At 59.3% G+C, this 112590-nt stretch carries 110 protein-coding genes and 4 pseudogenes (1 of these 114 only partly in view); 56 read left to right on the top strand and 58 right to left on the bottom strand.

The window, feature by feature from the left end:
- Both KDX39_RS18900 and KDX39_RS26685 read right to left on the bottom strand, forming a co-directional pair.
- A protein-coding gene (locus KDX39_RS18900) for a methyl-accepting chemotaxis protein (protein ID WP_442964559.1) crosses the window boundary here: on the bottom strand, window positions 1-822 show its 5' portion. It extends 255 nt beyond the left edge of the window; the window shows 822 of its 1077 coding nt (coding positions 1-822); the start codon lies at window positions 820-822; the stop codon falls past the left edge of the window.
- Window positions 823-1029: 207 nt separating this feature from the next.
- Window positions 1030-1311: pseudogene (locus KDX39_RS26685) on the bottom strand (PAS domain-containing protein); the annotation flags it as partial.
- A 215-nt stretch (window positions 1312-1526) separates the two neighbouring features.
- Between KDX39_RS26685 and KDX39_RS26445 the strand changes: the two are divergent.
- Together KDX39_RS26445 and KDX39_RS18890 are read left to right on the top strand one after the other, a co-directional pair.
- Complete coding sequence (locus KDX39_RS26445) at window positions 1527-1898, top strand: topoisomerase DNA-binding C4 zinc finger domain-containing protein (RefSeq protein ID WP_331462082.1); 372 nt, start codon at window positions 1527-1529, stop codon at window positions 1896-1898.
- Window positions 1899-2074: 176 nt separating this feature from the next.
- Window positions 2075-2665, top strand: coding sequence for a polyribonucleotide nucleotidyltransferase (locus KDX39_RS18890; RefSeq protein WP_231661393.1), 591 nt, complete (start codon window positions 2075-2077; stop codon window positions 2663-2665).
- Window positions 2666-2678: 13 nt separating this feature from the next.
- Here the strand turns inward: KDX39_RS18890 and KDX39_RS18885 are convergent, their stop codons facing one another.
- A complete protein-coding gene (locus KDX39_RS18885; RefSeq protein ID WP_210043340.1) occupies window positions 2679-3587 on the bottom strand; it encodes a LysR family transcriptional regulator in 909 nt (302 codons plus the stop codon).
- Between the two features lie 110 nt (window positions 3588-3697).
- Here KDX39_RS18885 and KDX39_RS18880 point away from each other — a divergent pair, with 110 nt between their 5' ends.
- Window positions 3698-4912 (top strand): MFS transporter, encoded by a 1215-nt coding sequence (locus KDX39_RS18880; RefSeq protein ID WP_231661392.1) that lies wholly within the window; start codon window positions 3698-3700, stop codon window positions 4910-4912.
- A 254-nt stretch (window positions 4913-5166) separates the two neighbouring features.
- Window positions 5167-6243, top strand: a complete 1077-nt coding sequence (locus KDX39_RS18875) for a diguanylate cyclase (RefSeq protein ID WP_231661391.1) — start codon at window positions 5167-5169, stop codon at window positions 6241-6243.
- A 4-nt stretch (window positions 6244-6247) separates the two neighbouring features.
- Here the strand turns inward: KDX39_RS18875 and KDX39_RS18870 are convergent, their stop codons facing one another.
- From KDX39_RS18870 to KDX39_RS18840, 7 genes and pseudogenes are all read right to left on the bottom strand, one after another.
- Window positions 6248-7141 carry a hypothetical protein gene (locus KDX39_RS18870; RefSeq protein ID WP_231661390.1) on the bottom strand — a complete coding sequence of 298 codons (894 nt, stop codon included), beginning with the start codon at window positions 7139-7141 and terminating at the stop codon, window positions 6248-6250.
- A 70-nt stretch (window positions 7142-7211) separates the two neighbouring features.
- On the bottom strand, window positions 7212-7931 hold the full coding sequence (locus KDX39_RS18865) for a hypothetical protein (RefSeq protein WP_231661389.1): 720 nt from the start codon (window positions 7929-7931) through the stop codon (window positions 7212-7214).
- 305 nt (window positions 7932-8236) lie between these two features.
- Window positions 8237-8491 carry a helix-turn-helix domain-containing protein gene (locus KDX39_RS18860; RefSeq protein ID WP_180274210.1) on the bottom strand — a complete coding sequence of 85 codons (255 nt, stop codon included), beginning with the start codon at window positions 8489-8491 and terminating at the stop codon, window positions 8237-8239.
- A 398-nt stretch (window positions 8492-8889) separates the two neighbouring features.
- The gene (locus tag KDX39_RS18855; protein WP_231661412.1) at window positions 8890-9396 is read right to left on the bottom strand and encodes a VOC family protein; all 507 of its coding nucleotides are present in this window, start codon (window positions 9394-9396) and stop codon (window positions 8890-8892) included.
- A gap of 15 nt (window positions 9397-9411) precedes the next feature.
- Window positions 9412-9645, bottom strand: a pseudogene (locus KDX39_RS26385) (YybH family protein); the annotation flags it as partial.
- 101 nt (window positions 9646-9746) lie between these two features.
- Window positions 9747-11063, bottom strand: a complete 1317-nt coding sequence (locus tag KDX39_RS18845; protein WP_231661388.1) for an MFS transporter — start codon at window positions 11061-11063, stop codon at window positions 9747-9749.
- 137 nt (window positions 11064-11200) lie between these two features.
- Window positions 11201-13372, bottom strand: a complete 2172-nt coding sequence (locus KDX39_RS18840) for a TonB-dependent siderophore receptor (RefSeq protein WP_231661387.1) — start codon at window positions 13370-13372, stop codon at window positions 11201-11203.
- A gap of 284 nt (window positions 13373-13656) precedes the next feature.
- Between KDX39_RS18840 and KDX39_RS18835 the strand changes: the two genes are divergently transcribed.
- Window positions 13657-13965, top strand: coding sequence for a PepSY domain-containing protein (locus KDX39_RS18835; RefSeq protein ID WP_099226011.1), 309 nt, complete (start codon window positions 13657-13659; stop codon window positions 13963-13965).
- Window positions 13966-14063: 98 nt separating this feature from the next.
- On the opposite strand, the gene KDX39_RS18830 is transcribed toward KDX39_RS18835, so the two are convergent.
- From KDX39_RS18830 to KDX39_RS18810, 5 genes are all read right to left on the bottom strand, one after another.
- Window positions 14064-15230, bottom strand: coding sequence for a PQQ-dependent sugar dehydrogenase (locus tag KDX39_RS18830; RefSeq protein ID WP_099226012.1), 1167 nt, complete (start codon window positions 15228-15230; stop codon window positions 14064-14066).
- A 54-nt stretch (window positions 15231-15284) separates the two neighbouring features.
- Window positions 15285-15605: a hypothetical protein gene (locus KDX39_RS18825; RefSeq protein ID WP_231661386.1), complete on the bottom strand. Its 321-nt coding sequence runs from the start codon at window positions 15603-15605 to the stop codon at window positions 15285-15287.
- A gap of 173 nt (window positions 15606-15778) precedes the next feature.
- The gene (locus KDX39_RS18820; protein ID WP_231661385.1) at window positions 15779-16990 is read right to left on the bottom strand and encodes a GAF domain-containing sensor histidine kinase; all 1212 of its coding nucleotides are present in this window, start codon (window positions 16988-16990) and stop codon (window positions 15779-15781) included.
- Window positions 16991-17219: 229 nt separating this feature from the next.
- Complete coding sequence (locus KDX39_RS18815) at window positions 17220-18395, bottom strand: PAS domain-containing sensor histidine kinase (RefSeq protein WP_231661384.1); 1176 nt, start codon at window positions 18393-18395, stop codon at window positions 17220-17222.
- Complete coding sequence (locus KDX39_RS18810; protein ID WP_231661383.1) at window positions 18385-19206, bottom strand: alpha/beta fold hydrolase; 822 nt, start codon at window positions 19204-19206, stop codon at window positions 18385-18387. The genes KDX39_RS18815 and KDX39_RS18810 overlap by 11 nt, the downstream gene beginning before the upstream one ends.
- Before the next feature lie 150 nt (window positions 19207-19356).
- Between KDX39_RS18810 and KDX39_RS18805 the strand changes: the two genes are divergently transcribed.
- Window positions 19357-20409 (top strand): diaminopimelate epimerase, encoded by a 1053-nt coding sequence (locus KDX39_RS18805; RefSeq protein WP_231661382.1) that lies wholly within the window; start codon window positions 19357-19359, stop codon window positions 20407-20409.
- A 43-nt stretch (window positions 20410-20452) separates the two neighbouring features.
- Here KDX39_RS18805 and KDX39_RS18800 read toward each other — a convergent pair whose 3' ends face one another.
- The 4 genes from KDX39_RS18800 to KDX39_RS18785 all read right to left on the bottom strand — a co-directional run bounded on the left by KDX39_RS18800 (window position 20453) and on the right by KDX39_RS18785 (window position 23070).
- Window positions 20453-20890 carry a nucleoside deaminase gene (locus tag KDX39_RS18800; protein ID WP_099226018.1) on the bottom strand — a complete coding sequence of 146 codons (438 nt, stop codon included), beginning with the start codon at window positions 20888-20890 and terminating at the stop codon, window positions 20453-20455.
- Window positions 20891-20921: 31 nt separating this feature from the next.
- Window positions 20922-21422: a hypothetical protein gene (locus KDX39_RS18795; RefSeq protein ID WP_231661381.1), complete on the bottom strand. Its 501-nt coding sequence runs from the start codon at window positions 21420-21422 to the stop codon at window positions 20922-20924.
- 99 nt (window positions 21423-21521) lie between these two features.
- Complete coding sequence (locus KDX39_RS18790) at window positions 21522-22049, bottom strand: GNAT family N-acetyltransferase (protein ID WP_231661380.1); 528 nt, start codon at window positions 22047-22049, stop codon at window positions 21522-21524.
- A gap of 7 nt (window positions 22050-22056) precedes the next feature.
- The gene (locus KDX39_RS18785) at window positions 22057-23070 is read right to left on the bottom strand and encodes an ABC transporter substrate-binding protein (protein ID WP_231661379.1); all 1014 of its coding nucleotides are present in this window, start codon (window positions 23068-23070) and stop codon (window positions 22057-22059) included.
- 154 nt (window positions 23071-23224) lie between these two features.
- Here KDX39_RS18785 and KDX39_RS18780 point away from each other — a divergent pair, with 154 nt between their 5' ends.
- Window positions 23225-23635 (top strand): GNAT family N-acetyltransferase, encoded by a 411-nt coding sequence (locus KDX39_RS18780; protein WP_231661378.1) that lies wholly within the window; start codon window positions 23225-23227, stop codon window positions 23633-23635.
- Window positions 23636-23644: 9 nt separating this feature from the next.
- Here KDX39_RS18780 and def read toward each other — a convergent pair whose 3' ends face one another.
- From def to KDX39_RS18765, 3 genes are all read right to left on the bottom strand, one after another.
- Window positions 23645-24184, bottom strand: coding sequence for a peptide deformylase (def, locus tag KDX39_RS18775; protein WP_096767519.1), 540 nt, complete (start codon window positions 24182-24184; stop codon window positions 23645-23647).
- Between the two features lie 27 nt (window positions 24185-24211).
- Complete coding sequence (locus tag KDX39_RS18770; protein ID WP_231661377.1) at window positions 24212-25201, bottom strand: YihY/virulence factor BrkB family protein; 990 nt, start codon at window positions 25199-25201, stop codon at window positions 24212-24214.
- 226 nt (window positions 25202-25427) lie between these two features.
- Complete coding sequence (locus tag KDX39_RS18765) at window positions 25428-25619, bottom strand: CsbD family protein (RefSeq protein WP_004888250.1); 192 nt, start codon at window positions 25617-25619, stop codon at window positions 25428-25430.
- 245 nt (window positions 25620-25864) lie between these two features.
- On the opposite strand from KDX39_RS18765, the gene KDX39_RS18760 reads away from it, so the two are divergent.
- Window positions 25865-26245 (top strand): hypothetical protein, encoded by a 381-nt coding sequence (locus KDX39_RS18760; RefSeq protein ID WP_099226024.1) that lies wholly within the window; start codon window positions 25865-25867, stop codon window positions 26243-26245.
- A 100-nt stretch (window positions 26246-26345) separates the two neighbouring features.
- On the opposite strand, the gene KDX39_RS18755 is transcribed toward KDX39_RS18760, so the two are convergent.
- Window positions 26346-26747: a DUF2177 family protein gene (locus tag KDX39_RS18755; protein ID WP_099226466.1), complete on the bottom strand. Its 402-nt coding sequence runs from the start codon at window positions 26745-26747 to the stop codon at window positions 26346-26348.
- Window positions 26748-26900: 153 nt separating this feature from the next.
- On the opposite strand from KDX39_RS18755, the gene KDX39_RS18750 reads away from it, so the two are divergent.
- Window positions 26901-27533, top strand: a complete 633-nt coding sequence (locus KDX39_RS18750; protein ID WP_231661376.1) for a DsbA family protein — start codon at window positions 26901-26903, stop codon at window positions 27531-27533.
- A 43-nt stretch (window positions 27534-27576) separates the two neighbouring features.
- Here the strand turns inward: KDX39_RS18750 and KDX39_RS18745 are convergent, their stop codons facing one another.
- Window positions 27577-28413 carry a CvfB family protein gene (locus KDX39_RS18745; RefSeq protein ID WP_099226026.1) on the bottom strand — a complete coding sequence of 279 codons (837 nt, stop codon included), beginning with the start codon at window positions 28411-28413 and terminating at the stop codon, window positions 27577-27579.
- A gap of 341 nt (window positions 28414-28754) precedes the next feature.
- Between KDX39_RS18745 and KDX39_RS18740 the strand changes: the two genes are divergently transcribed.
- From KDX39_RS18740 to KDX39_RS18725, 4 genes are all read left to right on the top strand, one after another.
- Window positions 28755-28943 (top strand): hypothetical protein, encoded by a 189-nt coding sequence (locus KDX39_RS18740; RefSeq protein WP_025994762.1) that lies wholly within the window; start codon window positions 28755-28757, stop codon window positions 28941-28943.
- A 170-nt stretch (window positions 28944-29113) separates the two neighbouring features.
- The gene (locus KDX39_RS18735; protein ID WP_231661375.1) at window positions 29114-29626 is read left to right on the top strand and encodes a hypothetical protein; all 513 of its coding nucleotides are present in this window, start codon (window positions 29114-29116) and stop codon (window positions 29624-29626) included.
- Window positions 29627-29773: 147 nt separating this feature from the next.
- Complete coding sequence (locus KDX39_RS18730; protein WP_099226028.1) at window positions 29774-30502, top strand: TorF family putative porin; 729 nt, start codon at window positions 29774-29776, stop codon at window positions 30500-30502.
- 84 nt (window positions 30503-30586) lie between these two features.
- Window positions 30587-31459, top strand: a complete 873-nt coding sequence (locus tag KDX39_RS18725; RefSeq protein WP_231661374.1) for a DUF6279 family lipoprotein — start codon at window positions 30587-30589, stop codon at window positions 31457-31459.
- Window positions 31460-31517: 58 nt separating this feature from the next.
- Here KDX39_RS18725 and KDX39_RS18720 read toward each other — a convergent pair whose 3' ends face one another.
- Complete coding sequence (locus tag KDX39_RS18720) at window positions 31518-31892, bottom strand: transcriptional regulator (RefSeq protein WP_231661373.1); 375 nt, start codon at window positions 31890-31892, stop codon at window positions 31518-31520.
- A 289-nt stretch (window positions 31893-32181) separates the two neighbouring features.
- Window positions 32182-33519, bottom strand: a complete 1338-nt coding sequence (locus tag KDX39_RS18715) for a DEAD/DEAH box helicase (protein ID WP_099226031.1) — start codon at window positions 33517-33519, stop codon at window positions 32182-32184.
- 267 nt (window positions 33520-33786) lie between these two features.
- On the opposite strand from KDX39_RS18715, the gene KDX39_RS18710 reads away from it, so the two are divergent.
- Genes KDX39_RS18710 through KDX39_RS18680 form a run of 7 tightly spaced genes read left to right on the top strand, consistent with a single transcriptional unit; the run spans window position 33787 to window position 40110 of the window.
- The gene (locus KDX39_RS18710) at window positions 33787-34464 is read left to right on the top strand and encodes a thermostable hemolysin (RefSeq protein ID WP_231661372.1); all 678 of its coding nucleotides are present in this window, start codon (window positions 33787-33789) and stop codon (window positions 34462-34464) included.
- The gene (locus KDX39_RS18705; RefSeq protein WP_231661371.1) at window positions 34454-35947 is read left to right on the top strand and encodes an AMP-binding protein; all 1494 of its coding nucleotides are present in this window, start codon (window positions 34454-34456) and stop codon (window positions 35945-35947) included. Before KDX39_RS18710 ends, KDX39_RS18705 begins: the two co-directional genes overlap by 11 nt.
- On the top strand, window positions 35944-36633 hold the full coding sequence (locus KDX39_RS18700; RefSeq protein ID WP_231661370.1) for a TenA family transcriptional regulator: 690 nt from the start codon (window positions 35944-35946) through the stop codon (window positions 36631-36633). The genes KDX39_RS18705 and KDX39_RS18700 overlap by 4 nt, the downstream gene beginning before the upstream one ends.
- Window positions 36620-37429 (top strand): SDR family oxidoreductase, encoded by an 810-nt coding sequence (locus KDX39_RS18695; protein WP_231661369.1) that lies wholly within the window; start codon window positions 36620-36622, stop codon window positions 37427-37429. The genes KDX39_RS18700 and KDX39_RS18695 overlap by 14 nt, the downstream gene beginning before the upstream one ends.
- On the top strand, window positions 37426-38073 hold the full coding sequence (locus KDX39_RS18690) for a tetratricopeptide repeat protein (protein ID WP_231661368.1): 648 nt from the start codon (window positions 37426-37428) through the stop codon (window positions 38071-38073). Before KDX39_RS18695 ends, KDX39_RS18690 begins: the two co-directional genes overlap by 4 nt.
- A 10-nt stretch (window positions 38074-38083) precedes the next feature.
- A complete protein-coding gene (locus tag KDX39_RS18685) occupies window positions 38084-38746 on the top strand; it encodes a response regulator (protein WP_231661367.1) in 663 nt (220 codons plus the stop codon).
- Window positions 38743-40110, top strand: a complete 1368-nt coding sequence (locus tag KDX39_RS18680; protein WP_231661366.1) for an ATP-binding protein — start codon at window positions 38743-38745, stop codon at window positions 40108-40110. Before KDX39_RS18685 ends, KDX39_RS18680 begins: the two co-directional genes overlap by 4 nt.
- 206 nt (window positions 40111-40316) lie before the next feature.
- Here the strand turns inward: KDX39_RS18680 and KDX39_RS18675 are convergent, their stop codons facing one another.
- On the bottom strand, window positions 40317-41192 hold the full coding sequence (locus tag KDX39_RS18675) for a carboxylate/amino acid/amine transporter (RefSeq protein WP_231661365.1): 876 nt from the start codon (window positions 41190-41192) through the stop codon (window positions 40317-40319).
- 215 nt (window positions 41193-41407) lie between these two features.
- On the opposite strand from KDX39_RS18675, the gene KDX39_RS18670 reads away from it, so the two are divergent.
- Window positions 41408-41896, top strand: a complete 489-nt coding sequence (locus tag KDX39_RS18670; protein WP_231661364.1) for a cyclophilin-like fold protein — start codon at window positions 41408-41410, stop codon at window positions 41894-41896.
- A gap of 49 nt (window positions 41897-41945) precedes the next feature.
- Here KDX39_RS18670 and KDX39_RS18665 read toward each other — a convergent pair whose 3' ends face one another.
- Window positions 41946-42974 carry an alpha/beta hydrolase gene (locus KDX39_RS18665; RefSeq protein ID WP_231661363.1) on the bottom strand — a complete coding sequence of 343 codons (1029 nt, stop codon included), beginning with the start codon at window positions 42972-42974 and terminating at the stop codon, window positions 41946-41948.
- A 46-nt stretch (window positions 42975-43020) separates the two neighbouring features.
- Window positions 43021-44220, bottom strand: a complete 1200-nt coding sequence (locus KDX39_RS18660) for an MFS transporter (protein WP_231661362.1) — start codon at window positions 44218-44220, stop codon at window positions 43021-43023.
- A 137-nt stretch (window positions 44221-44357) separates the two neighbouring features.
- Here KDX39_RS18660 and KDX39_RS18655 point away from each other — a divergent pair, with 137 nt between their 5' ends.
- Entirely contained in the window at window positions 44358-45251 is an 894-nt protein-coding gene (locus tag KDX39_RS18655; RefSeq protein ID WP_231661361.1) for a LysR family transcriptional regulator, read from the top strand.
- A 2-nt stretch (window positions 45252-45253) separates the two neighbouring features.
- Here KDX39_RS18655 and KDX39_RS18650 read toward each other — a convergent pair whose 3' ends face one another.
- Entirely contained in the window at window positions 45254-46363 is a 1110-nt protein-coding gene (locus KDX39_RS18650; RefSeq protein WP_231661411.1) for an XAC2610-related protein, read from the bottom strand.
- A gap of 591 nt (window positions 46364-46954) precedes the next feature.
- A complete protein-coding gene (locus tag KDX39_RS18645; RefSeq protein ID WP_231661360.1) occupies window positions 46955-47128 on the bottom strand; it encodes a hypothetical protein in 174 nt (57 codons plus the stop codon).
- Window positions 47129-47598: 470 nt separating this feature from the next.
- Here KDX39_RS18645 and KDX39_RS18640 point away from each other — a divergent pair, with 470 nt between their 5' ends.
- The 4 genes from KDX39_RS18640 (at window position 47599) to KDX39_RS18625 (ending at window position 50159) form a co-directional block, all read left to right on the top strand.
- On the top strand, window positions 47599-48858 hold the full coding sequence (locus tag KDX39_RS18640) for a mechanosensitive ion channel family protein (RefSeq protein ID WP_231661359.1): 1260 nt from the start codon (window positions 47599-47601) through the stop codon (window positions 48856-48858).
- A gap of 112 nt (window positions 48859-48970) precedes the next feature.
- Complete coding sequence (locus KDX39_RS18635) at window positions 48971-49207, top strand: hypothetical protein (RefSeq protein ID WP_099226051.1); 237 nt, start codon at window positions 48971-48973, stop codon at window positions 49205-49207.
- Between the two features lie 16 nt (window positions 49208-49223).
- Window positions 49224-49532, top strand: a complete 309-nt coding sequence (locus KDX39_RS18630) for a hypothetical protein (protein ID WP_231661358.1) — start codon at window positions 49224-49226, stop codon at window positions 49530-49532.
- Between the two features lie 63 nt (window positions 49533-49595).
- Window positions 49596-50159, top strand: coding sequence for an RNA 2'-phosphotransferase (locus tag KDX39_RS18625; RefSeq protein WP_231661357.1), 564 nt, complete (start codon window positions 49596-49598; stop codon window positions 50157-50159).
- Between the two features lie 45 nt (window positions 50160-50204).
- Here KDX39_RS18625 and KDX39_RS18620 read toward each other — a convergent pair whose 3' ends face one another.
- Complete coding sequence (locus tag KDX39_RS18620; protein ID WP_231661356.1) at window positions 50205-50777, bottom strand: DUF1349 domain-containing protein; 573 nt, start codon at window positions 50775-50777, stop codon at window positions 50205-50207.
- Between the two features lie 112 nt (window positions 50778-50889).
- On the opposite strand from KDX39_RS18620, the gene KDX39_RS18615 reads away from it, so the two are divergent.
- Window positions 50890-51624, top strand: coding sequence for an SDR family NAD(P)-dependent oxidoreductase (locus KDX39_RS18615; RefSeq protein WP_099226055.1), 735 nt, complete (start codon window positions 50890-50892; stop codon window positions 51622-51624).
- 27 nt (window positions 51625-51651) lie between these two features.
- Here the strand turns inward: KDX39_RS18615 and KDX39_RS18610 are convergent, their stop codons facing one another.
- The gene (locus KDX39_RS18610; RefSeq protein WP_099226056.1) at window positions 51652-52251 is read right to left on the bottom strand and encodes an FMN-dependent NADH-azoreductase; all 600 of its coding nucleotides are present in this window, start codon (window positions 52249-52251) and stop codon (window positions 51652-51654) included.
- A 140-nt stretch (window positions 52252-52391) separates the two neighbouring features.
- A complete protein-coding gene (locus tag KDX39_RS18605) occupies window positions 52392-52706 on the bottom strand; it encodes a 3-phosphoglycerate kinase (RefSeq protein WP_180274213.1) in 315 nt (104 codons plus the stop codon).
- Window positions 52707-52773: 67 nt separating this feature from the next.
- On the opposite strand from KDX39_RS18605, the gene KDX39_RS18600 reads away from it, so the two are divergent.
- The 4 genes from KDX39_RS18600 to KDX39_RS18585 all read left to right on the top strand — a co-directional run bounded on the left by KDX39_RS18600 (window position 52774) and on the right by KDX39_RS18585 (window position 57118).
- Entirely contained in the window at window positions 52774-53697 is a 924-nt protein-coding gene (locus tag KDX39_RS18600) for a LysR family transcriptional regulator (RefSeq protein WP_099226057.1), read from the top strand.
- 14 nt (window positions 53698-53711) lie between these two features.
- Entirely contained in the window at window positions 53712-54500 is a 789-nt protein-coding gene (locus KDX39_RS18595) for an alpha/beta fold hydrolase (protein ID WP_231661355.1), read from the top strand.
- A gap of 123 nt (window positions 54501-54623) precedes the next feature.
- On the top strand, window positions 54624-55187 hold the full coding sequence (locus KDX39_RS18590; protein WP_099226059.1) for a peptidylprolyl isomerase: 564 nt from the start codon (window positions 54624-54626) through the stop codon (window positions 55185-55187).
- Window positions 55188-55285: 98 nt separating this feature from the next.
- Window positions 55286-57118, top strand: coding sequence for an ABC transporter ATP-binding protein (locus tag KDX39_RS18585; protein WP_099226060.1), 1833 nt, complete (start codon window positions 55286-55288; stop codon window positions 57116-57118).
- Window positions 57119-57245: 127 nt separating this feature from the next.
- Here KDX39_RS18585 and KDX39_RS18580 read toward each other — a convergent pair whose 3' ends face one another.
- From KDX39_RS18580 to fadD2, 5 genes are all read right to left on the bottom strand, one after another.
- Entirely contained in the window at window positions 57246-58370 is a 1125-nt protein-coding gene (locus KDX39_RS18580) for a GNAT family N-acetyltransferase (RefSeq protein ID WP_231661354.1), read from the bottom strand.
- A gap of 145 nt (window positions 58371-58515) precedes the next feature.
- The gene (locus KDX39_RS18575; RefSeq protein ID WP_231661353.1) at window positions 58516-59637 is read right to left on the bottom strand and encodes a beta-ketoacyl-ACP synthase III; all 1122 of its coding nucleotides are present in this window, start codon (window positions 59635-59637) and stop codon (window positions 58516-58518) included.
- Between the two features lie 292 nt (window positions 59638-59929).
- A complete protein-coding gene (gene hrpA, locus KDX39_RS18570) occupies window positions 59930-63841 on the bottom strand; it encodes an ATP-dependent RNA helicase HrpA (protein ID WP_231661352.1) in 3912 nt (1303 codons plus the stop codon).
- A 151-nt stretch (window positions 63842-63992) separates the two neighbouring features.
- A complete protein-coding gene (gene fadD1, locus KDX39_RS18565; protein ID WP_099226064.1) occupies window positions 63993-65684 on the bottom strand; it encodes a long-chain-fatty-acid--CoA ligase FadD1 in 1692 nt (563 codons plus the stop codon).
- Between the two features lie 357 nt (window positions 65685-66041).
- Complete coding sequence (fadD2, locus tag KDX39_RS18560; protein ID WP_231661351.1) at window positions 66042-67730, bottom strand: long-chain-fatty-acid--CoA ligase FadD2; 1689 nt, start codon at window positions 67728-67730, stop codon at window positions 66042-66044.
- A gap of 207 nt (window positions 67731-67937) precedes the next feature.
- Here fadD2 and KDX39_RS18555 point away from each other — a divergent pair, with 207 nt between their 5' ends.
- Together KDX39_RS18555 and KDX39_RS18550 are read left to right on the top strand one after the other, a co-directional pair.
- Window positions 67938-68882 (top strand): alpha/beta hydrolase, encoded by a 945-nt coding sequence (locus KDX39_RS18555; RefSeq protein ID WP_231661350.1) that lies wholly within the window; start codon window positions 67938-67940, stop codon window positions 68880-68882.
- Window positions 68883-68927: 45 nt separating this feature from the next.
- Window positions 68928-69398 carry a MaoC family dehydratase gene (locus KDX39_RS18550; protein WP_004888205.1) on the top strand — a complete coding sequence of 157 codons (471 nt, stop codon included), beginning with the start codon at window positions 68928-68930 and terminating at the stop codon, window positions 69396-69398.
- 274 nt (window positions 69399-69672) lie between these two features.
- On the opposite strand, the gene KDX39_RS18545 is transcribed toward KDX39_RS18550, so the two are convergent.
- Together KDX39_RS18545 and KDX39_RS18540 are read right to left on the bottom strand one after the other, a co-directional pair.
- Window positions 69673-69831: a hypothetical protein gene (locus tag KDX39_RS18545; protein WP_004888206.1), complete on the bottom strand. Its 159-nt coding sequence runs from the start codon at window positions 69829-69831 to the stop codon at window positions 69673-69675.
- A 142-nt stretch (window positions 69832-69973) separates the two neighbouring features.
- Window positions 69974-70309, bottom strand: coding sequence for an aspartate-semialdehyde dehydrogenase (locus KDX39_RS18540; RefSeq protein ID WP_210043030.1), 336 nt, complete (start codon window positions 70307-70309; stop codon window positions 69974-69976).
- 232 nt (window positions 70310-70541) lie between these two features.
- Between KDX39_RS18540 and rapA the strand changes: the two genes are divergently transcribed.
- Complete coding sequence (gene rapA / locus KDX39_RS18535) at window positions 70542-73388, top strand: RNA polymerase-associated protein RapA (RefSeq protein WP_231661349.1); 2847 nt, start codon at window positions 70542-70544, stop codon at window positions 73386-73388.
- Between the two features lie 87 nt (window positions 73389-73475).
- Here the strand turns inward: rapA and KDX39_RS18530 are convergent, their stop codons facing one another.
- On the bottom strand, window positions 73476-74846 hold the full coding sequence (locus KDX39_RS18530; RefSeq protein WP_231661348.1) for a spinster family MFS transporter: 1371 nt from the start codon (window positions 74844-74846) through the stop codon (window positions 73476-73478).
- Window positions 74847-75078: 232 nt separating this feature from the next.
- Here KDX39_RS18530 and KDX39_RS18525 point away from each other — a divergent pair, with 232 nt between their 5' ends.
- Window positions 75079-77394 carry a putative bifunctional diguanylate cyclase/phosphodiesterase gene (locus KDX39_RS18525; protein ID WP_231661347.1) on the top strand — a complete coding sequence of 772 codons (2316 nt, stop codon included), beginning with the start codon at window positions 75079-75081 and terminating at the stop codon, window positions 77392-77394.
- Between the two features lie 106 nt (window positions 77395-77500).
- Here KDX39_RS18525 and KDX39_RS18520 read toward each other — a convergent pair whose 3' ends face one another.
- Complete coding sequence (locus KDX39_RS18520; RefSeq protein WP_231661346.1) at window positions 77501-77806, bottom strand: DUF2288 domain-containing protein; 306 nt, start codon at window positions 77804-77806, stop codon at window positions 77501-77503.
- Window positions 77807-78134: 328 nt separating this feature from the next.
- On the opposite strand from KDX39_RS18520, the gene KDX39_RS18515 reads away from it, so the two are divergent.
- The 5 genes from KDX39_RS18515 (at window position 78135) to KDX39_RS18495 (ending at window position 83122) form a co-directional block, all read left to right on the top strand.
- Window positions 78135-79259, top strand: coding sequence for a branched-chain amino acid ABC transporter substrate-binding protein (locus tag KDX39_RS18515; RefSeq protein WP_231661345.1), 1125 nt, complete (start codon window positions 78135-78137; stop codon window positions 79257-79259).
- A 211-nt stretch (window positions 79260-79470) separates the two neighbouring features.
- The gene (livH, locus tag KDX39_RS18510; protein WP_099226073.1) at window positions 79471-80394 is read left to right on the top strand and encodes a high-affinity branched-chain amino acid ABC transporter permease LivH; all 924 of its coding nucleotides are present in this window, start codon (window positions 79471-79473) and stop codon (window positions 80392-80394) included.
- Window positions 80391-81656, top strand: a complete 1266-nt coding sequence (locus tag KDX39_RS18505) for a high-affinity branched-chain amino acid ABC transporter permease LivM (protein WP_099226074.1) — start codon at window positions 80391-80393, stop codon at window positions 81654-81656. The genes livH and KDX39_RS18505 overlap by 4 nt, the downstream gene beginning before the upstream one ends.
- Window positions 81653-82420: a high-affinity branched-chain amino acid ABC transporter ATP-binding protein LivG gene (gene livG, locus KDX39_RS18500; RefSeq protein ID WP_004887846.1), complete on the top strand. Its 768-nt coding sequence runs from the start codon at window positions 81653-81655 to the stop codon at window positions 82418-82420. The genes KDX39_RS18505 and livG overlap by 4 nt, the downstream gene beginning before the upstream one ends.
- Window positions 82421-83122, top strand: coding sequence for an ABC transporter ATP-binding protein (locus KDX39_RS18495; protein WP_025996550.1), 702 nt, complete (start codon window positions 82421-82423; stop codon window positions 83120-83122). It abuts the gene before it with no gap.
- A gap of 218 nt (window positions 83123-83340) precedes the next feature.
- Here the strand turns inward: KDX39_RS18495 and KDX39_RS18490 are convergent, their stop codons facing one another.
- Together KDX39_RS18490 and KDX39_RS26680 are read right to left on the bottom strand one after the other, a co-directional pair.
- Entirely contained in the window at window positions 83341-83502 is a 162-nt protein-coding gene (locus tag KDX39_RS18490) for a hypothetical protein (protein ID WP_442964557.1), read from the bottom strand.
- A pseudogene (locus KDX39_RS26680) lies at window positions 83491-83610 on the bottom strand (LysR family transcriptional regulator); the annotation flags it as partial. The gene KDX39_RS18490 and the pseudogene KDX39_RS26680, both read right to left, overlap by 12 nt.
- Between KDX39_RS26680 and KDX39_RS18485 the strand changes: the two are divergent.
- The 4 genes and pseudogenes from KDX39_RS18485 to nhaA all read left to right on the top strand — a co-directional run.
- Window positions 83595-83732: pseudogene (locus tag KDX39_RS18485) on the top strand (short chain dehydrogenase); the annotation flags it as partial. The pseudogenes KDX39_RS26680 and KDX39_RS18485 sit on opposite strands and share 16 nt — an antisense overlap.
- Window positions 83733-83782: 50 nt before the next feature.
- Window positions 83783-84463 carry a COG3650 family protein gene (locus KDX39_RS18480; protein WP_231661344.1) on the top strand — a complete coding sequence of 227 codons (681 nt, stop codon included), beginning with the start codon at window positions 83783-83785 and terminating at the stop codon, window positions 84461-84463.
- Window positions 84464-84616: 153 nt separating this feature from the next.
- Window positions 84617-86230 carry an NAD(P)/FAD-dependent oxidoreductase gene (locus tag KDX39_RS18475; protein WP_210074540.1) on the top strand — a complete coding sequence of 538 codons (1614 nt, stop codon included), beginning with the start codon at window positions 84617-84619 and terminating at the stop codon, window positions 86228-86230.
- Window positions 86231-86506: 276 nt separating this feature from the next.
- Window positions 86507-87691 (top strand): Na+/H+ antiporter NhaA, encoded by a 1185-nt coding sequence (nhaA, locus tag KDX39_RS18470; RefSeq protein ID WP_231661343.1) that lies wholly within the window; start codon window positions 86507-86509, stop codon window positions 87689-87691.
- A gap of 71 nt (window positions 87692-87762) precedes the next feature.
- On the opposite strand, the gene KDX39_RS18465 is transcribed toward nhaA, so the two are convergent.
- The 5 genes from KDX39_RS18465 to dinG all read right to left on the bottom strand — a co-directional run bounded on the left by KDX39_RS18465 (window position 87763) and on the right by dinG (window position 93862).
- Window positions 87763-88227 carry a glycine zipper 2TM domain-containing protein gene (locus KDX39_RS18465; protein ID WP_004887833.1) on the bottom strand — a complete coding sequence of 155 codons (465 nt, stop codon included), beginning with the start codon at window positions 88225-88227 and terminating at the stop codon, window positions 87763-87765.
- A 147-nt stretch (window positions 88228-88374) separates the two neighbouring features.
- Complete coding sequence (pdxH, locus tag KDX39_RS18460; protein ID WP_231661342.1) at window positions 88375-89022, bottom strand: pyridoxamine 5'-phosphate oxidase; 648 nt, start codon at window positions 89020-89022, stop codon at window positions 88375-88377.
- A gap of 136 nt (window positions 89023-89158) precedes the next feature.
- Window positions 89159-90295: an OmpA family protein gene (locus KDX39_RS18455; protein ID WP_231661341.1), complete on the bottom strand. Its 1137-nt coding sequence runs from the start codon at window positions 90293-90295 to the stop codon at window positions 89159-89161.
- Between the two features lie 155 nt (window positions 90296-90450).
- Window positions 90451-91599: a serine hydrolase domain-containing protein gene (locus KDX39_RS18450; protein ID WP_231661340.1), complete on the bottom strand. Its 1149-nt coding sequence runs from the start codon at window positions 91597-91599 to the stop codon at window positions 90451-90453.
- 118 nt (window positions 91600-91717) lie between these two features.
- Window positions 91718-93862 carry an ATP-dependent DNA helicase DinG gene (dinG, locus tag KDX39_RS18445; protein ID WP_231661339.1) on the bottom strand — a complete coding sequence of 715 codons (2145 nt, stop codon included), beginning with the start codon at window positions 93860-93862 and terminating at the stop codon, window positions 91718-91720.
- Window positions 93863-93969: 107 nt separating this feature from the next.
- Between dinG and KDX39_RS18440 the strand changes: the two genes are divergently transcribed.
- The 3 genes from KDX39_RS18440 to KDX39_RS18430 all read left to right on the top strand — a co-directional run bounded on the left by KDX39_RS18440 (window position 93970) and on the right by KDX39_RS18430 (window position 96641).
- Window positions 93970-94434 (top strand): CopD family protein, encoded by a 465-nt coding sequence (locus tag KDX39_RS18440; protein WP_231661338.1) that lies wholly within the window; start codon window positions 93970-93972, stop codon window positions 94432-94434.
- A gap of 198 nt (window positions 94435-94632) precedes the next feature.
- Window positions 94633-95592 (top strand): nucleoside-specific channel-forming protein Tsx, encoded by a 960-nt coding sequence (locus tag KDX39_RS18435; RefSeq protein WP_442964558.1) that lies wholly within the window; start codon window positions 94633-94635, stop codon window positions 95590-95592.
- Between the two features lie 26 nt (window positions 95593-95618).
- On the top strand, window positions 95619-96641 hold the full coding sequence (locus KDX39_RS18430) for a purine-nucleoside phosphorylase (RefSeq protein ID WP_231661336.1): 1023 nt from the start codon (window positions 95619-95621) through the stop codon (window positions 96639-96641).
- Between the two features lie 60 nt (window positions 96642-96701).
- On the opposite strand, the gene KDX39_RS18425 is transcribed toward KDX39_RS18430, so the two are convergent.
- Both KDX39_RS18425 and KDX39_RS18420 read right to left on the bottom strand, forming a co-directional pair.
- Window positions 96702-97460: a collagen-like protein gene (locus KDX39_RS18425; RefSeq protein ID WP_231661335.1), complete on the bottom strand. Its 759-nt coding sequence runs from the start codon at window positions 97458-97460 to the stop codon at window positions 96702-96704.
- Window positions 97453-97728: a DUF1145 domain-containing protein gene (locus KDX39_RS18420; protein ID WP_099226473.1), complete on the bottom strand. Its 276-nt coding sequence runs from the start codon at window positions 97726-97728 to the stop codon at window positions 97453-97455. Before KDX39_RS18420 ends, KDX39_RS18425 begins: the two co-directional genes overlap by 8 nt.
- Before the next feature lie 254 nt (window positions 97729-97982).
- On the opposite strand from KDX39_RS18420, the gene KDX39_RS18415 reads away from it, so the two are divergent.
- Both KDX39_RS18415 and KDX39_RS18410 read left to right on the top strand, forming a co-directional pair.
- Entirely contained in the window at window positions 97983-98480 is a 498-nt protein-coding gene (locus KDX39_RS18415) for a DUF6231 family protein (protein WP_231661334.1), read from the top strand.
- A 3-nt stretch (window positions 98481-98483) separates the two neighbouring features.
- The gene (locus KDX39_RS18410) at window positions 98484-98957 is read left to right on the top strand and encodes a YchJ family protein (RefSeq protein WP_004887814.1); all 474 of its coding nucleotides are present in this window, start codon (window positions 98484-98486) and stop codon (window positions 98955-98957) included.
- Window positions 98958-99256: 299 nt separating this feature from the next.
- Here the strand turns inward: KDX39_RS18410 and KDX39_RS18405 are convergent, their stop codons facing one another.
- Both KDX39_RS18405 and KDX39_RS18400 read right to left on the bottom strand, forming a co-directional pair.
- A complete protein-coding gene (locus KDX39_RS18405) occupies window positions 99257-101695 on the bottom strand; it encodes a TonB-dependent receptor (RefSeq protein WP_231661333.1) in 2439 nt (812 codons plus the stop codon).
- Window positions 101696-101828: 133 nt separating this feature from the next.
- Window positions 101829-102431, bottom strand: a complete 603-nt coding sequence (locus KDX39_RS18400) for a hypothetical protein (protein WP_231661332.1) — start codon at window positions 102429-102431, stop codon at window positions 101829-101831.
- A gap of 113 nt (window positions 102432-102544) precedes the next feature.
- Between KDX39_RS18400 and KDX39_RS18395 the strand changes: the two genes are divergently transcribed.
- Complete coding sequence (locus KDX39_RS18395) at window positions 102545-103036, top strand: LEA type 2 family protein (RefSeq protein ID WP_231661331.1); 492 nt, start codon at window positions 102545-102547, stop codon at window positions 103034-103036.
- A gap of 10 nt (window positions 103037-103046) precedes the next feature.
- Here KDX39_RS18395 and KDX39_RS18390 read toward each other — a convergent pair whose 3' ends face one another.
- From KDX39_RS18390 to KDX39_RS18380, 3 genes are all read right to left on the bottom strand, one after another.
- Window positions 103047-103376 (bottom strand): MFS transporter, encoded by a 330-nt coding sequence (locus KDX39_RS18390; protein WP_231661330.1) that lies wholly within the window; start codon window positions 103374-103376, stop codon window positions 103047-103049.
- 243 nt (window positions 103377-103619) lie between these two features.
- The gene (locus tag KDX39_RS18385; RefSeq protein ID WP_099226091.1) at window positions 103620-103871 is read right to left on the bottom strand and encodes a DUF1654 domain-containing protein; all 252 of its coding nucleotides are present in this window, start codon (window positions 103869-103871) and stop codon (window positions 103620-103622) included.
- 128 nt (window positions 103872-103999) lie between these two features.
- Complete coding sequence (locus KDX39_RS18380; protein WP_099226092.1) at window positions 104000-104656, bottom strand: LexA family protein; 657 nt, start codon at window positions 104654-104656, stop codon at window positions 104000-104002.
- 161 nt (window positions 104657-104817) lie between these two features.
- On the opposite strand from KDX39_RS18380, the gene KDX39_RS18375 reads away from it, so the two are divergent.
- The 3 genes from KDX39_RS18375 (at window position 104818) to KDX39_RS18365 (ending at window position 108387) form a co-directional block, all read left to right on the top strand.
- The gene (locus KDX39_RS18375; RefSeq protein ID WP_005764888.1) at window positions 104818-105018 is read left to right on the top strand and encodes an SEC-C metal-binding domain-containing protein; all 201 of its coding nucleotides are present in this window, start codon (window positions 104818-104820) and stop codon (window positions 105016-105018) included.
- Between the two features lie 108 nt (window positions 105019-105126).
- Window positions 105127-105771, top strand: a complete 645-nt coding sequence (locus tag KDX39_RS18370; protein ID WP_231661329.1) for a glutathione binding-like protein — start codon at window positions 105127-105129, stop codon at window positions 105769-105771.
- A 141-nt stretch (window positions 105772-105912) separates the two neighbouring features.
- Window positions 105913-108387, top strand: coding sequence for a penicillin acylase family protein (locus tag KDX39_RS18365; RefSeq protein ID WP_231661328.1), 2475 nt, complete (start codon window positions 105913-105915; stop codon window positions 108385-108387).
- Between the two features lie 116 nt (window positions 108388-108503).
- Here KDX39_RS18365 and KDX39_RS18360 read toward each other — a convergent pair whose 3' ends face one another.
- Window positions 108504-108662 carry a hypothetical protein gene (locus tag KDX39_RS18360; RefSeq protein ID WP_231661327.1) on the bottom strand — a complete coding sequence of 53 codons (159 nt, stop codon included), beginning with the start codon at window positions 108660-108662 and terminating at the stop codon, window positions 108504-108506.
- Window positions 108663-108673: 11 nt separating this feature from the next.
- Between KDX39_RS18360 and KDX39_RS18355 the strand changes: the two genes are divergently transcribed.
- The 3 genes from KDX39_RS18355 to KDX39_RS18345 all read left to right on the top strand — a co-directional run bounded on the left by KDX39_RS18355 (window position 108674) and on the right by KDX39_RS18345 (window position 112535).
- Window positions 108674-109717, top strand: a complete 1044-nt coding sequence (locus KDX39_RS18355) for a ligase-associated DNA damage response exonuclease (protein ID WP_231661326.1) — start codon at window positions 108674-108676, stop codon at window positions 109715-109717.
- Window positions 109714-111417, top strand: a complete 1704-nt coding sequence (locus tag KDX39_RS18350; RefSeq protein WP_231661325.1) for an ATP-dependent DNA ligase — start codon at window positions 109714-109716, stop codon at window positions 111415-111417. Before KDX39_RS18355 ends, KDX39_RS18350 begins: the two co-directional genes overlap by 4 nt.
- Before the next feature lie 335 nt (window positions 111418-111752).
- Window positions 111753-112535 carry a transporter substrate-binding domain-containing protein gene (locus tag KDX39_RS18345; RefSeq protein ID WP_231661324.1) on the top strand — a complete coding sequence of 261 codons (783 nt, stop codon included), beginning with the start codon at window positions 111753-111755 and terminating at the stop codon, window positions 112533-112535.
- Window positions 112536-112590 lie beyond the last annotated feature (55 nt).

Genomic DNA, 112590 nt, shown 5'->3' with positions numbered 1-112590 from the left:
GGCGACGCTTTCCTGTGAAATCTGCTCGCCTTTGCTGGCGGTCTGCACGGCGCGGGAGGCGCCGTCGCGCAGGGAGGTGATGATCTGCTGGATCTGTTCGGTCGAAGACTGAGTGCGTGAGGCCAGCGAGCGGACTTCATCGGCGACCACGGCAAAGCCACGACCCTGCTCACCTGCACGTGCGGCCTCGATGGCGGCGTTGAGCGCCAGCAGGTTGGTCTGCTGGGCAATGGAGGTGATGACGTCCACCACGCTGCCGATGGATTGTGTAGCGTTGGCAAGATCACCAACGGCCTGGCCGATCTCGGTCACGGAGTTGGCCATGTGACGGATCGCCAGCAAACTTTCGTCCGCCAGACCACGCCCCTGCTGGGCGAGTTTGTCGGCTTCTTCGGCTGCGTGGGCGGTGTTCTGTACGTTGTGGGTGACTTCCTGAATGGTCGCCGCCATCTGGTTGATCGCTGTGGCGGACTGATCGGCTTCGCTGCGTTGCTGGTCGAGCGATTCCGCTTGCCGAATCGACAACTGGGCCGATTGCCCGGCGTGCTGTCTGACGCTCTCACCTGTGTCGACAAGACGAGTCAGGGCGGCCTGCAACCGAGCTTCTTCGCTGAGCATCGCCAGATCGAGCTGGCCTTGCGGACCACGATTGTCGCTGTAGGTCAGCGCAACCAGCGCACTGGTGAACGCCTTGGGGTGCTCTTCCAGCGTTTTGCGCATGCTGTTGCGGTGACGGATTTCGAGATAGCTGCCCAGCGCGAGCAGCACGACGAGAATCATGGCGAACGAGGCCCGGTCGTCCAGCAGGTACACGCCAGCCATCAACGCCAGCGCACAGAGGATCATCGGCAATTGGCGAACGAGGTGGTAAGCCGCAGCGCTGACTTTGGAGACAGCCGACTTGCCGGCCCGCAGGCGCGCATAAAGCGCTTCGGCGCGGCGAACCTGATCGCGGGTCGGCAGCGAGCGGACAGACTCATACCCCACGATACGGCCGTTTTCGTACACCGCAGTGACGTAGGCGCTGACCCAGTAATAGTCGCCTTGCTTGGAACGGTTCTTGACCACGCCCATCCAGGGTTTGCCCTGCTTGATGGTTTCCCACATGTGGGCAAATACCGACGCGGGCATGTCGGGGTGGCGCACCAGATTGTGCGGCTGTCCGATCAGTTCTTCACGTGTGAAACCACTGAGCGATACGAACGCATCATTGCAGTAGGTGATGTGGCTGTTGAGGTCTGTCGTGGAAATGAGACGCTCGGACGCCGGAAAGGTCCGTTCTGTTTGGGTAACGGGTAAGTTGACACGCATCGAACATCCACTCCCTGATAAATGCAGACTATCCGCAGGCACGCCTTGAAGGTGTAGCACACACCCATCAAGTCACAACCATGGTCTATGGCTCACTGTATCGCCCGACAAGGCAAGGTCTTGAATGGGCAAACAGCCTGACGCGCTTTACTTGGCCATGCCGATCTCTGCACCATGCCGCCTTTGAACCGACCACTCGTGTACTGAAGGCTTCCATGGCGCGCAAGACTCAACCTACCCTGCAGGCTTTCATTGGCGCGATACGCAAGCTGGGCAAGGCCGCGGCGGCGATTATCGGTCGCCGTGAACGGGACGCGGACAGTGAGAAACGGGATGCGCCTGTCGTGGAAACTGCACCACTCGACATCAGCGAACAACCCGCCAACACCAAGGCAAGGCCTCGCAAGCGGAGACCCGAACCGACAGCCCCAAAACCCGAAACAAAACCCGCCACACCCAACTGCCCGCACTGCAAGAAGCCCATGGTCATCAAAGTGGCGCGCACCGGAAAGAACGCCGGGGAGTTCTGGGGGTGCGTGGCGTACCCGAAATGCCGCGGGATTAGGCCGATTTTTCGGAAGGAATGAAGATTCCTGCACGTACGATCCTGAATCCGAAGCGCGGCCTCTCAGGACACTCCGCGTCCGGTCTGGAACGCGCCAGGCCCGGCCATTCGTGCATCAGGGCACTTTTTCCTGTCTGGCTGCTCACATCCCTCAGGCACAATGCTGTCCATCCAATATCAGGCAATCAGGGAGTTCCTATGCCGTCGTTCCGTTTCAAGGCAATCGTGATGTGCATGGCGTTGGCCGGCACGCTGGGGATGGTCAACGCTCAGGCGGCGCCCAAGACACAGGCTGCTGCGCCAGCGACGGCCACAACTCAGAAAGCTTCGCTGCTGGGTGGCAAGCTGGCGTTCACGCTGCCTGCCGGTTTCGTACAGGGAGAAATGCCCGAGATCGACGAAAAAGCCAAGGCTCAGGGCGTGACGGGTTCGCTGTACACGAACGCGGCTGAAAAGCGTGTGGTCATCGCGACAGAGACACCGCTGCCGATGGGCGTGGAGGTCGGCGACAACGACAGCGTGGTCCTCGACGGTCTCGTGGCTGGCACCATTGCTCAGCAGGGCGCGGGCTACAAGGACTTCAAGAAACTGGGCGAGAAAAAGATCGTCAAGAAAAACGGTCTCGGCATTCGTCAGGTGGACACCTCGGCCACAATGAGCGACACCAAGGTATTGAGCACGACGATCATGGCGGCCTCGGGCAAACGCGCAGCGGTCTTGAATGTGGTCTCCAACGCGAAGGACCCCAAGCAGCACGCTGCACTGGTAAAAGCCGTCATTGGCCAATAACCAACCGACCTTGTCACTCTACCCGCAGGGCACCTGACAGCAACTCCACCAGGCCCTGCACCTTGGGCAGCGATTCGCGGCTGCGCGGCCACGCCAGGTGCAGCGCCAGGCCGTCAGTGGCCAGATCGGGAAGGATCTGCACCAGTTCGCCGCGCTGCAACTGGTCCTTGATCAGCCAGGTCGCCAGTTGCGCGATACCGCAGGCCGACGTCACGGCAGCGACCTGAGCTTCCCCGTTGCCTACGACGATACGTGCTTCCACTGCCCGTGTTTCAGGCTGACCCTGCGCGTCGACGAATAACCAGGGACTGACAGTGCCATCGCCCCGACCGAACAAGATGCAGGCATGGTCGACGAGATCTTCAAACGTGCGCGGCATGCCATGCCGTTGAAGGTAGGCAGGCGCAGCACAGAAGATCACCCGCTCCGTCCCCAGACAACGATGCGCAAGACCTGCCGGCCAGATCGACGGCCCACCGATGCGCACCGCAAGGTCGATACCCTCCTCCAGAATGTCGACGAAGCGGTCAGTGAATGTCACATGCGGGCGCAGTTTGGGATGGCTTTCGGCAAACGCCAGAATCTGCGGCAGCACGTGCAGTCGACCAAACGTTGCCGGCAGGTCGATGCGCAACTGACCGACCGGCTCAGAGCGCTGCGCCGCCAGGGCAGTTTCCGCTTCTTCCAGTTCGGCCAGCATGCGTGTGCAAACGGCGTGGTACACCGCCCCCTCTTCGGTCAGTGCCAGGCTACGAGTGGTGCGCTCGAACAGACGCATGCCCAGGCGGCTCTCCAGACGGGCCACACTTTTACTGACCGCCGAATTGGTCAGGCTCAGGCGCTCGGCGGCGGCAGTGAAGCTGCCTGCGTTGGCGACGGCCACAAACGTTTCAATGCCTTTGAGGCGATCCGTAGACAGCATGTATTCGAGCCAATAGTGAAATTAATTCCTTAATGTACGGAAAATTCGCCCAAGATAGGAAACGATTTCTGAAATATGCTGGCACGCTATTTTTCCAGCAGGTTTGTGTCATGTCTTCTCAAGAAACAACGTCTGCCGCCGCGAGCGAACGCTCGACCGGGGCCGGCCTGTCCATTGCCATTCTGGCACTGGCCGGGTTCGTGATTGTCACCACTGAATTTCTCATCATCGGCCTGCTGCCCGCACTGGCTCGGGATCTGGGCATCTCGATCTCCAGTGCCGGGCTGCTGGTCACCCTGTTCGCCTTCACCGTGATGCTGTTCGGTCCGCCGCTGACGGCAATGCTCTCGCACCTGGATCGCAAACGAACGTTCATCGTGATCCTGCTGATCTTCGCCGCCTCGAATGCGCTGGCGGCGATGTCGAGCAACATCTGGGTGCTGGCGCTGGCGCGCTTCATACCGGCATTGGCGCTACCGGTTTTCTGGGGCACGGCCAGTGAAACCGCAGGCTTGATGGCCGGTCCCAGACAGGCTGGGAAGGCCGTGGCTCAGGTGTATCTGGGCATCTCGGCAGCCATGCTGTTCGGTATTCCGCTGGGCACGGTGTTTGCCGATGCCGTGGGCTGGCGCGGCGCATTCTGGGCACTGACGGCGATGTCTGCACTGATGGCCGTGCTGCTCGCCTTCTCGATGCCGAAAATGGCGCCTACCGAGAAAGTCGGACTGGCTCAACAGGCCAGAATCCTGCGCGACCCGCATTTCATCGCCAACCTGTTGCTGTCGATTCTGTTGTTCACCGCAATGTTCGGCGCTTACACCTACCTGGCTGACACGCTGGAGCGGATCGCAGGCATCGAGTCGGCACAGGTCGGCTGGTGGCTCATGGGCTTTGGTGCAGTCGGCTTGATCGGCAATGCGCTGGGCGGACGCTTCGTGGACCGCAGCCCACTGGGTGCGACCATCGCTTTCGCGCTGTTGCTGGCGCTGGGCATGACCGCAAGTGTTCCGGCCGCAGGATCACTGCCGTTGCTGGCCGTGGTGTTGGCCGTGTGGGGCATTGCCCATACTGCCCTGTTCCCCATCTGCCAGATCCGCGTCATGAAAGCCGCGCCGCAGGCTCAGGCGCTCGCAGGCACATTGAACGTGTCCGCCGCCAATGCAGGCATCGGGCTGGGCTCGATCATCGGTGGCGTCACCATCGAATACCTGGGCCTTGAAGCCGTCGGCTATGTCGCCGCCGTTGTTGCCGTGCTGGCCATCGCGCTTGCCTGGCTGACGATGGCGCGCAAAGCCCGAACCTCCGGGTCAGCCGTTCCGGCGTAACCCACACGCCAAGGAACCGCTTGCCGAGCACGACGGCAAGCGGCTCCAATGGCTCGGTCATTCTTTTGAAGGCCACCGCGGCCCTTCTCCATCCAAATCGCCTTCGATGCCACCTATTCATGACCGCGCAGTGAACTGATCTGCATGAATAATGGCAAAATGATCTTCCCATGGCATTTGTGACACGCCAAACTCTACCCTTTCGGTCAAGGATGAAGGTTTCTGACCGGTTCAATCAGATTCCGGTAAGTGTTATGAACCGATACCAAGGCAAAGGTCTGGCATTCGCCAAGCGAATCTATGCGCCACGAACGGTTGGCGTCAGCGTAGGTTTTCTCACCGTCGCAGCCTCCCTGTTTCACCTGAACGCCCCGCAGTGGCTTTGGGTGTTGGCGTTCTTCAATGCGCTGATCTGGCCGCACATTGCCTACTGTCTGGCCAGAACGTCCAGACAACCTTACAAGGCAGAATGGCGAAACCTGCTGACCGACTCCTTCTGCGGCGGTTTCTGGATCGGTGCAATGGGGTTCAGTGTGCTGCCCGCCATCACCGTCGTCGCCATGATGGCCATGCACAACATCGCAGCGGCCGGACCTCGCCTCATGTTCAGGGGCTTTGTCGCGCAGGCGGCGGGCATCATGGTGTCACTGCTCGTGCTAGATCCGGTGATCAACCTGGAAAGCACCCCGATGCAGATGTATGCCTGCCTCCCGGTGCTGGTGATCTACCCGATCTTCATCGGCTGGATGAGCCATCAGGTCACGCTGAAACTGCGTGAACACCGAAATATACTGCACAGACTGAGCCGTACCGACAGCCTGACCGGCCTGCTCAACCATGGGGCCTGGAAGGAGCTGCTTGATATCGAATTCGCAAAAAGCCGAAGCCTGAATCAGGAATGCGTGGTCGCGCTGTTCGATATCGATTTCTTCAAGACGATCAATGACACCTACGGCCACCTGGTGGGCGACACCGTGCTGCAGAGCATCAGCCAGGCGATGGTGGACAACCTGCGCAAGAACGATGTGACCGGACGCTGCGGCGGCGATGAGTTTTGCGTGATCCTGCCGGGCGCCAACACTGCGCAAGCCCGCAAAGTCCTTGAAAAGCTGCGGCGGGTCATCGACGAACTCACCTACTCCCTGCACGAAGATTTGAAGGTCAGCCTCAGCATCGGCGTTGCGGCTTATAACCATGGCCTTAACGACACATCGGCCTGGCTTCACGAAGCCGACAAAGCGCTCTACCTCGCCAAGAGCACAGGCCGCAATCGCGTCGTTATTGCTGATGAAATCCGTGCCGACTGTCAGGACCTGAGCGTTCAGACGTAACGCGTCAGCGCCTGTCTCCGAACAAAAGCGCGAACAACGACTTGAAGCTTGTGACGTTCATCATCTTGAACAATGCCGCCCGCCTGTCGTCACGCAAGGATTCGACGGTGATTGGCTTGGTTTTTGTGGTTTTCTTCGCGATCGACTGAGTGCCCTGATCCTCCTGGACGCTCTCTTTGCCATCGACATATTTCTCCTTGGAGAGTGTCCTGACAAAGTTGTTTTTAAGGTACTCGTACTTGGCAAATCTGGGCGTCAAGGGCTGCGACTCATCTTTCCCATTGGAAAATCGATTGATGACCTGTTCCATGAAATCAAAATCGTTGTGGTAAATAGAGCCGTAATCCTTGTCGGTGATATAGCGAATGAAACCTTGATCCAGACGTGTCGTTTTCAGCGCACCACTTTCCAGTATTCGCTTGGCAGAGGCAGCATCCTTATCGGTAAAGCTGTGATAGACCTTATGCCCTTCGCTATTATAATCTCGCCCAGTATTCCCACGTACGCTTATTCTGCCATCGTCTTTTTCACGATAAAAAGCGAGCCTTGACCCTAACTCATCAACGTACTTCAGATCAGCACCCTGTTCCCGCGCCCACTCGTACACGTCGCCCAACAACTGCCTGTCATCACGCGTTAAAAACTCGACTCTCGAACGCGATGTTCCACACTCCGCCTTCCCCAGCAAAGGTACAGCACGGTTCGGATCGGTTATATGAAACAGCCGTTGGCGCAGAAGCGCTTCACCACTGATAGAAACAGTTGAACGTTCAACGGGCGGTTTTTCGTGAGTGCCTGCTGAAATGACAGTGTCTGCCAAATGACTGTTTTGAGCGTTTCTTTTATCAAGTTGCATGATGGCGATTCGTGATTCGATATCCTGATTGACGACTCTCATGGACTGCTTCCTTGGTCACGCTTCGGTACTGGCAGACAAACCAAAACAAACACAACGCGTTAAACCGGTGTCAGCTGACAGCACGTTGCAGTTCAGGCAAATGATCAAGTAACCACCGAGGCTCACGGGTTTCGAAAATCACGCTGATTGGCTGTTTTAGTTCCAACTTGCCGTAGAGCGATTCTTCGTGGTCCAGATGCGCTTGTTGAACGCTGCGGTAGTCCAGCGGGTAAATGCTTTTCTCGATGGGGAGCAGGCGGTCGAAATGTTCCAACAGTCCGTGAAACACGATGCGCCGCTCAACCGTGTTGCGAGTGGTCGCGATAAGTTTGGCAAAGTACTGGCTGTCGCCATGTTTGAGCGCTTCGGCTGCGGCATAGCGTTCAACCAATGTGTAAAGTCCGGTGTCGTCGAATATGACGCAACACAAGTATTCCCGGGCCATGCGAAAGAACGGGTTATCCGCCGGTGGACGACGACCGAACGCGCCCAGCGCGAATAGCGTGGCCTGCTCGGCAAGTGATTTACGCTTTCTGTCCTGCAGACGCTCCAGATCCTGAAACACCGGCGCTTGTCGCGCCTGCTCCCTGACCAGCCGGGAAAATCTGGCAAGCTGGCCGGCGGGCCCGAGCAGCGCAGCCTGCTGCTGGACAAGGACTGCTCGTGAAACAACCGACTGACGCGCGGCCAGTTGCTGGAAGTCTGTCATCCAGTGGATGTCGGTACGGTGCGGATCCGGCCGCGATGACTGGTCGGAAAGAGAATCCTGCCGAACGAGACAAACAGTCATGTGTTGCTCCTTTTTATTGTTTATCGTGTCGTGATGCAAATGATGGCGCCCAGCGCATTGATCGATCCCTGATGCGGCTCGACCCTGCCGGACTTGTTGACACAGCAGAAAAAAACACCGTATCGGTATTACAACCCCGAGCCTGTTCCTGCCTCCCCGCAAGAACAGGCACGCATTGAAACAACGTAGTTTTTGCAGACAGCAAAAAACGCCTGATCAAAACTGAATCGAATACGGTGCCTGTGTGAACAATGGCGGTGTAAAAACAGTATTGGGTATCGTGAACGCCACTGTCTCGATAAAGCCTATTCTGGCGAAGTCATCTCGATAAACAATCCGACAGATGTAGGGGGTTGCAGGTTTTTACCGGGAGCCAGGAAAAAAGACATGCAACGCGCCATGAGTTCAGCACGCGTCCTGGCCTGATTCTTTCGAAGCAGTGAAGACACGTGGTCACGCACGGTATAGCCGCTGATACAGAGCTGCTGTGCAATTTCCTTGTTGGTACGTCCCTGAAGCAAAAGCCCCAGGACTTCCTGTTCTCGAAGAGTCGCCCACATGGTATTCCCCTTGTCGTCAATCTATCCATGAATGAATCTGTAGGATATTTCTCACAACTTTCATCCACAACCTCAAAAGCAAATCGGCTTTAACACTGATTTGTTTAACGTTATTTTTAATATTGAAAATTTCAAGAAATATCCTACAGGCATCTCGGAAAGGACTTAACGATTAATAAAGCCAATACTACAAAACCATTTCACCCAGTCACCAACCGGACAACCGACACCCAATTAAATCAATTTAATTTTTGGAAAACAGCCGCAAGATAAACTTGCCAATTAACAATTACAATCAGCTGTTACAATTGAATCAACCCGGCATTTCTGAATCTATTGCGACCAATGGCATTGCCTGCCTCCCGTCCGCGCAAGCGGGCGCAAGGCAGGTCAGACTGTCACTCACTCCACATTTCCCTGGCCCGCGCCTTGATCTGCTCGTGGGAAAGCTCTTCGATGTGCGTCGCGATGAACCAGACGTGTCCATAGGGGTCCCTGAGCGTGCCCATCCAGTCGCCGTAGAACTGATCCTTGACCGGAGCGACCTCAACAGCACCGACCTCGACCGCGCGTTTGAAAACGGTGTCGGCGTTTTCGATGTAAAGGTGCATGCTCGACGGCGGTCTGGATTCAGGGCTGGCCAGCGGGCCCTGGTCACAGCCGTCCGAGATCATCAGCCTGGAATCGCCAATGCGCAGTTCTGCGTGACCGACGCGGCCGTCAGGTCCGTCCAGACGAAACGCCTCTCTGAAACCGAACGCCTTCTGGTAGAACTGGATGGCGTTGGCTGCGCCTTGGACGACCAGGTAGGCAGTCAGGCTGTGATAGCCATCAGGAATGGGTTTGACGACCGTGTCGGCTGTGCTTTCAGGTTTCAGATCGAAGCGGGCCTTGCCACTGCTCATGTCGAATGGCGCTGAAAAATGCTCGTGAACGGCTTTCCAGCCTTGCTTCGAGAGTCGATAACCGGCGCTGGCGCGCATCCATGACCCTTCGCATTCTCCATCGCCACACCTGTTCAGCCAGTGCGCAAAGGCAACCGTGCCGTCCACATGCACGACCGGGTCGCGCGGTTCGAACACCATAGGCCCGGAACACTGATTCAGGCAGAGCGCCCAGTGTTTGCCATACGCTTCAAGGCCGCTGAATTGCAGTTGGCCCTTCAGACCTGGTGTTCATGCCTTGCTCGCAACCCCGGTGTGACGATGCGGTCGATTAAGTCTAGCCGCTCGACCGCACAACAACTGCCTGCCCGCTAGCTGGCCCGACCGAGTACCACGTCATCGACCCGAACGCCTCTGCGCAGGCCGAACACCACCGCTGTGAGCAGACCGGTCACGCCCATCACGAAGGCGTAGAAGACGCAGACCCAGATGTTCCAGGGCATCAGCGCGATGAGCAGCAGCGGCGTGGTACTGGCCCAGAACGCATAGGCAATGTTGTAAGTGAAGGAAATGCCCGACACACGGATGTTGGCCGGGAACAGCCCAACCATGACCGAAGGCACCACGCCAACGATTCCGCAGGCCAGACCTGCCATGGCGTAGGCAACGCTGAGCGGTAGCCACTGCTCGATCAGACTGGCGTAGAGCACGCCGATGCCCAGTGGCAGCAACAGGCTGTAGAGCATGACGCCGCGCCAGGCGCCAATCCGGTCGACCAGCCTGCCGGCCAGCACGCAGCCGATGTTCAAAAACACGATACCGGCCGCACTCAAGGCAAAGGTCTGGCTGGCCGAGATACCAAAACGTTGCTGCATGACGGTCGGCGTAATGACCACCAGTACGACCACGGCCGAGGTCAGCACGAAGGTCAGCAACGCGGCAGGCAACAGTGAGGCACGGTGGTCTTTCAGGACTTGTTTCAGCGGCAGGCCTTGCAGCCCTTCGCGCTGGGCATGCAGGGCCATGAATACCGGCGTTTCGCTCAGCCAGCGACGCAACCAGACGCCTACCACGCCGAATACACCGCCCAACAGGAACGGGATGCGCCAGGCCCAATCGAGAATCTCCGCGGGGCTGTAAACACGGGCCAGCCAGGTGGCGGTCAGCGCACCGAGCAGGTAGCCAAAGGTCAGGCCGGCCTGCAGCACGCCCAGGGCATAACCGCGATGACCGTTCGGCGCGTGCTCTGCAACGAACACCCAGGCGCTCGGCACTTCGCCGCCGACAGCAGCGCCCTGAAGAATGCGCAGCGCAAGCAGCACCAATGGCGCCCAGTAACCGATCTGGGCGTAGGTGGGCATGATGCCGATCAGCAGACAGGGTAAGGCCATCATCAGGATGCTGAGGCTGAACACTCGCTTGCGTCCCAGACGGTCGGCAAAATGCGCCATCAGAATCCCGCCCAACGGACGCGCCAGATAGCCGGTCATAAAGATGCCGAAGCTCTGGAGCAGGCGCAGCCACTCGGGCATTTCAGGGGGAAAGAACAGCTGGCTGAGGGTCAGCGCGAAAAAGACGAAGATGATGAAATCGTAGATTTCCAGCGCCCCGCCCAGCGCTGCAAGACCCAGAGTCTTGTAGTCACCACGGCTGAAAGGCGCTTGAGGTGGTCGAACGATGGCCGTCATGAAGCCCCCGATACATGGCTGAAAAGCGCGTCCCGCGCTCGCTGGGCGCGAAGAATAGCAAAGCTTGGATCAGGTTGTGGGCTGGAAGCGTTGTGGACGCAGCCCAAGAAGCTCCGCGTCCGCTATCAGCCGTCAACTCAGAAGTTGACCGAGGCCGAAAGTCTGGCGGTTCGGGGCGCGCCCATGAACAGATAGTCGTCGCCCAGGTATTCGCCGGCGTCGCGCCAGTAGCGTTTATCGAACAGGTTGTCGACGGTCAGGCGCAGGACGGTGTCGTATCCACCGACTTTCGTACTGTAGCGGCTGCCGACGTTGAACAACGCGTAGTCGTTGACCTGCACCGAGCCCTCGCGGTCGGCCATTTTGCTGGCGCTGTACTGCACGCCGCCGAGCAACGCCAGACCGCGAATCGGCAGGCTGTAGTCGGCCTGCAGGCTGCCACGGTATTTGGGTACGTTGAGCGCCTGATGACCTTCATAAGCCTCAGTGCCACTGCCTTCGACACGCGCACGGATCGCCGCCGCGCTGGCAGAAATCTGCAGACGATCGGTCATCCAGCCATTGGCACCCAGTTCGAGGCCGGTGTTCTTCTGCTCGCCCTGCTGAACGTAGGTAAACGTGCCGTCATCGTTGGGCCGGGAATACTGATAAGCCTGACGCGCCTGAAACAGCGCTGCAGTGAAGCTCATGCGCTGCCAGTCGTACTTGATTCCGGCCTCCAGTTGCCGCGACACAGTCGGGGCGAGGACTTCGCTGGCGTTGGTGGTGAACCACGCCGCCGTGCCGCCCAGCGACAGTCCCTTGCTGTAGCTGGTATAGAGCGACAGGTTGTCCACCAGCTTGTAGATCAGCGCGGCCTGGGGCAGAAACACCCAGCGCTCGGTGTGGCGCGCATCGCTGCCGTCCTCGGCATACGCCTGCTCGTCGAGACGCACCTGACGCCCGCCCAGCACCGTTTGCCACTGCTCGTTGAAGCTGATGCGGTCGGTAACGAACAGCCCGTACTGGCGACTGTCGAGACGACGCTCGGTGTGCGGCAGTGGCAGGTCGGAAGGCGAAACCGATTCAGGCGCTTCGTTGATAGTGCCGGACCCGACGAGCTCGTTGAACGTGCCTCGTGTATCGACAGTACGACGATAGGCGCTGGTGCCGAAGGTCAGCTCATGCCCCAGCGAGCCGGTATTGAAGACGCCGGACATGGCCGCCTCGACCTCATCGTTGCGCCGCGTGTCGTCAGGGCTGCGGAAGTCATAGATGTCATACCCGCCTTCAGCACTGAAATGATTGGGCACCGCTTCTGCCGCACAACTGGCCGAACCGTAGCAGCCCCAGGCGAACGCGCTGTAGTCGTCGATCACCACGCGACTGCGAGAAGCGCTGAGGCTGCCCTTCCAACTGTCGTTGAAGCGATACTCGAAGCGGCCGTTCATGTTCAGGGAGTCGATACCGACAGGATTGGACCAGCTCTGATAACCCAGCAGTCTGCGCGGCGAGGCATCGTGTGGCAGGGTCGTGCCGCCAAGCAATTGATAGCCGGGAACAGAGCGCTGTTGTCGGGTCTGATACTCGAGGTCCAGTTGCAGCAAGGCGCGGTCGCTGATGTTCCAGTCGAACGCCAGGGACGCGAAATCCCGCTGACCATCGGCATGCTCGACGTAGGAACGAATGTCTTCATGCGCCAGATTGGCACGCAGGCCGAACTGTTGCTCGCTGCCGAACCAGCCGCCTGCGTCAGTGGCAATGTAGCGTTCGCCATGCTCATTGGTGGACACTGTGACCGAACGCACATCCTCCGCGCGTTTGGTCTGGTAATTGATGACGCCACCCGGCTCCGACACGCCGCTCTGCAGGCCGGACAAGCCCTTGAGCAATTCGACCTGCTGTTTGTTTTCCAGCGCCACGTTCTGCTCGCCAGTGATGCTGCGACCATTGATGCGATAGCTGTTGGCGGCGTTGAGCGAGAAACCGCGCACCACGAAGTTTTCGTAGTAGCCGACCGGGGCGTAGCTTTCGCCGACAGAGGCATCGTTGCGCAACACCTCGCTGAGCAGTCTGGCCTGGCGATCCTTGATCAGCGCGTCGGTAAACACCGATACGGATGCAGGCGTGTCGAGCAATGTGGCCTGGTTGTCACCCGCGATGGAGGCCCGCGACGCTTTATAGTCACCGACGTTTTCTTCACGCGCACCCGAGACGTTCACGGCGTCCAGATTGATCGGCTCGACCGCCAGCACCGGCGACGCGACGGCCATGCCCAAGGGCAGCAAGCGAGACGCAAGACGCGCGGCAGGTCGATAGGGCGTGCTCATTGTCGGACTCCAGAAGACAGGCGCCTGGACAGACGCGAAGCACCTTCCGGCAGGGGGCAACCTTTTACGTTCACCGCCAGTTTTTTTCAAGCCTTGCATGCACGTCATTCTGTAGATGAATCGAGTCGGCACACTTTACTCAGTCGCCTGATTCGAAATATCGAGGCACGACCGTTTATTAAGCGTGGATTAAGTCAGCGTGGATACGCTGAATTCAACAAAACGCTGAACCCTTCAGCGAACCCGTGATCCATTACAACAGATCAATCAGAAGGAATACTTGTATGAAACTTATGTCTGCCCTCTTCGCTGCTGCTGCCCTGACTGTTGCTGCCGGTGCTGCCCAAGCCGATATCGGTCCTGATGAAGTTGTGCGCCTGCAAAAAGCCGGTACCGTCGGTGACTTCGAGCAATTCAACAAGCAGGCGTTGGCCAAGCACTCGGGCTTCCAGATTCACGACACCGAACTTGAGAAAGACGCTGGCGGCAATTACATCTACCAGATCGAACTCAAGGACGCCAAAGGCGTTGAGTGGAACTACGACGTGAATGCCAAGACAGGCGCCGTGGTACGTGACGAACAGGATCGTTAATCCTGCCGTCAGACGCTGAGCCGCTCAGCGTTCGATAACCGATTGAAAAAATTCCCACGTCGCGTGGGAATTTTTTTGTGCGTTATATAACGAGCGGCTTATTCGGCCAACCCGACTTTCAGCAACTGACCCTTGCTGTCATCCGTCAATAGATACAAGTAACCGTCCGGTCCCTGGCGCACATCGCGAATGCGTTGCTTCATGTCTTTCAACAGACGTTCTTCCTGAACGATCTTGTCGCCTTCGAACTTCAAGCGAATCAACTCTTCAGTGGCCAGCGCACCGATGAACAGGTTGTGATCCCACTTCTTGAAACGGCCGTCGTCATAAAAAGCCATGCCACTGATGCCGGGTGAAACTTCCCAGACCTGAAACGGTACTTTGGTGCCTTCGACAAACTTGCCCTTGGCTTCGGGGATCGGTTCGCCCGAATAGTTGATGCCATGGGTTGCGAGCGGCCAGCCGTAGTTCTGGCCACGCTCGATGATATTCACTTCATCCCCACCCTTGGGGCCATGTTCGTTGGTCCACAAGGTACCGGACCACGGATTCAACGCAGCGCCCTGCTGGTTGCGATGGCCGTAGGACCAGATTTCCGGACGCACGTTTTTCTGGCCAACGAACGGGTTGTCCTTGGGTACGTTACCGTCGGGGAAAATACGCACGATCTTGCCCTGCAGCTTGTCCAGGTCCTGCGCCGTCGCGCGTTCGTTGTTCTCGCCCAGCGCGATGAACAGGTAGCCGTCGCGATCAAACACCATGCGTGAGCCGAAGTGATTGCCGACCGACAGCTTGGGCTCCTGACGGAAAATCACTTCAAAATCTTCCAGCCTGGTCATGTCAGCCGACAACCGCCCGCGCCCTGCGGCAGTGCCTGCGGTATCGCCTTCGGCTGCGGTCTTGCCGCTGCCTTCGGAGTAAGTCAGGTAGACCATGCGGTCCTTGGCGAAATCAGGCGAAAGCACGACATCCAGCAAACCGCCCTGCTTTCTGGCCCAGACTTGCGGCACACCGGAGATCGGTGCAGACAGCTTGCCGTCCGCAGACACCAGTCGCAGGTTGCCCGAGCGCTCGGTCACCAGAATGCCTTTGTTGTCCGGCAGAAACGCCAGTGCCCACGGGTAGTTCAAACCCTCGGCAACTGGCGTGACGGTCACGGTGCCGAGGTCGCTTTTGTAATTCTCGGTGGGAGCAGCACTCGCAGACAGCGGCAGGCTCAATACGGCAGTGGCACACAGTGTCGCAAACAGGGTCTTTCTGAACATGGGCGATTCCTTATGCATTGATTGGATGTCCTGCCTCAAGGCCCGGACGTGACGTCACTGATTACGCTGCGAATCAGGGTTCTGCGCGGAAGGTCGCGAAGGCGCCTGACGGGTTGGGTAGCCGTTTCCAATGCCGCCGTTTTCCAGCGTGGGCTTGCGAACCGGTGGGGCGATATTGGGCGCACGCGATGGTGGCGTACTCGATTCGGTGCCCTGGCGGCTGTTGGGATTGGCGCGATGGATCGGGCTGTTGTAAGGATTGCTGCTGGCGCCGTTATTCAGCGTGCTGTTGGGCAGGTTCTGTGCCTGTACAGCGCTTAAGGTCGATAACACGCATAGCGCACCCCACATCAGTTTGCGCACGAAACTGTTCATCACTTACCTCTTATGGGTTTGCGTCGAGAACGGTGAAGACTCAGGCCTTTGATGGCAAACAGGGCTTCAGGTTCGGCCCGGCAGTGGCGATGAGCAAGTAAAGCAGCGGAGGAGTTTGTAACAAAGATGGTCAGTGCGGCACGAAAGCGTGTTCGCACACGCAATGCCGTCGCTTATTGCGCGCTGACGACGGACGACGATGAAGCCGAAACCAGCTGCATGCTGAAGGTGAAGGTGGTGCCACCTTGGTGTGTCGAGCACACCTCAAGCGTGCCGCCATGCGCAAGGGCAATCTGGCTCGCGATGTAAAGACCCAGCCCGAGTCCGGCCTGAGGCTCGTCCGTCACCGGCCGTGAGTAAGGCTGAAACAACTGAGCAAGGACCGGCTCGGGGATAGGCACGCCCTGATTGGTCACACTCAGCAGAAACGAGCCGCCATCGACCACCGCCAGAACATCGACCGGGCTCTCTGCATCACCGTGACTGATCGCATTGGAAACCAGATTGGATAGCAGTTGTGCGATCCGCTCGTGGTCGCAGCGGATGTGCTCCAACACACCGATCCGGGAGCGAATCAGCCTTCTGGGGTGCACACGCTGAATTTCGGACACCACGTGTTCAAGCGTGGCATCCAGACCCTGTGCATCGTGGATGCTGAGCGGAATACCATGCCCCAGACGACCCCGTGCAAAGTCGAGCACGTCATCCACCAATTGCGAGGCGCGCTTGCCTGAGGTCAGGATGTGATGAACGATCTGCTGCGCCTTTTCATCCAGCGGGCGACGCAACAGCAGCTCGGCGCTCGCATTGATGGCGAACAGCGGATTGCGCAGATCGTGTCCGAGCACAGCGATGAACTGTTCGCGCAACTCCGAGACTTCACGCTCGGCCAGCAGATCGGCCTGCACCTGCTGCATGTCGTCTTCCGCTTCGATCTGCAACGCCAGCAGCCGCGCGAACGACTCCATCATGGCCAGTATCGGCGTGCCAGTCAGCCCGGCAGGCTTGGGATCGAGGGCGCAGATCGTGCCGAAGAACGAGCCATCGGTAAGGAAGACCGGGACGGATATATAACTCTGAAAGTTGTACAGGCGTGGAGTGTGGTGAGAGCAGAACTGCGCGTCCTCTGCCACGTGATCGATCACGACAGGCTGGTGTGAAGAACTGATTTCATGGCAGATGGTGCTGCTCAGTTCAAGCTCGCCGCCCGCTTCCAGCCCGAAGTCCAGGTTGTCCAGAACGGCGCAGGCGGTCCACGACGTTTGTGTCACGCGCGCAACGGCTGCGAACCCGAGACCGGTCGATTCGGTCACGACTTGCAGAATGGCAGGAACGGCGCTTATCCGACCGATTTTGGCTACATCATTTGCAATGGATTGCCGCATGTCAGACCTGTAACGAAGCTTTGATGTGCTGTGAATGACGAAACATTTTAGACGCGCAGACCTTTTTGTATATCACTGTCTTTAAAACCTTAACGTTTAGTTCCGCGCCTGTACCATTATTCCGGACAGAACGCGCGGCACATGAAAAGATTCAATTCATATGAATACCAGTGCCTATCCATTTGAATGCATTCCAGCAGGGCAGGCAAGGTTCTGTGCACAACAAAATTCAAGCTGCAGGACGTGGAAGTGTCGCCGTAAAGGTGGTGCCCTCGTCAGCTGATGACCGGACAATGATGTCGCCCAGATGCGCCCGCACAATCTCGCGGACGATAAACAGGCCCAATCCGACTGTTCTGGTTTCATCGCTGTCGCTGACCACGCGCACGGCAGGCTCGTACAGGCTGTCGACCTTCTCCATTGGAATAGGCTCGCCCCGGTTTTGCACCGCCACCTTGATCACGTTCGCCTCGAATGCCGAGGTGATGACAATCTCGCTGCCCGGCGTACCGTAGGTGACTGCATTGCTGATCAGGTTGCCGACCAGTTGCAGCAGGCGGTCCGGGTCAGCGACGCAAGCGCCCTCTCCTTCCATGCGATGAGTCAACGCATTTTCTGTGAAGGTGAGTCGCAATTCCTCGACACCTCTGGCCACCGTGGCGTGCAGATCTATCGGCTGCATCGACAGGTTGATGCCTTGACCTACGCGGGCCTGCGTGAAGTCCAGCAGATCGACAATCATGCGCTCGGCGCGGTCGGTGGAATGATGGATCTGGCCCAGGAAACGCTGCTGGCGTGGCTCCAGCAGGCTGCGCTCCAGCAAACCGGCCGCCATCTTGATCGCCGCCAGCGGGTTACGCAGGTCATGGCTGACGATACCCACCATCTGTTCGGCAAAAATCGCGCGGATTTCCGCCTCAGCGTGTGCCAGACGCAGGCGATTGCGGGCCGAGGTCAGCTCGCTCTGAACCGACATCTGATGCTGCAACAATTCCTCGGCCATCTTGCGGGCCGCCAGCAGTTCGCGTTCATACTTGTTGCGCTCTTCCGCGAGAAACACCGCCAGTTCATGCAGCACACCTGCCGAATGCTCGCGGCGCACCGCGTTGAGCATCATGGGAATGGAACGACCATCGGCATGAGTCATCTCGACTTTGACTTCGGCAATCGAGCCCTGCGTTTGCAACAGCGGCGCCCAGTGGGTTTGCAGAAAGACCCTGCCTGCCATGTTCAGCAGATCCTGAAAACGACGCCCCAGCACCGCCTCACGCTCAAGACCCAGCCACAGACAGAACGTCTGGTTGACCCGTTCGATCGTACCGTTGGGCTGCGTGATCAGCAGTCCACAGGGCGCATGTTCGTAAAGCGCCTCGGTTGCAGGCAGGTCGGTTTCATCAATGACCATGCGTGGCACTTCCAAATGAATCGAGGAACAGGTTCATGGCATCGATACACGCCTGCGGCGCACTCATGTGCGGATAATGCCCGACGTTGTGGATCATGTGCAGGGAGCTGTCCGCGATCACACGATGCAGGTATTCGCCGACCTGCACCGGCACCACCAGATCGTCGCTGCTTTGCAGGATGAGCGTTTTGGCGTTGAAGCGAACGACATCGGCACGGTGGTCGGAGAGAAACGTCACGCGGGCAAACTGCTTGGCCATGTCAGCATTGGTCCGACAGAAACTGTTGGCCAGCTCTTCGCCCAGTTCCGGTTGATCGGACGCGCCCATCAATGTGGGTGCCATGGTGCTGGACCAGCCCAGGTAATTGCTTTCCAGGGTTTCCAGCAGCGAATCCACATCATCGCGTGTGAAGCCGCCCACGTAATCACCGTCGTTCAGGTAATGCGGAGAAGGCCCCACCATCACGTGGCCCGTAAAGCGCCCCGGCGACTGAAGTTCGGCCAGAACGGCGATCATGCAGCTGACAGAATGACCGACATGAATGATCGGGCCGACCCCGCCGAATTCATCGACCAGCTCCAGCAGGTCCGTCGCGTAACCTTTGAGCGTTGCGTACTTGTGCGGGTAATAGGCGGAGGTGTCCGACTGTCCGCTGCCGACCAGGTCGAAGAGCACAACCCTGTAGTGCTCTGCAAAATGAGGCGACATGAAGCGCCACATATTCTGATCGCAACCAAAACCGTGGGCAAAAATCAGTGTGGTCGGTCCTTCGCCCATGACTTTGACATTGTTACGCTGTTGGACCGACATGACGGGCTCCAGAAAACGGCTGCGCAGCCCTAGAGGCGCGCATACAGCCAATACGATGTGGCGAGATTATCATCGTTACAGGCAATCTAGTGGCACAAACCGCATTTATGATGAGCCGACGTGAATAACAATGAAAAAGGCAGCGGCTGAATGACAAGAATCTACGACGCACGCGGCAATGTATATGCCGTGACGACACCGCAGCAATTGCGTGCGCTTGGCCTACAGATTCCAGACAAGGTTGAAGCCGCTGCAGCGTCGCGAAAGCAGTGGACCATGGAGGCTATTCAGCAAACAGGTGTGGCTGACGCTGAATCCAGAGCGAATGTGTCGGCCCCTTCCTGGGAAAGCACAGGCCAGTTGAAGCATCAAAAATCAACTGCAAGCACCGACGGTTTGTTGATAGGCCCGTTTCAGGACGTTGCTCCGTTTGACTTGTTGATCATCAACACCGACGGCACGCTGGCAGAACGCAGCGGCAACGGTCTGACAATCTTTGCCCAGGCGCTGACCGACTCAGGCCATGTCGACAGCGATCAGGCATTCACGCTCAGGGTCCATCATGACAAGACTGACTCCCGCTCGCCGGTCCAGACTTCGATACAGCCGACCACGATCAACGGCACGGCAGGTTTCTGGCTGGATCTTGGCAGCCCGCAGTTCGGGCCTGAGGCGGTCAGTGCGCAAGGCGCGGGCGTGACATGCGTGACCTTTAACGAAGCAGAGGCCACTTGTGTCGAGCGCTTGAAAGACGTCAATCCACATTGGAACCACAGTGTTTTCGTGCGCATTGGCAATCCGCATTGCGTGACACTGCTGTCGGACGCCAAACACCTGCCCACCTTCACCGGACTCCAGACGCCGGAACTGCATGAGGCGCTGGCACGCGTTGCGTTTTCCGATGATGACGTGGGGCTGGGCGATCCCTGTCCTGCTGGCGTCAATTTGCAGTGGGCCAGCATCACGGCACCGAACAGGATAGAAGCCCGCGTGTTCGAACGCGGCGAAGGCGCAACGGCCTCTTCAGGCACCAGTGCCAGCGCAATCGCGTGTGCCGCCTGGCGAACCGGCCTGGTTCAGGCAGGCCTGATCGAAGTGGTGATGCCTGGCGGGACCGCGCCGGTAAGGCTCACTGGAGATAAACAGATGCTGAGCAACGTCGCACTGTTTGGAGTGGCGCGTCTGAACGTCCAGTTGCCCTGAAGCAAGGCCTGCCATGCAGGAGCGTCAGTTCACCCCGAATACATCACTCCCCGATATCCTCATTCCACAGCTCGGGCCTGTGGCCGATGAAGCGGTGCATCATGTGCTCGCAGGTCTCGTCGTTGAGCACCTCGATTTCTACGCCGCGCGAGCGCAGCAGCTCTTCTTCGCCCATGAAGGTACGGTTTTCGCCGACGATCACCTTGCGAATGCCGTACAGCAGAATCGCGCCACTGCACATGGCGCAAGGTGAGAGGGTGGTGTACAGCACGGCGTCGCGGTAGACACTGGCGGGCTGGCGCCCGGCGTTCTCCAGAGCGTCCATTTCGCCATGCTTGATGGCGCTGCTTTCCTGCACCCTGCGGTTGTGGCCGCGACCGATGATCTTGCCGTCGTGGACAATTACCGAGCCGATAGGAATACCGCCCTCTTCGAGACTTTGCATGGCCTCGTCTATTGCAGCCTGCATGAACGGATCCATATCCATGATGTTGCCTCGCTTTCGTTGAATGTCAGTGCTTCAAAGTATTCCAGGCATTGCCCAGCGCCCTGTCTACGTAACGCCCCAATAATGCCGACGAACTGGCTTTCATTTCAGTGCTGACCTGCGTGTTTCTGGCCCTGAATTTGTTCGCCACCGACGAAGAACCGTCGCCCTGACTGAGCGAACGCAGCTCGTCTGCCGAGAAGGAATGCGCATAGGCGCTCGCCAGATTGCGGTCCCATTCAGCCTGGTAATCCGGTTGCAGGCGTTGCAGCTCGCGCTGCACCAGTTCCTGCGCCTCCGTTTTACCAACCTCTTCAACGATGCTGGCAAAGGTCGTCGTCCGCGATGCGACTTGATAACCAAGCCAAGCCAGACCTTCCCCCAGTTTTCGCTCCTGCACGAAGGTCAAGGCGGTGTCGTCGACCTCATCAGCAGCCACCTGCCGGGAGACGTCAAGCAACAGACAGGCCAGCAATGCCAGACCCGTCCTGAGCGCAACGTGCAATCCCTGCCCGCTCTGAGTCATTCGTCCCTCCCCACGCGTGAATCTGTGCAGTGTGGGACGTTAACAGCTCACATCGCCCTTGCCACACATCACGTCGCATACCGCTCACCCGTGCCGCTCTCAGAAATGTCTGCTCTTCCACTGCTCCAGTGTGAGGCGGTAAATACGCACCCCCAGTCGGTGGTATTGGCTGTGGATGTAGTCGCGGAAACCGGCTTTGTGCAGCACCTTGACCGAAGCAATGTTCTGCGGCTGAACAATGGCAATAACAGACGCAAGCTGCAGGGTTTCGAATGCATGTCGCAAGGTTGCGAGTGCGGCCTCACTGGCCAGTCCTCGGCCCCAACATGACGGCGCGAGTCGGTAGCCGATCTCCACTTCCATCACGTGATCGACCTGCTCGGCGTTCAGGCCGCAGAACCCGATCAACCGGTTCGTCCCGACCTCGATGACAGCCTGCGGACCGAAACCATCGGCACTGTAGGCGTGCATGCAGTTGCGCACGAATTCACTGGTGGCCTGCTCGCTGAGCACACCGCGCACTGAATAGCGCATGACTTGCGGATCGCCGAGTATTCCTGCCAGAGCAGGCACGTCAGCGACCTCAAAGTCGCGCAACACCAGTCGGTCGGTCCGCGTCGCGTTCATTGCTCAATTACAGCGCACTGCTGACCTTGGCGGCTACATCATCGGGCAGCCAGGCCTTCCAGACCTCAGGGTGCTGTTTGAGAAATGCCTGAGCGGCGATCTTCGGATCGGTACGTTGCTCACTCATGTCGGCCAGGGTTTTGTTGAGCAGATCAATGGGCAGATCGACCTTCTTGAAGAATGTCACCAGCTCCGGATGTTGCTCACTGAAGGGTGCCGAAACGCCGATGGACAGCTTGGCCGCCAGCGATGCAGAACCCTGAGGATTGGCGTTACTGGCATCGGTCAGGGTTTTCCAGGCGTCGGCATTGAATGGCGGCTCTTCCAGCTTGATCAGCTTGTATTTGCCCAGCAACGGCGTGGGCGACCAGTAGTAGAACAGCACCGGCTTGCCCCGGCGAATGGATGAACCGATCTCGGCGTCCAGCGCAGCCCCGGAGCCGGTGCGGAAGTTGACGAAGCTATCGTCCAGCTTGTATGCCTTGAGCTTCTGAGTGTTGACGATCTCCGAGGTCCAGCCGCTCGGGCTGTTGAGGAAGCGCCCCTTGTCCGGCGATTCAGGGTCCTTGAACACGTCCTTGTAGCGGGCCAGGTCCTGAACGGTTTTCAGGTCGGGGGCCAGCGGCTTGATGCCCTTGGCCGGGTCGCCCTTGATGACGTATTCAGGCACCCACCAGCCTTCGGTCGCGCCTTTGACGATGTCGCCCAGCCCCATCACCTTGCCGTCGGCTTCGGCCTTGACCCACACCGGGCTGCGGCCAGTCCACTCTTCGGCGATAACCTGTATATCGTTTTTCGCCAGCGCGGTTTCCAGGCTGACGGTACTGCCCGGCAGCGTGTCGGTCGAGTAGCCATACCCCTTTTCGACCAACGTGCGCAGCACCTCGGTGATCAGGCTGCCACTTTCCCAGGTCAGCGCGCCAAATTTGATCGGCTCTGCCTTGTCGGCCGCCAGCACAGGCTGTGCGAACAGCCCGAGCGCCAGCAGGGAGCTGCCCAGAAGTTTTGTTATGGGTTTCATGATCGCCTCAAGGTGCAGTGTGAACGGGGAGTCTGAAAGCTATCGACACCGGCCGGGTACGATTAGTTGTAGCCGTGTGCGCAAGCATGCGGGAAGGTTAGCCGCCGAGTTGTATGATGCGACCCCTTTGTTGTGCACCTGTGAGCGGTTACTCATGCCTGATACACAATTCATGCCCTTGCCCGAGGACTGTCGGCCGTTGCTGGGCAAGTTCTATCGCCAGCATCAGTCGTCGATGCGCGCCGCCGGCAAGGGCCAGGCCTGGGTGGCAAAACGGCAGGAGATCATCGGCGCGCTGTGCCTCACGCCGGTCGAGGACGGGCACTGGCTGACCAGCCTGTTCGTCGCTCCAGAAGAACGTAGACAGACCGTGGCGAAGCGTTTGATAGAGGCCGCCGTACAACCGCTGGCAGGGCCGGTCTGGCTGTTCTGCCATCCGCAATTGCAGGGGTTTTATCAGCCGATGGGATTCGAGGTGGCGCAGCGCTTGCCGCCGTCGCTGGGCGAGCGTTTCATGCGTTACAGCCGCACCAAGGCGCTGGTCGCCCTGTGCCGAAACGCATGAGGGCACGGCTTACTCGTCCGCATTGGGGTCCATGTCGGGGAACATCACATCCATGAAGCCGAACTTGCTGAAGTCGGTGATGCGCGAAGGGTAGAGACGGCCGATCAGGTGATCGCATTCATGCTGCACGACACGCGCATGGAAACCAAAGGCATCGCGCTGGATAGGTTGACCGTCAGGGTCGAAGCCCTCGTAGCGAATGCTCTGAAAACGATTGACCATCCCACGCAGGCCCGGCACCGACAGGCAGCCTTCCCAGCCCTCTTCCACCGCCGGGTAAAGCGGGGTGATGATCGGGTTGATCAGGATCGTCTGCGGCACGGCTTCAGCCTGCGGGTAGCGTTCGCTGCGCTCGAAGCCGAAGATCACCAGTTGCAGGTCGACGCCAATCTGCGGGGCTGCAAGGCCGACGCCGCCCACGCTTTCCATGGTCTCGAACATGTCTGCAATCAGCGTCTTGAGTTCGTCACTGCCGAACATCGTCTGCGGTACGGGCGGAGCTATGCGAAGCAAACGCTCATCGCCCATTTTCAGGATCTTGTGAATCACGAAGTCAGTCCTTTCAAGGAGTCAGCCCTATCGCTGCGTAGTCATACGATTGTCTGAATCAGGTTCTTCAGCCTTGGGCAACGGCACGGAGTGATCGCGGCCAAGCCCGGAAACGTGATGTTTGCCGACGCCTTCACCGCCACCGTCGCCCGCCTCCTTCTCGCCCTCTTCCTTGCCTTCTGCCGACATGTGCTCGATGACTGCATTCATTTCCGCCCCCAGCAGCAGTACCGCAGCCGAGATGTAGAAATACAGCAGTAATACGATGATCGCCCCGATGCTGCCATACATGGCGTTGTAGTCGGCAAAGGTCTTGACGTAGAAACCGAACGCCAGTGAGGCGACGATCCACACCACCACTGCCAGCACCGAGCCTGGGGTAATGAAGCGGAATTCCTGTTTGACGTCAGGCATCACGTAATAGATCAGCGCCACGGCAACCATCAACAGCAGGATGATGGCGGGCCAGCGCAGGATGGTCCACAACGTCACAATGAACTCTTCCATGCCGATCTGCGCGGCAATCCAGTTCATGACCTGCGGACCCAGCACCATGAATGCGGCTGCGGCAAGCAGCATGCCCGCAATGCCGACGGTATAGAAAATGGACAGTGGGAAGCGCTTCCAGATCGGGCGTCCCTCAACCACGTCGTAGGCCGCGTTCATGGCGCTCATCATCAGACGCACGCCCGCGGAGGCGGTCCAGAGCGCGATGAAGATACCGATGGACAGCAGACCGCCCTTGGACTGCTGGAGCTGGTCGATCACCGGGTTGACCTGTTCCAGTGCCTGCGGCGGCAAGACCAGTTCCGACTGCAGACGCAGCCATGAGAAGAAGTCCGGAAGGTGCAGAAAGCCGATCAGTGCGATCAGGAAAAGCAGGAACGGGAACAGAGAGAACAGCATCTGATAGGCAAGTGCCGATGCATAGGTGGACATCTCGTCATCGAGAAACTCATTGACGGTGCGTACCAGCACTTTGCCAACCGACAGTTGACGCAAATGGGGGAAAATCATGGCGTTTCCTCTCGCTCCCTTACTGGAACACCTTACATCGTCAGGACCGGACATCGCTGCAATTATCTGCCAATTCAATGACAAGCCTGCGCAGCAACCGATGTCACATTGACTTGACGGGCCGTAAAAGGTTTCAGTTACGCAGAGCAGAATGCATAACGGTCATCCTGGGATGACCGTTATCTGCATCGTATCCTTCCCGGACCGAATCCGGAGAAGAACCGGCTTATGCCTTGTCGACGCCCTTCTTGATAGCATCCTTGGCTTCGCCTTTGGCCTGCTGGCCTTCGCCCTTGATTTCCTGCGCCTTGCCTTCAGCCCTCAGCTTGGTGTTGTCAGTCGCTTTGCCAACAGCCTGCTTGACGTTACCAGCTGCTTCATTGGCCATGCCTTTGATTTTATCGCCAGTGCTGCTCATGGGTGTTTCTCCTGGGTCTGAAGACCACATTGAAATCGGATGTCGTACTCGACATAAGGATGGACCGGCGCTTTTCGCCAAGAGTTTCAAGTATTTTTCGTGCCCCGACGGCCGTTCGTCTGCCGCCTCGTTTACCTGCATTTGTATCGTTCGCCGAGAGCGCGAGGCAGAGTTTGTGCGAGAATGCGCCGCACAGTTGCCAGGCACGGTCCGGCGCGCTGAACAAACCGATTCACAGGAACGTTATGAAACTCGATAAAAAGCTGGCCATCGCACGCAGGAACCAGGATCTGGGCGGCGCTGTGCTCGGCGTCAACAACACCCATTTCGCCGTGCTCGACCACAAGCGCAACATCTGGTGGTTCGACCTGCCCGTCCCGCGCCTGCAGGTGGGTCAGTACGAGTGGCTGCACTTGCTGATGTACACGCCTGAAACGGATCAGCTTCTGCACCTGAAAGTGACCACCGTGTTCATGCGTGATCACATGGAAGGCCTCGAGGTGCGCAACGCCGATAAGCGCAAGCCCACGGTCAGCCTGGAACTGAGTGCCGACAAGGACTCGTGGCTCAAGGACATGCGCCCCAAAGGCAGCAACCTGAGTTTTGCGGGCTTTTTGCAGGACTGATCACGCAGCGAACACCGGGCGGGTGGGGCCTTGTCCGCGAATGGAGCAGTTCAGCTGCGGCATCGTCGTTTCGCGGACAAGCTGAACGCCACCCGGTCTCTCAGCCAAACCGACGCGCCACCAGATACCCGGCCGTCCCCGCCAACGCCGACACCACCGTGCCCCAGGCCAGATCCACCAACGCCAATTGGGCAGGCCAGCCTTGCAGCGTGGCCCAGTTGGTCAGGTCGTACGTGCCATAGGCAATCAGTCCCAGCAGACCGCTGTAAAGCGTGGCACGGCCTGGCCGCTGCTCCCTGAGTGCAGGCATCACGCCGAAGATCACTACCCCCGCGCCATACAGTAGATAGAACGCCACTGCTGGCCCGATCACCGGCGTGTCCAGCATCAGCGGCCCCAGCCATTCCCGGTAAGTCGGGCCCATCAGCACACCCAGCCAGATTCCATCGAGAATCAGGAACGCCAACAGCGTGCCGATGTAGGCCGTGACGATCGTTTTCAAAGGCATTTTCATGGGGCGTCCTTGATGAATTCGACGGCAGAAAGCCCTCGCATGAAGGTATGACCGGTGCGCATCGAAAAATGATCCTCCGAACGGCAGGACTTTTACAGGGCTACGGGAGTCAGTGTTAATTAGCGTTATGGAGTTTGGCGAATGAACACTGCGGGTCCTTTTAAAATCGATGTATGGAGCGACTACGTCTGTCCCTTCTGTTATCTGCAACTGTCGGTGCTTGAACAGCTTCAGCAAAGCTATGGCGAGCGGCTTGAATTCAACTGGCACGCCTTCGAACTGCGCCCCGACCCAATCGCTATGCTTGACCCCAATGCTGACTATCTGCGTGCCACCTGGTCACGCTCCGTATTGCCCATGGCCGACAAACGTCAGGTCGTGATGAAGATGCCCACGGTTCAACCTCGCAGCCGCAAAGTGCTTCAGGCGGCGGCCTTCGCCAGAACGGCGGGACGGTTTGCCGATTTCCATAAAGGTGCGTTCAAGGCGTTTTTCGAGGACGGACTGGACATCGGCGAGACGCCGACGTTGCTGGAGCTGGGTAACACTGTCGGCCTGGACAGAGGAGCACTGGAAGCAGCGCTGAGCACAAGCGAATACGAAAAAATCGTGCTCGATGATCAGGCGCTCGCGCAGAAGCTGGGGTTGAGGGCGGTACCGGTCGTGCTGCTGCGGCGCAGTGACGAACCCTTGGAGCAGGCCAGGGTCTTCAACGGCACGCTGCCGTTCAATCGCTTGAAGCAGGAAATCGACAGGCTGTCCGCCCGGGCCTGACTTGCGCGGCCATTAAGGCAGTGCAGTCAGACCCTGATCACTGTCAGACCAGGTCGATGCGATCGGCGTGAATCACGATCTGACCCTGTTTGTACAAGGCCCCGATGGCTTTCTTGAAATTGCCTTTGCTGACGCCGAACAGACCGCTGATCACCTGCGGGTCGCTTTTGTCGCTGACCGGCAACGTGCCATTGTTCTCACGCAGCTTGGCCAGAATCTTCGAATTCAAACTGCTCGCCGCTTCGGCGCCCACTGGCTGCAGACTCAGGCTGATGTTGCCGTCTGCACGGATTTCCTTGATGAAACCCTTTTCCTGCTTGCCGGCGCGCATGAACTTGAACACTTCGTTCTTGTGGATCAGGCCCCAGTGCTTGTTGTTGATGATCGCCTTGAAGCCCATGTCGGTGGCTTCGGCCACCAGCAGATCGACTTCCTGTCCAACGCTATAGTTGGCTGGCGTTTTGTCCAGATAGCGATCCAGACGCGCCGTCGCGGTGATGCGGCGGGTGTGCTTGTCGAGGTAGACGTGTACCACGCAATAATCGCCAGCCTGCAGCGTGCGCTTCTCTTCCGAGTACGGCAGCAGCAGATCCTTGGGCAAGCCCCAGTCCAGGAACACACCAATGCTATTGACTTCGACCACCTTGAGGCTGGCGAACTCGCCCACCTGAACCTTGGGCTTTTCAGTGGTCGCGATCAGCTTGTCTTCGCTGTCCAGATAGATGAAAACGTTGAGCCAGTCTTCATCTTCGCTGGGTACATCTTTTGGGATGTACCGATTGGGCAGAAGGATTTCACCATCCTGCGCACCGTCCAGGTACAGACCGAAGTTAGTGTGTTTGACCACTTGCAAACTGTTGTAGCGCCCGATTAAAGCCATGTGCAGATACCCTCATTACGTGGGGCGCATTCTACCCGACTTTGCGTCAGCATTCGCGCTGCCGGGCAGGAGACCCAACACGGCCAACGGGCAATCTGAGTCATGAACCGGCCCCGTGCCTCTCCACTCGTCAGTTGGATGCACCGATCTGACGCACACGGTATCAGTCAGCCCTCTGGCGAGCGACTGAACTTCATCAGGCAAAACAGTCGCTTGGATGTCACACGATCAGAAAAAAGCCGTTTTGACGTGGATATGCCCGCTGATCATGGCCAGATTCGCCAAGCAATAACCCAGGGTTTCCTGTACGATGGCTGGCCGTATTACGTTTATGAAGGTAAATGGCAGCCATGCGTATCAAAGCATCCCACTCGAAAGCCAAGCCCGCACCAGCCGTTGAAACGAGCGACTCGATCAACGCACAGATTGCAGCTTTCCTGAAGTCCGGTGGCGAAATTCAGCAAATTGCCAAGGGCGTGAGTGGGCAGACTTTCACACCGTCCAAGCAGATCAACCTCGGCAAGAAGTAACACCTCCCCGCCTTGTCCGTCGATCTCTATGCGCCTTGACCTTCAGGGCGCTAGATTGGCCATCCTTCGCTGGATATTCCTCCTGTCACGCTGCTACTCTCTTGTCTGATATCACTATGACCACGAGCTGGATCCTGCTCGGGTAGTTGTCTCATTTGCGGAATGCTCGAATGAAGAACTGGATGCTTTTCGGCGCTCTTTTGTACCTCGGTGGCTGCGCGTCGCATCACTGCGAGAATGGTCCCAATGACAGTCAGCTCACCGACAGTCCCTGCCGGGCCGGGCACCTGCTGTATCAGAACGACATGCTGCAGGCCAAACTGTTGATCAGTGAAGACAACCGTGAAAACTACGAACTGGCCGAAGCCATGCTGCGTCGTGCCGCGCTGGATGATGCGTCGGGCGAAGCGGAGTTCTATCAGGCCGTTCTGCTGATACGCCAGCAGGCTGACCACAAGCAGATCATCGATCTGCTGCAGACTGCCGCCGGGCACAAGCATCCACTGGCTATCGCCCTGCTCTCCCAGCAACTGAGTATCAGCGATCCGAAACGCTCTGAGCATTACCGCAACGAGTACGCCCAACTGGATGTGGCGAAGAGCGGCTACCCGTCTTTCGAACAGGCGCTGGTGGTGATTCGCGGGCTGGTCATTCCCTCTGCACAGGCCACTGCGTCCAACTGACACACGGCAAATCGACGAACGGCGCCCTGCGCCACGATTTCGACGGTATCCTTGCGAGGCTCTAGCACGCGGCTTGTGTCGGGCTTCCGGGCCATTTCTCGATACGCCATTCCTGACCACACTCCTCGACACACCAAGGAGTGAGCCATGCTCAGCCATCGCTTACATGCGCTGACCTTCAGCGCCCTGTTCATCAGTCAGTCCATTTCTGCCCAGGTTCTGGAGCGGGATCTGGGTGATTTCGACCTCAAGCTGGCCACCACTCCTACACGGACCATGGCGCAGGGCCTGGTCACGCCCAGTGGCGGTTCAGGTTCGTTTCATGGCGGCATGGACCTGACTCACGACAGCGGTTTCTACTTCGGTCAGTGGGCACCCAACATGGGCTTCACGCCCGACAGCGCGCTGGAAGTCGATTCCTACATGGGCTTCAAGAAACCCTTCGACAATACGCTGGGCTACGAACTGGGCATGATCCGCTACAGCTACCCGGACACCAGCCAGATCGACAGCCACGAGTTCTATGCCGGATTGCGGATGCTCGACAGCCGGGTGGGCGCCGCTTTCAGCAACGACGTGGGCTCGCGTGACAGCACAGTGTTCATCGATCTGGGTGCCATCGAACGGCTTGGTATCGGCGTGCGCATGCAGTACGCCAACCACCAGTTCGACACCCCGCAGACCTCTGACGACGGCGGGCAGATCAGCGGCTTCAACGACTGGTCACTGAATCTCTCGCGCCCCTGGCTGGGTATCGACATGAATCTGATCTACAGCGGGTCGAGCCTCAGCGGCGGCGATTGCAGCGTGTACAGCGGCCACAATGCGCGCTGCGACGGCACCTTCACCCTCAAGGCCGTGCGTTCGTTTTTCTGATAACGCATCCCGGTTGAACCCCTTGGCGCGACACGCCTCTACTGCACAGCTACCATGCAGTTCAGTGCCCCCCAAGGAGCGTTCATGCAGTCTCTGTTCAAAGCCTTCATTACGATGTTGATGGCCGTGTCGCTGCTTGCCGGGTGTAATCAGGTGGGTCTGGCGTATCGCAATCTCGATGTGATCATTCCGTGGACGCTCAGCGACTATCTGGACATGAACTCCTCCCAGAAAGACTGGCTCAACGTGCGCCTCAAGCAGCACCTGAGCTGGCATTGCAGCACCCAATTGCCCGAGTACCTGGCCTGGCTCGACAAGCTGGAAGAGATGGTGAAGAGCGACAAGGTCACCTACGAGGGCCTGGAAGCACGCACGAGCGAGGCCAAGGATGCCATCGCGAAGATCTCCCGCGAGATCACGCCTTCTGCCGTCGAACTGCTGGCTCGCTTTGATGACAAGCAGGTCGAGGAAATGCAGAGCGCATTTGCCAAGGACCAGCGCAAGCGCGAGAACAAGTACCTGGATCAGCCGCTGGAACGCCAGATCGCCGAACGTGCCGACCGCATGGAAAAGCGTCTGACGCCGTGGATCGGCAAACTCAACCAGCCTCAGAAAGACCGTATTCAAGCGTGGTCCGCCTCACTGGGTGAACAGAACAAGGCGTGGATCGAAAACCGTACCCGCTGGCAGAACCTGTTTCTGACGACAGTGCAGCAGCGCCAGTCCAGCGACTTCCCGCAGCGCATTGCCGCGTTGTTGCAGGACCGTGAAACGTTCTGGACACCGGAATACCGCAAGGCCTATGACCAGACCGAAAAGGCGGCGATATCGCTGATTGTCGATATCACCGCGCAAAGCACTCAGGAGCAACGAGACCGCCTGTTGAGCCGGATCGCTGACATGCGCAAGGACTTCACTGACCTGAACTGCCTGAAAGCGGCGGGCGCAGCCCGATAGTCACCGTTGGCCAGGCATAAAAACGCGCTGCACTCCGGCAGCGCGTGCAGTCAACAGGTCAGGCGACCTGAGCTTTGGACGCCACCTCATCGAAGACGGCCGGGTCCAACCCATCTTCCTGTCTGTCCAGCACCTCACGCGGATGGTCGTTGCCGGGGATACTGCTGTCTATCAGCGCCAGCAGGCTTGAACCACGCGGCGTGAGGATAAGCTTCGAAAGCCCGCTGTCTTCTTCTGGCGGGCGCGACTGGATATAGCCACGATTGGTCAACAGCTCTTTGAGCTGTGCGGCCTCGGCTTGAAGATTTCCAGAGTCAGCCACCGCCTCACCCTCCGAAGCCTTGGCTGTCGCGTATTCCTGCGGGTCAAACGAACCGCCGCTGTTCTGCACGTCATGGAGCAGACGTTCGATAAGGTCCCAGTTATAAGTCATTGTATAAGCCCTCCGTCCAGCATGGATAAACGGCTCATGACATCCCGTCACAAGCTTGTGTCTCAACGTTGTGACCTGCGGGGTGTGTAGCCGTTCAGCCAGGATGCCGAGTTGCAGGACGGAGATGGGAATACGCAGGCAGGGGAACGAGAACCTTGCTGTGGGGGGCGGCTTGCCGGCGATGGCGTCAGGTCAGACGCTGAAGAGTCGTCTGACAGATCGCATCGCCGGCAAGCCGCCTCCCACACGTTCAGGTGCTTCGGCAGCTCACCGCGTATGCGTCAGGAGATCACTCAGCCGCAGGCGCCGGGGTGGTGCGTTTTTTCAAGGGTGCCATGCCGTCCTGGCTGACCAGATCAGACTTGGGACGGTTGGCGGTCTTGCGCTTGGTCGGGCCTTTGGCTGCGACCTTTTTCTTGTCGCCCTTGGCGTCGGTCTTTTTCTTCTTCACGCCAACGGCCTTGCCCGATGCCTTGACCTTCTTCGGTCCACTGTACGTGCCTTTGACTTCCTTGATGACGCGACGCTCGAAGCTCTGCTTGAGGTAGCGCTCGATGCTCGACATCAGGTTCCAGTCGCCATGACAGATCAGCGAGATCGCCAGACCGTCGCTGCCGGCACGACCGGTGCGGCCCACGCGGTGCACGTAGTCGTCGCCGCTGCGGGGCATGTCGAAGTTGATGACCATGTCCAGGCCTTCAACGTCCAGACCACGGGCCGCAACGTCAGTCGCGACCATGACCTTGGCGCCGCCCTGCTTCAGACGATCGATCGCCGCCTTGCGGTCTTTCTGGTCCTTGTCGCCGTGCAGCACGAACGCTTTGTATTCCAGCGCCACCAGACGGCCGTACAGACGGTCAGCCATGGCCTTGGTGTTGGTGAAGATGATCGCTTTCTGGTAGGTCTCGTTGGTCAGCAACCAGTTCAGGACCTGCTCTTTGTGCACGTTATGGTCAGCCATGATGATCTGGTGGCGCGTGCCGGAAGCCAGTTCGCTGACGTTGTTCAGTTGCAGGTGCTGCGGGTCTTTCAGGACCTTGCGGATCATCTCGCGCAGGCCCGCACCGCCAGTGGTGGCGGAAAACAGCATGGTCTGCTCGCGACCGGCGCATTCACCGGCCAGACGCTCGACGTCCTCGGAGAAGCCCATGTCCAGCATGCGGTCGGCTTCGTCCAGCACCAGCACTTCGACGTGCTTGAGGTCCAGATTGCCTGCGTTCAGTTGTTCCAGCAGACGGCCCGGCGTGCCGATCAGAATGTCAGGCACCTTGCGCAGCATCGCGGCCTGGGCCTTGAAGTCCTCACCGCCGGTGACCAGACCCGCCTTGACGAAGGTGAACTGCGAGAAGCGCTCGACTTCCTTCAAGGTCTGCTGGGCCAGCTCGCGGGTCGGCAGCAGGATGACGGCGCGGATGTCCACGCGAACCTTGGCCGGGCCGATCAGGCGATTGAGGATCGGCAGGACGAAAGCGGCTGTCTTGCCGCTACCGGTTTGCGCAGTCACCCGCAGGTCGCGCCCTTGCAATGCCAGCGGAATGGCCGCTGCCTGCACGGGCGTAGGCTCGACAAATTTAAGCTCGGCCACAGCTTTAAGCAGGCGTTCGTGCAGGGCGAATTCGGAAAACACGGGTGCTACCTCGACGAAAAACAAAAATACAGCTGCATAGCGTAACGGTTTCGAGCGCCGGGGCCGAGTTTCTTTACCACCAACGGCTGATTTTGTTTGGCAAAGCACTGGCTCCACGGGGGCGCCCCATCGAAACAAATGCTCGCCGCCCCTAGCTTAGGGAGCATTTCGGGACACCCGTACGAGATTTTTTTTCACCTTCAGATTCCGTTAAGAAACCAGCTCGATACTCCACCTCACTCGCTGACCGGGGGAGGAACCTCACCAATGCCTGATATCGACTGGAACATTTGCCTGCCGCTGCACTTCGGCAATCCCGACACTGCACCTTTGACCCTTTCCCGTGCAACGACTGAAGACCCTCAGCGCCTTGCCTGTGAAACCTTTATCCAGATCCGCTTCCAGAAAGCCCATAACGCCGACGTTCGGCACTTCATGCCTGAGCTGTTCGGGCTTAGCGACGGCAGCGGAACGCTGTGTGCCGTGGCGGGGGCTCGTCTGGCATCCGGCGCAGAGTTGTTTCTGGAGCGTTATCTGGATGACCCCATCGAGCAGCAGGTCCGTTTAGCTGCCGGGCGTCCGGTCGAGCGACAGGCGATTGTCGAAGTCGGCAACCTGGCCGCCAGTTCGCTGGGCAGCGCACGGCTGAGCATCATCACCGTGACCTGGCTGCTGGCGGTATGCGGGCTTGAGTGGGTGGCGTTCACCGGCAACACCGCACTGGTCAACAGCTTCAACCGGCTCGGCCTGCGCCCGGTCACGCTGGGCCCGGCCGATCCGCTGCGCCTGGGTGACGAACGCCATTCGTGGGGCAATTACTACCAGACCCAGCCCAGCGTGCATGTCGGTGACATCGGCGCGGGCTTTCGGCACCTGAGTCATACCGGTGTGTTCGAGCGCTTCGGTTTGCCGCTGACGCTGGAGGAACGTTGCCATGTCGCATGAAAGCGAAATGTTCTGGAACAGACTGGCAAGGTTCGCCCACGAACAGCCCGACCAGATAGCGCTAAAAGGCGACACGACAGATGTGGGTTACGGTGCATTGCTCGTCGAGATCCAGCAGCGCCGCCTACACCTGCAGCAGGCTGGCACCCGCGTGGTTGCACTGCTGCTGGGCAACAGCCCTGACGCGTTACTGTGGGACCTGGCCATTCTGTTCGAAGGCTTGAGCTGCGTCGCCCTGCCGCCGTTTTTCAGCATCAGCCAGCAACTGCACTGCCTGGAGCAGAGCCAGGCCGATCTGGTCATCGCAGACCCTGCGCACCATGCGCAACTTCAAGCGGCGCACTACCAGGCTCACGCTGAAACCGGCACGCTATTCTGGCGTCGCACCTTCAGCGCAGAGTCGAAGATGCCAACAGGCACGGCCAAGCTGACGTTCACATCGGGCACGACCGGTACGCCCAAGGGTGTTTGTCTGAGCGCCGACAGTGTGCTGACCGTTGCCCGCGAGCTGTACGAAGCCAGCCGCCCGTTGCAACCGACGCATCACCTGACCCTGTTGCCGTTGGCCATCCTGCTGGAAAACATCGGGTGTTACGCCGCGCTGTATGCCGGTGCGCGGGTCAGTCTGCCGAGTCAGCAGACACTTGGCATTCAAGGCGCCAGCGGCATCGATACCCAGCGCCTGCTGACGTGCCTGAACCAGCAGCGTGCCGATAGCATGATTCTGGTTCCGCAATTGCTGCTGTTACTGGTCACGGCCTGCGAGATGGGCGTATTCGATGCCTCGACGCTACGCTTCGTGGCCGTCGGGGGCGCGCGCGTCAGTCGCGAATTGCTGGTACGTGCGCAGGCTGTGGGCCTTCCGGTTTTCGAGGGCTATGGCCTGTCGGAGTGCGCCTCGGTCGTAGCGCTGAATCGCCCTGGCCTGCAGCGCATCGGCAGCGTCGGCAAGCCACTGCCTCATGTTCAGGTAAGCCTGGCCGACGATGGCGAAGTGTTGATCGGCAAGGTTCCCATGCTGGGCTATCTGGGCGACCCGGCACCTGCCGGTGCGTGGTGGCCGACCGGCGATGTGGGTGAGTTCGACGCCGATGGCTACCTGTACCTCAAGGGCCGGAAGAAACATCAGTTCGTCACCAGTTTCGGGCGCAACGTCAACCCGGAATGGGTCGAGGCTGAACTGACTCAAAGCGGGCATATCGCTCAGGCGTTCGTCTACGGCGAGGCCATGGCGCACAACCATGTGCTGCTGTGGCCGCAGCGTCCGGACATCACCGACCTTCAACTCGCCGAGGCCGTGGCGCAGGCCAACCAGCAACTGCCGGATTACGCCCGCGTACGCGACTGGACCCGGCTCTCACAGCCGTTCAGCCCGGCCAACGGCCTGGCGACCGCCAATGGCCGGCCACGTCGCGACGCCATCCTTGATCACTACCGTTCATTGTTCATTTCGTCGAATCCAGCCGAAGGTATTTCATCATGAGTTTTTTCCAGACCCTGCAAGACGCCACTCAGCAAGAGCGTGACACCCTGTTCAACCAGCCCATCATCCGCCAGGCGTTGAAAGGCCAGGTCAGTCTTGAGAGCTACCGGGCTTTTCTGTCGCAAGCCTACTACCACGTGCGCCACACAGTGCCGCTGATGATGGCCTGTGGCGCGCGCCTGCCGAGCCGACTGGAATGGCTGCGCGGCGCAGTGTGCGAGTACATTGAGGACGAGTACGGCCACGAGCAGTGGATCCTCAACGACCTGAGCGCCTGCGGCGGCGATGCAAACGCCGTACGCGACGGAGCGCCGGGAACCCCCATCGAACTGATGGTGGCGTATCTCTACGACCTGATCGCACGCGGCAATCCGGTGGGCCTGTTCGGCATGGTCAACGTACTGGAAGGCACCAGTATCGCGCTGGCGACCCACGCCGCCGACAGCATCCGCGCACACCTGGAACTGCCCGCCAAGGCGTTCAGTTACCTGAGTTCCCATGGCAGCCTGGACATCGGTCATATGGAAACCTTTCGCACGCTGATGGACCGTATTGATGACCCGCAGGACCAGGCGGCCGTCATTCATGCCTCGAAAATCGTGTATCGCCTCTACACCGACATGTTCCGCGAACTGCCCGGCCTGCTGACTCAAGACCATAAGGAACTCGCTCATGCGACTGTCTGACGCCCGTGTTGTACTGACCGGTGCCAGCGGCGGTATCGGCCTGGCGATTGCCGAGGCGCTGTGCAGCCAAGGCGCGCAGGTTCTGGCAGTGTCACGTCACGAACACCCGCTGCGCGCCCTGCTCGCCCAATACCCACACACCCTGCATTGGGTCGAAGCCGATCTGTGCAGCGAGGAAGGCCGTCGACGCGTTGTGACAAAGGCGCAGGCGATACAGGGCGTCAATCTGCTCATCAACGCAGCAGGCACCAACCACTTCGCAATGCTGGATCAACTTCCATCCAGCGACATCGACGCTATGCTGACGATCAATCTACACGCGCCCATTCAGCTGACGGGCGCGATGCTGCCGCTGCTCAGACAGGCCGAACAGGCCATGGTGGTGAATGTTGGCTCGACCTACGGTTCCATCGGCCACGCGGGTTACGCGACTTACTGCGCGAGCAAATTTGCCCTGCGCGGTTTTTCCGAAGCACTGCGCCGCGAGCTGGCAGACACGCGTGTCAGCGTCCTGTACGTTGCCCCCCGAGCGACACGCACCACAATGAACAGCCCGGCAGCGCAAGCGTTGAACGAGGCGCTCAAATCCGGTGTCGATGATCCGGCGCACGTGGCTCAAGCCGTGGTCCATGCCATTGCCGGAGATCGGCGTGATGTGTACCTGGGTTGGCCGGAGCGTTTTTTCGTGCGACTCAACAGCATTTTGCCTACGCTGGTTGATCGCGGCCTGCGTAAACACCTTCCCTTGATTCGTCGTCTGAGCAGTACTCATCCACAAGAGAAGCAGCCCCTATGAAAAGAATCGTGTTGGCCTTCGTCGGCCTGATCAGCCTGCCCGTCTGGGCAGCACTGGATGCCCCTGACCAGAAGCGCCTGGATACCATTCAGCAGGACTGGCGCCGCATTCAATACGACCTGCCCAAGGATCAACGTGTCGCGGCGTTCGAGAAGCTGGCAACGCAATCCACCGCCTTCGTCAAGGATCGCCCGACCGCGGCCGAAGCCTGGATCTGGTCCGGGATTGTCAACAGCAGTTGGGCCAGCGCCCAGGGTCCGGGGCTTGGTGCACTGGAAAAAGCCAAACTGGCCAAGGCCGATCTGGAAAAAGCCCTGAGCATCGACCCCACCGCCCTGCAAGGCTCGGCCTATACCAGCCTTGCGGTGCTCTACGACCGCGTGCCGGGATGGCCGCTGGCTTTCGGTGACTCGGACAAGGCCGGCGAATTGTTGCAGAAGGCATTGAAGATCAACCCGGACGGCATCGACCCGCTCTACTTCTGGGGCGATCACCAGTACCGTCAGGGCAAGTACACCGAAGCCCGCGACGCGTTGAACAAGGCCTTGAAAGCGCCACCCCGTCCTGGCCGCGAGCTGGCAGATGAGTCACGCAAAAAAGACATTCAGACCTTGCTGGTCGATGTGAACAAGAAACTCAACTAACGGAGACATGATGCGCCTGCTGCTGATCGAAGATGACGCTGCCTTGGGTGAAGGCATTCATCAGGCCCTGAGCCGTGAGGGTTATACCGTCGACTGGATTCGTGACGGCAGCAGTGCCTTGCACGCCCTGCTCAGCGAGACGTTTGACCTGGCGATCCTTGACCTCGGCCTGCCAAGGCTGGACGGCTTCGATGTGCTGCGACGCCTGCGTCACAGCGGCTCGACGCTGCCAGTCATGATCCTGACCGCACGAGACTCGACCGAAGACCGCATCACTGGCCTGGACACCGGCGCCGACGATTACCTGGTCAAACCCTTCGACGTCTCGGAACTCAAGGCCCGCCTTCGTGCGCTGCTGCGACGCAGTGCCGGGCGAGCCAAAGTGCTGATCGAGCATGCAGGCATCATCCTGGACCCTGGCAACCAGCAAGTCAGCTACCACAACGAACCGGTCGCGCTGACACCCAAGGAATACCAATTGCTCTACGAACTGCTCTCGCCGCCGGGTCGGGTGATGACCCGCGAACGACTGATGCAATTGCTTTACGGCTGGAACGAAGAGGCCGAAAGCAACACCCTTGAAGTGCACATCCACCATTTGCGCAAGAAGTTTTCCAGCGACCTGATACGCACGATCCGCGGCGTCGGGTATCTGGTGGAGGAGCGTGCTTGAAATCGATCCGCCGCCGTACCCTGACGCCCATCATCGGTCTGCTGCTGGCCGGTCTGCTGGTCCTGACACTGTTCAACGTGCATGACAGCAACCATGAAATCGCCGAAATCTACGACGCTCAACTGGCGCAGAATGCGCGCTTACTGGAGGGCATCATGCGCATGCCACTGGAGCGCCAGGAACACGCGCAGCTTTACGACGCGTTCAACCTGGCGCTGGCTCAGGCCGAACCACGCATTGATGGTCATCCTTACGAAAGCAAGATTGCCTTTCAGGTGTGGGACAAGGACGGCCGCTCACTGGTGCGCACGGCCAGCGCACCGACCTTCACCCACCCGCCGGAAAGTGCGGGTTTCAGCAATTTTCCAGACCTGAACCGCCATTACTGGCGCGCGTTCGTGCTCGATGACACTCAGAACGGGTTGCGTATCTGGGTAGGCGAGCGTGACGATGTACGTTCGGATCTGGTCAACCGTATCGTTCGTCACACCGTGCTGCCCAATCTGATCGGCAGCCTGCTGCTGGTGCTGGCCATCTGGCTGGCCATCGGCTGGGGCCTGAAGCCCTTGGCCAACTTTGCCCGTACGCTCAGGGGACGCCATGCAGGCTCGTTGCAGCCCCTTGATCTGGCACCGCTGCCGAGCGAACTGGAACCCATGCAAGCAGCGTTGAACCGCATGCTGGGACAGATCCAGGAGCTGCTCAAACGCGAACGCCGCTTCATCGCCGACGCTGCACACGAGATGCGCACCCCGCTCGCGGTGCTCAGGGTGCATGCGCAGAACGTGCTGGAAGCGCATAACGAAGAGCAACGCCGGGAATCGCTGGGCTACCTGATCATCGGCGTTGATCGCACCACGCGGCTGGTCAATCAGTTGCTGACCATTGCGCGCCTGGAGCCCGACCCGTCACAGGCAGGCAGAGCGCCCGTTGAGTTGGTAAGCGCAGTGCGCGACAGCCTGGTTCAATTGACGCCGTGGGTGCTGAACAAAGGTCTGGAACTGTCCTTCGACTGCAGCGAAAGCATGCACGAGGCGAACGTTGATTTCGCCGCACTCGACATCGCCCTGCAGAACCTCGTCACCAACGCCGTCAACTTCTCACCCGAAGGTGGACAGGTCACCGTTGGCCTGTCGTTTACAGCCCATCACTTTGAATTGACCGTCGACGATCAGGGACCCGGCATTGATGAACAGGAGCGGGAGCGCTTGTTCGAACCCTTCTACAGCCGTGACAGCGATCAGGGCGTGGGGCTTGGGTTGGCTATCGTGCAGAAGGTCGCGCTCTTGATGGGCGGAGGCGTCACCTTGCAGAACCGGTCAGTTGGCGGACTCAGAGCCAGTTTGAGAGCGCCGTTGGGCTGAGGTGAAACTTGAACGACCACTGGCCTCTGAAAGAGCATTTACGCCGCCTGAACACCGATCTATATTTTCAATGAAGCGATGATCAATCGCGTTTGCGAGAACCCGCAGCCCGAAAACTGAACATTTTCGTTGGTCCAGTAATCAGTAAGCTCCCAAGGCTCTTTAACCGGCTGACAGGGTCTGGATAAAGAGCCTTCCAGGTGTGTTCAGTGATCTGCTGCTATGACTGATTCACGGCGCGAGCCCAACCGACTGATCCACAGCGACACCAGAATCAGCACGCCGCCGATCAACAATCGGCTCAAGGGCTCGTGCTGGTTCCAGATCAACAGGTTGATCAGCAGTCCGACCGGCACATGCAACACGTTGAACACCGCCAGCGTGGCACCTGAAACCATGCAGGCGCCCTTGTTCCACCAGTACATGCCCAGCGCAGTCGAACACAGACCGAGGAACAGCAACACGCTCCACTGGGTCGGGTCTTCGGGCAGACGTTGCGGGTTGCCAAAAGCGAGAAACGCAGGCAGCACCACCGCCAGCGCACCCAGATAGAAGTAGCCGAAGCGGCGATAGTGCGGCAGGTCGCTGGGGTACCGCACCACCAGACGCCGGTAAAACACCTGTCCGGCGGCGTAAGTGAAGTTGGCCAGTTGCAGCAGCAGGAAACCGCCCAGGAAGTCGCCATCCAGCCCGTCATAACGAATGACGCCCGCGCCCAGCACCGCAACCAGTGCGGCGAGCAAGGCCCACGGGTTGAAACGTCGGTTCAGGGCGTCCTCGATCAGCGTCACGTGCAAAGGCGTAAGGATGGTGAACAGCAACACTTCCGGCACCGTCAGCACCTTGAAGCTCAGGTACAGACAGACGTAAGTGATGCCGAACTGCAGCGCACCGATCAGCAGCATGCCGCGCATGAACGCAGGCTCGACCTGCCGCCAGCGGGTCAGCGGAATGAACACCAGCCCGGCCAGCACGACACGGATCAACACCGCGAAATAACTGTCGACATGGCCTGCCAGATAAACGCCGATCAGGCTGAAAGAAAACGCCTGGATCAGCGTCACGAAAAGTAGATAGCCCATGCTTGCCCCTTTTTTGAAGGGCGGGACCATAGCGGGTTGCAGGAGGGTATGTCCACAGGGGTGAACGACGGGTCAAGGCCCTTCCGGAAAGGGTCGATTACTGAGCAACGCTCACATCCCCATGCAAGGCCAGCCAGGTAATGAACGACGACGAGTGACCTATGCTTGGCACCACTCCCGTTGCTCACGCTTCAGTCGTCACAGGCGTAAACCCGATGCCTCGAAAAACACTGCGCACCTGCTGCTCTGAAAAACTGCTGACTGCTCTGTTGTGTATCGGCGCGCTGCCTGCGCTGATGCCGCATTCGGCCCTTGCTGAAACGAACCGGAACGCGACCCGAGAACACCCCATGCGCATTGCAATGCTCGCCAATGGCAAGACCCTGACATTCAAGCTTGACGACAATCGGACCTCCAGGGACTTCATCGCCCTGCTGCCACTCGATGTCACCCTGGAAGACTATGCTTCGACCGAGAAGATCAACGTACTGCCCCGCAAACTGAGCACTGAGGGCGCCGCGCCCGGCGTCACGCCGGTCGCTGGCGACTTCGCCTATTACGCGCCCTGGGGCAATATCGCGATCTTCCACAAAGGCTTCAAGTATTCGCCCGGGCTGATCAGGCTTGGCACGCTCGAATCGGATCTGGACCTGATCCGCCAGCCAGGTCCGCTGAACGTCAGGTTCGAACGGATCAAGGACTGAACGCAAAAGCCCTGTTTCTCAACAGGGCTTTTTCTGTGCATCGCGATGGTTACTTCAGGCTTTTCCTGAAGAAGTCGGTCAGTTTGTCGAACGGGATCAGTTTGACCCGATCATACAGATCGACGTGACCGGCGCCCGGCACAATCACCAGTTGCTTGGGCTCACCGGCCAGCTTGTACGCCTCTTCGCTGAATTCGAGCGAGTGCGCTTCGGAGCCTGCGATGAACAGCATCGGACGCGGCGAGATCGTGGCAATGTCATTGAACGGGTAGAAGTTCATGAACTTGACGTTGCTGGTCAGCGTCGGGTGCGTGGTCAGTTTGGGCGACTGGCCTTCAGGCGTGAACTCGCCACGCGGTTTGCGGTAGAAATCGTAGAACTCGCGCTCGACAGGATGCGATTTTTCAGTGATTTCGTGGACGGTGCCGCTGGTGTACCTGATATCGCCGCCTGCAAATTCCACGTCACGCTGAGCCGCTGCTTCGGCGATGATTTTCTTTCTTTGTTCCAGCGTCTGCGAGTGCTTGAGCCCGTCACGGTTGGCCGCGCCCATGTCGTACATGCTGACCGTGGCGATGGCTTTCATGCGCGAGTCGATCTTGGCAGCGCTGATCACGAAACTGCCGCTGCCGCAGATACCGAGTACACCGATGCGGCTCTTGTCGACGAAGGTCTGGGTGCCGAGGAAGTCCACTGCGGCGCTGAAGTCTTCGGCGTAGATGTCCGGCGATACCGCGTTGCGTGGTCGGCCTTCACTTTCGCCCCAGAAGGACAGGTCGAGGGACAGGGTCACGAAACCCTGTTCCGCCAGTTTCTGCGCATACAGGTTGGCGCTCTGCTCTTTCACCGCACCCATCGGGTGGCCGACGATAATCGCCGGGGCTTTGTTGTCGGGGTCCCAGCCTTTGGGAATGAACAGATTTCCGGCCACCCTCATCTTGTACTGATTGTTGAACGTGACCTTCTGCTGAATGAGCTTGTCGCTCTTGTAGAAGTTGTCTGCACCGTTGGACATGTCTGCTCCCACTGCCGAGTATGAGCCCACTAAAAGCCCAAGCATTAATAGAAATCTCTTCATCGCGGTCTTTCCTGAATCGAGTGATAAACAAAGGTTCTGTATTGCTTCATTCACTGAATCGGGCATTGCGCATCGCAGCCCAGGCAAAGACTGCCGAACCTGACAACACCACAGCGCCAAATACGAACGGGCTCCACCCACCCAGATGGTCGAACAACTCGCCACCCGCGCCAGCCCCCACGGTGATCGCCATCTGAATGGTCGCGACCATCAACCCGCCGCCGGCTTCGGCGTCGTCGGGCAGCGTGCGGCTGAGCCACAGGCCCCAGGCCACTGGTGCAGGCGTTGCAACCAGCCCCCAGACACCGAGCACGATGGCAACGGCCACAGGTGAATGCCCCAGCGCAATCAGCAATGCAGCCAGCATGGCCATCGCCAGCGGGATCGCGATCAGGCAGGCGTAAATGCGTTTTTGCAGCAGACCTCCGATCATCCAGGTCCCGGCCAGACCACAGAGGCCCAGCAGCAGCAACATCAGCGACAAGGTGGTTACGCTCACGCCGGTGACGCTTTCCAGAAACGGACGCAAATAGGTGAAGACTGCAAACTGCCCCATGAACAGCAACATGATCGCGAGCATGCCGATGGCCACCTGCGGGTTGCCCAGCAGCTTGAAAGGATTGGTCGCCCGGGTGTTCTGCGCACTGCTCAGCGCCGGGATGCTCAACCATTGCCACGCGAAGGCCAGCACCGCGAGCGGGATCACCAGAAAGAACGCCCCGCGCCAGCCGATGTACTGCCCCAGAAAACTGCCCAGCGGCGCGGCGACGGTCGCAGCCAGCGCGTTACCGCCATTGATCAGCGCCAACCCCTTGGCAACCGATTCTTTGGGCACCAGCCGCATGACCGTGGCCGTCGACATCGACCAGAAGCCGCCGATGGCGACGCCCAACAGCGCACGCCCGGTCATGAACACCACGCCGTTGGGCGCAAACGTCACCGTAACACCCGACAACAGCAGCAGAAGGCTGAAACCCAGCAGCACTTTTTTGCGATCAAAACGCCCTGTCAGCGGCGTATTGAGCAGACTGGTCAGCACTGCGAAGAAACCGGAAATGGAAATGGCCTGGCCCGCCTGCCCCTGACTGATGCCCAGGTCCTGCGCAATGGGCGTCAGCAGGCTGACCGGCATGAACTCCGACGCGATCAGCACGACCACGCACAGCGCCATCGAAAAGACCGCACCCCATGCGGGCGGATGGGCCGCAGCCGCTTTGTGCTCTATCGTTGATTCAAATGTTTTCATGCACCCCTGACCTGCTTGAACACTGCCGTCAGAACGCCAGGCCTGACGACGGTAAAAATGTGAAGCACAGGTTAGGGCAAAGGGATTAGGATGATTAGACGCCGTAATTTCCATGCGATTGTGAGAGAAACTCAGCAATGAGCACACCCCGAATGAATGACCTGCAAGCCTTCCTCGCCGTTGCGCGGGAACAGAGTTTTACCAAGGCAGCCGTAAAGCTTGGCGTCACCGCGTCGGCTTTGAGCCATACCATTCGGGGGCTTGAAGAAAGGATGGGCGTCCGCTTGCTGGCGCGTACCACGCGCAACGTAGCGCCGACCGAAGCGGGCGAAAAACTGATGAACACCATCGGGCCGCTGCTGGACCAGATCGCCACAGAGGTGGCGGCGCTGGGCGAACTGCGCGACAAACCAGCTGGCACGATCCGCGTCACCTGCTCGGATGACGCAGCCGAAAACATCATCCGTCCAATGCTGGCGGGTTTTCTGGCGCAATACCCCGACATCCAGGTCGAGGTCTGCATTGATTACGGCTTCACCAACATCGTCAGCGAGCGCTTCGATGCGGGGATACGTCTCGGGGAGTCAATCAGCAAGGACATGATCGCGGTACGCCTCGGCCCGGACTGGCGTCTGTCCGTCGTGGGCACGCCCGAATACTTCGAAAAACATGCCGCGCCTCTGATACCTCAGGACCTGACACAACACACCTGCATCAACATCCGCCATTCACCGAACGGCAACTGCTATGCGTGGGAGTTCGAAAAGGACGGTCGCAAACTGAACACGCGGGTCAACGGCCAATTCACCTCCAACAGCATGATCCACGTCATGAACGCCGTGCTCGACGGCGTCGGCCTGGCCTACGTGCCGGACTTTCTCGCCAGGCCGCATCTGGCCAGCGGACGCCTCAAGGAGGTGCTTACGGACTGGAGCCCGTACTTCGAAGGCTTTCACCTGTACTACCCCAATCGCCGCCAGGCATCCCCCGCCTTCACGGCGTTTGTGGAGGCGATCCGGTATCGGGGCTGACGTTAACCCGCGCTGGCCTTGATGGCTTCAGCGACCTTGTCGAGGGATCCGTTCGCGGGCTCGGCAAGCAGTTTCAGCTCAGTGGTCTTGCCACGCGCCACCACCTGCATGCTCTTGGGCGCGCCTTTCGCGTCGCCCAGAATGCGGTAAGTGGTGTCACCGCGCACAAAGCTCAGCGCATGAGTCGCAGGGTCGTATTCAAAGCGCTCGCTGTCTGCCTGCGGGTAAAGCAACCCGACCTGGTCCTTGTTATCGACCGCAGCGTAATAGACCGAACCGCCCGTGCCTGAGCGGAACAGGATGATCCGCTTGGCAGATGGCGCCAGCTTGAAGGACAGCAGAATCTCACGCTGATCATCCTCCCCCCACACGATGCCAGTCGTGCTGACCCTCTTGCCATTCTTGTTCACGCTGACCGTTTCGGTAGGCAGACCCGAGCCGCCTGTATGATCGACGACCGTCTCGGTCTCCAGAAACGGCTCCCCGTTTCGAATGCTGTACGTCGCCATCTGGTGCCAACAGCAACCGTCTTTGGTCATGGTGCTGATTTCGCGTTTTTTCTCGTCCACCCCGAACATTCCGCAGTTGTTTTGCGCAAGCCGGGTGAATGAATCGCTGTGTTTGAAACCATTCGCCGTGCCGAGAAACACCTGAAACGACGGCCCGTGATAACAGCTGTTCTGGCCGTCCATAAGGGCCAGATCCTTGATGCCGTCGAAGTTGAAATCCTTGTAGATCAATACGCTCTGCTCGCCATACGGCAGTTCTTGCACGTTGGCTTTGACCTTGCCGGTCTTCGCATCGGTGTCGAGCACCAACTCATCGGACTGCACGCGAATCAGCGGCTTGTCACTGGCCTTGCCGTAGACGTTGATCACACCGGGGCGAAAAGTCTCGTCCGTGGCCGCCACTTCCACCGTGGCGCGGTATTGGTCGGAAAAGTCCTGCAAGGCATAGGTCTTGCGAGCAGCTTTATCAAACGCCGCCGCGTCCATCTCGCCGTAAGCCTTATGCGCATCGGCAGCGTTGACCAGTGGAGACAGCAGCAGCCCGATCAACATAGCCACCGAACGCACCACAGGCGATGAACCCAGAGGGTTGATACTCGACATCGGCATGGGAAAAATCCTGTTTGAGGAATGGCGAGTCTACGTGGGTTTGGTGTGATGGTTAGCGTCATATCGCGGCGTATGTCTTATTATTCATCAACGCCAACGGATTATCTGTGAGCGCCGAGCTTGCTCGCGAAGAGCGTGAGTCGCCGACCTTTTCAGGGCTGGTGTTAATTCAGGTCGAGACAAGACTTAACTTCGTATTCGGATCAGTAGATCCACTACACGAATTCTCGGAAAGACTTTGAATAGGAGCGGCGTGTTGACTGCATGAAATACCCGCTTAAAAGGCTAGAACTGGTGCCCACTTAAATTTAAGTGCACACCATGTCTTAGCCTTGCAGGGATGGGTAGATGGCTTTGCCGGACGCAGATGCTAAATCCCCTGCCAGATAGCTGATGCCTGTTCCTGGCCGCGTTCTGCTCTTCTTGATTGGCAGCTTGGGGTCGAGCGTCACCGGGCGCGAGAGGTAACGCTCGACCCCAAACGGACGGTGGGGACGGGCTGTTGCAGCTGATACAGAATGGACATAGCTGCCGAAATATTGCTGAACCAAACGTCTACTTCGTAAAGCGTTGGCAGGTTTAACACTAGCCTCCGCCACCACAAGCAATCAGCTCAATAAGCCCCATCTCATACCATTTATTCTCGCAGCTCCAACCATTTTCAAATGTCCAGGCACTGGCAGTACCGCTAAAGGCGAGTGCCATCGCAAGGGCTGTAGCTGCTCCGATTTTTGACGGACGCGTCTTTTTGATTTTCATAAAACCTCCACAATTCACATAACCTAGCCAACTATGAGCCTGATCATGTTTCACCACTTGTAAAAGTGGTTTAAACCATTTCAGGCTGCTCGGATGCGGACTTGCCAATGTATTTGATGCCTGAATCTCGATGACATCAATAGTACATATGAGCTATGGGAGGAGAGTCGCTGAGACGACAGATTCAATTTTATGTTGCGGCGCTTCCGGTTCAGCACACACGTCCGTCGAAGGCTTGCCATCGACGTGCCGGGCATGACGCACGGAGGCGGTCTTTCTGGCGGATAGTGGGGTGTGGCCGGTGGAGTCAGTTCCCGCGATTTACCTGACCCGCATCGCCACCCAATGACATTGAAACGGCCACTCAGCTCGTACAACTCATTATGTTTCATCATTTTCCACCCCTGCCCGACCTGACCCGGTTAATGCTTTAATCGCGGCCCCACCTCGTTCACGGGATCTTCGGCAGTATGGACATTCAATCGCTCTGGCTCAGAACTCAGGAAATCTGGGGCATGCTCGATCAGCATCCCTGGGTGCGTACCGGTCTGGCGCTGTTCCTGCTGCTGACCGCCGCACTGGTACTCGGACGCGTGGCGCGTTTTCTGATTCTCTACGCGATGAAGATGCTAGGCCGACAGCCTGCCTTGCACTGGCTCAACGACTTCCGCCATAACAAGGTATTTCACCGACTGGCGCAGATCGTGCCGTCGGTGGTCATCCAGTTCGGCCTGAACCTTGTCCCTGGCCTGAGCGCCACGGGCAAAGGCGTGATCGCCAATGTCGCCCTGGCCTTCACCATCCTGTTCATGACCCTGACCATCGGCACGCTGCTCAACGCCTTGCTGGACATCTACGCCCGCACCGAACACGCCCGTACCCGCTCCATCAAAGGCTACGTGCAGTTGGCGAAAATGATCCTCTACATCTTCGCCGCCATCATCATCGTCGCCACCCTGATCGACCGCTCGCCACTGTTGCTGCTGTCGGGTCTGGGCGCGATGTCAGCGGTCATTCTGTTGGTCTACAAGGACACGCTGCTGTCCTTCGTTGCCAGCGTGCAACTGACCAGCAACGACATGCTGCGCGTCGGCGACTGGATCGAGATGCCACAGGTCGGTGCCGATGGCGACGTGGTCGACATCACCCTGCACACGGTCAAGGTGCAGAATTTCGACAAGACCATCGTCTCCATCCCGACCTGGCGTCTGATGTCAGAGTCCTTCCGCAACTGGCGCGGCATGCAGCAATCCGGCGGGCGACGCATCAAACGCAGCCTGTTCATCGACGCCAGCGCTGTGCGCTTCGTGCGCGACGATGAAGAACAACGCCTGATGCAGGTCCACCTGCTGACCGACTACATCGGCCGCAAACAGGCCGAACTGCGCGCCTGGAATCAGGCCCAGGGCAATGTTGCCGAACTCTCGTCCAACCGCCGCCGCATGACCAACATCGGCACGTTCCGCGCCTACGCCCTCGCCTATTTGAAAAGCCACGCCGAGATCAATCCCGGCATGACCTGTATGGTCCGGCAGCTGGAAGCCACATCGCAGGGTATCCCGCTCGAGATCTACTGCTTCACGCGCACGACGGTGTGGGTGGACTACGAGCGGATTCAGGGGGATATTTTTGATTACCTGATCGCGGTAATGCCGGAGTTTGGATTGAGTCTTTATCAGCAGCCGAGTGGGGCGGATATGCGGGTGGCGTTGGGCGGGGCTGGAGATTAAGCGGTCGCAGGCACTTGGTCATACACGTGGCAGGATGGCAACGCACTGAACTACAGCCCCATCGGCAAGTCAGGATGATCTGTACCCCCTCTCCCGTGCCGAGGCCTTCGCCATGCCTGCCTACCTTCTTGATTACCATTTCAAAGACGAGCCCCGCACCCACACGCTGGAGCTCGATCAGCCTGGGCTCCAGCCCCACGAAGCGGCCCTCCACCTGCTTGAACTGCATTTCGGTGACGCCGAGAACAGCCTGATGATGCCCAACGCCGACGCGACGCCTGACGAAGTGCTGGCCAAGGCCGAACTGCTTGGGCTGACGCAGATCAGCGTCGTCGAAAAAACCGTTTAAGGCCTGGGTATCCTGCATGAACCCGACAACCCCGGACGGTCGCTACTTCGTCGTCAAAGAACACCTGTGGCGCTGCTCTAACCCCGCGCTGGGTGAGGATGAACGCCAACGCCTCGTGAATGATCTGATGACTGCGCGGCGGGCGGTGAAAGTGGCGAAAGCTGCGCAGGACGCTGGTCAGCTCGGTCAAGCCAGAGCAGACGTAGACGCAGCCAAAGTGGCGCTCGGTGAACGGGGGCCGGCTTGGTGGGAAGATGGTGCGCCGGACTACAACAGGTACAAGGTCGATAACACGCCTTATGCAACGTGGTATCGGTCGCTGTAGATTGGCGATAGCGGGTCATGCATCTCGACACAGGTGACTGCCACTATTAAGAGGATATTGTTCTTGAACAGGAAACAACGCGACGACATCAGCAAGCTGCTCAGCTACGTGCTGCGCCACGCGCCGGAAACCATCGACATCACGCTGGATCGTGACGGCTGGACCGACGTTGACACCTTGCTCGGCAACGCCAGACAGCACGGCCACGACGTTGATCGCGAAATGCTTTGTGAAGTCGTCGAGACCAACGAAAAGAAACGTTTCACGCTGTCGGAAGATGGTCAGCGCATCCGCGCGGCCCAAGGGCACAGCTCCGGGCAGGTGGACGTGCAGCATGTCGAGAAAACGCCGCCCGACCGGCTTTACCACGGCACGGCTGAACGCTTCGTGCCTTCTATCAAAACCCAGGGCCTGATTCCGGGCAGCCGACACCACGTCCATCTGACTGAACGTCCTGAAACCGCTATGGACGTCGGCAAGCGCTACGGGAAACCCGTCCTGCTCGAGATTGACGTACAAGGTATGCGAGCGGCCGGTGCTCGGTTCTTTCAAGCGGACAACGGTGTCTGGCTGGTCGATGCAGTGCCTGCAAAGCACTTGAGCGAGGCAGATGAATCACAGGCGTAAAATCGAAGACGAACAGCCGCTCGATCACGCGCCTCAGGTCTTTTTTCACGTCAAATCATGCAATTCCTTGCCCAAGGCAGGTCCCACTTCAAACCCGGAAAACACCACCTCCAGTCCGCCCCGTTCCGGGCTGCAGCACATTGGCCCGACCAGACACTCGCCCACTGGAAACGGCGCCAGCCGCAGCAACGGCCAGCGCACGCCATCCACGGAATGCTGAATCCGCATCACGCCCTCAGCCACTGTCACCCGCAACCAGAGCCCGGACGCCGACTCCTCGAATAAGCCAGTCGCCCAGTCCGATTGACCCCGGGTCAGCACGCTGCCCAGCATGAGCACGCCGTCGCTGACTTCGACGCCGGTTTTCACCCAATTGCGCTCGTCGATGCGGACCATCAATCCGGCCTGGTCATATAGCGTCTTGAAGTTGCCCTGGACATGGACCTGGGCAGTGAACGCGCCGGTGACCGGCACGCCGAGAAAATGACCGCTGTCGCGGCAAAAGCCGTAGTGGGTTTCCCGCCAGAAGTCGGTGGCTGGATCAGTGGTGACGCTCAGACTTTCATCGCGTACATGCCATTGGGCTGGCTCGTTGTGCCAATGACCTTTTTCGAACATGACAGGCTCCTCTCTGAGGTGAGACAGGTAATGTGACAGTTCAACAGCAGCCTTGACAGACTGGCATGCCTAAAAAGACGATGCATTACCCTTCGAGAAGCGGAACGCGAACATGAGCGAGAAAAAGACTCTCTTACTGACGGGTGCCAGCCGCGGCATCGGCCATGCCACGGTCAAGCATTTCAACGCAGCGGGCTGGCAGGTATTCACGGCATCCCGCCAGAACTGGGTCGCCGATTGCCCGTGGGCTGAAGGGCTGCTCAACCATATCCATCTTGATCTGGAGGATATCGACAGCGTCAGCGCCAATATGGCAGCCATCAAGGAAAAGCTCGGAGGTCGGCTGGATGCGCTGGTCAATAATGCGGGGGTTTCCCCAAAAGGACCTGAAGGCGCTCGCATGGGTGTTCTGGAATCCGATTACAGCACCTGGATAAAGGTCTTCAACGTCAACCTGTTTTCCACGGCTCTGCTGGCACGCGGCCTGTTTGACGAACTCAAGGCGGCCAAGGGCAGCATCATCAACGTCACGTCGATCGCAGGCTCCAAGGTGCATCCCTTTGCCGGGGTTGCCTATTCAACGTCCAAGGCCGCGCTGTCCGCCCTGACGCGAGAAATGGCCTATGACTTCGGACCGCACGGGGTGAGGGTGAACGCAATAGCGCCGGGCGAGATCGACACCTCCATTCTGTCTCCCGGCACTGCGGAAATCGTCGAGCGACTGGTCCCGATGCATCGGTTGGGCAAACCGGAAGAGGTCGCGTCCCTGATCTATTTCCTCTGCACCAGCGGCGCGTCTTACGTCAACGGCGCGGAAATCCATGTGAATGGCGGACAGCACGTCTGATCCCGCCTTTCAACGCCTGATGACCGATCACGCTACCTGAGCCAGTTTCGCAAGCGCTTGGTTCATGCCTTTTTCCACGAAATCACCGCCCATGTTCAGGCCTTCGGCATGAATGAAGGTGACGTCGTGAATACCCACGAAGGCCAGCACCTGACGCACGTAGGGTTCCTGATGGTCCAGGCTGCTGCCGGTATAGATGCCGCCGCGAGCGGTGAGAACGAACGCGCGCTTGCCGGTCAGCAGACCCTGCGGGCCGGTTTCGGTGTATTTGAAGGTCACACCGGCGCGCAGTACGTGGTCGAACCAGGCCTTGAGTGTGCTGGGGATCGCGAAGTTGTACATCGGCGCGCCCAGCACCAGCACGTCGGCGGCAATCAGCTCATCGGTCAGGGTATTGGAGCGTTCCAGCGCGGCCTGTTCGGTCTCGCTACGCTGATCGGCAGGCTTCATCCAGCCACCCAGCAGCGTGGCATCCAGGTGCGGCACAGGCGTGACGGCCAGGTCGCGGACAGTGACTTCATCATTCGGGTGCGCGGACTGCCACTGGCTGAGGAACTGCTGCGTCAATTGACGCGAAACCGAATCCTGCTGGCGGGCGCTGCTTTCGATGACAAGTAGGCGGGACATGGGTGGAGCTCCATTGAACGAGGTGTGTATTCGATGGAGCCGAGGTTAAAGGTGACCTTATCGATGAAAAAGCGCAAAAAACTGCTTCAACCCATCTATAAATTTGTTTTATACACTACGGCGCTCTACTCTCACCCTGCTCACGCGGGCTGGCAATCCAGCTTGATGCGCAGCTTGATGATGCTGCGCGTGAATTTGGCCGTCACCTCCACGCGCTTGCCTGCGCCGACCTGAACGCGTCGTGTACGTGGCGCCTCGGGACCGTTGACGAATACCACCGCGCACTTGGCGTCTACATCGCCGAAGTTGCTCACCGAGATGGAACCGATGTCCTGGTCGACATCATGAGTCACGTAATCGATCTTCACGCCCTGGTACTGCTTTTCCACCTCAATGGGATAGGCAATGGCCGTCAGTGGCAACAGGGCCAGCAACACACAACACACTCGTTTCATTGGGCAGTCTCCGGAACGGGGTTGTCAGAGTAGAACAACGGATAACAAAGAGAAGAGGAATTACAGCATGAAAGCGCCCCGCGTGACCCTCGACCAATGGCGCACCCTGCAGGCGGTGGTCGATCACGGCGGCTTTGCTCAGGCTGCCGAAGCATTGCATCGCTCGCAATCGTCAGTCAGCTACACCGTGGCCCGCATGCAGGATCAACTGGGCGTTCCTCTGTTGCGTATCGATGGCCGCAAGGCCGTATTGACCGATGCAGGCGGCGTGCTGTTGCGGCGCTCGCGCCAACTGGTCAAACAGGCCAGTCAACTGGAAGACCTGGCGCATCACATGGAACAGGGCTGGGAGGCCGAGGTGCGGCTGGTCATCGATGCCGCCTACCCTTCGGCACGGCTGGTGCGCGCACTGGCCGCGTTCATTCCACAAAGCCGAGGCTGCCGGGTTCGTTTGCGTGAAGAGGTGTTGTCGGGCGTCGAGGAAGTGTTGCTCGAAGGCGTGGCAGACCTGGCCATCAGTGGCCTGAGCATTCCGGGTTATCTGGGCGCGGAAATGAGTACCGTCGAATTCGTCGCCGTCGCCCATCCCGAACATGCCTTGCATCAGGCCAACCGCGAGCTGACGTTTCAGGATCTGGAAAGCCAGCTACAGGTGGTGATTCGCGACTCAGGCCGCCAGCAACCCCGCGATGTCGGCTGGCTGGGCGCGGAGCAGCGCTGGACCGTCAGCAGCCTCGCCACCGCGGCAACCTTTGTCAGCAGCGGTCTGGGCTTTGCCTGGCTGCCGCGCCACCTGATCGAACGCGAGCTCAAGGACGGCGTGCTCAAGGTTTTGCCGTTGGATCGGGGTGGCAGTCGCAATCCTTCGTTCTATCTTTACTCCAGCAAAGACAAACCGCTGGGTCCGGCGACACAGATTCTGATCGACCTGATTCGCACGTTCGACACGGCGCCGCTTACAGCGGCATTTGCAGCACCCTTGCAAGCCTGACACGGAGTAGGCACATGGCGTTCTTCGAGCATGACGACTGTTCACTGCATTACGAAGAGTACGGTCAGGGCGACCCGGTCCTGCTGTTGCACGGCCTGGGGTCGAGTTGTCAGGACTGGGAATACCAGATTCCGGTACTGGCCGCGCATTACCGCGTCATTGTCATGGACATGCGCGGCCATGGTCGTTCGGACAAGCCCCACGAACGCTACAGCATCAAGGGCATGAGCAACGACGTGGAAGCGCTGATGGAGCACCTGCGGCTGGGTCCGGTGCATGTGGCGGGCCTGTCGATGGGCGGGATGATCGGTTTCCAGCTGGCAGTCGATCATCCGCATCTGCTCAAGAGCCTGTGTATCGTCAACAGCGCGCCACAGGTCAAGGTCAGAAGGCCCGGTGATGTCTGGCAATGGGCACGGCGCTGGACGCTGTCGCGCCTGGTCAGCATGGAAGCGATGGGCAAGGCGCTTGGCAAGCTGTTGTTCCCCAAACCGGAACAGGCAGAATTGCGACGCAAGATGGCCGAGCGCTGGGGCCGCAACGACAAGCGCGCCTATCTGGCCAGCTTCGATGCCATTGTCGGCTGGGGCGTGGAGCACAAGCTGGAGCGCATCATCTGCCCTACCCTGATCGTTGCCGCCGATCACGACTACACTCCGGTGTCGCTCAAGGAAGCCTACGTCAAACGCATTGCCAATGCCCGGCTGGTGGTCATCAGGGATTCGCGCCACGCCACCCCGCTGGACCAGCCCGAGCAGTTCAATCGCACGCTGCTGGAATTCATTGCCGGCACCAGGGTCTGAGAAACCACAAGCAGGTCATCGCACGCGGGCGCCCCTCTCGATCACGCTGGGCAAAAAAAGCCAAACGTGGTTACCTTGCCAGCCACAGTCGATATCTCAATTGAATGAAGGACCTGTTGCTCTATGTTGAAAAAAATCGCTCTTGCCGCCTGCTCCGTCCTGTTCGCCGCCAACCTGATGGCAGCTCCAGACAAGCCGACTCACGTTCTGCTCAACACCAGCTTCGGCGAAATCGAGATCGAACTTGCAGACGCCAAGGCACCGATCAGCACACAGAACTTTCTGGGTTACGTCGACAGCGGCTTCTACAACAACACCATTTTTCACCGTGTGATTCCGGGGTTCATGGTTCAAGGCGGCGGCTTCACCGCACAGATGGTCCAGAAGCCGACCAAAGACCCAATCAAGAACGAAGCCCAGAACGGGCTGCACAACGTGCGTGGCACCATTTCCATGGCGCGTACTTCGGACGTGAATTCGGCCACCAGCCAGTTCTTCATCAACACCAATGACAATGCCATGCTCGACAACGGCGTGCGTGACTACGGCTACGCCGTGTTCGGCAAGGTCGTCAAAGGCATGGACGTGGTCGATCAGATCGTCAACGTACAGACCGGCAACCAGAAAGGCATGCAGAACGTGCCAAACGACCCGATCCTGATCAAATCCGCCAAGCGCGTCGACTGACAGGAACCTGAACCGCGTGCAGCCCCGGCTCCACGCGGTCCATACGGGAGCGCTTCTATTTATCAAGGGAGAACCCACGCCAGTGGGTGTGATAGCCAATGCTTTATCGTCGTTTTGAAAAGCTGATCGATATCTTCAAAGACGCCCCCACCGCTGCCCCGCCCAATACCGTTTTCGCGTTTTACACCTACTACCTGCGTCAGGTCTGGCCGACCTTCACCGCACTGCTGGTGGTGGGCCTGATCGGCGCGTTGATCGAAGTTGCACTGTTCAGTTATCTCAGCCGTATCATCGACCTGGCTCAGACGACCGAGCCCAAGGACTTCTTCACCCTGCACGGCCCGGAACTGATCTGGATGGTGGTGGTGACCCTCGTGCTGCGCCCGATTTTCGTCGGCCTGCACGACCTGCTGGTGCACCAGACCATCAGCCCTGGCATGACCAACCTGATTCGCTGGCAGAACCACAGCTACGTGCTCAAGCAGAGCGTTAACTTCTTCCAGAATGATTTCGCCGGACGTATCGCCCAGCGCATCATGCAGACCGGCAACTCGCTGCGTGATTCGGCGGTGCAATCGGTGGATGCGCTCTGGCACGTGCTGATCTATGCGATCAGCGCAATGGTGCTGTTCGCCGAAGCGGACTGGCGGTTGATGATCCCGCTGGGCACCTGGATTCTCGCGTTCATTCTGGCGCTGATGTACTTCGTGCCCAGGGTCAAACAGCGCTCGGTGGACTCGTCGGATGCGCGTTCCAAACTCATGGGCCGAATCGTCGACGGCTACACCAACATCACCACGCTCAAGCTGTTCGCCCACACCAATTTCGAGCAGCAATATGCTCGCGAGGCCATGCGTGATCACACGGTAAAAAGCCAGTTGGCCGGTCGCGTCGTCACCTCGATGGACGCCACCATCACCACGATGAACGGCATCCTGATCGTCACCACCACGGGGCTTGCGCTGTGGCTATGGACGCAGTCAATGATTTCGGTGGGTGCGATCGCACTGGCCACCGGCCTGGTGATTCGTATCGTCAACATGTCCGGCTGGATCATGTGGGTAGTCAACGGCATCTTCGAAAACATCGGCACCGTGCAGGATGGCCTGGAAAGCATCTCGCAACCGGTCTCGATCAACGACAAGCCAGCGGCGAAACCACTGAAAATCGCCAATGGCGGCGTGAAATTCGATGGCGTCGACTTCCACTACGGCAATGGCAACGGGATCATCCACAACCTGAATCTGGACATCAGGCCGGGTGAAAAGATTGGCCTGATCGGTCCTTCCGGCGCGGGCAAGTCAACGCTGGTCAATCTGCTGCTGCGCATGTACGACGTGCAGGGTGGCAGAATCCTGATCGACGGGCAGGACGTGGCCGATGTCACTCAGGAGAGCCTGCGTGCACAGATCGGCATGATCACTCAGGACACGTCACTGCTGCACCGCTCGATCCGTGACAACCTGCTGTATGGCAATCCCGGCGCAACCGACGAGCAGTTGTGGGAAGCCATCCGCAAGGCACGTGCCGATGAGTTCATCCCTCTGCTGTCGGACTCTGAAGGCCGCACCGGTTTTGACGCGCACGTGGGCGAGCGAGGGGTCAAGCTTTCCGGTGGTCAGCGCCAGCGCATTGCGATTACTCGCGTGCTGCTCAAGGACGCGCCGATTCTGATCATGGACGAAGCCACCTCGGCGCTGGACTCGGAAGTCGAAGCGGCGATTCAGGAAAGCCTGGAAACCCTGATGGAAGGCAAGACCGTCATCGCCATCGCCCACCGCCTCTCGACCATTGCACGTATGGATCGGCTGGTGGTGCTGGAAAAAGGCCATATCGCAGAGACCGGCACCCATGCTGAACTGCTGGCACATGGCGGGCTATATGCACGCTTGTGGCAGCACCAGACGGGCGGATTTGTGGGCGTGGATTGAGGGTTATACGCAAGCCGTGATGCAACCAACATGGTCTGTGGGCGGCTCGCTGGCGATGCGGTTGCTGAAGCGACACCTCGGTGACTGGACAGACGCCATCGCCGGCAAGCCGCCTCCCACGGAGATGTCAGACCTGCCGATACGGCAACGCGGCTCGCGCTTCTTCGGCATACGCCATCACGCCAACCCGTTCCTGCTCCAGAAAATCGCTTACCGCGTCTTTCAGGCCGGGATGCATCAGGTAGTGCCAGGAACGGGTGATCTGCGGTTCGAAGCCGCGGATCAGTTTGTGCTCGCCCTGGGCACCTGCGTCGAAGCGCTGCAGCCCATTGGCAATCGCGTAGTCCATGCCTTGATAGAAACAGGTTTCGAAGTGCAGGCGGTCAAACTCGGCCAGGCATCCCCAATAACGCCCATAAAAGCTGTCGCCACCGATCAGACTGAAAGCCATGGCCACCGGACGTGAGCCCTGCAGAGCCAGCACCACGCGGATCGACTCGGGCATCCGTTCAGCCAGAAGACTGAAGAATTCGCGTGTCAGGTAAGGTGCCTGCCCACGTACCTCGTAGGTATTGGAATAACAGGCATACACGAAATCCCACAGAAGCTCGGTCATCTGCGAACCTTCAAGCCATTCGAAGGCGATCCCCTGCCCCGCCACTTGCTCGCGCTCCTTGCGCATCTGCTTGCGTTTGCGCGAGCTCAGCGCGTCCAGAAAGTCCTGAAAGTCCCGATAACCCCGGTTGTGCCAATGGAACTGGCAGCCGATGCGCGACAGCCAGCCTGCCTGGGTTTCAAGCAAGGCGTCGGCGGCCGGATCGGTAAAGTTGATGTGCGCGCTCGACAAGCCTTCGCTCTGCAAATACGCCGGCAGTTCGCTCAGCAGCTCCGACGCGCCTTGCGGTGTCGCAGACAGAATGCGCGAGCCACCCACCGGACTGAACGGCACGGCCACCAGCAGCTTGGGGTAGTAAGCGATACCGGCGCGACGGCAAGCGTCGGCCCAGGCGTGATCGAACACGTACTCGCCATAGGAATGCCATTTCCGATAGGCCGGAAGCGCAGCCACCAGCTGTTCATTTTCGTAATGCAGCACGTGTTCGGGACGCCACCCGGAGCGCGGCCCGAGGCTGCCGCTGTCTTCCAGTGAAGTCAGAAAGGCGTGACGTAGAAACGGCTGGTTGCCTGGTACAAGCGCATCCCATTGGGCAGGCGCGACGATACTCAGACTGTCGACGACGTGAACCGGCATGCAGGTTCCCTCGGAGGTAAACGTGCGACGAGTATCACGCATTGAGGGGGAATGTAAACGACCGCGAATCGATGGCCTCTCTATACAAGGCCTTTCAACCGACAGGTCGGCACCTTGCCCGTCAAGATGCCGACCGCCGATGCGATCAACGCTTGCGCAGGATCACACTGCCAATCGAATAGCCCGCACCGAACGAACTCAACACGCCCAGGGCGCCTTTCGGCAGGTCGTCCTGATAGGTGTGGAAGGCGATGACCGAACCTGCCGAACTGGTGTTGGCGTAGGTATCGAGAATCACTGGTGCCTCTTCAACCGTTGCGTCGCGGCCCAGCAGTTTCTTGACGATCAGATGGTTCATGCTCAGGTTGGCCTGATGCAGCCAGAAGCGCTGGACGTCGCTGACATTGAGGCCGTTGTCGTCCAGATGCGCGCCGACCAGTTCCGCCACCATCGGGCAGACCTCGCGGAAGACCTTGCGGCCTTCCTGTACGAACAGCTTGTCAGGCGCACCCTGGCCCTCGTCCGACGTACGATTCAGGAAGCCGAAGTTGTTGCGGATGTTGTTGGAGAACTTGGTCAGCAGACGGGTGCTGACGATATCGAACTGGTAGGGCGAGGTCGCCAGATCGGCACGCTCCACCACCACTGCGGTTGCACCGTCACCGAAGATGAAGTGGCTGTCGCGATCACGGAAGTTGAGGTGGGCGGTGCAGATTTCCGGGCTGATGACCAGAATGGCGCGGGCCTGACCCAATTGCACGCTGTTGCACGCGGCCTGAATACCGAAGGTCGCCGACGAGCAGGCGACGTTCATGTCGAAGCCGTAGCCGGCAATGCCCAGCGCTTCCTGAATTTCGATGGAGATCGCCGGATAGGCGCGCTGCAGGTTGGAACAGGCAACGATGACGCCGTCGATGTCAGCGGTGGTTCTGCCCGCTCGTTCCAGCGCCTGTTTCGCCGCTGCCACGCCCATCTCGCATAGAATCGACCACTGATCGTTGGAGCGCTCAGGCAGGTTCGGTTTCATGCGCTGCGGGTCGAGGATGCCCTGCTTGTCCATCACGAAGCGGCTCTTGATGCCCGAGGCTTTTTCGATGAACGCAGCGCTGGATTCGCTCAGTGCTTCCAGCTCGCCACGCTCGATGGCCGCAGCGTTCTCGCTGTTGAACTGATTGACATAGGCATTGAAGGACTGCACCAGCTCTTCGTTGGAAATGCTGTTGGCCGGGGTGTACAGGCCTGTGCCGCTGATGACGACGTTGTGCACGGTCGTTCCTCTCTTATTGAAGGTTGCAGGCGGTAGCCTGCCAGGGCACGGTACGCGGCAACCCAAGACTTTTCTGGGACCAGCGTACCAATGCATATGTGAAACAAGCGCATGACTGAAAGCGCGCAGGGCTCAAGCCGCGTCCATGGCATGGTGAAGACAGACGCGAAGTGTGCCACAGCGCCCGGTTTTGGCGCTATCGGGCCAATAAACATCGACCCTGAGATCCTTCTCGTCTTGCTGCCCGCGCAGTCCGCACAGACAATTTTTCGACAGATTGTCAGGCTTTGAATCAGCCTTCGACCATCGCCCACTGCTTGCTCAGCCGCTTGTCAGAAACCGGCATTTTCGTCCCCAACTGCTGAGCGAACAGCGACACGCGATATTCCTCCATCCACCAACGATAGACCGCCAGTTCCGGATCGCGCTTGCCTTCCTGGCGGTGTTTGTCGGCTCGCGCCTGATATTGCGCCCACAGGCCTGCCAGCTCGATGCTCCAGACCCGGTCCTTCTGCACCTGACCCGGCAGTTTTTCCAGGCGCATCTCGATGGCTTTCAGGTAACGCGGCAGCTCTTTGAGCCACTGCGCAGGTGTTTCCCGCACGAAGCCCGGATACACCAGCTTGCCCAGTTGTGCCTTGATGTCATTGAGCGCGACCGCCTGAGCCAGATCGATCTTGCCTTTGAAGCGCTTCTGCAAACCATGCCACAGCTTGAGGATTTCCAGCGTCAGCTTCGCCAGACGCTCGGCATGCTCGGTCCAGTCGGCGCGTTTGCGTTCGGCCAGTGACAGCAATCCGGCACCGTCGCGCGGCAGTTCGGCTTCACCCTCCAGCACGCAGCTGTCGAGGCTGGCCAGCAGGATGTCTTCGATCAGCGCATCGATACGCCCCAGTTCGCGGTACAACAGCGCCAGCTCGGTCTGGCCCGGCAGCTTGCTGCGCAGAAACTTCGCAGGCTCAGCCAGTTGCTGCAGTAACAGGCGCTGCAATGCACGGCGATGCTGATACGCGGCCTCGGCCTGAGTCGAGAAGCGACCCTCCTTGACTGTGCCGCCCTCTTCGACCAGCGCCGGGTATACCGTCATCGACAGACCGGCAATGTTCTGCTGAGTCTTCTGCGCAACCGGCGCGAAGACCTTGGCCTCGACCGGCTGCTGGCTTTTCGCGGTCTGCGCAACGGCGAGCGCGGCCTGACTGGCTTCGGCGAAACGTGCCGTCAGCGCATCCAGATCGCGACCTTCGCCAAGGAATTTGCCATCGCCATCGACGATTTCCAGATTCATCTTCAGATGGCTTTCAAGCTGCTGGGTCGCTTCCGCCCACGCCTCGTCGGTCACCCGCGCACCGGTCATGCGCAACAGTTCGCGGCCCAGCGCTTCGGTCAGCGAGCCCTCGCCAAAGGTGATGCGTTGCAACGCCGCCTTGATGAAATCCGGCACTGGCACAAAGTTCTTGCGCACGGCCTTGGGCAGGCTACGGACCAGGGCGATGCATTTGGTTTCCAGCAACCCCGGCACCAGCCATTCCAGACGTTCGGCGGGCAGCGAGAGCAAAAGCGGCGCAGGCACGCGCAGGGTCACGCCGTCGCGGGGATGATTGGGCTCGAAGTGATAGGTCAACGACAGGCTCAGTTCGCCCAGCCGCAGGGTATCCGGATACTGCGCGGCAGTGACTTCGCTGGCCTCGCGGGCCAGCACGTCCTCTTCGCGCATGATCAACAACTGCGGGTTCTTCTGGCTCTCGGTCTTGTACCAACTGTCGAAGGTGGCCGTCTGGTGAATCTCGGCCGGAATGCGCGCTTCGTAGAACGCATACAACGTGTCTTCGTCGGCCAGAATGTCGCGACGCCGAGCCTTGGCCTCCAGCTCGTCGAGCTGTTCCAGCAGGAGAGTATTAGCGCTCAGGCACTTGGCGCGGGACTGGATATCCCCGCGCACCAGCCCTTCGCGGATGAAAAGTTCACGGGACACCACAGGATCGACAGGCCCGAAATGCACCGGGCGACGACCGACCACGATCAGGCCGAACAGCGTGATCTGCTCGAAGGCCACCACTTGCCCGCGCTTCTTCTCCCAATGCGGCTCGAAGTGGTTTTTCTTGATCAAGTGCCCGGCCAACGGTTCGATCCAGTCGGCATCGATCTTGGCGACCATACGCGCATACAGCTTGGTGGTTTCCACCAGCTCGGCGGTCATCAGCCATTGCGGACGTTTCTTGCCCAGCCCGGATGACGGATGTATCCAGAACCGCCGCTGCCGCGCACCGAGGTAATCGCCCTCGTCGGCTTTCTGGCCAATCTGGCTCAGCAGCCCGGACAGGATAGCCTTGTGGAATTTCGGGTAATCCGCCGGCTCCTTGTTGACCGTCAGTTGCAGGTCACGACAGATCAGGCTCAACTGCCGATGGGAATCGCGCCACTCGCGCAGTCGCAGGTAATTGAGGAAATTGCGGCGACACCAGTTGCGCAACGGGCTGGCGGTCAGCGCTTGGCGCTGCTCTTCGAAACCACGCCACAGATTGACCAGGCCTGCAAAGTCCGAGTCGGCGTCCTTCCACTGGGCATGCGCCTGATCGGCCGCCTGCTGTCGCTCTGGCGGGCGCTCGCGTACGTCCTGCACCGACATGGCGCTGGCCACGATCAGCACTTCCTGCAAACTGCCTTGCCTGGCAGCCTCCAGCAGCATGCGTCCCATGCGCGGGTCCACTGGCAAGCGCGCCAGTTGACGACCCAGCGGGGTCAGCTGATTCTCGCGATTGACTGCCGACAGCTCCTGCAACAGATTGAAACCGTCACTGATGGCCTTGCCATCCGGTGGTTCGATGAACGGGAAGTCGGTGATTTCGCCCAGACGCAGGTGCAGCATCTGCAGGATCACCGCCGCGAGGTTGGTGCGCAGGATCTCGGGGTCGGTGAATTCAGGTCGAGCGTTGAAATCCTCTTCGCTGTAAAGGCGGACGCACAGGCCCGGCTCGACACGCCCGCAACGGCCCTTGCGCTGATTGGCGCTGGCCTGGGACACCGCTTCGATCGGCAGGCGCTGGACCTTGGCGCGGTAACTGTAGCGACTGATGCGTGCAGTGCCGGTGTCGATCACGTAGCGGATGCCCGGCACGGTCAACGAGGTCTCGGCCACGTTGGTGGCCAGCACCACGCGACGTCCCGGATGGGATTGAAAAATGCGCTGCTGCTCGGCAGGCGACAGGCGTGCATACAACGGCAGGATTTCAGTGTGCCTGAGCTGGGCCTTGCGCAGCATTTCGGCGGCGTCACGAATCTCGCGCTCGCCGGGCAGAAAGACCAGTACGTCGCCCGGACTCTTGCGCTCACTGCGCTCGAAGTCCGCCAGTTCCTCGAGCGTGGCCAGAATCGCCTGATCGACGGTCAGGTCATCCTCGACGCTGTTGCCCTCTTCATCCTGCTCGCTGGTCAGCGGGCGGTACCAGGTGTCGACCGGAAAGGTCCGGCCCGACACTTCGATGATCGGCGCGTCGTTGAAATGCTCGGAGAAGCGCTGCAGGTCGATGGTCGCCGATGTGATGATGACTTTCAGATCGGGGCGACGCGGCAGCAGGGTTTTCAGGTAACCAAGCAGGAAGTCGATGTTAAGGCTGCGCTCATGGGCTTCGTCGACGATGATCGTGTCGTAGCGCTCAAGGAAGCGGTCGTGCTGGGTTTCGGCCAGCAGGATGCCGTCGGTCATCAGCTTGATCAGGGTGTTGCTGTCGCTCTGATCTTCAAAACGCACCTGATAGCCGACCAGCGCGCCCAGCGGTGTGGCCAATTCGTCGGCGACACGGCTGGCGACACTGCGCGCAGCAATTCGACGCGGCTGTGTGTGGCCGATCAGACCATGCTGACCGCGCCCGATTTCCAGACAGATTTTCGGCAACTGAGTGGTTTTACCCGAGCCGGTTTCGCCCGCGATGATCAGCACCTGATGCTTGAGCAAGGCGTCCTTGATTTCGTCGCGCTTGGCGGCGATGGGCAAGTTGTCGTCGTAGCGAACCGTCGGCACACTCTCGCGCCGCGACGTGACCTGTGCGCAGGACGCCTGAACCCGCGCTACCCATTGCGTCAGCTTCGCCTCGTCAGGCTTCTTGCGCAGCTCGTGCAACTGACGGCGCAGACGATGGCGGTCGCCGATCATCGCTTGATCGAGGTTTTTCAGGAGTTGGTCGATGGAGGGCGATTCGTCGGTCATCAGGTGCGCAGAGTCTTTTCTTGAAGGATACAGGGGCGCGATTGTCGCAGATTGCGGCAAGGAGGACGACTGTCGAGGCTGGATCGGGCGCAGGTGATACAACAACGCCGTGTCAGAGGACACGGCGTTGTCTGTCATGCAGGTCTGGCTATTATTTCTTGATACCCAGCTTCTTCAGCTCTTCGTCACGCAGTTCACGGCGCAGAATCTTGCCAACGTTGGTGGTCGGCAGTGCATCGCGGAATTCCACGCTGCGCGGGACTTTGTAACCCGTCAGGTTGGCGCGCATGTGCTCCATGACCTGATCCTTGGTCAGGGTCACGCCAGGCTTGGCAACCACGAACACCTTGATAGCCTCACCCGATTTTTCGTCCGGAATGCCGATGGCAGCGCATTGCAGCACACCGGGAAGCGTGACCAGCACGTCTTCCAGTTCGTTGGGGTAGACGTTGAAACCCGAGATCAGAATCATGTCTTTCTTGCGGTCGACGATACGCAGGTAACCGTCGGGCTGAATGATCGCGATATCGCCGGTCTTGAGCCAGCCATCGGCGTCGATCATTTCATCGGTGGCTTCCTGACGCTGCCAGTAGCCTTTCATGACCTGAGGCCCCTTGACGCACAATTCGCCGGTTTCGCCGAACGCCAGCTCATTGCCAGCGTCGTCGATGACCCTGCACAGCGTCGACGGCACCGGAATGCCGATGGTGCCCATCTGGATCTTCTGAATAGGGTTCACCGTCGCCACCGGGCTGGTTTCGGTCATGCCGTAACCTTCGCAGATCGGGCAGTTGGTGACCTGCTTCCAGCGTTCGGCGGCAGCCAGTTGCAGGGCCATGCCACCGGAAAGCGTGACTTTCAGTGCCGAAAAGTCAAGGTTGCGGAACGCTTCGTTGTTGCACAGGGCAACGAACAGGGTGTTAAGGCCGACGAAGCCGCTGAACTTCCACTTCGACAGCTCCTTGACCATGGCAGGCAGGTCACGCGGGTTGCTGATCAGCACGTTGTGGTTGCCGATCAGCATCATCGCCATGCAGTGAAAGGTGAAGGCGTAGATGTGGTAGAGCGGCAACGGTGTGATGAGGATCTCGTTGCCTTCATTGAGGTTGGAAGCCATCAGCGCCCTGCACTGCAGCATGTTGGCGATCAGGTTGCGATGGGTGAGCATCGCGCCCTTGGCCACGCCGGTGGTGCCACCGGTGTACTGCAATACGGCAACGTCGCCTCTGTCGGGCGACACCTCGGTGACCGGCCGACCGTGGCCTTTTTTCAGCACGTCATTGAATCTGACCGCGTCAGGCAAGTGGTAGGCAGGCACCATTTTCTTGACGTATTTGATGACGCTGTTGACCAGCAGGCGCTTGAGCGGTGGCAGCAGATCGGCCACTTCAGTGACGATGACGTGTTTGACCTGGGTCCTGGGCACGACCTTCTCGGCCAGATGCGCCATGTTCGCCAGACATACCAGTGCCTTGGCGCCGGAGTCGTTGAACTGGTGTTCCATTTCCCGTGCGGTGTACAGCGGGTTGGTGTTGACCACGATCAGGCCGGCGCGGATGGCACCGAAAACGGCAACCGGGTACTGCAGCACATTGGGCAGTTGCACGGCAATGCGGTCACCCGGCACAAGGTCGGTGTGTTGTTGAATCCAGGCAGCGAATGCCCCGGACAATTCATACAACTCGCCATAGGTGATTGTCTTGCCCAGATTGCTGAACGCGGGCTTATCGGCAAAACGCTGGCAGGACTGCTTCAGGACCGCCTGGACGTTGGGATACTCATCAGGGTCGATATCAGGGGAGATGCCAGATGGGTATTTATCCTTCCAGAAGTTTTCAATCATTCAGCCGGCTCCATAGCGATCGCGAATTCTTCACATCGCTTTGGGCGATGATTTTTTTGTGTTTTGGAATTGTGCAGTAGACGCTCATTCGCTTCATGACAGGTCAAAAAGCGCGCCGAGAGTAGCAGCTTTGCCAAAGGCCGACTAGAGGCAAACCGGGCCTCTACGGTCACAAAAATGACTGATTCAAACGCTGTGGTCACAACGCAGGATTTATCCCGGAAAATATCGAAAGCGCTGAAAACCTTGAGCCAGAGGGCCTGGGTTTCACCCAGTGAGCTTAGGCAAAAAAAACAGGCCCCGCTTGCACGTCAACGCAGGCGGAGCCGACAACGTAAAAAGAAACAATTCGCGAGCTCAGGCGATATCGCGAAGCTCCCTGCGCAGGATCTTGCCGACCGGGGTCATTGGCAGGGACTCACGCAGCACGATCTGTTTCGGAACCTTGTAGCCGGTAAAGTTCTGTTTGCAGAAATTCTTGAGCTCCTCGACAGAAAGCCCCGCCTCGCGCGGGACCACAAACAGTTTCACCGCTTCCCCTGAGCGCTCGTCCGGAACCCCGATGCAGGCGCAACTGGCGACTTTCGGGTGCGACATGACCACGTCTTCGATTTCGTTGGGATACACATTGAAGCCGGACACGATGATCAGGTCTTTCTTGCGGTCCACGATGCTGACGAAACCGTCGGCGCCGATCACAGCGATGTCGCCCGTTTTGAACCAACCTTCTGCGTCCAGCGTTTCGGCGGTAGCTTCCGGCAGATTCCAGTAGCCCTTCATGACTTGCGGGCCTTTGATGCAAAGCTCTCCCCGCTCGCCGAACGGCAACTCTGCGCCTTCGTCATCGATCACTTTCATACCCGTGCCCGGCACCGGCAGGCCGACCGTCCCCAGCCGCGCCAGCGGGCCGTAGGGGTTGGCACTGGCCACCGGAGAGGTCTCGGTGAGACCGTACCCCTCGACGATTGTGCATCCCGTCATTTCAGCCCAACGCTCGGCTGTGGCCTTGACCAACGCGGTGCCACCAGAGTTGGTGCTCTTCAGGGTAGAGAAATCCAGCTTCTTGAAGTCGGGATGATTCATCAACGCCACGAACAGGGTGTTGAGCCCGACCATGGCCGTGAACTTCCACTTGCCGAGCTCCTTGATGAACCCGCCGATATCTCTGGGGTTGGTGATCAGAATATTGTGATTGCCGCTGATGACCATGCACATGCAGTGCGCCGTGAAGGCATAGATGTGATAAAGCGGCAGCGGAGCGATCATCACTTCCCTGGCCTCCCCGAACATCACGCCACGCTCAGGACAATGCTGGCGCATGCAGGCGTAAACCTGCTGCATGTTGGCGACCAGATTGCCGTGGGTCAGCATCGCGCCTTTGGCAAGTCCCGTGGTGCCGCCGGTGTATTGCAGCACCGCAACGTCATGCAGTCCGACCGCGACAGGTTTGACAGAGCCGCCACGCCCCATGCGCAGGGCATCCTTGAAGCCAGTGGCCTGGGGCAGGTCATAGGCCGGCACCATCTTCTTGACTCTGGCGACGATGGTATTGACCAGCCACCCTTTGGCGGCTGACTGCATGTCGCCCATCTTTACTTCGATCAGGTAACGAAGCTCGGTGTCGGGCAGCACTTCCTGAACCAGCTTGCCGAACAGGTTCAGGTAGACCAACGCTTTGGCGCCGCAGTCCTTGAACTGGTGACGCATCTCGCGTGCGGTGTATAACGGATTGGTATTGACCACGATCAAACCGGCCCGCATCGCACCGAACACTGCGATGGGGTATTGCAGCAGGTTGGGCATCTGCACGGCGATGCGGTCGCCGGGCATCAGGTCGGTATGCTGTTGCAGGTAGCAGGCAAACGCAGCCGAATGGCGCTCCAGGTCAGCGTAGGTCAGCGTAACGCCCATATTGCTGAAAGCAGGTTTGTCTGCGAATTTTTTGCAGGCGCTCTCGAAGACCTCGAGGACCGACCGATACGTGTGCAGATCCAGCTCAGAGGTCACCCCGGCAGGGCGTTTGTCGTTCCAGAATTCAGGTTGCATTGTTTTATCCTTTTTTCCCTGCTCATGGCTGGCCCGCTATTCAGAATCGGGACTGGCCCGACGTTAGCAGCTAACGCCTGGAAGGCAAATATGCCAGTCGGCGTCATCAACAGTGTGAATCTTTCTGCTATTCAAGATGCAATCACGTACGGGTTGTAAGCTGAAACAGACATCCTCCGGGCAGACGCTCCAGATCGGAATATCGCCATGAAGCACGAGACATTCTGGCTTGACGCCAGCGACCATTGCCGCCTTTACGTCAATGCCTGGCTACCGGACACGGCACCGCTGGCCGTCGTGATGCTTGCCCACGGTATGGCCGAGCACAGCGGCCGCTACGCACGACTCGGCGCAGCGTTGAATGCCGCGGGCATCGCCCTTTATGCGCATGACCAGCGTGGCCATGGCAGAACCGCCCTGCAGGGCAGACTCGGGCATTTCGCCAATGAAGAGGGCTGGGAAAAAGTGGTCGACGATCTGGCGACCCTGAGCCAGTCGATCGGCCAGCGCCACGCCGGGGCGGCCTTGTTTCTGCTGGGTCACAGCATGGGCAGCTACATTGCCCAGACTTATCTGATGCACCATGGCGCCAGTCTGCAGGGCGCCATTCTCAGCGGCTCTAACTTCCATCCGGCATCGTTCTATCGCAGCGCACTTCTGGTCGTCCGGTTCGAACGCTTGCGTCAAGGCCGCAAGGGGCGTAGCGCGCTGATCGAATGGCTGTCATTCGGCTCGTTCAACAAGGCGTTCAAGCCGACCCGGACCTGTTTCGACTGGCTCAGCCGGGACCCGGATGAGGTGAACACGTACATTCAGGACCCGCTGTGCGGGTTCCGCTGCACCAACCAGTTGTGGGCAGATATGCTGGGCGGGCTGCAGAAAATCAGCGACCCGTCGAACCTGGCGCAGATCGATCCGAACCTTCCTTTGCTGATTATTGGCGGTGAATGTGATCCCGTGAGTGCCGGCAAGCGTCTGAAGGATCTTGCCGATGCATTGGCAGAAGCGGGTCATCAGGTGTTACAACTCAATGTTTACCCACAGGCGCGGCACGAACTGCTTAATGACACCAATCGCGATGAAGTGACTCAGGACCTGCTCGACTGGCTGCAGTACGCTCTCGATCAGCCGGGACCGCGTCGGGCGGAGTGATCACGCGCCTTTATCTTTTTCATATTTTTTGTCCAGGACAGACACATGACTCAAGTCACCAATACGCCCTACGAAGCCCTTGAAGTCGGTCAGAAAGCCAGCTACAGCAAGACAGTCCAGGAACGCGATATCCAGTTGTTCGCGGCCATGTCCGGCGATCACAACCCGGTCCACCTGGACGCCGAATACGCCTCCAAAACCATGTTCAAGGAGCGCATCGCCCACGGCATGTTCAGCGGTGCACTGATCAGCGCTGCAGTGGCGTGTGAGCTGCCAGGCCCTGGCACGATCTACATCGGTCAGCAAATGACCTTTCAGAAGCCGGTAAAGCTGGGCGACACCTTGACGGTGCGTCTGGAAATTCTCGAAAAGCTGCCGAAATTTCGCGTGCGCATCGCTACCCGCGTGTTCAATCAGAACGATGAACTGGTCGTCGACGGCGAAGCGGAAATTCTCGCCCCGCGCAAACAGCAGACAGTCGAACTGACCGTACTGCCTGAAATCACCGTTGGCTGAGAGGAGTGACGGTTGAGCCAGGGCCCGCCAGCGCAGGAAGCGGCCTGGCATGCTCCCGAACACGCAAAAAAGGGCGACCGAAGTCGCCCGAAGTGCCTTGCGTGCTCATGGCGAAAGGCGCGCCTTACCAAAGCGGCAGCCTTTCCCGTCAGACAGCTCGAACAGGGTGACGAAGACATTGGCCCCACGCCGTCTTCTGCCCCGTCCGATACCCATCAGGCTAGTCGTTGCAGCGCGCACGGACGTTGACCTGCATCAACACCCGCTCAATGGCTCAACGCTTTTTCGGCTTTTTCTTCGGCTTTTTCTTGCCGGTCAGCGGCATGGCCTGCTCAAAGGCATTGCGTACTTCATTCAGGCGTTTGTCGTTCAGATCATGAACGCGTCTGGCGCGCTCGGCGCCAAGATCGATCAATTTGCCATCGTCGCTCATGGTTGTGCAGTTCTCGGACACGTGGAATCAGCACCAATAATGCTCAATAGCATCGGTGATGACCAGTCGAAAACAGGGTATCAGGCGTGAATCAATCGACAGCGGGCGCAGTTCGCGCCCTCTTGTTGCGCAACGCTTTGTCTCAGATCTGGATATCGACCCACAGCCCCTGGCGCGGCTCGTCGTCGATCAATGGCACTACCGGTACGGTGTTGTCAGCATTGAGCGAGTCGCCGGGAACGACCAGGCCCTGATATTCACCGCTTTCGTCCTCGGCATGACGCCCTTGTTGCTGGCGCTGCTGCTCTTCACGCAACAGCAGGGCGCTGCGCTCTGAGTCTTCATGGCGCAGGTCAATCGATGTCTCGCTGGAGCCTGGCTGTACAGGGGCCACCGGCGGGATATCGGGGACACGCTTGGCCGGGTCCATCTGGGAGGTCACCGGCACAACGCTTAACGGGAGCATAGGTTGCAACATGGTTTTTCTCCTCTTACCGGGCTTTCGGCCGTCTGCGACGCAACTTGAACAGCCCTGTAATAGGCTGCAATAATTTATAAGGCTTTTTTTGACCGGGCTTAATGAAATAAGTGCCATGAAAGGAAAAATTCGCCGGTTCGCAGCGAATCCTGAGGTTTTTCAACGCTACCTTTGGTCTTCATGGCCCGTTCCGTTAACATAGTCGGCTTTTTCACGTCGGGAGACAGGCAGCATGGCGCAGCAGTATCAACCGGGGCAACGCTGGATTAGCGACAGCGAAGCCGAGCTGGGTTTGGGCACCGTTCTGGCACAGGATGGCCGCTTATTGACCGTGCTCTACCCGGCCACTGGCGAAACACGCCAGTACTCACTGCGTAATGCACCGCTGACCCGCGTGCGTTTCTCTCCGGGCGATGTGATCACTCACTTCGAAAACTGGAAGATGACCGTTCGTGAAGTGGACGATGTCGACGGACTGCTGGTGTATCACGGTCTGAATGCCCGCAACGAAGTGGTCACGCTGCCGGAAACCCAGTTGTCGAACTTCATTCAGTTCCGTCTGGCGACCGATCGTCTGTTCGCCGGCCAGATCGACCAGCTGTCGTGGTTCTCGCTACGCTACAACACCCTTGAACACACCAGCCGTCAATTGCAGTCCTCGCTCTGGGGGCTGGGCGGTGTCCGTGCCCAACCGATTGCCCACCAGTTGCACATTGCCCGTGAAGTGGCCGACCGCATTGCGCCGCGCGTTCTGCTCGCCGACGAAGTAGGCTTGGGCAAGACCATCGAAGCCGGTCTGGTGATTCACCGTCAGCTGTTGTCCGGTCGCGCCAATCGCGTGCTGATTCTGGTGCCGGAAAACCTCCAGCACCAATGGCTGGTCGAAATGCGTCGCCGCTTCAACCTGCAGGTTGCGCTGTTCGACGCCGAACGTTTTATGGAAAGCGATGCGGGCAACCCGTTCGAAGACACGCAACTGGCGCTGGTTGCGCTGGAATGGCTGGTCTCGGATGAAAAGGCTCAGGACGCGCTGTTCGCAGCGGGCTGGGACCTGATGGTGGTCGACGAAGCGCACCACCTGGTCTGGCACGAAGACAAGGCCAGCAGCGAGTATTCGCTGGTCGAGCAACTGGCTGAGGTGATTCCCGGCGTATTGCTGCTGACGGCAACCCCGGAACAACTGGGCCAGGACAGCCACTTCGCGCGTCTGCGCCTGCTGGACCCGAACCGTTTCCACGACCTGAACGCCTTCCGCGCCGAGAGCGAAAATTATCGCCCGGTCGCTCAAGCCGTGCAGGAACTGCTCGATAAGGGCGTGCTCTCGGCAGAAGCACAGAAAACCATTCACGGTTTCCTGGGCGCCGAGGGCGACACCTTGCTGGCTGCGGTCAATGCAGGCGACGACGAAGCCAAGGCCCGTCTGATTCGCGAATTGATGGACCGCCACGGCACAGGTCGCGTGCTGTTCCGTAACACGCGCGCCGCCGTGCAGGGTTTTCCGGAGCGCAAGCTGCACGAATACCCGCTGCCCTGCCCGGCAGAATATCTGGAGCTGCCGCTGGGCGAGCACGCCGACCTGTACCCGGAAGTCAGCTTCCAGGCGCATTCCGAAGTCAGTGAAGAAGAGCGCTGGTGGCGTTTCGACCCCCGCGTCGACTGGCTGATCGACACGCTCAAGATGCTCAAGCGCGTCAAGGTCCTCGTCATCTGCGCCCACGCCGAAACCGCCATGGACCTGGAAGACGCGCTGCGCGTGCGCTCCGGCATTCCGGCCACGGTCTTCCACGAAGGCATGAACATCCTCGAGCGTGACCGTGCTGCCGCCTACTTTGCCGACGAAGAATTCGGTGCTCAGGTATTGATCTGCTCGGAAATCGGCAGTGAAGGCCGTAACTTCCAGTTCGCTCACCATTTGGTACTGTTCGACCTGCCGTCGCACCCGGACCTGCTGGAGCAGCGTATCGGCCGTCTGGACCGTATCGGCCAGAAACACACCATCGAACTGCATGTACCTTTCCTGGAAACCAGCCCGCAGGCCCGACTGTTCCAGTGGTATCACGAAGCACTGAACGCGTTCCTCAATACCTGCCCGACCGGTAACGCGCTGCAGCATCAGTTCGGCCCTCGTCTGCTGCCGCTACTGGAAAGCGGTGATGATGACGAATGGCAGGCCCTGATCGACGAAGCCCGTGCCGAGCGCGAGCGTCTGGAAAGTGAACTGCACACAGGTCGCGACCGATTGCTGGAACTCAATTCCGGCGGCGCGGGCGAAGGCGAGGCGCTGGTCGAAGCGATTCTGGAACAAGACGACCAGTTCAGCCTGCCGATCTACATGGAAACTCTGTTCGACGCGTTCGGCATCGACAGCGAAGACCATTCGGAAAACGCACTGATCCTCAAGCCGAGCGAGAAGATGCTCGACGCCAGTTTCCCGCTGGGCGATGAAGAAGGCGTGACCATCACCTACGACCGCAATCAGGCGTTGTCTCGCGAAGATATGCAGTTCATCACCTGGGAACACCCGATGGTGCAGGGCGGCATGGATCTGGTGCTGTCCGGCTCGATGGGCAACACCGCCGTGGCGCTGATCAAGAACAAGGCGCTCAAGCCGGGTACCGTGTTGCTGGAACTGATCTACGTCAGCGAAGTGGTTGCGCCGCGTTCGCTGCAACTGGGCCGCTACCTGCCGCCGGCTGCACTGCGCTGCCTGCTTGATCCCAACGGCAATGATCTGTCGAGTCGCGTGTCGTTCAATACCCTGAACGACCAACTCGAAAGCGTGCCACGTGCCAGCGCCAACAAATTCATCCAGGCCCAGCGCGACGTGCTGACGCCGCGGATCAATGCAGGCGAAGAGAAGATCACGCCGAAACACGCCGAGCGCGTGGTTGAGGCGCAACGTCGTCTGGCCGCTGATACCGAAGAAGAACTGGCGCGTCTGACGGCCCTGCAGGCCGTCAACCCGACGGTGCGCGACAGCGAACTGGTGGCCCTGCGCAATCAGCGCGAGCAAGGTCTGGCCATGCTGGAGAAGGCTGCACTGCGCCTGGAAGCGATCAGAGTGCTGGTCGCAGGCTGATCGGCGTCCCTGTTGACACTGGACGCAGAGCGTCATGAGAGGCATTCCCATCGCTCTGCGTGGGAATGCAGCCCGTGACGTTGCGCGTCACACCGCCGCCGGGTCTGCCACGACTTCTGCCGGTTCCTCGGCGACCATTCTTGCCTTCATCCGCTCAGCGTCCCTGCTGAAGCAACGTGATGCCAGATACAAAAACACCAGCGTCATCAGCAATGCCGCCGGGATCAGGTACATGGCGTCGTGCAGACCGATGGCCTTGAAGCTTTCGTTCATCACGTCGGCACCTGCGACCGCCATCGCTGCATGGGCGAAATGGTCGGACAGCAAGCCAACCACAACCGGCCCCGCCCCACCGCCCAGCAGGTACAGTCCGGCGAAAAACAATGCCATTGCCGTCGCCCTCAGGCGTGGTTCGACCACGTCCTGAATGGCCGTGTAAACGCAGGTGTAGAAGTTGTAGGCAAACAACCAGCCCACGCTGAATATCGCCACGAACACGCCGATTTCAATGCGTCCGGCGTGCAAGGCATAGCCTGTGGCGATCGTCGCCACCAACATGCTGAACGCTGCGAACAACAGCCTTCCATTGGGCGAACGCTGGTGCAGTTTGTCGGCGATCCAGCCGCCCGCCGTCAGGCCTAACAATCCGGTCACGCCGACGATCACCCCCGTCGCGACTGCCGCTTCCTGCAAGGGCAGGAGGAAATAGCGTTGCAGCATCGGCACCATGAACGAGTTGCAGGCGTAAGTGGCGAAATTGAAGGTCAGGCCGCCGAGCACCAGCCAGCGGAACGTGGGGATCGACAGTACACGGCGGATCGGTTTCTCGATTTTGACTTCCGACATGCGCACGCTTTCCGCCGCGCCACGCTTGGGTTCCTTGATGAAAAAGATGAACACGGCCAGCAGCAGCCCAGGCACCGCAGCGATGAAGAAGGGGGCGCGCCAGCTGTCAAACGCCTTGACCATGGCACCGATGGTGAAGAACGCCAGCAGCAGACCCAACGGCAGTCCCAACATGAAAATGCCCATGGCACGGGAGCGTTTATGCGCCGGAAACAGGTCACCGATCAGCGAATTCGCGGCAGGCGCATAGCTGGCCTCGCCGATACCGACGCCCATGCGCACCAACAGAAAGGTCCAGAAACTGCCGACCATTCCATTGACCGCCGTCAGACCGCTCCATACCGCCAGACCACAGCCCATCAGTTTCTTGCGCGATCCGTTGTCCGCCATACGCCCCAGCGGCAGACCGGCGATGGCGTATACCAGCGTGAACGCAGTTCCCAGAAGCCCGAGCTGAAAATCGCTCAGGTGCCATTCCATGCGAATGGGCTCGACGATGATGGCCGGGATGGTGCGGTCAAAGAAGTTGAACAGGTTGGCGAGGAACAACAAAAAGAGGACGCGCCATGCGTTGGCGGCCTGAATAGGGGTTTCCGTCCGAAGCGTGGTCATGAGGCGATCGTCCCTTCTTATTAGTGGTAACAATCTAGAAGGCTGAGGGTGGCGTGTCTGTAAACATTCGTAAACCGCCTCTTCGACGAAGATTTCTTATAACTATTCGTTATTGGCCGCTTTTCAGATTCCTGGGGATGCGTACTGGCAAACTGACAACAGCTTCTATACTCACTCCGAATCGCCAGGCCTTTAGCCTTGGCGCCCTGGCAGTAAAGATATAGGGCTTGCTATGGAGTGGCTGGGTTTGAATGTGTTCGCCGGCGTCCCGGCGGACGGGCAACTGTTGATCAACTGCAGTCATAATCTGTTTCTGGTTGCGCTGGCTTACGGAGTCGCCTGTGCCGCGTGCTTCGCGACACTGGACATCGCCGACCGGGTCACTCAGGTCGAAGCCCTCAAAAGCCGACGCATCTGGAAGGCGCTGGGTGCGCTGTGTCTGGCCGGCGGCGTATGGGCCATGCACTTCATCAGCATGCTGGCTTTTCAGGCACCTCTGAGCATCACCTACGATCTGGGCATCACGCTGGCGTCGCTGCTGATCGTGCTGATGACCGCGCTGTTCGCCATCAAGGCGCTGACCATCCAGACATTGACCCTAAGGCGTTGCCTGACGAGCGCGGTGGTCATGGGTATTGGCATCAGCATCATGCACTACCTGGGCATGGGGGCCATGCGGTCCGACGCCGTGCAGTACTACGAGCCCAAAACCTTCGCACTCTCCGTTGTCGTTGCCATTCTTGCCAGCGTGGCCTTGCTCACCCTGCCCCGCCATTTGCGGCAGTACAGCGGCATGTTTCATCAAATGTTTCGTTACGGGTTGAGCGTTTTTCTGGGTGCAGGCCTGCTGACCATGCACCTGATGGGCATGCGCGCCCTGCATCTGGTCATTCCCCAGGGCGCAGAGCTGCACCTGCCGAGCACCGCAAACAGCCAGCAACTGGGCCTGACCATTGCCGTGATCACCTTGCTGATCATTGCCGGCAGCATCAGTGCGGCGATGGCCGACAAGAAACTGCAGGGCAAGGAGCATGACCTTCAGCGCGTCAATGCGCTGCTCAGCCAACTGGATCAGGCGCGGGTCTCGCTTCAGCAGGTAGCGCATTACGACCCGCTGACCAACCTGATCAACCGTCGCGGATTCAACCAGATATTCGCTGAAAAGCTGCTTGAGCATACGATCGGCCAAGGCATGCTGGCGGTGATGTTCCTGGACATCGACCACTTCAAACGAATCAATGACAGCCTGGGTCACGATGCAGGTGATGAGTTGCTCAAGGTAATCGCCGAGCGAATCCGCAGCGCCACGCGCGTCCAGGACGTGGTGGCGAGGTTTGGGGGTGACGAGTTCTGTATTCTGCTGAGCATTCCCAACTACGAAGAAGCCCGACACCTGGCACACCGTGTCATGCACAAGATGAAAGAGACCATCGAGCTGGCCGGAAGACGCATGGTCATGACCACCAGCATTGGTATCGCAGTGTTTCCACGGGACGGCTCAACCTGCGATGAACTGCTCAAGCACGCCGACCTCGCCCTCTACCAATCCAAGGGCAACGGTCGTAACCGGGTCAATTTTTTCAGCCCCGCCCTCAAGAACAAAGCCAGTCTGGAATTGCATCTGGAAGAGGAGTTGCGCAACGCCCTGCGCGAAGAGACTGGCCTTGAGGTGTACTACCAGCCGATTGTCGATCTGCGCACCGGGCACATCGCCAAGCTGGAAGCGCTGGTACGCTGGAATCATCCGCAGCACGGACTGCTGGTGCCCGATCGCTTCATCAGTATTGCCGAAGCGAACGGGCTGATCGCCGAACTGGACAACTGGGTACTGCGCCGCGCCTGCCGCGACCTGGGCGCGTTGCGCCTCGACGGTCTGGACAAGCTGATCATCACGGTGAACTGTTCGGCGCTGAACCTGAGTCGGGACGAATTGACCGAAGAAGTGGAACAGGCGCTGAGCGAAGCCAACGTGGCCCCGGGCCGCCTGGAACTGGAGGTGACCGAGAACGCGCTGATGGGCAACATCAGCAATACGATCCTGATGCTCAAGCATATTCGCAGCCTGGGCGTCTCGCTCTCGATCGACGACTTCGGGACCGGTTATTCGTCACTCGCCTACCTGAAACGGCTGCCGCTGGACACACTGAAAATCGATAGATCGTTCATCATCGACATTCCGAAATCGCCTCAGGACATGGAGATCGTTCAGGCAATCATTGTGATGGCCCACACCCTGCGCCTCAAGGTGGTGACGGAAGGCGTCGAGACGCCTGCACAACTGGAATTTCTCAGTCAGTTCGGCAGCGATTACGTGCAGGGCTATCTGTTCAGCAAGCCGCAGCCACTGGAACGGATTCTGCCGCTGATAAGGGAAACGAACGGACGAGAACCTGCCAGCCTGTGGCCTGCATCGCTCATGCTGGACGTCAAGGATCGGGATGCGGACATACCGCGTTCACTGGATCTGTTCGACGACCTGCCGGGCGCTGAACATGCTCTGGCCACCCGCAGCCCTTCTCGCACACAACGGTCACGATGGTCTGACTGAAAGGCGTTCCCTCAGCGGGCGGTGTAGCTTTTTGCTACGCGGGCAATCACAAAGTTACCGTGGCACCCACAAAGGTGCCGTCACGAGCACCCGCATGGCGCACAGATCAATCCGATGCCCTGTTTTGGATCAACACCCAAGGTGCCACTACCACCGCCCAGAGCAGCGGGTCACTCTCCACAAGCTCGATTGCCTTTGATTCAGACACCTTGCCGACCTTTGCTGCGTCCACCCATGCGGACACTTTGGCCGCGTCGTTTTCGGCTACCGCCTCGGCAACTTCGATCAGATCCAGAGGTGGCTCGACCCACAACAGGGCACCCTTGGCAAAGAATGGTTGCAATTCTTTCCAGCGAATTGAGGCGGTCTCCCCGAGCAGTTTGGCATAGAGGGTGCTAGGTTCTTGCGTCATGGGTTTCACCAGAAAGGAAATCGGCGCAATGATACCGCCGCCTTTCTCGTAGAAAAACCCGGAAGCAAGTGATTGATTGCAGGAAAGGCGCGAAATCCAACACGATCCGCCCCGACTTCACGACATCGGGGCGGTTGGATTCTGTAACTTTCTTTCGATTAAGCGACACACACCGGTTTACCCCATTGCCCCGTGCTTTCCAAGCGATTCACCGGCACTCTAAACTGTTCCGGTACAGTTGGCGGAGTGGGGGAAGATCGGTGTCGAAGCCGGTCCTGTAGCCTTGGCCAGCAGGATTATAAAAACTACAACGCAAGAGTGGAGCATCATGACTAAGGGTACCAAGAAGTTTTCCAGGCTGTTCGCCGCATTGGTTATGGCCGGGGTTGCCAGCCATTCGTTCGCAGCCGACACCATCAAGATCGGCATCGCCGGTCCCAAGACTGGCCCGGTCGCCGAGTACGGCACCATGCAATTCAACGGCGCCAAGATGGCCATCGAGCAGATCAACGCCAAGGGCGGTGTCGATGGCAAGAAACTCGAAGCTGTCGAATACGATGATGCCTGCGACCCGAAACAGGCCGTGGCAGTCGCCAACAAGGTCGTCAACGATGGCGTGAAATACGTGATCGGTCACCTGTGCTCCAGCTCCGCTCAACCTGCATCCGACGTCTATGAAGACGAAGGCATCATCATGGTGACCCCGGCAGCCACCAGCCCTGATATCACCAACCGTGGCTACAAGCTGGTATTCCGTACCATCGGTCTGGACAGCGCGCAGGGACCTGCAGCCGGTAACTACATCGCAGACGTCGCCAAGCCGAAAATCGTTGCAGTCATTCACGACAAGCAGCAATACGGCGAAGGCATCGCTTCGGCAGTAAAAACCACGCTGGAAAGCAAAGGCGTCAAGGTTGCCCTGTTCGAAGGCATCAATGCCGGTGACAAGGACTTCTCGTCGCTGATCGCCAAGCTCAAGCAAGCCAATGTCGACTTCGTCTACTACGGCGGCTACCACCCGGAGCTGGGCCAGATTCTGCGCCAGTCCAAGGAAAAAGGCCTGAACGCCAAGTTCATGGGTCCTGAAGGTGTGGGCAACGACTCCATCTCGCAAATCGCTGGCGAAGCTTCCGAAGGCCTGCTGGTCACCCTGCCGAAATCCTTTGATCAGGATCCAGCCAACCAGGCGCTGACCAAGGCATTCCAGGACAAGAAACAGGATCCGAGCGGTCCGTTCGTGTACCCGTCCTACTCTGCCGTTCAGGTCATTGCCGACGGCATCGCTGCCGCCAAGACCGAAGACACCGACAAGGTGGCAGCCGCCATCCACGCCGGTACGTTCAAGACCCCGATGGGCGAACTGAGCTACGACGCCAAGGGCGACCTGAAGAACTTCCAGTTCGTGGTCTACGAATGGCACTACGGCAAGCCGAAGACCGAAGCCGCCAAATAAGCAGCTTGCGTTGACAACCGAAGCCCACTGCCATCGCAGTGGGCTTTGTTTTACGAATCATGGCCCGCCTGCCGAGATCCGGCAGAGGCCACCTGAAAATCTTAAAACCGTTACCAGCGGTTCGCTGGCGGCGTCAAAGGCAACGCATCGACAGAATGCGTACCCGACGCAGGCCGGAGAAATGCAGATCAGGTTTTTAGGAGCGCGGTAAATGCCCGAGTTATTCCACTACATGCAACAGCTGGTCAATGGCCTGACCATTGGCAGCACGTATGCATTGATCGCCATCGGCTACACGATGGTTTACGGCATCATCGGAATGATCAACTTCGCCCACGGCGAGGTATACATGATCGGTTCCTACGTTGCCTTCATGGCGCTTGCCGGCCTTGCAATGATGGGTATCGACAGCCTGCCGCTGTTGATGATCGCAGGTTTCGCCGCCTCCATCATCGTGACCAGCGCCTACGGTTACAGCATCGAACGGGTCGCCTACCGTCCGCTGCGCAACAGCAACCGTCTGATTCCTCTGATTTCTGCGATCGGCATGTCGATCTTTCTGCAGAACTCGGTCCAGCTTTCCCAGGGTTCCGGCAACTTTGCCATCCCCAACCTGCTGCCCGGCAGCCTGTCATTCGGCCCCGGTGGCGCACAGGAAGTGCTTATTTCCTACATGCAGATCGTGGTATTCGCTGTCACGCTGGTGGCCATGACTGGCCTGACCCTCTTCATTTCCCGCTCGCGAATGGGCCGCGCCTGCCGCGCCTGTGCCGAGGACATGAAGATGGCCAACCTGCTGGGTATCAACACCAACACCATCATTGCCCTCACCTTCGTGGTCGGCGCCGCGCTGGCTGCCGTTGCCGCCATGCTGCTCAGCATGCAATACGGCGTGATCAACCCAAGCGCGGGCTTTCTGGTAGGTCTCAAGGCGTTCACTGCTGCGGTACTGGGCGGCATCGGCTCGATTCCGGGCGCCGTGCTCGGCGGTCTGGTGCTGGGCGTCGCCGAAGCCTTCGGTGCCGACATCTTTGGTGATCAGTACAAGGACGTCGTGGCCTTCGGCCTGCTGGTCCTGGTGCTGCTATTCCGCCCGACCGGCATCCTGGGTCGTCCGGAGGTTGAGAAAGTATGAGCAAGTCTTTCAAACAGGCGCTGTTCAGCGCTGCGCTGGTGTGGGCCGTTGCCTACCCGGTGTTCGGCCTGAAACTGGCCTTTTCCGGCGTGACCCTGCAAGTGCATAACGCCAGCCCCATGACCCTGACCGTCATTGCGGCCTGTTCGGTCCTGCTGTTTCTGCGCGTGCTGTTCGCCGAGAAGATCAGCACTTTGCGCAATCGTGATCGCGCCCCACTGATCTCACAGAAAACCAGCGACTTCATGACCCGGCCTACAACCCAGCGTTGGGGCCTTGCCGCCCTGATCGTGCTGGCGTTCGTCTGGCCGTTCTTCGGCTCACGCGGTGCAGTCGATATCGCAACGCTGATCCTGATCTACGTGATGCTGGGCCTGGGCCTGAACATCGTGGTCGGCCTCGCAGGCCTGCTGGACCTGGGCTACGTCGGTTTCTACGCGGTCGGCGCCTATGGTTACGCGTTGCTGTCGCACTACTTCGGCCTGAGTTTCTGGGAAAGCCTGCCGCTGGCCGGTCTGCTGGCAGCGCTGTTCGGCTTCCTGCTGGGTTTCCCGGTCCTGCGGCTACGGGGCGATTACCTGGCCATCGTGACGCTCGGGTTCGGTGAAATCATCCGTATTTTCCTGCGCAACATGACCGAGATCACCGGCGGCCCGAACGGCATCAGCAACATCGAAAAACCAACCCTGTTCGGCCTGAGCTTCGAACGCCGTGCAGCCGAGGGTGCGCAGACGTTCCACCAGTATTTCGGTCTGGACTACAACCCGATCAGTAAGGTGATCTTCCTCTATCTGATCGCCCTGCTGCTGGCGCTGGCGGCGCTGTTCGTCATCAACCGACTGCTGCGCATGCCGATCGGTCGTGCCTGGGAAGCCTTGCGCGAAGACGAAATCGCCTGCCGTGCACTGGGTCTGAATCCGACCGTGATCAAGCTCTCGGCATTTACCCTGGGTGCAGCGTTCGCCGGTTTCGCAGGCAGCTTCTTCGCCGCTCGTCAGGGTCTGGTGACGCCGGAGTCTTTCACCTTCATCGAGTCGGCAATCATTCTGGCCATTGTGGTGCTTGGCGGCATGGGTTCCCAGCTGGGCGTTATTCTCGCGGCCATTGTGATGATCCTGCTGCCTGAACTGATGCGTGAGTTCAGCGATTACCGCATGTTGATGTTCGGTGCCCTGATGGTGCTGATGATGATCTGGCGTCCTCAAGGTTTCCTGCCGATGCAACGACCTGTCATGAAGTTGAAAGCGGAGGCGGCCAAATGAAACAGCCTCTTCTGCAAGCCACAAACCTGAGCATGCGCTTCGGCGGTCTGCTGGCGGTCAATGGCGTTGCCCTGACCGTTCATGAAAAGCAGGTCGTGTCGATGATCGGCCCCAATGGCGCGGGCAAGACCACCGTCTTCAACTGCCTGACCGGTTTCTACAAACCCAGCGGCGGGACCATCCTGCTGGATGGCGAACCGATCCAGGGCCTGGCCGGTCATCAGATTGCGCGCAAGGGTGTAGTGCGGACGTTCCAGAACGTGCGTCTGTTCAAGGAAATGACCGCTGTCGAGAATCTGTTGGTCGCCCAGCATCGTCATTTGAACACCAACTTTCTGTCCGGACTGTTCAAGACGCCGGCCTTCCGCCGCAGCGAACGCGAAGCCATGGACTACGCCGAACACTGGCTGGAAGCCGTCAACCTCAAGGAATTTGCCAATCGCCCGGCCGGGACTCTGGCCTACGGTCAGCAACGCCGCCTGGAAATCGCCCGTTGCATGATGACGCGGCCGCGAATTCTCATGCTGGACGAGCCGGCAGCCGGTCTGAACCCGCGGGAAACCGAAGACCTGAAAGCGCTGATCGGCGTGTTGCGCAACGAGCACAACGCCACAGTGCTGCTGATCGAGCACGACATGAAGCTGGTGATGAGCATTTCCGACCACATCGTAGTGATCAATCAGGGCACACCACTGGCCGACGGAACGCCGGAACAGATTCGTGACAATCCTGAAGTGATCAAAGCCTACCTGGGGGAAGCGTAAATGCTGCAGTTCGAAAACGTTTCCACCTTTTACGGCAAGATCCAGGCGCTGCACAGCGTCAACGTTGAAGTCCGCCAAGGCGAGATCGTGACCCTGATCGGCGCCAACGGTGCCGGCAAGTCCACCTTGCTGATGACCTTGTGCGGCTCACCGCGCGCTCACAGCGGCAGCATCCGTTACATGGGCGAGGAACTGGTCGGCCAGGAATCGTCGGTGATCATGCGCAAGAGCATCGCGGTAGTGCCTGAAGGCCGCCGCGTGTTCGCCCGCCTGACCGTCGAAGAAAACCTGGCCATGGGCGGTTTTTTTACCGAGAAAGGCGATTATCAGGAACAGATGGACAAGGTCTTGCACCTGTTCCCGCGCCTAAAGGAACGTTTCACGCAGCGCGGTGGCACCATGTCCGGCGGCGAACAGCAAATGCTCGCCATCGGCCGTGCGCTGATGAGCAAGCCCAAGCTGTTGCTGCTGGACGAACCGTCGCTGGGTCTGGCACCGATCATCATTCAGCAGATTTTCGAGATCGTCGAACAACTGCGACGTGATGGCGTGACCGTTTTTCTGGTCGAGCAGAACGCCAACCAGGCCCTTAAAATCGCCGACCGCGCCTATGTGCTGGAAAACGGTCGAGTGGTGATGCAGGGCACCGGTGAAGAACTGCTGGTCGATCCGAAAGTGCGGGACGCCTATCTGGGCGGCTAGGTTTTGTACGAAAAGTCGGCGAGCGAAGGTCAGGCAAGGCAAAAACAGGCGAGGAAGCGGAGTCTACGTGTTGTAAATGAGCATTCCGATCGGACTCGCGCACGAGCCTGTTTTTAACGCAGCATCACCGAGCGCAGCCACTTTTCGTACAGAGCCTAGCAAAGCGCGCCATGATCATGCCCACGCACCTGCGTGGGCATGCTTTCCCTCTCTCACCCTCACGCCAAACGCTCCAGCGGCGAGCCGCTGCGCTCGAACCAGCCCACCAGATAATCACCCGCACTCGCCCTGGCACTTCGCTCTCGAAGGGTGAACCAGAAAACATCGGCGTCGTTGCCGCCCGGTAATCCTTGAGCAGCCAGTGCAACCTGAATGGTCAATAACGGCCTGGCCACCAGCCGTTCATCACTGGCTACCTTTAAGCGAACCGCCAGATCGAAGCCGTCGCGCCGCAAATCGCGCACGCTGTTACTCAGTGCTGCTCGAATCCATGGGCAAGTAAGGCGCTTACTTCAGAGGCTTCAAACCTGTTCCCGCCGCCGATGCCGCAATGGCCAATGCCAAAAGCGTAGAAGGCCTGCACACCGGACAGACGTATCAGGTCTTGTGATGCGGCAGCAGTCTGCGTAACGTGGCGGCACTTGTCTGGAGACCCGCCCAATGTTCGCTGCTCGTTCCGTCCTTGTATTCGCCCTTCTGCCGTTGTTTGCCGGTTGCCAGATGCTGGGCATCAGTACCGACACACCAAAAGTATCGACGGCCGGCATGATCCGCATGCAGGGCGACCTGACTGGCGAGAACGGGCAGTTGATGTTCAAGCCGTGCAACGAGCAGCGTCGCTACGTGGTCAAGGACCGCAATAACACCGGCCTTCTGCAGGAGGCCGCGAGTCTGGCCGACAGCAAGGGACGCGTCTTTGCGGACCTGCGCGGCTCGTTCGCCGCCAGCAAGGCAGCCAACAGTGACGGTCAACTGGACCTGCACCAGGTCTATCGTGTGGAACGGCCCGGCCAGTCCTGCGACGACCTGAACTTCAAGCGCCTGACCTTGCACGTCAATGGCAACAAGCCGGCGTGGAACGTCAACGTCAGCGGCAAGGGCATGGTCCTTGAGCGCGAGGGCCAGCCGCCGCTTGCCGTGCCTTACCTTGAAGAACAACTGCCGGATGGCAGCTTCAGTGTCAGCAGCGAAGCCAACAACCAGCGCATCGAACTCTGGGTCGCGCCACAGCGTTGCGTGGACAGCGTCAACGGTTCGGTGCAACACCTCACCGCCGAGCTGCGCCTCAACGGTCAGGCCCAACGCGGCTGCGGCTACTACGGCGGCTCGCGGGACGACTGATCCATCCCTGGGACGAGGTTTTGGCGACCGATGGCACCCGTCGTCGCCAGGACTGCGCACCTCGACTCGCCGCCAACGGGGTTCAGCGCTTATAATCGCCGGTTCTTGTAGTGCTGTCGGGCTGAACCTGCGGCCCGAAAACTGGACCCCTTAATGTTACGAATCACCGAACTCAAACTGCCGATCGATCATCCGGACGAAGACCTGCGCCCTGCTCTGCTGCAGCGCCTGGGCATCGACAGCAGCGAACTGCTGGACTTCACCCTCTTCAAGCGCAGCTACGATGCGCGCAAGAAGTCCTCCGAACTGTGCTTCATCTACACCATAGACTTTCAGGTCAGTGACGAAGACGGGCTGCTGCGCAAACTGGCCAACGACCGCCACGTCGGCCCGGCGCCCGACATCAGTTACAAGGTGGTCGGCCATGCGCCGGAAGGCCTGAGCGAACGGCCGATAGTAGTCGGCTTCGGCCCTTGCGGGATTTTCGCAGGCCTGTTGCTGGCGCAGATGGGCTTCAAGCCGATCATTCTCGAGCGCGGCAAGGAGGTGCGTCAGCGCACCAAGGATACCTGGGGCCTGTGGCGCAAAAACGTTCTGAACCCTGAGTCCAATGTCCAGTTTGGCGAAGGTGGCGCAGGCACGTTCTCCGACGGCAAGCTCTACAGCCAGATCAAGGACCCGTACTTCCATGGCCGCAAGGTGCTGCACGAGTTTGTGAAGGCTGGCGCGCCGGAAGAAATTCTCTACGTCAGCAAGCCACACATCGGCACCTTCCGCCTGACCGGGGTGGTTGAAAACATGCGTCATCAGATCGAAGAACTGGGCGGCGAAGTACGCTTCCAGCAGCGCGTCACTGATCTGATGATCGACGATGGCCAGTTGAATGGCGTGGTCCTTGAAGGCGGTGAGCAGATCGCGTCGCGTCACGTGATTCTCGCGCTGGGCCACAGCGCCCGCGACACGTTCCGCATGCTGCACGGCCGCGGCGTTTTCATGGAGGCCAAGCCGTTTTCGGTGGGTTTCCGTATCGAGCATCCTCAATCGCTGATCGACCGTGCCCGGTTGGGCAAATACGCCGGTCACCCGAAACTGGGGGCTGCCGACTACAAGCTGGTGCATCACGCCACTAACGGCCGCTCGGTGTACAGCTTCTGCATGTGCCCTGGCGGGACAGTGGTCGCGGCGACATCCGAGCCCAATCGTGTGGTGACCAACGGCATGAGCCAGTATTCGCGCAACGAGCGCAATGCCAACTCAGGCATCGTGGTCGGCATCACGCCCGAACAGGACTTCCCGGGCAGCCCGCTGGCCGGTATCGAATTGCAGGAGCGTCTGGAGTCTCACGCTTATCTGCTGGGCGGCAGCACCTACGAAGCACCTGCGCAGCTGGTCGGCGACTTCATCGCGGGCAAGGCGTCCACCGCGCTGGGCAGCGTCGAACCTTCGTACAAACCGGGGGTGAAGCTGGTCGATCTCGCCGACGCGCTGCCCGCCTTTGCCATTGAAGCCATTCGTGAAGCCCTGCCCGCCTTCGACAAACAGATCAAAGGCTTTTCGTTGCACGATGCGGTCCTGACCGGCATCGAGACCCGCACATCGGCACCGCTGCGCATCACGCGTGGCCCAAACATGCAAAGCCTCAATACAAAAGGGCTGTACCCGGCCGGCGAAGGCGCAGGTTATGCCGGCGGCATTCTGTCCGCTGGCGTGGACGGCATCCGCATAGCCGAAGCGCTGGTACGAGACATGCTGGGAATCGACAGCTGATCTGCCGCTGCCTGATCACGGGCGTCTTGCCACGCAAGCGTCCGTGCACTGCCAATCTCAATAACTTATAAAGTTACAATTAACATTTAAAATATCAATTCTCAGAAACTTCCTACGCAATTAACTCCACATTCACGACTTAACTAGCAGCACAATTTAAGCCCTATTTTTATTGTGCAAGAAACTGTCGAATCTATAACAAAAACGAATATAAATTTTGTTTTAACTCTGCAATCAACGGGTTAGGGTGTCGACCCTTTTTACCGTAGACGGAGAATGGTCGCGCCCATGCGAAATACCATTACGCGCTTTTTTCAGCTCGAAGCAGCGGGAGGCCTGCTGTTGATTGCGGCTGCTGCCCTTGCCCTCGTTATTAATAACTCGCCTCTTTCCTGGCTGTATAACGCTTTTCTGGAGACACCGGTCGAGGCCCGGATAGGCGCCCTGCAAATCGCCAAGCCTCTTTTACTGTGGATCAACGACGGGCTGATGGCGCTGTTTTTTCTGGTCATCGGCCTTGAGGTCAAACGTGAAGTGCTGGAAGGCCATCTGTCCAAACCTTCTCAGATCGTGCTGCCTGGTGCGGCGGCCATCGGCGGCATGGTGGTTCCGGCACTGATCTATGTCGCATTGAATACAGGCAATGCCGAAGCCCTGCACGGCTGGGCCATTCCCATGGCAACCGATATCGCGTTTGCTCTGGGCGTACTCGCGTTGCTCGGCAAACGCGTGCCGGTCTCGCTGAAGCTGTTTCTGATGACGCTGGCGATCATTGATGACCTGGGCGCAATCATCGTCATCGCGCTGGTCTACTCCGGTGAGCTTTCACAGGTATCGCTGATACTGGCGGGCGTATCGATCATTGCGCTGATCGCAATGAACCGGTCCGGCGTGAGCAGGCTTGCGCCTTATTTGCTTATCGGTCTGGTGCTGTGGGTCTGCGTTCTGAAAAGCGGTATTCACGCAACGCTCGCAGGCGTGATGCTGGCGTTCTGCATTCCCTTGCGCACGAGCGCCAAGGCCTCTCCCTTGCTGACCTTGGAACACGGCCTGCATCCATGGGTCGCTTACGGCATCCTCCCTCTGTTTGCGTTCGCCAATGCTGGTGTTTCGCTGGCCGGCGTGACCATGGACAGCTTTACCCATTCGGTCCCGCTGGGCATCGCTACAGGCCTTTTGCTGGGCAAAACAGCGGGAGTGTTCGGGCTGACCTGGCTGGCGGTCAGGACGCGCCTGGCGTCGCTGCCAAAGGACGCCAACTGGGGCCACGTGCTGGGAGTTTCGATCCTGTGCGGTATCGGTTTCACCATGAGCCTGTTCGTTGGCTCACTGGCGTTCGAGCCAGGCGTCAGCGGGTATGCGGGAGAGGATCGCATGGGCATTCTGACCGGTTCGATACTGTCGGCCATCATTGGATACGGCGTGATGGTCATGGCCTGCAAGACGACGCCGAAGCGCTGAAAAGAGAGTGCGCCTGAAACGAAAAACCCCGAGCATTTCGGCTCGGGGTTTCGGTTGATTCGTGTCGCGGATCAGTGTGTCACGCGGCTCGTGCCGTTGACGGTCATGATGCGAACACGCTCGCCGACCCGGAAAATCTCGTTTTCCTCGACCTGCTGCACATAGGCACGCATGCTGCCATCGTCTTCACGAACGGTGATTTCGACGCCCTGAGTGCGCGTCAGACCTTCTTCGGTAGCGGAGCCGAGCAGGCCTCCGGCCACGGCACCGATCACTGCTGCGACGACGCTGCCGCGACCGCCACCGATTGCGCTGCCGCCTACACCACCAACGATCGCACCGGCACCTGCGCCGATGGGGGTCTTGGTGCCTTCGATTTTCACTGGACGCAAGGATTCAACGGTACCCAGACGAACGTTCTGTACGGTACGAGCCTCGTCACGGGAATAGGAGTCACCGGTGAGGTTCGAAGTACAGCCGCCCATCGTCAGCGCCATGGCAGTGAACGAAGCAACCAGAAGAGCAGACTTGCGCATAAAAGGTATCTCCAGAGGAACCAGTGGCCATTAGACTATCCGACTTCGACGCTGTCACGACCCAGGTTCCGCAATTTATATTCATTCAGGTGCCATACAGCGACATCCCATGTAACGCTCAGACGACCCGAGCGGCAAATAATTCAATCAGGGCGCCAGACGCTCACGTGTCCATTCCCCATCTTCCAAACGATAGTTCAAACGGTCGTGAAGGCGACTCGAACGCCCCTGCCAGAACTCGATCCGCTCCGGCAGAAGACGATAGCCGCCCCAGTGCTCGGGACAATGAGGCGCGGTGTCGAGAAATCGCTGTTCAGTCTGTTTGATCAGACCTTCAAGCTCTTCACGGTCGGCGATCACCCGGCTTTGCGGCGAGGCCCATGCGCCGAGACGGCTGCCCAGCGGCCGGACCTGATAATAGGCATCCGATTCCTGCACGGTGACCTTTACCACACGCCCTTCGATACGCACCTGACGCTCCAGCGTCGGCCAGAAAAAGGTCATTGCAGCGAAAGGACGCGCAGCGAGTTGCTGGCCCTTGGCACTGTCGTAGTTGGTGAAAAATGTGAAGCCTTGAGTGTCCAGCCCCTTGAGCAGCAGTACGCGGCAATGCGGACGCCCCTCCTCGTCAACCGTCGCCAGGGTCATGGCATTGGCTTCAACCGGAGGCTGCTCGGTTTTCACCGCTTCGGCGAACCATTGATGAAACAACGCAAACGGCTCATCCGATGACTGCGCTTCGGTCAGACCGTCGCGGGTGTAGTCACGGCGCATGTCAGCCAGAGTCTGGGTCATGGTGTGATTCCTGTTGTCGGGGCTGGATTATCTGACGACTGAACAGTGAGCGAATGCCCTGAGTCAGATCAGACGCGAGGCGTCTGTAGAAGCGTTCCCACGCGAACGTGGGAACGGTCAGGAGAGTTACCCGGGATCAGTTGCTCGCCTGGGCGTCGGTCTTCTTGGCTGCTGCGTCTTTGGCAGGAGTCTTCGCGGCAGGCTTTTTGGCCGCTGCGGTGGACTTGGCCGGAGCGGCTTTTTTGGCTGTGCTGGCTTTCGCTTTGGCCGGTGCAGCTTTCTTGGCCGTGTCTTTCTTCGCCACAGCTGCTTTCTTGGCCGGGGCTGGGGCAGGCACGACAGGCTTGACGTCCTGAGTCGCGACCATGGTCGGAGCAACCGGAGGCAGCGCATAGCGGCTCATGAGGGCCACCATGGTGTCCTGTGGCGTCATCAGGATTTCGACGCGACGGTTCAGTGCACGACCTTGTGCGCTGTCGTTGGCCGCACGCGGCATCACGGCACCCATGCCTCGCTGGCTCAGGCGCTGACGCTCGAGACCGCTGAGGCGGAAGATCGCCGCGACCGACTGTGCACGCTCCTGACTGATTTTCTGATTGGCTTCGGTAGGACCCGACGTGTCAGCGTGACCCAGAATCAGCACGGCTGTTTTCTTGTCGCCTTCAACAGCCTTGGCCAGACGGGTGATAGGACCCAGTGTGATCGGCAATAGCATGGCCGGACGATCCGGGTTGAACGAGCTGTCTACCGGCGCAGTGATTGCCAGCAGGTCTTCGCGACGCTCAAGTTCGAACGGAGTGTCCTTGATGGCCGCACGGACGCGAGGCTCGTACTCGTCCAGCCAGGCCTTGGTCACTTTCGGATCAGGCATCGGAGCGGCTTTGGGCTCATCTTTTTTAGCGTCGGCGCTTGGGAAAGGCCACCACCATTTGGTGTCGGTTTCAGACTTGGCAACCAGAGCAGGGGCAGCAGGCTTATCCGCAGGCTTGCTGGCAACTGCGTCAGGCTTTGCCGCCTTGTCGTCCGAGCCGAACGGCCAGTACCAAGGGCTGGTACTCTGCGCATCGGCAGCCGGGGCTGGCTTTTCAGCAGCCTTGGCGACCGGCGCTGCAGGGCTCGGCGCCGGAGCTTTTGCGGAGACATCGTCTGCGGCTGCGCCCGAACCGAACTGCCACCAATGGCCGTCAGTTGCAGCAGAATCGGATTGAGGAGTTTGAGCACAGCCGGTGACGGCAATGCACAGAGCAAGAACGAGGCTTTTATTAGACGACATGGATGACCCACAACAGTTTTTGATCAGACAGAAGGAACGTTGTTACGTCCGTATAACACGCATGAAGTTACAGGTGGAAAGAGAAACCGTCATACGGCCCCGTTATACCCCGTTTAACTGACAGTCGGTATGAAACAAACACTTATAGACGAAACTTACTGCAAACACTCACGTAACGCCCTGACCAGTTTTTGTGCACGGGGATCCATGAGGATGTAAGGGCCTAGCGTGTTGGTAACGAAGCCAAACGCCACCTCGTAATCAGGGTCTGCAAAGCCTACCGAACCGCCAGCGCCCGGATGACCGAATGCTTTCGGGCCCAGTGCGAAGGTGGCGTTGGCCACGGTCGGCTGGTCCAGCATGCAACCCAGACCGAATCGGGTCGGAGTCAACAGGGTCTTGTCCTGGCCGAGGCTGTGTTCACGCGTCAGCTCGTTAAGCAACTCGGCTTCCAGCAGGCTTCCGTCCAGCAGACCGTTATAGAAGCCCGCCAGACTGCGGGCATTGCCATGGCCATTGGCAGCAGGTTGCTGCATGCGACGCCATTCCGGCTTGTTGGTGCTGGTCAGGATCGATGGCGGATTGGTAAAAGCCTTTGCCGTGATCGAGGCAGGCTCACGCATTGTCGCATGCAGGACACGCTGGGCCGCATCATCGCCGACATTGCCTTTGCCTCGCGCGATGTGCGCCACGCGATGGAACTGGTCATCGGCCAACCCCACATGAAAATCCAGCCCCAGGGGACGTGCAACCCGCGCAACGATGGACTCGCCCGGACCACGGCCATCGGCGCGACGCAGCATCTCGCCAATCAGCCAGCCGTACGTAATGGCGGCGTAGCCATGGCCCTGGCCCGGAGCCCACCAGGGCTCTTCGGCCGCCAGAGCAGCGGTCATGGTGTCCCATTGGTAAAGCGCTTCTACGGGCAGTTGCGCACGGATGGCCGGCAGTGCCGCTTGATGACACAGTAACTGACGCAAGGTAATCGAAGCCTTGCCTGCAGCGGCAAACTCGGGCCAGATCCGGGCCACGGGGTCGTCCAGTTGCAGCTTGCCCTCTTCGACCAGTTGCAGAATGGCAACGCTGGCAAAGGTCTTGGTGCAGGAGAACAGATTGGCGATGGTATCGGTGTGCCAGGCTTCGGCACCGCCCTTGTCAGCGGTACCCGCCCAAAGGTCGACGACCGTCTGACCGCCAACCTGAATGCACAGCGCAGCGCCGCGCTCCTGAGGATCGTCAAAAAGCGTCGCAAAGGCTTCACGCACTGCTTCGAATTCAAGTTCGAAATGACCCTGGATCTGCAAAACCGCTGACTCCTGAATGTCGCTGTGAAGGCCCTGAATACGGCCAACCGAATGGGCGCACATTGTTCCAGCGATTGGCCGTTTTGGGAACTGCTGCCAGACGCCGTTCAGCCTTGATTCAGGAGATTTCCCGGTGGAACGGCGGCAGTGCGTTGAGGATTGCTTTGCCGTAACGCTGAGTCACCACCCGGCGATCCAGCAGCGTGATGGTGCCGCGGTCTTCTTCGGTGCGCAGCAGACGTCCGCAGGCCTGGACCAGACGCAGTGACGCATCCGGCACGGCAATCTCCATGAACGGGTTGCCGCCACGTGCCTCGATCCATTCGGCCAGCGCAGCTTCGACGGGATCATCCGGCACCGCGAACGGGATCTTGGCGATCACCACGTGCTCACAATACGCACCGGGCAAATCCACACCCTCGGCAAAGCTGGCCAGCCCGAACAGCACGCTGGATTCGCCACTGTCGACCCGCGCCTTGTGCTTGTTCAGGGTTTCCTGCTTCGACAGATTGCCCTGGATGAACACTTGCTTGCGCCAGTCCCGATCCAGCCCATCGAACACGTCCTGCATCTGTTTGCGCGAAGAGAACAGCACCAGCGTGCCGCGCGAGCCTTCGACCAGACCCGGCAAGTCACGGATGATGGCTGCGGTATGGGCGACCGCATCACGCGGGTCGGCCTTGAGGTCCGGCACCCGCAGCACGCCGGCATCGGCATGGTGGAACGGGCTCGGTACAACCGCCGTGACTGCACCTTTCGGCAGGCCGGCACGCATGCGGTAACGATCGAATTTGCCCAGCGCAGTCAGTGTGGCCGACGTCACGAGCGCACCGTAGGCGATGTTCCACAGGTTGCGGCGCAACATCTCGGCCGCCAGGATCGGACTGGCGTTGACCTCGATGTCAAACAGCGCCCCGCTGTCGGCCAGCGTCAGCCAGCGGGCCATGGGTGGGCTGTCTTCCGGATCTTCGGCGGTAAACGCCGTCCACAACTCCCAGTTGCCGTGGGCACGGGCCAGTAGGCTGCCGAACAGCGGATACCATTCTTCGGCCTGATGGCTGGCGATGCCGATGTTGACCTCACCGTCCATACCTTCCTTGAGCAGATCGGTCAGGCGGGTAAAGAGGTCGTCCAGGCGGGCAAAGCCTTTCTTGAGCTCGATGCCCATCTCGCGGATGTGCTCGGGAATGACGCCACCCACGAAGCGATGACGCGGACGCTCGCGGCCCTGCATGTCTTCACCGGCGCGGAAATCGGCCAGTTGCCCGCAGGCGCCGAACATGAACTGCTGGTGGCCCTTGATCTCGCGGGCCAGTTCCGGCACCTGCTCGATCAGCTTGCCCAGGTCGCCCGGCAACGGATGCTGGGCCAGCAGCTTGGCCAGGTTCTTGGCGGTCTGTTCCAGCCAGTCGGCGGTGGAGCGCAGGCGGGTGTAATGCGCGAAATGGCCGATAGCCTTGTCCGGCAGATGGTGGCCTTCGTCGAACACGTACAGCGTGTCACGCGGATCGGGCAACACGGCACCGCCGCCCAGGGCGAGGTCAGCCAGCACCATATCGTGGTTGGTGACAATCACATCGACCTTGCCCATGCCCTCACGCGCCTTATAGAAAGCGCACTGTTGAAAGTTGGGGCAATGGCGGTTGGTGCACTGACTATGATCGGTGGTGAGGCGCGCCCAGTCCTTGTCATCCAGCTCCTGAGGCCAGCTGTCGCGGTCGCCGTCCCATTTGTTGCCCGCCAGCTTCTGCAGCATGCTGGTGAACAGCTTCTGGCTGGCTTCGTCGACTTCGATCTTGAAGCCTTCTTCCTCGAACAGTTGCGCGGTCGCGTTGGTGGCATCGCTTTCCTGCAGCAGCATGTCGAGCTTGGACAGGCACATGTAACGGCCACGCCCCTTGGCCAGCGCGAAGGTAAAATTCAGGCCGCTGTTGCGCATCAGGTCGGGCAGGTCCTTGTAGACGATCTGCTCCTGCAACGCGACGGTTGCCGTGGCAATCACCAGACGTTTACCAGCGGCCTTGGCCGTAGGGATCGACGCGATGGCGTAGGCCACGGTCTTGCCCGTACCGGTGCCCGCTTCCACGGCGACCACGGCTGGATCGCCCGAGCGCCGCCCTTCTTCATCGGTATCGATGTCCCCCAGTACCTTGGCGACTTCGGCGATCATCAATCGCTGGCCATAACGTGGCTTGAGGCTCTTGGCTTCGAGGAAACGCGAGTAGGCGCCCTGGATCTGGGATTTGAGTTCGGTACTGATCATTGGCTTCGGTTCGGGGGCACGGCAAAAAAGGCTGGATAAATTTTCAGTGGTTCTGAGTGGGCGCTATCATAGCGCGCTAAATCCATCCGCGCAGAACGGAGTACCCGATGACCACATCTTCCACTGTCTATACGCTGCATCTGCTGGCTGCTCTGGTCTGGGTTGGCGGGATGTTTTTCGCATGGATGATATTGCGCCCAGCCGTCATTGCAGCACTGGAAGGACCGTCTCGCTTGAAAGTGTGGGTCCAGGTGTTTCCAAGGTTCTTCGTCTGGGTCTGGGCGGCCGTCATCGTGCTGCCGATCACGGGTATCGGGATGATCCAGCTGAACTTCACCAGCTTCGAAACCGCGCCCCGTTATGTGCAGATCATGATGGGGCTGTACGTGGTCATGGTGGCGCTGTTTCTTCGTATCCATTCGTTGCAGTTGCCGCAACTGCAACGTGCAGTGGAAGCCGAGCAGTGGTCGGAAGGCGTGGCAGCGCTGGGCAGAATCCGACGACTGGTCGGCATCAACCTGCTCATCGGGCTGGCGGTCGTGGTGATTGCGGCAGCACGTCCAGGTTTCTGATCGTCCGAACGCCTGACCGTGCGAAACGAAACATCACGGGGCATTCTGACTGTCACCGCGCACAGCAGGCGGGCAGAATCCTGCCCGATCAGTCACTTTATTTCCTGAATTTCCTTGACTTTCAACCGGTTGAATTCCTTTGGCACGTCCTGTGCAAACGTTTGCGGATCGTAATACGTGCCATTAAAAGGAGTTTCAATACCGATGCAGTCCTCCACGCAGTCCGCCGCGTCACCCGGATTTCTGATCCCCCTTCTGTTCACAGCCTCGCTCGCACTGCCTTGCGCGATGGCGCAGGCACAACCTGCCGCAGCCGAAGACTCTGCGCAGGGCGAGACCCTCAGCCCGCCGGCATCACCCAAGGAAGGCAAAGGCGCCTATCTGTCCGACTGGTTCAATCAGGACCTTACGCTGATCGGCAGCAAGGACATCAGCTTCGGCCCGCAACCGGTCGACGACGTTTATCTGGAATATGAGTACTTCGGCCGCAAAGGCCCCTTCGAGCTGTACGGCTATATCGACGTGCCGAAGATCCTCGACATCGGCAACCGCAACGACAAGGGCGTCTGGGACCATGGCTCGCCGGTGTTCATGGAGCACGAGCCGCGCATCTCCATTGATTATCTGGCAGGACGCAGCCTGGCCGTGGGGCCGTTCAAGGAGTGGTACGTCGCCTTCGACTGGATCTACGACCACGGCAGCAATTCGGCCAACCGCGCCAACACCCTTTACAGCGGTATTGGCGCCGACATCGATACAAAGTCGCGGGTCAATCTGTCGGCCAATTTCTATGGCCGCTACCAGTGGGAGAACTACGGCGCCAGCAACGAATACTCGTGGGACGGCTACCGCGCGCAGCTCAAATACATTGTGCCGATCACCAAATTCGACAACGGCGCATCGCTGACCTACATCGGCTTCACCAATTTCGACTTCGGCTCGGACCTCAAGAACGATCCGGCGCGGACCGCCAACTCGACAGTCGCCACGAACGTCCTGCTGTATGCCTTTACTCACCTGCGCTTCACGCTCGTCGGTCGCTACTTTCATAACGGCGGCAACTGGCAGGACGGCAGCGAGCTGAATTTCGGTGAAGGCAACTTCCGCGCCCGCTCGGACGGCTGGGGTTACTACGCCGGCGTTGGTTACCAGTTCTGACCATGACTTTGACTACAGGAGTTTTCATGAAAAGCATCACTCGTAACGCCCTCTGCGCCTCGCTTGCCCTGCTCAGCCCGGGCATCTGGGCGTCCACCACGCCGGTCACGCCCAAGGTGATGCTGATCGCCATGTTCGCCCCCGAGGCGCAAAACTGGATCGACCGCCTGCACCTGACCAAAGAGATCAAGGTGCCTGGCCTTGCCGCCGAGTACCCGACCATCCGCTGCAACGATCAGGACACCTGCCTGCTGGTTACCGGCATGGGTCAGACCAATGCTGCCGCCTCCACCCTTGCCCTTGCCCTTTCACCCCAGTTTGACCTGCGCAAGACCTACTTCATCGTCGCAGGCATTGCTGGCATCAACCCGCACCATGGCACGCTCGGCACCACAGCGTGGGCTCATTATCTGGTGGAGTTCGGCACCCAGTGGGAAATCGATTCACGTGATGTACCCAAGGACTGGCCGACCGGCTATCTGGGCATCAACACCAAAGGGCCGAACGAAAAGCCGCCGCTGGATTACAAGACAGAAGTATTCGAACTCAACCCCAAGCTGCAGGCCAAGGCCTTTGCGCTGTCGCAGAAAGTCGCGCTCAGTGAAAGCAAGGAGTCCGCTGCGTGGCGGGTGAAATATCCTTACGCGCCTGCCAACCAGCCGCCGCAGGTCACACAATGTGACACGCTGGCGGGCAACACGTGGTTTTCGGGGACACGTTTGAGCGAGCGTGCGGAGGTCTGGACGCGCCTGCTGACCGACAACAAGGGCGTGTATTGCACAGCCCAGCAGGAAGACAACTCCACTTACGAAGCGCTGCTCAGGGCGAGCAAGGCCGGCAAAGTCGACGTCAATCGCCTTGCCGTGGTCCGCGCAGGCTCTGACTTCGATCGTCCTTATCCGGGCTACAGCGAAGTGGACAATCTTTTGAAGTACGCGGATCAAGGCGCGTTCGTGCCGGCGCTGGAAAACCTGTATCGCACCGGCAATCCGTTGGTTCAGGCGATCGTCAAAGACTGGAAAAGCTGGGAAAACGGCGTACCGCAGTAAGCGGTCTTCATGGCAGGCCACGGATTGTCAGAAGCCGATCCGTGGCCTGCAGAGAATGGCTTACAAGCGTTGCAGGATCAGCGCACCGGCCGGTCCCGCGGCACCTGGCTGGCCGGGCTCGCCCGGTCTGCCTGCCTTGCCGCCATCGGCGCGATAAACGATGCAGCCTTTTGACGCACCACCTTTGCCCGCCTTGCCGCCCTCACCGCCTTTGCCCGGTGCTCCGCCTTCGACATTGACCTTGATCCGCTCGGCCGCAAAGCTGTACGGCAACTCGAGACGAACCTGTGCGCCTGCTGCTCCGTCGTGGCCATTGCCGCCATTGTCGCCGTTATGACCGCGTCCGGCCTGGCCCCACGTGCAGCCCGGCTCTTCGCCCGTACCGCCGTCGAGCCCGAAATAGCCCGGACCACCGGCACCGCCGCGGGCATCGATCGACAGTTGCTCGGCACTGATGCTGTTCACTCGCAAGGCCAGGTTACGACCCGGCAGAGCAGGTTTTTCGAACGTGCCCGGCGCACCGCGCGCCGTGATCTGGCTGCCGTCGCCGAACTCCCCCCGATCCACCACCAGTTTGAAGGTTTGTACGCCTGGAACGATGGCGATGCGCGCTTCGTGACCGAGCACCAACTGGCCGATCCTGACGTCATCGATGCCAGCCGGGATCAGCAGAGTGCCGTAGTCGGACACTTCCAGACGCTCGACCTGCAGCACGCTGCTGTTGCCGGGCAGACGCATCAGGGAATGCGGTGCAACGATAATGGCCTGGGCCATGGCCAGCGGGCTGAACAGTGCAGCCAGTAGAACAAGATTACGCATGGGTGTGCCCCGAAGCCGGACGGCCGATGGATTGGACATGAAAGATGCCGAACAGAATGATTTTGCCCCTGTCACGCCAAGGGTGCTTTCGACCGCGCAGGCTGCCGTTGAACAGGATCAGCTCCAGCAAATGAGTGAGCAGCACCAGACTGCCTGCCATATCGATCATCACACCGAACGGGCTGGGCGCTTCGACCAGCGCATTGGCCAGCACCACCAGCCAGAAGCCCAGCATCAACAGCTTTCCCAACCCCCAGAACAACTTCATCGCATGCCCCTTGATCATGATCCTGATGACGAAAGCGAATTCTTCGCACGCTTTTCGTCGCCGCACAGTAGACGTCCTGCCCGCTGAATATGCCAGCGGCGCGTGAAAAAACATGCGGTCCTGACACATATAGCCTGAAACCTGTTTCAAATCATCACACGTTTGTCGCACACGCGGCCCTTCATAGGGCAGGAACGGCGCTTTCCAGCACCCTCCGGGCAGGCTAGTCTTGTCAGTCAATCAGAGGATTTTCGATGACCGTCGGTTTTTCCACCCGCACGCCCCAGCAGGCGCTGGCCGCATTACTCGACCGCTACGCGCCAGCGCGTCTGCTGTTGATCGGCGCGCAGGCATTTCCTGCCTTGCAGGCCTTTCAGGACGCGCACCCGCAGACCGAAGTGTCGCTGGCCGAGCCCGGCCTTCTGCCCCCGCATCTGGCTGCGCAGCGATTTGATCTGGCGCTGGTAGTCGATTGCCTGGAGCACATGCCCAAGCGCAGCGGGCTGGAATTGCTGGGCGGCATCCGCAACCTTAACGCCAGCCGCATCGCTGTGCTGGCGGATCTGAAAGCCTGTGGCTGGCAGGAAACTGACTTCTTCTCGCTGGCCCTGCAAGCCAGCGAACGCTTCACCCGCGATGAGCAGGTCCTGAACCTGTTTACCTACGACCTGCGCGAGTACAAGCAGGTGCCGGACTGGCTGAACGCGAAGTACTGGGCCAACCCTGAAAATTTTGGAAAGTATTGGTGGTGAATCATGAGTAGTGCCATTTGCCCCTGTGGTAGCGGCGATCTGTTGCTGGCCTGCTGCGGGCATTACCACGCGGGGCAGCCTGCGCCGTGCGCGGAAAAGCTGATGCGTTCGCGCTACAGCGCCTATGTGCTGGGGCTGACCGATTATCTGGTTCAGACCACACTGCCTGCGCAGCAAAGCGGGCTGGACCGCGAAGCGATTGCTCAATGGAGTGCGCAAAGCACCTGGCTGGGTCTTGAAGTGGAAAGTGCCGAGGTGTTCGGCGGCAAACCCGAACACGCCTTCGTGACCTTTACCGCACGCTGGCATGACGGCAATGGCGAACACAGCCACAAGGAACGCTCATCGTTCGTGCAGAATCAGGGCCGCTGGTATTTCATCGACTCCACCGTACCGCTCAAGGCCGGACGCAACGATGCCTGTCCTTGCGGCAGCGAGCAGAAGTTCAAGAAGTGCTGTTCGGCGTATGTCGGCTAGTTGAGCCCGACAGGAGCACGAGACGGGGCCAAAACGATATTTACTGAAGAAAGTGCGATCTTGTGGGGGGCGGCTTGCCGGCGATGCTTTTTCCGAAGCAACACATAAGTGGCTGAACTGACGCCATCGCCGGCAAGCCTCCTCCCACGGGGTATGCATTCAGTCAGACACTTTGGTCTTGGCCCTGTTTTTCGCATCGTCCAGACTTGCATACAACGATGAGCCCAAAGCGGGGAAACGGGCTTGCACACATGGTCCTGATCGCAGACCTCTCAGGACACAGGCTCACCCGAGCCCCCTCAAAACTCCAGCTGCGCCGAGAACGCCACGGTTCGTGGATCGCCCAGGTAGCTGCTGTTCAGCCAGTATTCCTTGTTGGCCAGGTTGCTGACGTTAACCCGCAGGGTCAGGTCATTTTCCGAAACGCGCATCCGGTAGCGGGCGCCCGCGTCGAAGGTGGTGAACGACGGCAGGTCGTTTTCGTTGCTTTGGTCGGTGTACTGCTTGCCGGTGTAGAACGCGCCACCGGTCACCGCCAGGCCCGGCACCTGATTGATGTCGTACTCGGCGTAGACCTTGGCCAGTTGCTTGGCGACGTTGGTCGGCGCATTGCCTTCATCCGCCGCGACACCGGTTTTCTTGATCTTCGGATCCAGAAGCGTGAAGCCGCCCACCAGCGTCAGTTCGGGGATGACCTTGCCGGTCACGCTGAACTCCAGGCCGTTGTTTTCCTGTCGCCCGTCCACCACGTAGATGTTCGAGCCTGTGGTGTAGCCATTGGGCTTTTCGATGTTGAACAAGGCCAGGGTGAACAGCGTTTCGCCCAGTGTCGCCTTGGCACCGATTTCGTACTGTTCACTGACTTCCGGCGCAAACGCCTGACCCGCGTTGGCGGTGCCGCTCGGCGCGATGCCGCCCGACTGCAGCCCTTCGATGTACGTTGCGTAGGTGGTCAGCCACGGCACTGGCTTGTAAACCAGCGAGATGTTGGGCGAGGTCTTGCTTTCGTTGTACTTCGTTTCGGTCTCCGCCGAGCCAAAGGCTCTGGCGTAAACGAACTCGTTGGCATAAGTCTTGATCTGGGTGTGGGTCACGCCGAGGATCGTCGACCACTGTTCGTTGAACGTGATGACGTCACCGATCAGGAAGTTATTACTTTCGGTGCTGTTGGCCAGCCGCTGATTGCCATGCCCGATGGAATAAGCCGGCTTGCCGACCTGCGGGGTCTGGTCGAACGGGATGGTTCCCACCGGCGAGGTGTACTGCGGGCCGGGCTGAGCAGGTGTGTAAGGAATGTGGTCTTCATACTGTTTCTGGCGGGACGTGTTGCCCTGATAGCCCATCGTGACCTTGTGCTCGAGGAAACCGGTATCAAACGCCGCGTCGAGAAACAGCGAGCCGGTCTTTTCTTCGGTGTCGATAGGCGCGAAGGCGTAGAGCGGCTGCGAGTAAAGCCCGGCGCTGTAGACCGTAGGGCCTGTGTAGGTGTTTTCGCTGGTGTACTCCTGAGCAGCGAAAGCGGCGCGCAGGGTAAAGGTGTCATTCAGACGCCACTTGGCCCGCACGCCTGCCTTGTCCGATTCATAATCCGAAAACGACCATTTCTGGCTGTACAGCCTGTCGTTATCCAGCGAAGCGGCGCTCGGGCGCAGGGATTGGTCGCCGAAAAACCAGTAGCTGGTCAGGCCGCGAATCTGAGTCTTTTTATGCGAGGCGTCGAACTGCACCAGCAGGTCGTCGGAGACATTCCAGTCCAGCGCCAGCGAGATCATTTCGCGGCGACGCTTGTTCAGGTCGACGGCGGTTTCGCCATCCTGAGTCAACACGTTGAGGCGATAGGCGAACTGGCCTTCGCTGTCGATCGGGCCGCCGAAGTCACCATGCAAATAGTAGTTGTCGCCACCGGCATTGCCCAGGGTCACGCTGTTGTAGCGATCGTAGGTCGGGCGCTTGATCACGTAGTTGACCAGACCGCCTGGTGACGCAGGACCATAAAGGAAACCGGTCAGGCCGGTAATGACTTCCAGTTGCTCCATTTCTTCCAGGTAGTTGCTGCCGTCGGCACCGTTGGTGAAGCGCAGACCGTCGTTGGCAATGTTCAGACTGCCCGCGCTGCTGAAACCTCGGATGTTGACTGCGCTGGCATAACCGGCGCTGGTCGGGGAGTACATCTGGGTGAACGGGTTGTGCTTGATGACGTCGTCCAGCGACGTCGCCTGAATGTTCTTCAGCAACGCCTGCGGCGTCACGCTGATGGAATACGGCGCATCCTGAAGCTTCATGCCACCCAACGCACCGACGCTGCTGACGTTCTCGCTGCGATAACCGGCGGCTTCAGACCCTTCGGCAGCCGAGGCACGGGCATTAATGGTCACGTCCGACAGGTTCAGTGTGCCCTCTTCCATTGCCATCAGCGTGTAAGTCCCCGCGCTGCTCTGCACCAGTTGCAGGCCGCTGCCGCGCAACGCTTCACGCAAGGCACCGGCGGCGTCGAACTGGCCTTTGACCGGCGCACTGGATTTTCCGGCAGCCAGCGCAGGATCGAGGCTCAGCGCCAGACCGCTCTGGCTGGCAATCTGGTTCAAGGCCGTCGCCAGAGGCGCGGACGGCAGGTCGTAGGATTGAACGCCGGCAGCCTGTTGCGCCGCCATCAGCAAGGGGCTGGCCAACGGTGTACAGAGGGCAATGGCCATCGCCAACATGCTGGGGCGCAAAAGGGTGTCTAACGAACGGGACATCGGGCAACTCCTGGCTGGAATATTCTCAATGCCTGTTAGCCGGGCGAAACGCCGAAAGTGACAGGGCTGATTGAAAACAATTCCGTTTCAGGGCATCGGCCAGATGACAAAAGACTGAAGTAGCGCGGCTGCGTCAGTCCAGTTTCAGGTGCGAGGTGTCCGGCGCGGCGCGGGTACTGGCGCGTGGGGCCTGCCCCATGTCGCTGCCCACTGGCGCCACGCTGAGCCTGGACAGGTCCAGTTGCGGGACGACCGGCTCGGGTTTGGGATCCTGCATATCGCTGCCCGCCTCGGCTACGGAATAGTCCGGCGCATCAACATCGGAGAAGGCGGCCATGTAGGCGTCGCGCGGCTTGATCTGCAGGCGACCGGGACGCACTGGCGTCTTGCGCAGCCAGGTGGGCTCATCGGGCGGGCGGGCCAGCTCGACTTCCTCCATCTCCTGCACCTCAGCGGCGGGCAGCGCTTCCACCGGCTGCGCGGCTTGCTCGGGTTGCGGCACCGGGGGTTTCATCATGACAACCCTGGCGACAGCCCCCGCGCGCTCCAGCGTGGCGCGATACTTTTCGGCGGTTTGCTCATCAAGGTTGTTCTTGAGGACCAATCGTCGCCCCGAAAACAATAACTCCAGACGCGACTCGTCTGCCTGGAACAGCTTTCCCAGATTGGCTTTGACCCTCTCAGGCTGGGCACCTTCGACCAAACTGCCGTCGAAGACGATCTCATAACGACTCATTCGGTACACCCGTCAGCACGTGAACAAAGTATGGCGCAGGCCCGAACCTCGGAACAAGCAGGTTACCCCTGCCCGTCAAATTGCTAAACTCGGGCCTCTTACGGAGCAATCTCATGTTTTCTCAGGCGCACATTACAAGAACGCTAAGCCTTGCGCTGCTCATGCTTGGGCTCACGGGATGCTCGGTCTGGAGTTTTGACAGTTTTCAGGACCCGGAAGTGCATTTGCTGAGGGTCCAGGTCGTCAAGGCCAGGCTTACGCAACAGGATTTCAAGCTGCACTTCGAGATTGATAACCCCAACGACTCGCGTGTTCTGGTCCGGGCACTTCAGTACAGGATCAGTCTCAATGACGTGGTGCTGGTCGACGACAGGTCCAACGACTGGTTTTTCGTCGATGCTCACAGCCGCAGGACCTTTGTGGTACCCATCCGCACCAACCTCTGGCGGCATGCAAAATACCTTGCCCAATTGTTGAAAAAGCCCGACGAGAGCATTCACTACCGGCTTGAAGGCAAGCTCAAGACGGGACTGCTGTTCAGGAATACCATTCGAATAGGCCGCTCGGGTGATGTAGCGCCTGAAGAATTGATCCACAGGCGCTGATACCTCAGCGCTAGCCTCCCAACCTGCCCTTGACCAGTTCCATCAGAAATTTCCAGATGTCTGCCGCCCGCAGCGCGCGGTTGATGGCCGCGATCAGCGATCCCCCGAAAGAGCCCAGCAGGAAGCCTATACCGGTAATGTTGCGAGGCTCGTTCACACCCAGATAATTGCTGGCGATGCCGGTCAGAAACACTGCGCAGGCGACACCCGTGATCAAAAACACCAACCAGCCGCGCACGTCGATGAGACTTGCCTTATGCCACCAGCCGGAAATGATGGCACCGACCAGACCTGCCACCAGCCATTCGAATCTGTCTACCAAGCCACTCAAAAGCTCCATGAGCCTGACTCCGTACAAAAGATGATGAGGTTTACGCACTGTCGAGTTTCAGGATTGAGATAAAAATTAAGCATGCTTAAATAAATCGTCAAGCTTGCTGAACGTAAAGCGTTGGATACAGAACGCAGGTGGAAAATGCTTGCGAGCCATGGTGAGGACGCAGAGCGTTCAGGGCGCCATTACCCTGCGAGCCTGTGAGTGATCGACAACTCACCCCTGTCCAGGCACCGAGTAACCGCCATTTCAGCCATCGATATACCGCTTCCAGCCAATCCACACCGAACCGTCTTCCCGACGATCAACCTGAATACCTTCGGTTTCTTCGATTTCCTGAAGCACGGTGTCCCAGATCTCGGAAGGCTCCCCATCAAGACGGGTAACCGTGATGAACTGGACCTTCTGCACATCTGGCGACGCCACCATGCGCTGGATGCGTCGTCCGATCTGCTCGTAGGAAAAGGACGCGTTTGTTGCTGAATACAGATCGCTAGCCATGACAACCTCCTTGGCAAAACTGTATTTATATACAGTATTCCAGCCGTAGGAAGTCAGCAAGGTGCATGTAGGAAAAGTATCGACTCGGCGTCGGCGAGAAAAGACTCGCAGGCCTTGCCAGACAAGGCTCAGAGCCTGCCGGTCATCCGTACCGCCACGCCGATTATGCGACAGTCGGCACCGCACTCGATCATTCGATACGCAGGGTTAAGGGGTTTGAGATAGCGAACGCCGCCGTCTTCGACCAGTTTCTTGAACGTTGCCTCGTTGCTGGCCGGCAGTTTGGCAATGACCAGTTTGCCTGGCTGCACATCGGCCTCGGTGTCCACCAGAATCATCATTCCTTCAGGTACGCTGACGCCTGTCGGCGCGGTCATGGAATCGCCTTTGACCTCCAGCCAGAATGCCGGTCCCTTGGAGTCGTAGTCGGAAATCTCATAGCGGTCGGAAAAGCCCTCCGGGTAAGGCTCGACGGCTTCTTCCCACGAGCCCGCCGAGACCCAACTGATCACCGGATAACGGAACGACATTTTCGGCTGATCGATCAACGCGACGTTGGCGTCATGAGGCGAATCGCGCTCCGGCCCTTCGCCGATCGCAAGCCATTCGGCGCGAAAGCCCGTGGCCTTGGCCAGTGCATATAGATTCTCAGGGCGCAGGCTTTTGCTCTCGCCACTCACCCATTGCGTGACGGCTGAATTGGCCACGCCACATGCGGCAGCAATTTCACCCTTCTTCTTGCCACTCAAGCCGATGGCGCGGGCGATACGTTCATGTCTGTTCATAAGCTGTGCCTCACAACGCTTGAGAAAATTAAAGCGAACGTCTGGCGCCGCGAATGTAAGCATGCTTAAAAAAGACAACTATTTCCAGAAAAAAACACCGCAATACAGTCAGCGGCCATTTGCGGGATAATGCGCGTCGATTTAATTGCGGAGTAAACCCGATGAACCAGCAAGCCCATGTTCATGGTCCTGATTGCAACCACGATCATGATCATCACGACCACCAGCACGGCCACGTTCATGGCCCGAACTGCGGTCACGCCCATCAGGAGCCTGTGCGTAATACGTTGAAGGACGTAGGTCGCAACGACCCTTGCCCATGTGGCAGCGACAAGAAATTCAAGAAATGCCACGGCGCGTAACCTGCCGGCTTTTCTGCCAACGGCCTGCATTGCAGGCCGTTTTCATATGTACGACACGCCAAGGGAAGCGTAAAACGAAGGATCACGATCACCCACAAGGAGCACTCAATGATCGACCTGCACTACTGGACCACGCCCAACGGTCACAAAATCAGCCTGTTTCTGGAAGAGTCCGGCCTGGCGTATAAAGTGTTTCCGGTAAACATCGGCAAGAACGAGCAGTTCGAGCCCGACTTCTTGAGTATCTCCCCCAACAACCGTATCCCGGCCATTGTCGATCACGACCCGGCTGACGGTGGCGCACCGCTGAGCCTGTTCGAATCAGGCGCCATTCTGTTGTATCTGGCCGAAAAGACCGGACGCTTCATACCGAGCGATCTGCGCGGTCGCCAGGAAGTCTCGCAATGGCTGTTCTGGCAGATGGGAGGACTGGGACCGATGGCTGGGCAGAATCATCACTTCAATCGTTTCGCCAAAGAGAAGATCCCCTACGCGATCGAGCGCTACGTCAACGAAACCGCCCGCCTTTATGGCGTGTTGAACAAACGCCTGGCTGATCGCGACTTTGTGGCAGGCAGCGACTACAGCATCGCGGACATGGCGATCTACCCGTGGATCGTGCCACACACCTACCAGCAGCAGGATCTGAACGACTTCCCGCATCTCAAGCGCTGGTTTGAAAGCATCGCCACTCGTGACGCCACAAAACGGGCTTACGCGCTGGCCGAGCGGATCAACCCTTCCAAAGCCTGACGCCTTGCAAGCGTGCTACCGGCGAGGCTGGCACGCCGTTCTTTGTAAAATCCTGAAATAACTCGCCCTGCCTGCTTGCGTGCCGACTGACGGCTCACTAACGTAGCGGCTTTTGTACATATCCCCTCCAGGAGCTTGCCCATGGCCTCGCCAGCCTTTCTACATTTTCTGCCTCGATTTGGCGCTGCCGCCGCTGCGGTGAGTTTCCTGAGCCTGGCGGGTTGCCAACTGGGCGGCGGTGATAACGACACCCTGCTCCCGGCCTCCGGGACTTTCGCGCTCAAAGGCCTGGCGCAGAACGTGTCGGTACGACGCAACAGCATGGGCATGCCGCTGATTGAAAGCAGCACCTATCACGACGCGCTGTTTACGCTGGGCTATGTACATGCCGCAGATCGCATCAGCCAGATGCTCGGCATGCGTCTGTTGGCGCAGGGCCGTCTGTCGGAAATGGCAGGGCCCGATGCGCTGGAGGTGGATCGCCTGATGCGTTCGGTCAATCTGAAGCAGAACGCGAGCGACCTTTACAATGCCTCGTCGCCACGCCTCAAACGCTTCTTCGACGTCTATGCACGCGGCGTGAACGCCTACCTGTTCCGCTATCGCGACAAGCTGCCTGCCGATGTCGCCAACTCGGGCTACAAGCCTGAGTACTGGAAACCTGAAGACTCGGCGCTGATTTTCGCCCTGCTCAACTTCAGCCAGTCGGTCAATCTTCAGGAAGAACTGTCAGGGCTGGTGCTCGCACAGAAAGTCGGGGCTGACAAACTGGCCTGGCTGCTGCCCACCTACCCCGATGAAGAATTGCCGTTCGCCGAGGCTGACAAGCTCAAAGGCCTGAACCTCAATAATCAGGTCAATGACCTGAGCGACCTGAACAAGGTCGCGCTGCAACTCTCCGACCTGAACATGCTGGGCGTCGCCGCCTCGAGCAACTGGGCCATCGCGCCGCAGCGCAGCCGCAGTGGCAAAAGCCTGTTGGCCAGCGACATGCAGTTTCCTGGCGGTCTGAACTCGGCCTGGAGTTTCGTGCAGATCCGTGCGCCGAAATATCAGGTGTCCGGCGTCTCCATCGCCGGCCTGCCGCTGGTGCTCAGTGGCTTCAACGGCAAGCTGGCCTGGAGCATGAGCAATGTCAAAGGCGACAACCAGGACCTGTTCCTGGAGAAGATCAAGCGCGAAGGCAATCGTGTGTCCTACATGGCCGACGGCAAATGGGTACCCGCCATCGCCCACGATGAGACCTTTCTGGTCAAAGGCAACCGCGCGGTTCGCGAAACGGTTTACGCGACCCGTCACGGCGCGTTGCTCAACGCCAGCGCCACACCCCCCGGCAACGGCCTGAGCCTGGCGCTGCAAACGCCGAGTTTCAAGGACGACAAGACGCTGGACGCCTTCTTCGATCTGTCACGTGCGCCCAACGTGGAAAAAGCGTTCGACACCAGCCGCGAGATTCGGGCGATCACCCTGAACATGGTCTTTGCCGACGCCTCCAACATCGGCTGGCAGGTCACGGGCCGCTTCCCGAACCGTCGTGAAGGCCAGGGCCTGCTGCCTTCGCCGGGCTGGGAAGGCAAGTACGACTGGGACGGTTTTGCCGATTCGATGCTGCACCCGTACGACCAGGACCCTCGTCAGGGCTGGATCGCGACAGCCAACCAGCGCACGATTCCGAAAGGCTATGGCATGCAGCTCTCCAACTCGTGGGGTAACCCGGAGCGCGCCGAGCGGATTGCCGAACTGGCCAACAGTGGCAAGCAGGATCTGCGTAGCACCGTCGCCATGCAGTACGACCAGACCACAACTTTCGCCGCCAAACTCAAGACCATGTTCGAAGCGCCGGGCATGAGCAAACCATTGAAACAGGCCATCGACACGCTGCCCGAGGCCGAGCGTAACAAGGCACGCGAGGCCTATACCCGCCTGATGGCGTTCGACGGCAAGCTGAGCGCCACCTCGGCTGACGCTGCGTTGTATGAGTTGTTCCTGCAGGAAAGCGCCAGACAGATTTTCCTTGATGAGCTGGGTCCTGAAACCAGTCCGGCGTGGCAGGCACTGGTCGCCAATGCCGGCTCTTCTTACTCGCCGCAGGCCGATCACCTGCTGGGCCGTGACGACAGTCCTTATTGGGACGACGTCAAAACCCCGCAGAAAGAAGACAAGCCTGCGATTCTGGCGCGAAGTCTGGCCGCAGCCGTTACCAGCGGCGACAGCCTGCTGGGCAGCGATCACAAGGCTTGGCAATGGGGCAAACTGCATCGCGACAACTGGACCGCGAGCAGTCCGCTGGTCAAGCAGATGGGCGGCGTCGAATACAACCGCAGCGCCGTTGCGGCGGGCGGCGACCACACGACCATCAACGCGTCCGGCTATGAATGGGGCAAAGGCTTCGATGCGCGCATGGCTCCGGGCCTGCGCATGATCGTGGACTTCAGTCTGGTGGAACCCATGACTGGCCTGATCAGCACCGGCCAGTCCGGCAACCCGGCCAGCCCGTACTACGCCAACAGCATCGAGCCCTGGCTCAAGGCGCAATACATGTCGATGCCATTGCAGCAGTCGAACTACGAAAAGGGCTACGGCAAACAGCGTCTGACACTGACGCCAGGCAAGTAACGCACTCAGTACCCACCACAGGCCGGGATGCGAAGCGTCCCGGCATTCACTCCCACGCGCAGCGCTCATCGTTCCATACAAGTCCTCTTGCAGGAGCACGATGATGATCGTTCCCGTCACTCTGCGTGGGCATGCAGCCCGGCACTGCTCTGCTTCCCATTGGAGCGGGTCACGCAGGTATTCTGCGCTGCGTGAGGAACGATCAGGGCCCGCATGTCCCAAAACTCCACGAACTTCCCGCCCGGCACCGGCTCATAGCTAACAAGCCCATCCATACGGTTGTCCCATGGATCTTGTCGTAGCGCGCCCCGAAGGTTTGTATTGTCCACCCGGTGATTTCTACATCGACCCTTGGCGTCCGGTCGAGCGGGCGGTGATTACTCATGCGCACGGCGACCACGCTCGCACCGGGAATGAACGTTACCTGTCGGCCGCCAGCGGCGAGGGGATTCTGCGTTCGCGCCTGGGTCAGGACATCAATCTGCAAACCCTCGAGTACGGCGAGCAAATCACCCATCACGGCGTCAAGCTCAGCCTGCATCCGGCCGGTCATGTGCTGGGCTCGGCGCAGGTGCGGCTGGAATACGAGGGCGAAGTCTGGGTTGCCTCGGGCGATTACAAAGTCGAACCCGACGGCACATGCGCAACCTTCGAACCGGTGCGTTGCCACACCTTCATCACTGAATCGACCTTCGGCCTGCCCATCTACCGATGGGCCCCGCAGTCGCAGATATTCGAGGGCATCAATGACTGGTGGCGCGCCAATGCCGAACAGGGCAAGGCGAGCGTGCTGTTCGCCTACTCCTTCGGCAAGGCGCAACGCATCCTGCACGGCATCGACTCCAGCATCGGCCCGATATTGGTGCACGGCGCAGTCGAGCCGTTGAATCGCGTGTACCGTGAAGGCGGCATTCGAATCCCCGAAACCCACTACGCAGGTGACTTCAAAAAAACCGACCCGGCTTTGCGTCAGGCACTCATTCTCGCCCCGCCATCGGCAGGCGGCAGCAGTTGGATGAAGCGCTTCGGCGAGTACAGCGATGCGTTCGCCAGTGGCTGGATGATGCTGCGCGGTACACGACGTCGGCGCGGTGTGGATCGGGGCTTTGTGCTGTCCGACCACGCCGACTGGCCGGGCCTGTTGTGGGCCATCGAACAGACCGGCGCGGAACGGGTGATGGTCACCCACGGTTCGGTCGGCGTGCTGGTGCGCTACCTGCGCGAGCTGGGGCTGGACGCGCAAGGCTTTACCACCGAATACGGCGATGAAGACGACTCAAACACCCCAGCGCAGGCAGAGCCGGAGAGCACAGGCGAGGCACAGTCATGAAAGCCTTCGCCGAGCTTTACACCCGGTTGGACGCCACCACTTCGAGCAACGCCAAGCTCGCAGCCATGCGCGAGTATTTTGAACAGGCAGACCCGCAGGACGCCGCCTGGGCGGTGTATTTTTTGTCCGGCGGACGCCCTCGGCAACTGGTGCCGACCCGCATCCTGCGCGAACAGGCCATGACGCTCGGTAATCTGCCGGAATGGCTGTTCGAGGAAAGCTATCAGGCGGTTGGTGATCTGGCGGAAACTCTCTCCCTGCTGCTGCCACAGGCCGAGCACAGCAACGAGCAAGGCCTGGCGCTGTGGATGGAAGAAAAGCTGCTGCCATTGCGCGGCCTGCCGCCTGAAGAACTGGCGGAGCGCTTACCTGCGTTCTGGTCGCAACTGGATCGAAGCAGCCTGATGGTGTGCATAAAGCTGATCACCGGCAGCTTCCGGGTGGGCGTCTCGAAACTGCTGGTCACTCGCGCCCTCGCCGCGCTGGCAGACATCGACAGCAAACGGGTCGCCCAACGTCTGGTGGGCTACACCGACCTCTCGCACCGGCCAAGCGCAGAGGGTTATCTCAAACTGATCGCCGCCGAGTCGGAAGATGAACATGCACAGCGTGGCGGCCAGCCCTACCCGTTCTTTCTCGCCCACTCGCTGCAGCAGCCTGCCGACCAGTTCGAAGAACTGCTGGGCGCTGCCGAGAACTGGCAGGTGGAATGGAAGTGGGATGGCATTCGTGCGCAACTTGTAAAACGCGACGGGCGATTGTGGATCTGGTCGCGTGGCGAAGAACTGGTGACCGACCGCTTTCCCGAACTGCACAGTCTGGTCCAGTATCTGCCCGACGGCACCGTGATCGACGGCGAAATCGTGGTCTGGAAAGCGCCGGACGCCACACCCGACAGCAAAGCGGAGTTTGCGCTGGACAGCGAGGCACCGCAGGCCAGTCCGTCGGTTCAACCCTTCGCCTTGCTGCAGCAGCGTATCGGGCGCAAGACGCTGGGCAAGAAGATCCTCGCGGATGTGCCGGTCGTGATCCTGGCTTACGACCTGCTCGAATGGGAAGGCCACGACTGGCGCAGCCGACCGCAACACGAGCGTCGTACGCAGCTTGAAGTCTTGATCGACGAAGCACGCAGCGACGTGCTGCTGCCCTCCCCGGTACTGACCGGCAAGGATTGGCTGGACCTGGCCAACCAGCGCGAAGCGTCCCGCAGCCTGGGCGTCGAAGGCATGATGCTCAAGGCGCGTGATTCGCTGTACGGCGTCGGCCGCACCAAGGACATGGGCGTGTGGTGGAAATGGAAGGTCGACCCTTTCAGCGTGGACGCGGTGCTGATCTATGCACAACGTGGCCATGGACGGCGGGCCAGTCTGTACAGCGATTACACCTTCGCGGTGTGGGATGGTCCGCCCGAATCAAGCGAACGCACCCTCGTGCCGTTCGCCAAAGCCTACTCCGGGCTGACTGATGAAGAAATGCGCAAGGTTGACGCCATCGTGCGCAAGACCACGGTCGAGAAGTTTGGCCCGGTCAGCAGCGTGACGCCCACGCTCGTGTTCGAACTGGGCTTCGAAGGTATCGCCCTGTCCAAGCGCCACAAAAGCGGCATTGCCGTGCGGTTCCCACGCATGCTGCGCTGGCGACAGGACAAACCGGTGGCCGAAGCTGACAGTCTGGCCACGCTCCAAGACCTGCTGAGCTGACGCACCTGAAGGGTGCGCTCGAAATGCAGCGCACCAAACAGGATCATTTCTACTCACTGCGTCGCCGCTCGCACGCCCGGGCCGTTACGAATCTGCTTCACCTGTCCGCTATCCAGTGATCCGCCTTGCAGAAAAACGCCGTGCCCGTAGACCTCAACGGCGATGAGCAGGCAGAACGCCATGCATTTATATGAAATAGCGACAACCGCTTACACTTCAAACGCACGTTCGTCTCTCTGGTTCGGAAATTGCTACTTTTAGAACATCTGGCCTACGCCGGTAGCAACAAGCCTCGCGTGTTCCCAACACCCCTATCAGGTTTTAAGGACTGAATAATGAAAAAAGCATGGCTGACCCTTTCCGCACTGGCTTTGTGCCTGGCCGCTGGTAACACAATGGCCAAGGAGTACAAGGAACTGCGCTTTGGCGTCGATCCTTCTTACGCACCGTTCGAATCCAAAGCCGCCGACGGCAGCCTGGTGGGCTTCGATATCGATCTGGGCAACGCCATCTGCAAAGAGCTGAAAGTAAAGTGCAAGTGGGTCGAAAGTGATTTCGACGGCATGATTCCTGGTCTGAAAGCCCGCAAGTTCGACGGCGTGATCTCGTCCATGACCGTGACCCCGGCTCGCGAGAAAGTCATCGACTTCTCCAACGAACTGTTCTCCGGCCCGACCTCGCTGGTGTTCAAGAAAGGTGCAGGCCTCACCGCCGATCCGGCCAGCCTCAAAGGCAAGACCGTGGGCTATGAGCAAGGCACCATCCAGGAAGCCTACGCCAAGGCCGTACTTGATAAGGCCGGCGTGAAAACCCAGGCCTACGCCAACCAGGACCAGGTTTACGCGGACCTGACCTCCGGCCGTCTGGACGCCTCCATCCAGGACATGCTGCAGGCCGAACTGGGCTTCCTGAAATCGCCAGCCGGTGCCGACTACGAAGTCAGCAAGCCAATCGACAGCGAGCTGCTGCCAGCCAAGACAGCCATCGGCATCGCCAAGGGCAACAAAGAGCTGAAAGCGCTACTCGATAAAGGCATCAAAGCCTTGCACGATGACGGCACCTACGCCGAAATCCAGAAGAAGCACTTCGGCGACCTGAATCTGTACAGCGGAAAATAACACCCCGACGCCCATCGATTTCGGCGATGATTCGCCGCCCTCTTCGATGGGCGTT

The sequence above is a fragment of the Pseudomonas sp. CDFA 610 genome, assembly GCF_021147865.1.
Classification (GTDB): Bacteria; Pseudomonadota; Gammaproteobacteria; order Pseudomonadales; family Pseudomonadaceae; genus Aquipseudomonas; species Aquipseudomonas alliivorans.
The sequence above is the reverse complement of the archived record's forward strand: the minus strand, read 5'-3'. Positions and strand labels throughout refer to the sequence as shown.

Excerpts from the sequence above, each read along its gene's own strand:
- KDX39_RS26445 (WP_331462082.1), top strand. The coding sequence starts at position 1,527 with ATGGCGCGCAAGACTCAACCTACCCTGCAGGCTTTCATTGGCGCGATA.
- KDX39_RS18890 (WP_231661393.1), top strand. The coding sequence starts at position 2,075 with ATGCCGTCGTTCCGTTTCAAGGCAATCGTGATGTGCATGGCGTTGGCC.
- KDX39_RS18885 (WP_210043340.1), bottom strand. The coding sequence starts at position 3,587 with ATGCTGTCTACGGATCGCCTCAAAGGCATTGAAACGTTTGTGGCCGTC.
- KDX39_RS18880 (WP_231661392.1), top strand. The coding sequence starts at position 3,698 with ATGTCTTCTCAAGAAACAACGTCTGCCGCCGCGAGCGAACGCTCGACC.
- KDX39_RS18875 (WP_231661391.1), top strand. The coding sequence starts at position 5,167 with ATGAACCGATACCAAGGCAAAGGTCTGGCATTCGCCAAGCGAATCTAT.
- KDX39_RS18870 (WP_231661390.1), bottom strand. The coding sequence starts at position 7,141 with ATGAGAGTCGTCAATCAGGATATCGAATCACGAATCGCCATCATGCAA.
- KDX39_RS18865 (WP_231661389.1), bottom strand. The coding sequence starts at position 7,931 with ATGACTGTTTGTCTCGTTCGGCAGGATTCTCTTTCCGACCAGTCATCG.
- KDX39_RS18860 (WP_180274210.1), bottom strand. The coding sequence starts at position 8,491 with ATGTGGGCGACTCTTCGAGAACAGGAAGTCCTGGGGCTTTTGCTTCAG.
- KDX39_RS18855 (WP_231661412.1), bottom strand. The coding sequence starts at position 9,396 with ATGAGCAGTGGCAAGGCCCGCTTCGATCTGAAACCTGAAAGCACAGCC.
- KDX39_RS18845 (WP_231661388.1), bottom strand. The coding sequence starts at position 11,063 with ATGACGGCCATCGTTCGACCACCTCAAGCGCCTTTCAGCCGTGGTGAC.
- KDX39_RS18840 (WP_231661387.1), bottom strand. The coding sequence starts at position 13,372 with ATGAGCACGCCCTATCGACCTGCCGCGCGTCTTGCGTCTCGCTTGCTG.
- KDX39_RS18835 (WP_099226011.1), top strand. The coding sequence starts at position 13,657 with ATGAAACTTATGTCTGCCCTCTTCGCTGCTGCTGCCCTGACTGTTGCT.
- KDX39_RS18830 (WP_099226012.1), bottom strand. The coding sequence starts at position 15,230 with ATGTTCAGAAAGACCCTGTTTGCGACACTGTGTGCCACTGCCGTATTG.
- KDX39_RS18825 (WP_231661386.1), bottom strand. The coding sequence starts at position 15,605 with ATGAACAGTTTCGTGCGCAAACTGATGTGGGGTGCGCTATGCGTGTTA.
- KDX39_RS18820 (WP_231661385.1), bottom strand. The coding sequence starts at position 16,990 with ATGCGGCAATCCATTGCAAATGATGTAGCCAAAATCGGTCGGATAAGC.
- KDX39_RS18815 (WP_231661384.1), bottom strand. The coding sequence starts at position 18,395 with ATGGTCATTGATGAAACCGACCTGCCTGCAACCGAGGCGCTTTACGAA.
- KDX39_RS18810 (WP_231661383.1), bottom strand. The coding sequence starts at position 19,206 with ATGTCGGTCCAACAGCGTAACAATGTCAAAGTCATGGGCGAAGGACCG.
- KDX39_RS18805 (WP_231661382.1), top strand. The coding sequence starts at position 19,357 with ATGACAAGAATCTACGACGCACGCGGCAATGTATATGCCGTGACGACA.
- KDX39_RS18800 (WP_099226018.1), bottom strand. The coding sequence starts at position 20,890 with ATGGATCCGTTCATGCAGGCTGCAATAGACGAGGCCATGCAAAGTCTC.
- KDX39_RS18795 (WP_231661381.1), bottom strand. The coding sequence starts at position 21,422 with ATGACTCAGAGCGGGCAGGGATTGCACGTTGCGCTCAGGACGGGTCTG.
- KDX39_RS18790 (WP_231661380.1), bottom strand. The coding sequence starts at position 22,049 with ATGAACGCGACGCGGACCGACCGACTGGTGTTGCGCGACTTTGAGGTC.
- KDX39_RS18785 (WP_231661379.1), bottom strand. The coding sequence starts at position 23,070 with ATGAAACCCATAACAAAACTTCTGGGCAGCTCCCTGCTGGCGCTCGGG.
- KDX39_RS18780 (WP_231661378.1), top strand. The coding sequence starts at position 23,225 with ATGCCTGATACACAATTCATGCCCTTGCCCGAGGACTGTCGGCCGTTG.
- KDX39_RS18770 (WP_231661377.1), bottom strand. The coding sequence starts at position 25,201 with ATGATTTTCCCCCATTTGCGTCAACTGTCGGTTGGCAAAGTGCTGGTA.
- KDX39_RS18765 (WP_004888250.1), bottom strand. The coding sequence starts at position 25,619 with ATGAGCAGCACTGGCGATAAAATCAAAGGCATGGCCAATGAAGCAGCT.
- KDX39_RS18760 (WP_099226024.1), top strand. The coding sequence starts at position 25,865 with ATGAAACTCGATAAAAAGCTGGCCATCGCACGCAGGAACCAGGATCTG.
- KDX39_RS18750 (WP_231661376.1), top strand. The coding sequence starts at position 26,901 with ATGAACACTGCGGGTCCTTTTAAAATCGATGTATGGAGCGACTACGTC.
- KDX39_RS18745 (WP_099226026.1), bottom strand. The coding sequence starts at position 28,413 with ATGGCTTTAATCGGGCGCTACAACAGTTTGCAAGTGGTCAAACACACT.
- KDX39_RS18740 (WP_025994762.1), top strand. The coding sequence starts at position 28,755 with ATGGCAGCCATGCGTATCAAAGCATCCCACTCGAAAGCCAAGCCCGCA.
- KDX39_RS18735 (WP_231661375.1), top strand. The coding sequence starts at position 29,114 with ATGAAGAACTGGATGCTTTTCGGCGCTCTTTTGTACCTCGGTGGCTGC.
- KDX39_RS18730 (WP_099226028.1), top strand. The coding sequence starts at position 29,774 with ATGCTCAGCCATCGCTTACATGCGCTGACCTTCAGCGCCCTGTTCATC.
- KDX39_RS18725 (WP_231661374.1), top strand. The coding sequence starts at position 30,587 with ATGCAGTCTCTGTTCAAAGCCTTCATTACGATGTTGATGGCCGTGTCG.
- KDX39_RS18720 (WP_231661373.1), bottom strand. The coding sequence starts at position 31,892 with ATGACTTATAACTGGGACCTTATCGAACGTCTGCTCCATGACGTGCAG.
- KDX39_RS18710 (WP_231661372.1), top strand. The coding sequence starts at position 33,787 with ATGCCTGATATCGACTGGAACATTTGCCTGCCGCTGCACTTCGGCAAT.
- KDX39_RS18705 (WP_231661371.1), top strand. The coding sequence starts at position 34,454 with ATGTCGCATGAAAGCGAAATGTTCTGGAACAGACTGGCAAGGTTCGCC.
- KDX39_RS18700 (WP_231661370.1), top strand. The coding sequence starts at position 35,944 with ATGAGTTTTTTCCAGACCCTGCAAGACGCCACTCAGCAAGAGCGTGAC.
- KDX39_RS18695 (WP_231661369.1), top strand. The coding sequence starts at position 36,620 with ATGCGACTGTCTGACGCCCGTGTTGTACTGACCGGTGCCAGCGGCGGT.
- KDX39_RS18690 (WP_231661368.1), top strand. The coding sequence starts at position 37,426 with ATGAAAAGAATCGTGTTGGCCTTCGTCGGCCTGATCAGCCTGCCCGTC.
- KDX39_RS18685 (WP_231661367.1), top strand. The coding sequence starts at position 38,084 with ATGCGCCTGCTGCTGATCGAAGATGACGCTGCCTTGGGTGAAGGCATT.
- KDX39_RS18675 (WP_231661365.1), bottom strand. The coding sequence starts at position 41,192 with ATGGGCTATCTACTTTTCGTGACGCTGATCCAGGCGTTTTCTTTCAGC.
- KDX39_RS18670 (WP_231661364.1), top strand. The coding sequence starts at position 41,408 with ATGCCTCGAAAAACACTGCGCACCTGCTGCTCTGAAAAACTGCTGACT.
- KDX39_RS18665 (WP_231661363.1), bottom strand. The coding sequence starts at position 42,974 with ATGAAGAGATTTCTATTAATGCTTGGGCTTTTAGTGGGCTCATACTCG.
- KDX39_RS18660 (WP_231661362.1), bottom strand. The coding sequence starts at position 44,220 with ATGAAAACATTTGAATCAACGATAGAGCACAAAGCGGCTGCGGCCCAT.
- KDX39_RS18655 (WP_231661361.1), top strand. The coding sequence starts at position 44,358 with ATGAGCACACCCCGAATGAATGACCTGCAAGCCTTCCTCGCCGTTGCG.
- KDX39_RS18650 (WP_231661411.1), bottom strand. The coding sequence starts at position 46,363 with ATGTCGAGTATCAACCCTCTGGGTTCATCGCCTGTGGTGCGTTCGGTG.
- KDX39_RS18645 (WP_231661360.1), bottom strand. The coding sequence starts at position 47,128 with ATGAAAATCAAAAAGACGCGTCCGTCAAAAATCGGAGCAGCTACAGCC.
- KDX39_RS18640 (WP_231661359.1), top strand. The coding sequence starts at position 47,599 with ATGGACATTCAATCGCTCTGGCTCAGAACTCAGGAAATCTGGGGCATG.
- KDX39_RS18635 (WP_099226051.1), top strand. The coding sequence starts at position 48,971 with ATGCCTGCCTACCTTCTTGATTACCATTTCAAAGACGAGCCCCGCACC.
- KDX39_RS18630 (WP_231661358.1), top strand. The coding sequence starts at position 49,224 with ATGAACCCGACAACCCCGGACGGTCGCTACTTCGTCGTCAAAGAACAC.
- KDX39_RS18620 (WP_231661356.1), bottom strand. The coding sequence starts at position 50,777 with ATGTTCGAAAAAGGTCATTGGCACAACGAGCCAGCCCAATGGCATGTA.
- KDX39_RS18615 (WP_099226055.1), top strand. The coding sequence starts at position 50,890 with ATGAGCGAGAAAAAGACTCTCTTACTGACGGGTGCCAGCCGCGGCATC.
- KDX39_RS18610 (WP_099226056.1), bottom strand. The coding sequence starts at position 52,251 with ATGTCCCGCCTACTTGTCATCGAAAGCAGCGCCCGCCAGCAGGATTCG.
- KDX39_RS18605 (WP_180274213.1), bottom strand. The coding sequence starts at position 52,706 with ATGAAACGAGTGTGTTGTGTGTTGCTGGCCCTGTTGCCACTGACGGCC.
- KDX39_RS18600 (WP_099226057.1), top strand. The coding sequence starts at position 52,774 with ATGAAAGCGCCCCGCGTGACCCTCGACCAATGGCGCACCCTGCAGGCG.
- KDX39_RS18595 (WP_231661355.1), top strand. The coding sequence starts at position 53,712 with ATGGCGTTCTTCGAGCATGACGACTGTTCACTGCATTACGAAGAGTAC.
- KDX39_RS18590 (WP_099226059.1), top strand. The coding sequence starts at position 54,624 with ATGTTGAAAAAAATCGCTCTTGCCGCCTGCTCCGTCCTGTTCGCCGCC.
- KDX39_RS18585 (WP_099226060.1), top strand. The coding sequence starts at position 55,286 with ATGCTTTATCGTCGTTTTGAAAAGCTGATCGATATCTTCAAAGACGCC.
- KDX39_RS18580 (WP_231661354.1), bottom strand. The coding sequence starts at position 58,370 with ATGCCGGTTCACGTCGTCGACAGTCTGAGTATCGTCGCGCCTGCCCAA.
- hrpA (WP_231661352.1), bottom strand. The coding sequence starts at position 63,841 with ATGACCGACGAATCGCCCTCCATCGACCAACTCCTGAAAAACCTCGAT.
- fadD1 (WP_099226064.1), bottom strand. The coding sequence starts at position 65,684 with ATGATTGAAAACTTCTGGAAGGATAAATACCCATCTGGCATCTCCCCT.
- fadD2 (WP_231661351.1), bottom strand. The coding sequence starts at position 67,730 with ATGCAACCTGAATTCTGGAACGACAAACGCCCTGCCGGGGTGACCTCT.
- KDX39_RS18555 (WP_231661350.1), top strand. The coding sequence starts at position 67,938 with ATGAAGCACGAGACATTCTGGCTTGACGCCAGCGACCATTGCCGCCTT.
- KDX39_RS18550 (WP_004888205.1), top strand. The coding sequence starts at position 68,928 with ATGACTCAAGTCACCAATACGCCCTACGAAGCCCTTGAAGTCGGTCAG.
- KDX39_RS18545 (WP_004888206.1), bottom strand. The coding sequence starts at position 69,831 with ATGAGCGACGATGGCAAATTGATCGATCTTGGCGCCGAGCGCGCCAGA.
- KDX39_RS18540 (WP_210043030.1), bottom strand. The coding sequence starts at position 70,309 with ATGTTGCAACCTATGCTCCCGTTAAGCGTTGTGCCGGTGACCTCCCAG.
- rapA (WP_231661349.1), top strand. The coding sequence starts at position 70,542 with ATGGCGCAGCAGTATCAACCGGGGCAACGCTGGATTAGCGACAGCGAA.
- KDX39_RS18530 (WP_231661348.1), bottom strand. The coding sequence starts at position 74,846 with ATGACCACGCTTCGGACGGAAACCCCTATTCAGGCCGCCAACGCATGG.
- KDX39_RS18525 (WP_231661347.1), top strand. The coding sequence starts at position 75,079 with ATGGAGTGGCTGGGTTTGAATGTGTTCGCCGGCGTCCCGGCGGACGGG.
- KDX39_RS18520 (WP_231661346.1), bottom strand. The coding sequence starts at position 77,806 with ATGACGCAAGAACCTAGCACCCTCTATGCCAAACTGCTCGGGGAGACC.
- KDX39_RS18515 (WP_231661345.1), top strand. The coding sequence starts at position 78,135 with ATGACTAAGGGTACCAAGAAGTTTTCCAGGCTGTTCGCCGCATTGGTT.
- livH (WP_099226073.1), top strand. The coding sequence starts at position 79,471 with ATGCCCGAGTTATTCCACTACATGCAACAGCTGGTCAATGGCCTGACC.
- KDX39_RS18505 (WP_099226074.1), top strand. The coding sequence starts at position 80,391 with ATGAGCAAGTCTTTCAAACAGGCGCTGTTCAGCGCTGCGCTGGTGTGG.
- livG (WP_004887846.1), top strand. The coding sequence starts at position 81,653 with ATGAAACAGCCTCTTCTGCAAGCCACAAACCTGAGCATGCGCTTCGGC.
- KDX39_RS18495 (WP_025996550.1), top strand. The coding sequence starts at position 82,421 with ATGCTGCAGTTCGAAAACGTTTCCACCTTTTACGGCAAGATCCAGGCG.
- KDX39_RS18480 (WP_231661344.1), top strand. The coding sequence starts at position 83,783 with ATGTTCGCTGCTCGTTCCGTCCTTGTATTCGCCCTTCTGCCGTTGTTT.
- KDX39_RS18475 (WP_210074540.1), top strand. The coding sequence starts at position 84,617 with ATGTTACGAATCACCGAACTCAAACTGCCGATCGATCATCCGGACGAA.
- nhaA (WP_231661343.1), top strand. The coding sequence starts at position 86,507 with ATGGTCGCGCCCATGCGAAATACCATTACGCGCTTTTTTCAGCTCGAA.
- KDX39_RS18465 (WP_004887833.1), bottom strand. The coding sequence starts at position 88,227 with ATGCGCAAGTCTGCTCTTCTGGTTGCTTCGTTCACTGCCATGGCGCTG.
- pdxH (WP_231661342.1), bottom strand. The coding sequence starts at position 89,022 with ATGACCCAGACTCTGGCTGACATGCGCCGTGACTACACCCGCGACGGT.
- KDX39_RS18455 (WP_231661341.1), bottom strand. The coding sequence starts at position 90,295 with ATGTCGTCTAATAAAAGCCTCGTTCTTGCTCTGTGCATTGCCGTCACC.
- dinG (WP_231661339.1), bottom strand. The coding sequence starts at position 93,862 with ATGATCAGTACCGAACTCAAATCCCAGATCCAGGGCGCCTACTCGCGT.
- KDX39_RS18440 (WP_231661338.1), top strand. The coding sequence starts at position 93,970 with ATGACCACATCTTCCACTGTCTATACGCTGCATCTGCTGGCTGCTCTG.
- KDX39_RS18430 (WP_231661336.1), top strand. The coding sequence starts at position 95,619 with ATGAAAAGCATCACTCGTAACGCCCTCTGCGCCTCGCTTGCCCTGCTC.
- KDX39_RS18425 (WP_231661335.1), bottom strand. The coding sequence starts at position 97,460 with ATGCGTAATCTTGTTCTACTGGCTGCACTGTTCAGCCCGCTGGCCATG.
- KDX39_RS18420 (WP_099226473.1), bottom strand. The coding sequence starts at position 97,728 with ATGAAGTTGTTCTGGGGGTTGGGAAAGCTGTTGATGCTGGGCTTCTGG.
- KDX39_RS18415 (WP_231661334.1), top strand. The coding sequence starts at position 97,983 with ATGACCGTCGGTTTTTCCACCCGCACGCCCCAGCAGGCGCTGGCCGCA.
- KDX39_RS18410 (WP_004887814.1), top strand. The coding sequence starts at position 98,484 with ATGAGTAGTGCCATTTGCCCCTGTGGTAGCGGCGATCTGTTGCTGGCC.
- KDX39_RS18405 (WP_231661333.1), bottom strand. The coding sequence starts at position 101,695 with ATGTCCCGTTCGTTAGACACCCTTTTGCGCCCCAGCATGTTGGCGATG.
- KDX39_RS18400 (WP_231661332.1), bottom strand. The coding sequence starts at position 102,431 with ATGAGTCGTTATGAGATCGTCTTCGACGGCAGTTTGGTCGAAGGTGCC.
- KDX39_RS18395 (WP_231661331.1), top strand. The coding sequence starts at position 102,545 with ATGTTTTCTCAGGCGCACATTACAAGAACGCTAAGCCTTGCGCTGCTC.
- KDX39_RS18390 (WP_231661330.1), bottom strand. The coding sequence starts at position 103,376 with ATGGAGCTTTTGAGTGGCTTGGTAGACAGATTCGAATGGCTGGTGGCA.
- KDX39_RS18385 (WP_099226091.1), bottom strand. The coding sequence starts at position 103,871 with ATGGCTAGCGATCTGTATTCAGCAACAAACGCGTCCTTTTCCTACGAG.
- KDX39_RS18380 (WP_099226092.1), bottom strand. The coding sequence starts at position 104,656 with ATGAACAGACATGAACGTATCGCCCGCGCCATCGGCTTGAGTGGCAAG.
- KDX39_RS18375 (WP_005764888.1), top strand. The coding sequence starts at position 104,818 with ATGAACCAGCAAGCCCATGTTCATGGTCCTGATTGCAACCACGATCAT.
- KDX39_RS18370 (WP_231661329.1), top strand. The coding sequence starts at position 105,127 with ATGATCGACCTGCACTACTGGACCACGCCCAACGGTCACAAAATCAGC.
- KDX39_RS18365 (WP_231661328.1), top strand. The coding sequence starts at position 105,913 with ATGGCCTCGCCAGCCTTTCTACATTTTCTGCCTCGATTTGGCGCTGCC.
- KDX39_RS18360 (WP_231661327.1), bottom strand. The coding sequence starts at position 108,662 with ATGGATGGGCTTGTTAGCTATGAGCCGGTGCCGGGCGGGAAGTTCGTG.
- KDX39_RS18355 (WP_231661326.1), top strand. The coding sequence starts at position 108,674 with ATGGATCTTGTCGTAGCGCGCCCCGAAGGTTTGTATTGTCCACCCGGT.
- KDX39_RS18350 (WP_231661325.1), top strand. The coding sequence starts at position 109,714 with ATGAAAGCCTTCGCCGAGCTTTACACCCGGTTGGACGCCACCACTTCG.
- KDX39_RS18345 (WP_231661324.1), top strand. The coding sequence starts at position 111,753 with ATGAAAAAAGCATGGCTGACCCTTTCCGCACTGGCTTTGTGCCTGGCC.